At 43.4% G+C, this 115,343-nt stretch carries 107 protein-coding genes, 1 tRNA gene and 1 other annotated feature (2 of these 109 cut by a window edge); of the genes, 36 read left to right on the forward strand and 72 right to left on the reverse strand.

Features of this window, described 5'->3' with window-relative positions:
• The 6 genes from IGI78_RS13835 to IGI78_RS13860 all read right to left on the reverse strand — a co-directional run.
• A protein-coding gene (locus IGI78_RS13835; protein WP_430618090.1) for a glycoside hydrolase family 3 N-terminal domain-containing protein crosses the window boundary here: on the reverse strand, nt 1-1,323 show its 5' portion. The gene continues 933 nt to the left of window position 1, outside the view; 1,323 of the gene's 2,256 nt are visible here — the first part of the coding sequence; its start codon is at nt 1,321-1,323; its stop codon lies off the left edge, out of view.
• A gap of 6 nt (nt 1,324-1,329) precedes the next feature.
• Nucleotides 1,330-4,377 carry an alpha-mannosidase gene (locus IGI78_RS13840; protein ID WP_430618092.1) on the reverse strand — a complete coding sequence of 1,016 codons (3,048 nt, stop codon included), beginning with the start codon at nt 4,375-4,377 and terminating at the stop codon, nt 1,330-1,332.
• Nucleotides 4,378-4,461: 84 nt separating this feature from the next.
• Nucleotides 4,462-6,114: an extracellular solute-binding protein gene (locus tag IGI78_RS13845; RefSeq protein ID WP_061053315.1), complete on the reverse strand. Its 1,653-nt coding sequence runs from the start codon at nt 6,112-6,114 to the stop codon at nt 4,462-4,464.
• 21 nt (nt 6,115-6,135) lie between these two features.
• Nucleotides 6,136-7,050, reverse strand: a complete 915-nt coding sequence (locus tag IGI78_RS13850) for a carbohydrate ABC transporter permease (protein WP_008379474.1) — start codon at nt 7,048-7,050, stop codon at nt 6,136-6,138.
• Between the two features lie 15 nt (nt 7,051-7,065).
• A complete protein-coding gene (locus IGI78_RS13855; RefSeq protein WP_008379472.1) occupies nt 7,066-8,019 on the reverse strand; it encodes an ABC transporter permease in 954 nt (317 codons plus the stop codon).
• A 55-nt stretch (nt 8,020-8,074) separates the two neighbouring features.
• Nucleotides 8,075-9,433, reverse strand: a complete 1,359-nt coding sequence (locus IGI78_RS13860; RefSeq protein WP_195266190.1) for an alpha-L-fucosidase — start codon at nt 9,431-9,433, stop codon at nt 8,075-8,077.
• Between the two features lie 297 nt (nt 9,434-9,730).
• Between IGI78_RS13860 and IGI78_RS13865 the strand changes: the two genes are divergently transcribed.
• From IGI78_RS13865 to IGI78_RS13880, 4 genes are read left to right on the forward strand one after another with little or no spacing between them, the layout of a single operon-like run.
• Nucleotides 9,731-10,360: a YesL family protein gene (locus IGI78_RS13865; protein WP_077452233.1), complete on the forward strand. Its 630-nt coding sequence runs from the start codon at nt 9,731-9,733 to the stop codon at nt 10,358-10,360.
• 15 nt (nt 10,361-10,375) lie between these two features.
• Complete coding sequence (locus IGI78_RS13870; RefSeq protein WP_288362334.1) at nt 10,376-12,247, forward strand: beta-N-acetylhexosaminidase; 1,872 nt, start codon at nt 10,376-10,378, stop codon at nt 12,245-12,247.
• A gap of 18 nt (nt 12,248-12,265) precedes the next feature.
• The gene (locus IGI78_RS13875) at nt 12,266-12,763 is read left to right on the forward strand and encodes a hypothetical protein (RefSeq protein WP_096741751.1); all 498 of its coding nucleotides are present in this window, start codon (nt 12,266-12,268) and stop codon (nt 12,761-12,763) included.
• Between the two features lie 25 nt (nt 12,764-12,788).
• A complete protein-coding gene (locus IGI78_RS13880; RefSeq protein WP_195266193.1) occupies nt 12,789-14,093 on the forward strand; it encodes an alpha-L-fucosidase in 1,305 nt (434 codons plus the stop codon).
• Between the two features lie 239 nt (nt 14,094-14,332).
• On the opposite strand, the gene IGI78_RS13885 is transcribed toward IGI78_RS13880, so the two are convergent.
• The 8 genes from IGI78_RS13885 to IGI78_RS13920 all read right to left on the reverse strand — a co-directional run bounded on the left by IGI78_RS13885 (nt 14,333) and on the right by IGI78_RS13920 (nt 23,128).
• Nucleotides 14,333-14,833, reverse strand: coding sequence for a GNAT family N-acetyltransferase (locus IGI78_RS13885; protein ID WP_081117758.1), 501 nt, complete (start codon nt 14,831-14,833; stop codon nt 14,333-14,335).
• A gap of 152 nt (nt 14,834-14,985) precedes the next feature.
• Nucleotides 14,986-16,287, reverse strand: a complete 1,302-nt coding sequence (locus IGI78_RS13890; RefSeq protein ID WP_081117759.1) for a family 20 glycosylhydrolase — start codon at nt 16,285-16,287, stop codon at nt 14,986-14,988.
• Between the two features lie 19 nt (nt 16,288-16,306).
• Entirely contained in the window at nt 16,307-18,574 is a 2,268-nt protein-coding gene (locus IGI78_RS13895; protein ID WP_081117760.1) for a helix-turn-helix domain-containing protein, read from the reverse strand.
• A gap of 129 nt (nt 18,575-18,703) precedes the next feature.
• Complete coding sequence (locus tag IGI78_RS13900) at nt 18,704-19,594, reverse strand: ROK family protein (protein WP_086291657.1); 891 nt, start codon at nt 19,592-19,594, stop codon at nt 18,704-18,706.
• A 563-nt stretch (nt 19,595-20,157) separates the two neighbouring features.
• Nucleotides 20,158-20,694 (reverse strand): flavodoxin domain-containing protein, encoded by a 537-nt coding sequence (locus IGI78_RS13905; protein WP_081117762.1) that lies wholly within the window; start codon nt 20,692-20,694, stop codon nt 20,158-20,160.
• A 33-nt stretch (nt 20,695-20,727) separates the two neighbouring features.
• Nucleotides 20,728-21,297, reverse strand: a complete 570-nt coding sequence (locus IGI78_RS13910; protein WP_081117763.1) for a TetR/AcrR family transcriptional regulator — start codon at nt 21,295-21,297, stop codon at nt 20,728-20,730.
• Between the two features lie 280 nt (nt 21,298-21,577).
• On the reverse strand, nt 21,578-22,759 hold the full coding sequence (locus IGI78_RS13915) for an AI-2E family transporter (RefSeq protein ID WP_077452243.1): 1,182 nt from the start codon (nt 22,757-22,759) through the stop codon (nt 21,578-21,580).
• 15 nt (nt 22,760-22,774) lie between these two features.
• Nucleotides 22,775-23,128 (reverse strand): PTS glucitol/sorbitol transporter subunit IIA, encoded by a 354-nt coding sequence (locus tag IGI78_RS13920; protein WP_086291653.1) that lies wholly within the window; start codon nt 23,126-23,128, stop codon nt 22,775-22,777.
• 118 nt (nt 23,129-23,246) lie between these two features.
• Here IGI78_RS13920 and IGI78_RS13925 point away from each other — a divergent pair, with 118 nt between their 5' ends.
• From IGI78_RS13925 to IGI78_RS13935, 3 genes are read left to right on the forward strand one after another with little or no spacing between them, the layout of a single operon-like run.
• Nucleotides 23,247-24,269 (forward strand): lactonase family protein, encoded by a 1,023-nt coding sequence (locus IGI78_RS13925; protein WP_081117765.1) that lies wholly within the window; start codon nt 23,247-23,249, stop codon nt 24,267-24,269.
• Between the two features lie 19 nt (nt 24,270-24,288).
• Nucleotides 24,289-24,639, forward strand: a complete 351-nt coding sequence (locus IGI78_RS13930; protein ID WP_005233740.1) for a hypothetical protein — start codon at nt 24,289-24,291, stop codon at nt 24,637-24,639.
• Between the two features lie 33 nt (nt 24,640-24,672).
• Nucleotides 24,673-24,834, forward strand: a complete 162-nt coding sequence (locus IGI78_RS13935; RefSeq protein WP_005233739.1) for a hypothetical protein — start codon at nt 24,673-24,675, stop codon at nt 24,832-24,834.
• Between the two features lie 43 nt (nt 24,835-24,877).
• On the opposite strand, the gene IGI78_RS13940 is transcribed toward IGI78_RS13935, so the two are convergent.
• From IGI78_RS13940 to metG, 10 genes are all read right to left on the reverse strand, one after another.
• Entirely contained in the window at nt 24,878-26,425 is a 1,548-nt protein-coding gene (locus IGI78_RS13940) for a bifunctional metallophosphatase/5'-nucleotidase (RefSeq protein ID WP_081117766.1), read from the reverse strand.
• Between the two features lie 176 nt (nt 26,426-26,601).
• A complete protein-coding gene (locus IGI78_RS13945) occupies nt 26,602-27,885 on the reverse strand; it encodes an ABC transporter substrate-binding protein (RefSeq protein ID WP_081117767.1) in 1,284 nt (427 codons plus the stop codon).
• Nucleotides 27,886-27,901: 16 nt separating this feature from the next.
• On the reverse strand, nt 27,902-29,194 hold the full coding sequence (locus tag IGI78_RS13950) for an MBL fold metallo-hydrolase (RefSeq protein WP_081117768.1): 1,293 nt from the start codon (nt 29,192-29,194) through the stop codon (nt 27,902-27,904).
• The gene (locus IGI78_RS13955) at nt 29,178-29,996 is read right to left on the reverse strand and encodes a carbohydrate ABC transporter permease (protein WP_005228015.1); all 819 of its coding nucleotides are present in this window, start codon (nt 29,994-29,996) and stop codon (nt 29,178-29,180) included. Before IGI78_RS13955 ends, IGI78_RS13950 begins: the two co-directional genes overlap by 17 nt.
• 4 nt (nt 29,997-30,000) lie before the next feature.
• A complete protein-coding gene (locus tag IGI78_RS13960; RefSeq protein ID WP_008379450.1) occupies nt 30,001-30,882 on the reverse strand; it encodes a carbohydrate ABC transporter permease in 882 nt (293 codons plus the stop codon).
• Nucleotides 30,882-31,955, reverse strand: coding sequence for an ABC transporter ATP-binding protein (locus tag IGI78_RS13965; RefSeq protein WP_081117769.1), 1,074 nt, complete (start codon nt 31,953-31,955; stop codon nt 30,882-30,884). The genes IGI78_RS13960 and IGI78_RS13965 overlap by 1 nt, the downstream gene beginning before the upstream one ends.
• Before the next feature lie 469 nt (nt 31,956-32,424).
• On the reverse strand, nt 32,425-33,927 hold the full coding sequence (gene abc-f, locus IGI78_RS13970) for a ribosomal protection-like ABC-F family protein (protein ID WP_081117770.1): 1,503 nt from the start codon (nt 33,925-33,927) through the stop codon (nt 32,425-32,427).
• Between the two features lie 495 nt (nt 33,928-34,422).
• Nucleotides 34,423-34,851, reverse strand: a complete 429-nt coding sequence (locus IGI78_RS13975) for a hypothetical protein (protein WP_005228008.1) — start codon at nt 34,849-34,851, stop codon at nt 34,423-34,425.
• A 169-nt stretch (nt 34,852-35,020) separates the two neighbouring features.
• A complete protein-coding gene (locus IGI78_RS13980) occupies nt 35,021-37,699 on the reverse strand; it encodes a cation-translocating P-type ATPase (protein ID WP_081117772.1) in 2,679 nt (892 codons plus the stop codon).
• 262 nt (nt 37,700-37,961) lie between these two features.
• Nucleotides 37,962-39,968, reverse strand: a complete 2,007-nt coding sequence (metG, locus tag IGI78_RS13985; RefSeq protein WP_077452263.1) for a methionine--tRNA ligase — start codon at nt 39,966-39,968, stop codon at nt 37,962-37,964.
• A 356-nt stretch (nt 39,969-40,324) separates the two neighbouring features.
• Here metG and IGI78_RS13990 point away from each other — a divergent pair, with 356 nt between their 5' ends.
• Nucleotides 40,325-40,600: a hypothetical protein gene (locus IGI78_RS13990; RefSeq protein ID WP_081117773.1), complete on the forward strand. Its 276-nt coding sequence runs from the start codon at nt 40,325-40,327 to the stop codon at nt 40,598-40,600.
• A 50-nt stretch (nt 40,601-40,650) separates the two neighbouring features.
• Nucleotides 40,651-41,481 (forward strand): NUDIX domain-containing protein, encoded by an 831-nt coding sequence (locus IGI78_RS13995; RefSeq protein ID WP_005233702.1) that lies wholly within the window; start codon nt 40,651-40,653, stop codon nt 41,479-41,481.
• A gap of 145 nt (nt 41,482-41,626) precedes the next feature.
• Here the strand turns inward: IGI78_RS13995 and IGI78_RS14000 are convergent, their stop codons facing one another.
• Genes IGI78_RS14000 through opp3b form a run of 5 tightly spaced genes read right to left on the reverse strand, consistent with a single transcriptional unit; the run spans nt 41,627 to nt 46,645 of the window.
• Nucleotides 41,627-42,625, reverse strand: a complete 999-nt coding sequence (locus IGI78_RS14000) for an RNA-guided endonuclease TnpB family protein (RefSeq protein ID WP_081117774.1) — start codon at nt 42,623-42,625, stop codon at nt 41,627-41,629.
• Nucleotides 42,626-42,655: 30 nt separating this feature from the next.
• A complete protein-coding gene (locus tag IGI78_RS14005) occupies nt 42,656-43,594 on the reverse strand; it encodes an ABC transporter ATP-binding protein (protein ID WP_005233685.1) in 939 nt (312 codons plus the stop codon).
• A gap of 14 nt (nt 43,595-43,608) precedes the next feature.
• Entirely contained in the window at nt 43,609-44,661 is a 1,053-nt protein-coding gene (locus tag IGI78_RS14010; RefSeq protein ID WP_216593164.1) for an ABC transporter ATP-binding protein, read from the reverse strand.
• Complete coding sequence (locus IGI78_RS14015) at nt 44,661-45,704, reverse strand: ABC transporter permease (RefSeq protein WP_005227994.1); 1,044 nt, start codon at nt 45,702-45,704, stop codon at nt 44,661-44,663. Before IGI78_RS14015 ends, IGI78_RS14010 begins: the two co-directional genes overlap by 1 nt.
• Entirely contained in the window at nt 45,704-46,645 is a 942-nt protein-coding gene (gene opp3b, locus IGI78_RS14020; RefSeq protein WP_005227991.1) for an oligopeptide ABC transporter permease, read from the reverse strand. The genes IGI78_RS14015 and opp3b overlap by 1 nt, the downstream gene beginning before the upstream one ends.
• Nucleotides 46,646-46,729: 84 nt before the next feature.
• Here opp3b and IGI78_RS14025 point away from each other — a divergent pair, with 84 nt between their 5' ends.
• Nucleotides 46,730-47,065 carry a DUF3899 domain-containing protein gene (locus IGI78_RS14025; protein ID WP_005227990.1) on the forward strand — a complete coding sequence of 112 codons (336 nt, stop codon included), beginning with the start codon at nt 46,730-46,732 and terminating at the stop codon, nt 47,063-47,065.
• Nucleotides 47,066-47,165: 100 nt separating this feature from the next.
• On the opposite strand, the gene IGI78_RS14030 is transcribed toward IGI78_RS14025, so the two are convergent.
• The 12 genes from IGI78_RS14030 to IGI78_RS14085 form a co-directional block, all read right to left on the reverse strand.
• A complete protein-coding gene (locus tag IGI78_RS14030; RefSeq protein WP_077452269.1) occupies nt 47,166-48,827 on the reverse strand; it encodes a peptide ABC transporter substrate-binding protein in 1,662 nt (553 codons plus the stop codon).
• A gap of 436 nt (nt 48,828-49,263) precedes the next feature.
• A complete protein-coding gene (pcp, locus tag IGI78_RS14035) occupies nt 49,264-49,911 on the reverse strand; it encodes a pyroglutamyl-peptidase I (protein ID WP_081117776.1) in 648 nt (215 codons plus the stop codon).
• A 30-nt stretch (nt 49,912-49,941) separates the two neighbouring features.
• The gene (locus IGI78_RS14040; protein ID WP_077452271.1) at nt 49,942-50,862 is read right to left on the reverse strand and encodes a DUF979 domain-containing protein; all 921 of its coding nucleotides are present in this window, start codon (nt 50,860-50,862) and stop codon (nt 49,942-49,944) included.
• Nucleotides 50,863-51,546, reverse strand: a complete 684-nt coding sequence (locus IGI78_RS14045; protein WP_005233676.1) for a DUF969 domain-containing protein — start codon at nt 51,544-51,546, stop codon at nt 50,863-50,865. It abuts the gene before it with no gap.
• Between the two features lie 194 nt (nt 51,547-51,740).
• On the reverse strand, nt 51,741-52,808 hold the full coding sequence (gene rlmN / locus IGI78_RS14050; protein WP_244353136.1) for a 23S rRNA (adenine(2503)-C(2))-methyltransferase RlmN: 1,068 nt from the start codon (nt 52,806-52,808) through the stop codon (nt 51,741-51,743).
• A 289-nt stretch (nt 52,809-53,097) separates the two neighbouring features.
• Nucleotides 53,098-53,394 carry a hypothetical protein gene (locus IGI78_RS14055; protein WP_077452272.1) on the reverse strand — a complete coding sequence of 99 codons (297 nt, stop codon included), beginning with the start codon at nt 53,392-53,394 and terminating at the stop codon, nt 53,098-53,100.
• A 7-nt stretch (nt 53,395-53,401) separates the two neighbouring features.
• Nucleotides 53,402-53,773 carry a type II toxin-antitoxin system PemK/MazF family toxin gene (locus IGI78_RS14060; RefSeq protein ID WP_005227961.1) on the reverse strand — a complete coding sequence of 124 codons (372 nt, stop codon included), beginning with the start codon at nt 53,771-53,773 and terminating at the stop codon, nt 53,402-53,404.
• A 9-nt stretch (nt 53,774-53,782) separates the two neighbouring features.
• Nucleotides 53,783-54,904: an alanine racemase gene (alr, locus tag IGI78_RS14065; protein ID WP_086291642.1), complete on the reverse strand. Its 1,122-nt coding sequence runs from the start codon at nt 54,902-54,904 to the stop codon at nt 53,783-53,785.
• 122 nt (nt 54,905-55,026) lie between these two features.
• Nucleotides 55,027-55,392, reverse strand: a complete 366-nt coding sequence (gene acpS / locus IGI78_RS14070; RefSeq protein ID WP_077452274.1) for a holo-ACP synthase — start codon at nt 55,390-55,392, stop codon at nt 55,027-55,029.
• A 204-nt stretch (nt 55,393-55,596) separates the two neighbouring features.
• Nucleotides 55,597-57,123, reverse strand: a complete 1,527-nt coding sequence (gene cshA, locus IGI78_RS14075) for a degradosome RNA helicase CshA (RefSeq protein ID WP_077452275.1) — start codon at nt 57,121-57,123, stop codon at nt 55,597-55,599.
• Between the two features lie 290 nt (nt 57,124-57,413).
• Entirely contained in the window at nt 57,414-58,763 is a 1,350-nt protein-coding gene (locus IGI78_RS14080) for a UDP-N-acetylmuramoyl-tripeptide--D-alanyl-D-alanine ligase (RefSeq protein WP_195266199.1), read from the reverse strand.
• Between the two features lie 86 nt (nt 58,764-58,849).
• On the reverse strand, nt 58,850-59,944 hold the full coding sequence (locus IGI78_RS14085) for a D-alanine--D-alanine ligase (RefSeq protein WP_061053332.1): 1,095 nt from the start codon (nt 59,942-59,944) through the stop codon (nt 58,850-58,852).
• A gap of 182 nt (nt 59,945-60,126) precedes the next feature.
• Between IGI78_RS14085 and IGI78_RS14090 the strand changes: the two genes are divergently transcribed.
• A complete protein-coding gene (locus IGI78_RS14090) occupies nt 60,127-61,869 on the forward strand; it encodes an ABC1 kinase family protein (protein WP_195266201.1) in 1,743 nt (580 codons plus the stop codon).
• 52 nt (nt 61,870-61,921) lie between these two features.
• Here the strand turns inward: IGI78_RS14090 and IGI78_RS14095 are convergent, their stop codons facing one another.
• From IGI78_RS14095 to IGI78_RS14120, 6 genes are all read right to left on the reverse strand, one after another.
• Entirely contained in the window at nt 61,922-62,374 is a 453-nt protein-coding gene (locus IGI78_RS14095) for a YaiI/YqxD family protein (RefSeq protein ID WP_015510428.1), read from the reverse strand.
• A 157-nt stretch (nt 62,375-62,531) separates the two neighbouring features.
• Nucleotides 62,532-63,197, reverse strand: a complete 666-nt coding sequence (locus IGI78_RS14100; protein WP_081117782.1) for an ABC transporter ATP-binding protein — start codon at nt 63,195-63,197, stop codon at nt 62,532-62,534.
• A gap of 10 nt (nt 63,198-63,207) precedes the next feature.
• Entirely contained in the window at nt 63,208-64,692 is a 1,485-nt protein-coding gene (locus tag IGI78_RS14105; protein ID WP_195266203.1) for an ABC transporter permease, read from the reverse strand.
• Nucleotides 64,693-64,861: 169 nt separating this feature from the next.
• Entirely contained in the window at nt 64,862-66,718 is a 1,857-nt protein-coding gene (locus tag IGI78_RS14110) for a carbohydrate-binding domain-containing protein (RefSeq protein ID WP_195266205.1), read from the reverse strand.
• Between the two features lie 15 nt (nt 66,719-66,733).
• On the reverse strand, nt 66,734-67,411 hold the full coding sequence (locus IGI78_RS14115) for a DUF4956 domain-containing protein (protein WP_077452281.1): 678 nt from the start codon (nt 67,409-67,411) through the stop codon (nt 66,734-66,736).
• Nucleotides 67,401-68,123: a polyphosphate polymerase domain-containing protein gene (locus IGI78_RS14120; RefSeq protein WP_195266207.1), complete on the reverse strand. Its 723-nt coding sequence runs from the start codon at nt 68,121-68,123 to the stop codon at nt 67,401-67,403. Before IGI78_RS14120 ends, IGI78_RS14115 begins: the two co-directional genes overlap by 11 nt.
• A gap of 131 nt (nt 68,124-68,254) precedes the next feature.
• Here IGI78_RS14120 and IGI78_RS14125 point away from each other — a divergent pair, with 131 nt between their 5' ends.
• Genes IGI78_RS14125 through IGI78_RS14135 form a run of 3 tightly spaced genes read left to right on the forward strand, consistent with a single transcriptional unit; the run spans nt 68,255 to nt 70,736 of the window.
• Nucleotides 68,255-68,929: a response regulator transcription factor gene (locus IGI78_RS14125; RefSeq protein WP_077452283.1), complete on the forward strand. Its 675-nt coding sequence runs from the start codon at nt 68,255-68,257 to the stop codon at nt 68,927-68,929.
• A gap of 3 nt (nt 68,930-68,932) precedes the next feature.
• On the forward strand, nt 68,933-70,249 hold the full coding sequence (locus IGI78_RS14130) for a sensor histidine kinase (RefSeq protein WP_195266209.1): 1,317 nt from the start codon (nt 68,933-68,935) through the stop codon (nt 70,247-70,249).
• A 13-nt stretch (nt 70,250-70,262) separates the two neighbouring features.
• Nucleotides 70,263-70,736, forward strand: coding sequence for a GNAT family N-acetyltransferase (locus IGI78_RS14135; RefSeq protein WP_195266211.1), 474 nt, complete (start codon nt 70,263-70,265; stop codon nt 70,734-70,736).
• 346 nt (nt 70,737-71,082) lie between these two features.
• On the opposite strand, the gene udk is transcribed toward IGI78_RS14135, so the two are convergent.
• The 3 genes from udk to IGI78_RS14150 form a co-directional block, all read right to left on the reverse strand.
• Nucleotides 71,083-71,706 carry a uridine kinase gene (udk, locus tag IGI78_RS14140; RefSeq protein ID WP_005227927.1) on the reverse strand — a complete coding sequence of 208 codons (624 nt, stop codon included), beginning with the start codon at nt 71,704-71,706 and terminating at the stop codon, nt 71,083-71,085.
• Between the two features lie 83 nt (nt 71,707-71,789).
• Entirely contained in the window at nt 71,790-72,473 is a 684-nt protein-coding gene (locus IGI78_RS14145; protein ID WP_195266213.1) for a YjjG family noncanonical pyrimidine nucleotidase, read from the reverse strand.
• A 14-nt stretch (nt 72,474-72,487) separates the two neighbouring features.
• A complete protein-coding gene (locus tag IGI78_RS14150; RefSeq protein ID WP_195266215.1) occupies nt 72,488-73,204 on the reverse strand; it encodes a 16S rRNA pseudouridine(516) synthase in 717 nt (238 codons plus the stop codon).
• Nucleotides 73,205-73,504: 300 nt separating this feature from the next.
• Here IGI78_RS14150 and IGI78_RS14155 point away from each other — a divergent pair, with 300 nt between their 5' ends.
• From IGI78_RS14155 to IGI78_RS14165, 3 genes are all read left to right on the forward strand, one after another.
• A complete protein-coding gene (locus IGI78_RS14155; RefSeq protein ID WP_005227923.1) occupies nt 73,505-74,119 on the forward strand; it encodes a 50S ribosomal protein L25/general stress protein Ctc in 615 nt (204 codons plus the stop codon).
• A gap of 317 nt (nt 74,120-74,436) precedes the next feature.
• Entirely contained in the window at nt 74,437-74,754 is a 318-nt protein-coding gene (locus IGI78_RS14160; protein ID WP_005233624.1) for a DUF960 domain-containing protein, read from the forward strand.
• Between the two features lie 242 nt (nt 74,755-74,996).
• On the forward strand, nt 74,997-76,049 hold the full coding sequence (locus tag IGI78_RS14165) for a helix-turn-helix domain-containing protein (protein WP_195266217.1): 1,053 nt from the start codon (nt 74,997-74,999) through the stop codon (nt 76,047-76,049).
• Nucleotides 76,050-76,087: 38 nt separating this feature from the next.
• Here the strand turns inward: IGI78_RS14165 and IGI78_RS14170 are convergent, their stop codons facing one another.
• From IGI78_RS14170 to IGI78_RS14195, 6 genes are all read right to left on the reverse strand, one after another.
• Nucleotides 76,088-76,942, reverse strand: coding sequence for a MetQ/NlpA family ABC transporter substrate-binding protein (locus tag IGI78_RS14170; RefSeq protein ID WP_195266219.1), 855 nt, complete (start codon nt 76,940-76,942; stop codon nt 76,088-76,090).
• Nucleotides 76,943-76,986: 44 nt separating this feature from the next.
• Nucleotides 76,987-77,673, reverse strand: coding sequence for a methionine ABC transporter permease (locus IGI78_RS14175; RefSeq protein WP_060791558.1), 687 nt, complete (start codon nt 77,671-77,673; stop codon nt 76,987-76,989).
• Nucleotides 77,666-78,700, reverse strand: coding sequence for a methionine ABC transporter ATP-binding protein (locus IGI78_RS14180; protein WP_077452289.1), 1,035 nt, complete (start codon nt 78,698-78,700; stop codon nt 77,666-77,668). Before IGI78_RS14180 ends, IGI78_RS14175 begins: the two co-directional genes overlap by 8 nt.
• Before the next feature lie 71 nt (nt 78,701-78,771).
• Nucleotides 78,772-79,021: a binding site (T-box leader), on the reverse strand.
• A 77-nt stretch (nt 79,022-79,098) separates the two neighbouring features.
• The gene (locus tag IGI78_RS14185) at nt 79,099-79,437 is read right to left on the reverse strand and encodes a glycine cleavage system protein H (protein ID WP_010749086.1); all 339 of its coding nucleotides are present in this window, start codon (nt 79,435-79,437) and stop codon (nt 79,099-79,101) included.
• Nucleotides 79,419-79,796 carry an arsenate reductase family protein gene (locus IGI78_RS14190; RefSeq protein ID WP_195266221.1) on the reverse strand — a complete coding sequence of 126 codons (378 nt, stop codon included), beginning with the start codon at nt 79,794-79,796 and terminating at the stop codon, nt 79,419-79,421. The genes IGI78_RS14185 and IGI78_RS14190 overlap by 19 nt, the downstream gene beginning before the upstream one ends.
• A 9-nt stretch (nt 79,797-79,805) precedes the next feature.
• The gene (locus IGI78_RS14195) at nt 79,806-80,990 is read right to left on the reverse strand and encodes an FtsW/RodA/SpoVE family cell cycle protein (RefSeq protein ID WP_430618586.1); all 1,185 of its coding nucleotides are present in this window, start codon (nt 80,988-80,990) and stop codon (nt 79,806-79,808) included.
• Between the two features lie 558 nt (nt 80,991-81,548).
• Between IGI78_RS14195 and IGI78_RS14200 the strand changes: the two genes are divergently transcribed.
• From IGI78_RS14200 to IGI78_RS14230, 7 genes are read left to right on the forward strand one after another with little or no spacing between them, the layout of a single operon-like run.
• Nucleotides 81,549-83,492 carry a BglG family transcription antiterminator gene (locus IGI78_RS14200; RefSeq protein WP_195266223.1) on the forward strand — a complete coding sequence of 648 codons (1,944 nt, stop codon included), beginning with the start codon at nt 81,549-81,551 and terminating at the stop codon, nt 83,490-83,492.
• A 2-nt stretch (nt 83,493-83,494) separates the two neighbouring features.
• Nucleotides 83,495-83,950 (forward strand): PTS sugar transporter subunit IIA, encoded by a 456-nt coding sequence (locus tag IGI78_RS14205; RefSeq protein WP_005233600.1) that lies wholly within the window; start codon nt 83,495-83,497, stop codon nt 83,948-83,950.
• Nucleotides 83,951-83,965: 15 nt separating this feature from the next.
• Complete coding sequence (locus IGI78_RS14210; protein WP_077452292.1) at nt 83,966-85,306, forward strand: PTS galactitol transporter subunit IIC; 1,341 nt, start codon at nt 83,966-83,968, stop codon at nt 85,304-85,306.
• A gap of 12 nt (nt 85,307-85,318) precedes the next feature.
• The gene (locus IGI78_RS14215; protein WP_010749080.1) at nt 85,319-85,603 is read left to right on the forward strand and encodes a PTS sugar transporter subunit IIB; all 285 of its coding nucleotides are present in this window, start codon (nt 85,319-85,321) and stop codon (nt 85,601-85,603) included.
• 12 nt (nt 85,604-85,615) lie between these two features.
• Nucleotides 85,616-86,464: a class II fructose-bisphosphate aldolase gene (locus tag IGI78_RS14220; protein WP_200126459.1), complete on the forward strand. Its 849-nt coding sequence runs from the start codon at nt 85,616-85,618 to the stop codon at nt 86,462-86,464.
• On the forward strand, nt 86,464-87,156 hold the full coding sequence (locus IGI78_RS14225) for a triose-phosphate isomerase (protein ID WP_430618100.1): 693 nt from the start codon (nt 86,464-86,466) through the stop codon (nt 87,154-87,156). Before IGI78_RS14220 ends, IGI78_RS14225 begins: the two co-directional genes overlap by 1 nt.
• A gap of 4 nt (nt 87,157-87,160) precedes the next feature.
• On the forward strand, nt 87,161-87,676 hold the full coding sequence (locus IGI78_RS14230) for a YjbQ family protein (protein WP_008379364.1): 516 nt from the start codon (nt 87,161-87,163) through the stop codon (nt 87,674-87,676).
• A 102-nt stretch (nt 87,677-87,778) separates the two neighbouring features.
• Here IGI78_RS14230 and IGI78_RS14235 read toward each other — a convergent pair.
• Nucleotides 87,779-87,851: transfer RNA gene (locus tag IGI78_RS14235), tRNA-Thr, on the reverse strand.
• Between the two features lie 126 nt (nt 87,852-87,977).
• Between IGI78_RS14235 and IGI78_RS14240 the strand changes: the two genes are divergently transcribed.
• Nucleotides 87,978-88,214, forward strand: coding sequence for a hypothetical protein (locus IGI78_RS14240; protein WP_005227896.1), 237 nt, complete (start codon nt 87,978-87,980; stop codon nt 88,212-88,214).
• Nucleotides 88,215-88,219: 5 nt separating this feature from the next.
• On the opposite strand, the gene IGI78_RS14245 is transcribed toward IGI78_RS14240, so the two are convergent.
• The 10 genes from IGI78_RS14245 to IGI78_RS14290 all read right to left on the reverse strand — a co-directional run bounded on the left by IGI78_RS14245 (nt 88,220) and on the right by IGI78_RS14290 (nt 96,047).
• Nucleotides 88,220-88,345, reverse strand: a complete 126-nt coding sequence (locus IGI78_RS14245) for a hypothetical protein (RefSeq protein ID WP_267907348.1) — start codon at nt 88,343-88,345, stop codon at nt 88,220-88,222.
• Nucleotides 88,346-88,393: 48 nt separating this feature from the next.
• On the reverse strand, nt 88,394-89,023 hold the full coding sequence (gene upp / locus IGI78_RS14250) for a uracil phosphoribosyltransferase (protein WP_005227894.1): 630 nt from the start codon (nt 89,021-89,023) through the stop codon (nt 88,394-88,396).
• A 248-nt stretch (nt 89,024-89,271) separates the two neighbouring features.
• Complete coding sequence (glyA, locus tag IGI78_RS14255) at nt 89,272-90,516, reverse strand: serine hydroxymethyltransferase (protein ID WP_008379359.1); 1,245 nt, start codon at nt 90,514-90,516, stop codon at nt 89,272-89,274.
• A gap of 81 nt (nt 90,517-90,597) precedes the next feature.
• Nucleotides 90,598-91,626, reverse strand: a complete 1,029-nt coding sequence (locus tag IGI78_RS14260; protein WP_368255380.1) for an L-threonylcarbamoyladenylate synthase — start codon at nt 91,624-91,626, stop codon at nt 90,598-90,600.
• A 176-nt stretch (nt 91,627-91,802) separates the two neighbouring features.
• Nucleotides 91,803-92,660 carry a peptide chain release factor N(5)-glutamine methyltransferase gene (gene prmC / locus IGI78_RS14265; RefSeq protein WP_368255378.1) on the reverse strand — a complete coding sequence of 286 codons (858 nt, stop codon included), beginning with the start codon at nt 92,658-92,660 and terminating at the stop codon, nt 91,803-91,805.
• Entirely contained in the window at nt 92,653-93,726 is a 1,074-nt protein-coding gene (gene prfA, locus IGI78_RS14270; protein WP_005227884.1) for a peptide chain release factor 1, read from the reverse strand. The genes prmC and prfA overlap by 8 nt, the downstream gene beginning before the upstream one ends.
• Before the next feature lie 3 nt (nt 93,727-93,729).
• Nucleotides 93,730-94,314, reverse strand: a complete 585-nt coding sequence (locus tag IGI78_RS14275; protein WP_005227882.1) for a thymidine kinase — start codon at nt 94,312-94,314, stop codon at nt 93,730-93,732.
• 136 nt (nt 94,315-94,450) lie between these two features.
• Nucleotides 94,451-95,032, reverse strand: a complete 582-nt coding sequence (locus IGI78_RS14280) for a GNAT family N-acetyltransferase (protein ID WP_430618102.1) — start codon at nt 95,030-95,032, stop codon at nt 94,451-94,453.
• 65 nt (nt 95,033-95,097) lie between these two features.
• Nucleotides 95,098-95,523, reverse strand: a complete 426-nt coding sequence (locus IGI78_RS14285; RefSeq protein WP_077452298.1) for a GNAT family N-acetyltransferase — start codon at nt 95,521-95,523, stop codon at nt 95,098-95,100.
• 2 nt (nt 95,524-95,525) lie between these two features.
• Nucleotides 95,526-96,047, reverse strand: coding sequence for an AAA family ATPase (locus tag IGI78_RS14290; protein WP_430618103.1), 522 nt, complete (start codon nt 96,045-96,047; stop codon nt 95,526-95,528).
• A 92-nt stretch (nt 96,048-96,139) separates the two neighbouring features.
• On the opposite strand from IGI78_RS14290, the gene msrA reads away from it, so the two are divergent.
• Nucleotides 96,140-96,658, forward strand: coding sequence for a peptide-methionine (S)-S-oxide reductase MsrA (gene msrA / locus IGI78_RS14295; RefSeq protein WP_077452300.1), 519 nt, complete (start codon nt 96,140-96,142; stop codon nt 96,656-96,658).
• Nucleotides 96,659-96,820: 162 nt separating this feature from the next.
• Entirely contained in the window at nt 96,821-97,885 is a 1,065-nt protein-coding gene (locus tag IGI78_RS14300) for an iron-containing alcohol dehydrogenase family protein (protein ID WP_081117798.1), read from the forward strand.
• A 150-nt stretch (nt 97,886-98,035) separates the two neighbouring features.
• On the opposite strand, the gene IGI78_RS14305 is transcribed toward IGI78_RS14300, so the two are convergent.
• Nucleotides 98,036-98,830 carry an HAD family hydrolase gene (locus IGI78_RS14305; protein ID WP_349702289.1) on the reverse strand — a complete coding sequence of 265 codons (795 nt, stop codon included), beginning with the start codon at nt 98,828-98,830 and terminating at the stop codon, nt 98,036-98,038.
• Between the two features lie 308 nt (nt 98,831-99,138).
• On the opposite strand from IGI78_RS14305, the gene IGI78_RS14310 reads away from it, so the two are divergent.
• From IGI78_RS14310 to IGI78_RS14340, 7 genes are all read left to right on the forward strand, one after another.
• On the forward strand, nt 99,139-100,596 hold the full coding sequence (locus IGI78_RS14310) for a TrkH family potassium uptake protein (protein ID WP_226818252.1): 1,458 nt from the start codon (nt 99,139-99,141) through the stop codon (nt 100,594-100,596).
• Between the two features lie 197 nt (nt 100,597-100,793).
• Nucleotides 100,794-102,143 (forward strand): Mur ligase family protein, encoded by a 1,350-nt coding sequence (locus tag IGI78_RS14315; protein WP_077452305.1) that lies wholly within the window; start codon nt 100,794-100,796, stop codon nt 102,141-102,143.
• On the forward strand, nt 102,136-102,807 hold the full coding sequence (locus IGI78_RS14320) for a type 1 glutamine amidotransferase (protein ID WP_081117799.1): 672 nt from the start codon (nt 102,136-102,138) through the stop codon (nt 102,805-102,807). The genes IGI78_RS14315 and IGI78_RS14320 overlap by 8 nt, the downstream gene beginning before the upstream one ends.
• 187 nt (nt 102,808-102,994) lie before the next feature.
• Entirely contained in the window at nt 102,995-104,587 is a 1,593-nt protein-coding gene (locus IGI78_RS14325; protein WP_195266229.1) for an alpha-glucoside-specific PTS transporter subunit IIBC, read from the forward strand.
• 13 nt (nt 104,588-104,600) lie between these two features.
• Nucleotides 104,601-105,932 carry a 6-phospho-alpha-glucosidase gene (locus tag IGI78_RS14330; RefSeq protein WP_008379332.1) on the forward strand — a complete coding sequence of 444 codons (1,332 nt, stop codon included), beginning with the start codon at nt 104,601-104,603 and terminating at the stop codon, nt 105,930-105,932.
• A 63-nt stretch (nt 105,933-105,995) separates the two neighbouring features.
• Entirely contained in the window at nt 105,996-106,769 is a 774-nt protein-coding gene (locus IGI78_RS14335) for a MurR/RpiR family transcriptional regulator (RefSeq protein WP_077452306.1), read from the forward strand.
• Entirely contained in the window at nt 106,762-107,202 is a 441-nt protein-coding gene (locus tag IGI78_RS14340) for a hypothetical protein (protein WP_096741809.1), read from the forward strand. Before IGI78_RS14335 ends, IGI78_RS14340 begins: the two co-directional genes overlap by 8 nt.
• Nucleotides 107,203-107,257: 55 nt before the next feature.
• On the opposite strand, the gene IGI78_RS14345 is transcribed toward IGI78_RS14340, so the two are convergent.
• Entirely contained in the window at nt 107,258-108,088 is an 831-nt protein-coding gene (locus IGI78_RS14345) for an endonuclease/exonuclease/phosphatase family protein (protein WP_005227850.1), read from the reverse strand.
• A 93-nt stretch (nt 108,089-108,181) separates the two neighbouring features.
• Nucleotides 108,182-110,356 carry a PTS transporter subunit IIBC gene (locus IGI78_RS14350; protein ID WP_430618106.1) on the reverse strand — a complete coding sequence of 725 codons (2,175 nt, stop codon included), beginning with the start codon at nt 110,354-110,356 and terminating at the stop codon, nt 108,182-108,184.
• Between the two features lie 251 nt (nt 110,357-110,607).
• On the opposite strand from IGI78_RS14350, the gene IGI78_RS14355 reads away from it, so the two are divergent.
• Nucleotides 110,608-112,872 (forward strand): glycoside hydrolase family 65 protein, encoded by a 2,265-nt coding sequence (locus tag IGI78_RS14355; RefSeq protein WP_077452310.1) that lies wholly within the window; start codon nt 110,608-110,610, stop codon nt 112,870-112,872.
• A gap of 107 nt (nt 112,873-112,979) precedes the next feature.
• Nucleotides 112,980-113,999 (forward strand): LacI family DNA-binding transcriptional regulator, encoded by a 1,020-nt coding sequence (locus tag IGI78_RS14360; RefSeq protein WP_005227844.1) that lies wholly within the window; start codon nt 112,980-112,982, stop codon nt 113,997-113,999.
• Nucleotides 114,000-114,076: 77 nt separating this feature from the next.
• On the opposite strand, the gene IGI78_RS14365 is transcribed toward IGI78_RS14360, so the two are convergent.
• Together IGI78_RS14365 and IGI78_RS14370 are read right to left on the reverse strand one after the other, a co-directional pair.
• Entirely contained in the window at nt 114,077-115,042 is a 966-nt protein-coding gene (locus IGI78_RS14365) for a ribose-phosphate diphosphokinase (RefSeq protein WP_005233536.1), read from the reverse strand.
• Between the two features lie 71 nt (nt 115,043-115,113).
• Nucleotides 115,114-115,343 carry the 3' portion of a C39 family peptidase gene (locus IGI78_RS14370; RefSeq protein ID WP_005233534.1) on the reverse strand. Its footprint extends 310 nt past the window's final position, so the window shows 230 of its 540 coding nt (coding positions 311-540); its start codon lies beyond the right edge, outside the window; the stop codon is at nt 115,114-115,116.

Consider the following 115,343-nt stretch of genomic DNA (forward strand, 5'->3'; position numbering starts at 1 on the left):
ATGCGTACTTAAACTGGTCAAGCCTTCCCAAAGGGTCGTACATGTTGTTTCTTCCTTGAATGGCGTATAATCCCCCAGCTGATGATAGAGCTGTTTAACGTGAGGACCGATGACGGCAATCTTTTGTCGCGTTTTCTTCAAAGGCAAAATACCATTGTTCTCTAGTAAAACAATCGATTCCTCCGCCAATTTCAAGGCAACTTGTTGCGCCTTTTCTTTACGGGGCAATGAAACATGGGGCGTTGCTTCTTTAAACAAGCCAAGTTTTTCTTTCAAAAGAAGCACACGGCGGACTGCATCATCGATCGCCGTTTCCGCAATCAGCCCCTCAAGGACAGCTTCTTCTAACACTGGGAAAACTTCATCCCATAAACTAACATCCACACCGCTGGTCAAGGATTTGGCGGCCGCTTGCGGGCGGCTCCCCAGCCAGTCAGCAATCCGATCCAGCCCGCACCCATCGGCCATCACAATTCCCGTAAAGCCACTTTCTTCTCGTAAAACCTCTTGCAGCAAATAAGCATTGGCATGGCATGGGATACCATCTAGATCATTGTATGCAGCCATACACCCGAAAGCTCCGGCAGCAATCCCTGCTTTCATTGGTGGCAGATGGATCTCGCGGAATTCCCGATCACCGATTGCCACTGGCCCTGCATTGTGTCCCCCCATTCCTGCACCTTGGGCAGCAAAGTGCTTTAACACTGCTAAAACGTTCTGTTTTTCAATCGTTGCTTTTGATCCTTGTAACCCTCTGACGGCTGCTTTGGTAAAGCTACTGGTCAAAAACGGATCTTCACTGAAACATTCTTCTGTTCGCCCCCAACGCGGATCTCTAGCAATGTCCAATGCGGAAACCAAGCCGACATGGGCCCCTTTTGCCCGAATCTCTTGAGCAGTGATGGTTTGGGCCGCTTGATACAGCTCTGGATTCCAACTAGAACCAACACTAAAATTGACCGGAAACGTCGTCGCTTCCAAACCTTGGTGACCGTGAGGACACTCTTCACTGAGAAGGGCCGGAATCCCCAGCCGAGTGTGCTCCTGCAAATAAGTTTGAATCATAAGGGATAGCTCATAGGACTCCGTGGTCGTCAGGCCGGTTTGCTGATTTCTACCTGACCAAGGATCAGCCCGAAAGACGCCGTAGATCCAGCCAAGACTGCCAAAACGAGCTACTTCTTTTTTAAAGGTTTCAGTTAAAATAATTTTTCCATTGTTTTTTTCGTAAACTTCCCAACCATACAGACGCTGATTCAGCTGGCCGATTTTTTCTTTCAATGTCATTTGCCGTAAAAGTGTCTCAATCATATGCTTCTCCATTTCTATTTAGTCTTCTAAATAAAGCATGATGGTCTGGATCTCAAAAGGCTGGAAATGGATTGTGATGCTTTGGGCATCCAGCGGCTCGACCGGCAGTTCAGCGACGGTTTCTTCCAAAAGATTCGTCAAAACCGCTTTTTTGATTCTTTTCTGGCAGCGCATTTGACAGGCGGTGGTTTGATTGTGATATTCATACAACCGCACGATCAGTGCCTCTTCATCTTCGGCTTTTTTCACCGTATCCAGTAAGACATTCTTTTGGTCGACTGCTAGAAAAGCATCCCCTGATAGTTGTGACACCCTTGGAACCGTCAGAACGGGAACATTTAATGCCAATGCTTCTTCCATCGTTTGCGCGTCTTGCCAAGTTCCTTCGTGGGCGTACAAGGAATAGGTAAACTCATGAAGGCCTTGATCCGCTTCAGGATACGGATCAATCGGTGATTTAATCAAAGAAAGCCCGATTTTTTGATAATCCGTATTGAACCCATATTTCGAATCCGTCAAAATACTAACCCCATAATTCCCTTCTGAGAGATCTACCCATTTTTGTCCACAGCTCTCAAAACCCGCTTGGTCCCACGACGTGTTTTGATGCACAGGCCGTTTTACCTGCCCGAATTGAATATCAAACGTTGCTTCCAATGTGTTAACATCAATCGGCAGCAATGCCTTTAACAGCAGTTGATGCTGGTGCCAATCAACCGCTGTTTCAAAATCGATTCTTCCCGTGCCATGGTAAAAATGCAGCCATTGCGTAATAAAAGAATCTTCAAACTGACGTTTGATCTTCAAGGTATCGCGAATCTTCCCTTGCTCAACAACCTCAGCTGAGAGAACTTGCTTCACAGGATAAGGCTTCTTCTGGTAATAAATATCAATGTCCCACGCATCATAATCCATTGGCAGATCTTCGTAAGCCACTAACTGATTCAACCGCTCTCCTTTTGGCACGATTTCTCGCTGCTGCCGTTTGTCAAATAAAGAGATGATGTCAAAGTGTTCGTCAAAAATCACTTTAAAATCAACCGTTTCAAACGATTCCTCCAGCCGCATTGCCACTTGCTTTGATTGAGGCATAGCTGAGACAGGGGTCAGTGTTTTGCAGCTCAATCCAGCCATGGCGGGAATTTTGACTAAGAGCCGGTCATCATAGGTCCGCTGAGTCAGGTAAGCTTCTTTGATCCCTGTCTGATCGTCTAAATAGACCAGACCCGTCCGCTCTTGTCCCAGCGGATTAAAGACATGCCATGAATTAGCTTCGGCTGCTTGCGCCGCTGGAATCAAAGCTTCGATCAGCTTGCAACCTTTATCAAAGAGCTGTTGATACTCTTGATCCGTCTGATCATAAACTTCTTTGATTGAGCTTCCCGGTAGAATGTCATGGAATTGATTAAATAGCAGCTGTTTCCAAAGTTGTTCTAATTCAGCTTGCGGATAACGATTGATTGCACAAATACTATAAAGTTTTTCAATCGTCTGTAAGAAAAATTCTCCTTGGCGATTGGCCTTCTTGTTTTTGCCAATCGAAGTCAGTGTTCCACGATGGTATTCAAAGTACAATTCGCCGTACCAGACCGGGCCAGTTTTTTCCTTAAAAGAATCTGCCAGTCGATCAAAAAAGCCCCCCACATGATTGCCAGTAATCGTCGGCATATCTGGCAGTGTCTTTTGCAGCCGTTTCTGGACTTCTAGCATCTCTTTCGTCGGGCCTCCGCCACCGTCACCGTACCCATAGGCAATCAAAATTTCGTCGTGCTGATCTTTTTGCTGATAACGTTCAAAACTCCCCTTAATCGTATACGGATCTAGCAATCCATTATACGTCGTATAATAATCTCTTGGACTGTATCCTTCACTGATGGTGGTAATAAAATGCGTCAAAACGCGGCTGCCATCAATTCCTTGCCAATAGAAGGAATCATAAGGAATTTGATTGAACTGGTTCCATGACAGCTTCGTCGTCATAAAGTAGGGCGTATTTGTTTTGCGTAAAATTTGCGGCAAGGCGGCTGAATAACCAAAGACATCCGGTAGCCATAAGATGCGGCTATCGACTTGAAATTCCTCTTTCATAAACCGTTTGCCATAAAGGATCTGACGAACCAGCGATTCCCCTGAAGTCAAATTGCAATCGGCTTCCACCCACATCGCCCCGTCAACTTCCCATCTTCCTTCTCGAACTTTTTCTTTGATTGCAGCGTAAAGTTCAGGATAATGTGTTTTCATGGAGAGATACAGTTGTGGTTGGCTTTGAAAAAACGTGTAATCTGGATACTCCTCCATCAATTTCAAGACCGTCTGGAAACTGCGCTCACCTTTTTCAATTGCTTGCTGTGCCGTCCAAAGCCACGCCAGATCGATGTGGGTATGGCCGACAGCCGTCACTTTTTGTTTTGGTGTATGCGCTGGTAAGTAACATGACGCAAGCAGCTGCTTTGCTTTTGCGAGACTTTCATAGAATGCCGCTGAGTAGGGCGTACGAAAATCCAAGACATTGGCGACTTGACCAAGGACTTGTTGATAAAATGCTTCGTCACCGCCAAACGCACGAATGGCACGCCAACTATCAAACAGCGTATAAAAATCAAACCAGAGTTCATTGACGACAGGATCCAATGCCAATAAGTTGATATGCAGTGGTAATGGTTTATCGGAACGGCCCGAGAACAGATCAATCTTCAGTTTGACTGCTTTTTGTTGATATCCTTCAGTCAAAGTGACCTCTCGATGATTGACATCGATAGCTTGGACATAGGTATCGTCCAAATAAATTTTGATTTGGGGATTGGTGGTGTTGTCCCACTCTGAGAGGCTTGAATAGACTTGTAAGACACAAGGATTCCCTACCCAATCATTGGGAACTTGAAAGCTGCCTTTCAGCTGATAATAGGTGTTTTTTTCTCCGAAATAACTCCCTTGCTCATACGGTACCCAATCCTCTTGCTTTAAAAAAAGCGGGTCTATTGGCTGTTGGTAGCGTACACGGTACTGTTTTAATTTGTAGAAAATTTTTCGGATGCGTTCAAACTCGTAAGGCTGCATAACTCTCATTTTTCTTTTGACTCCTCTATCTATTTTTTGAAAAAAAACGGGTGGAGATTGATTGTCTCGACCCGTTTCCCTTATCGTATGATATTAGTTTGCTTTCCAGCGGTCATAGGCCGTTTGATAGACTTCGACATATTCGTCAATGCCCATTGCTTCGATCGTTTTCACATAATCGTCCCAATTGTCTAATGGTTCGACACCTGTGATAAACTTCGCTTCCATTTGTTCTACATAAGTTGTCAAATCAGTGGCAGTGGCTGCTACTTTGTCATTTTCTTCAATCGTTAAATACAGTAGCGGGAATGGTACTTCAGCGATGTCTTCCATCTTTTCTGCCGTTTCTTGTGCAACCCAATCACTAAAACGAGTATCTGGTTCTTCATCAGCCGTTTTGCGAATATGGTATTCACCTGTTGTATCAATGACAATGTTTGGTGTAGTCAATCCATACGCTGGCGTGATTTTACCGCGTTCGTCTTCCGTGTTATCTGTATCAATGCCATCCACATAAACCCGGACTTTTTCGCCATCCGCATTTTCTTGGTACTCCCAAAGAACACCTTCTGGCCCTTGTTCAATATATTTTGTGCCTTCTTCCGAATAGAAGTAATCCACCCAACGCATGGAAGCTTCTGGGGAAGGATTGACATTGGTCAATGCAAAAGTTCCCCGGGAGATTCGTGGACTGCCAGGAATCTTGGCTTCTGGTGCCCATTCAGAGGTCAACGGTTGGAACATTGGATCGTTCATTGCCTCTGCCTCACTGCGACCAGTAGTAAAGAAGCTGAAATAGTCGGCAAAAAGCCCTAGTTGATTGTTTTCACCCTTCGCTTTTTTCTGCTCATCGGACTGTCCATAAACTTCTTTATCTAGTAATCCTTCATCGTACAGTGTATTCATGTATTCCAAGAATGCTTTGTAGTTTTCTGATGTCGGTGTGTAGGAGACCACATCATCGTCCACTTGAATCCCGCGAGTCCGTAAGCCAAAGGCGGCCATCAACCAAACACGTGTCGAGTTCATATCGACATCCGTCAATGGAATCTCGTCTGCTTGACCATTTCCGTTAGGATCTTCGTCTTTGAAACGCGTCAACAATTCTTGCAGTTCCTCCGTGGTTTTCGGCAGTTCTGATACGCCTAAATTATCTAGCCACGTGCCGTTGTACCACATCGGGCCTTGCCACCAGATTGAAGTCGCATTCCGCGAGATCATTGGCAAGGAGTAAATGTGCCCATCTGGCGTGGTGATCGATTTTAAAATAGAAGGATCTTCTTGCGTCAGTGCATAAAGATTTGGCATGATTTCTGGCGTGATATACTCCTCTAAGGGAAGTAAAATCCCTTGTGAACCGTAATCGATCTCCATCGAAGCCGTCAGTGCTTGCGAACCAGCACCGTAAACGATATCCGGCAAGTCGCCGGAAGCAAAGGCTAAGTTCAGTTTCGTACTAAAGTCAGCCGATGGTGGTGTCGTATAAGTCAATTTGATACCGGTTTTTTCTTGGTAATCCTGTAGCGTCGGCATGTCTTCCCACTCGGCCATTCCCACACCTGGTGCCATGATATTCAAGGTCAGCTCTTCGCCTTCTTTGATGATTGGAAATTGGCTGTCATGATTGATAGCAACCTCTTTCTTTTCTCCAGTTCCCTCATCTGAAGAATTGCCGCAGGCACCCAAGACGAGGGTACTGCATAAAGCGACACCCGCCATTCCTAAAAGTTTCTTTTTTAATCCCATTTTCTTCCTCCTTTGATTTTTTTATCCTTTAATTGAACCGACCATCATGCCCTTGACAAAATACTTTTGTAAGAACGGATAGACGATGATTACCGGTAACGAAGAAACGATCATGACACCGTACTTGATGACTTGAGCGAGTTGCTGTTTGCTATATAGCATGTTCGCCATTTCTGAAGTCACATTGCTGACGGTATTTGAAGACATATCTTGAAGAATCAAAATTTCTCTTAAAATCATCTGCAGCGGGTACATCGATCGATCAGAAAGATAGATCAATGCGTTAAAGAAGCTGTTCCAATGTCCGACGCCATAGAACAAAGCCATTACCGCAATGATCGGCGTTGATAATGGTAAAACGATCTGCATGAATAGCCGAAAATCGGAACAACCATCCACAATCGCTGCTTCTTCCATCTCTCGCGGAATTGTGGATTGAAAAAACGTTCGTGTAACAACCACATTGTAAACTGAGACGGCCCCCGGAATCACCAATGCCCAAACGGTATTCAGCATGCCTAAGCTGCGAATCAGCAAATAGCTGGGAATCAAGCCACCAGACAGGAACATGGTGACCAGCATAAAATTGGTGAAGGCCCGTCGCCCATAAAAATCTTCTCGCGATAACGCATAGGCACAAGGCAAAGTTACCAATAGATTGATCGATGTTCCTAACACTGTATAGTAGATCGTGTTCAAATAGCCACGCCAGATACTGCTGTTGCCCAATAATGTTCGATAGCCTTCGAAGGTGATTCCTTTTGGCAAAAGCCACATTTCACCTGAGTTTACCAGATGCGGATTTGAGATCGAAGCGCTGACGATATAGATCAGCGGATACAAAACGATCAGCAATGAAATTGCTAAAAACACATAAACAAAGATCAAAAAGATTTTATCAGCACGGGTATCTTTTATTAAAGAAGTTGTTTTCACTTTTGGTCCTCCTTCCTACAATAGACTAGAATTGCTTAAACGTTTGGCAATATGATTGACTACGATCAACAATACGGAATTGATCAGTGAGTTAAACAGGCCGACTGCCGCAGCAAAACTGTACTGCGCATCTAACAGCCCTTGCTGGTATACAAAGGTCGCAATCACATTCGAGGATTGCATATTCAAAGGATTCTGCATCAAGATGATTTTTTCAAACCCAACTGACATCAAGCTGCCGAAGCTCATGATCAATAAGATCACCATCGTGGGCATGATCGTTGGAATATTGATATACCAAACGCGTTGCAGACGAGACGCGCCATCGATCGTTGCCGCTTCGTGCAGTTGCGTATCGACTCCAGATAGAGCTGCCAGATAAATCACCGACCCCCATCCCGTTCCTTGCCAAACCCCGGACAGGACATAAATCGTTTTAAACCAACGGGGATTGGTCATAAAGCTGATCCGCTCGAAACCCAAAAATTCTAATAGGTGATTGATGATCCCTGTTGAGGGAGATAAGAAAGCAATGACCATACCAACCATGACCACCACAGCAATAAAGTTTGGGGCATAAGTGACTGTTTGGGTAATTTTTTTAAACGGGCCGTCTTTGATCTCATTCAAAGCCAATGCCAAGATGATCGGCAGCGGAAAACCGACAACCAATGAATAGATACTGATTCCTAAAGTATTTTTGATAAGTTCCCAAAAATAATAGGAATCGAAGAAACGTTGAAAATGTTTAAATCCAACCCAAGGACTGCCCAAAATCCCTAATGATGGCATATAATCCTTGAATGCAATAATGATTCCATACATCGGTCCATAAGAGAAAATCAAAATAATCAAAAATGCTGGTAACACAAACAAGTACAATTGCCGATTTTTCTTGATCTTCATTTTTATATCTTGTTTCTTTGTTTTAGGTACTGAAACGGTTTGTCTGATTGGCGCTGTTTCCATTCTTCCTCCTCCTTGCTTGGTGTTAGCCTTATCATGAATTGTATTCGTTTTCAAATCAATGTGTATTTTTTTCCCTATGTGTCGAAACGCGAATCCCAACTGCCCCAACGTTCGGGTGGCTGATATCCGACCATAAGAGATACGGTTCATCAGCATTTTTATAGATTGGTAACGGTTTTTTAGTAGCTAGATCAATTAGCTCGTCTTCTTCAGTTGCGCCGATCTCTGTTAAAGGAATCTGTTCGCAAACCACTGCAGCGATACTGCGAAATGCAAAATGAGCCTTGCCGTCTTTTTGATAGGTCAAATGCCATTCATTTGGCCAAGCTGTTGGTCTCGCCCGCGTTTCATAGATGCCTTCACCATATAGCGCCAACCAATTGCCGATTTCTTCTAAGCGTTGGGTCTCTTCGAATGTAAATTCGCCCTCAGGTGTTGGGCCAACACCTAAAATCAAATTTCCCCCTTTGCTGACTACATCAATCAAGGTTTCCAGCAGTTCTTGGCTGCTCTTGAAGGTATCATTCGGCACATAGCCCCAATCATTCCCAATCGGGATATTGCTTTCCCAAACTTTTTTAGGAATTTCCGCTAATGCAGGAATTTTGCGTTCCGGTGTCACATAATTTTCATGACGGCCACCCATCATCCGATCAACGATGATCAATTCCGGCTGTTTCTCACGCGCAATCTCAGCTAAACGATCCATTTGTAGGTCTTCTTTGCCTTGTCCGCACCAACCGGCATCTAACCAAAGAAAATCGACTGTTCCGTAATTGGAAGTAATCTCTGCAATCTGGCGATGCACAAACGACACATAGCGCGCCCAAATTTCTGGATGAAGGTGGGTGTCGTAGCTGGCATGACGGCCTTTGACCGTATCATCATCCAACCAGTAAAAAGGAGAATACCAGTCAGCTTTAGAATAGTAGGCTCCTGTTGCAATCCCTACTTCTCGAAATGCCGTAAACACTTCTTGCAATATATCGCGTTTAAAGGGACTTAATTTCCCACCGATTTTAAACTCTGATTCCATAGTATTGAACATCGAAAACCCGTCATGATGCTTTGTCGTGAACAAACAGTACTTAAATCCTGCATCCTTACAGATCTTGGCCCATTTGCGGGTATCCAGCTTCTTCGGCTCAAATTGATTGATCAACTGCCAATAATCCAAACGTAGTGCTTCGATAGTTTCTCGATAGGGCTGGTTTTCTCTAGCCCATTCATCTTTTTCAGATAATTGCCATGATTCAACGATCCCCGCTTCGGCATACAGCCCATAATGGAAGATCACTCCGAATTTCAAGTCTTGAAACCATTCCAGACGCTGCTTGAGCATTTCTGTTTCTGGGACCCACGCTGCTTGCTCTCTCTCCTTGGCTTCTTCAATATCGCCGCGAATTTTTGTCATGCATTTGCACTCCTTTCTTTGTTCTAAATGTAAGCGAAAAAAAGTCCATCTAACAATATGTAACTTTTTTCACTGTGTTAAACCAAGCAAGAGCGTTTGCAAAATTTGTAATGAAGAAAGCTTCCTTCCATAAAAACGTTAGGAGAAATAAAGCGGGTCAAACATATTTGCTGTGTTTTTCCTGTATGGGATGTGTGTTTTTTTTCATCCATGCCCACTATCCATGGATCAATGGTACGATAAGGGCAACAATTAAAGCGGATACAATATGGTTATCCGTAAGAAAGTGAGGATCTTATGAAACAATCCAATGGTCTTTATCATGTTTCCTATCAAGTCGGTGAATGGCTCCTCCATTGCCTAAAATTGCAGTTTCTTTGGTTCTATTGGGTTTTGCGATACGGGATATTTTTAGGGATTTTTCCTGCCACCGCTACGATCATCCAAGCTTTTTTCGACAGTTTCCAAAAAAAGGGACGACCAGCGGCTTTGAAGCCTTGGTTCAGAACTGTCGTGAAAAAAAATTTCCGTCGCGCCAATCAATTAGGAGCCATGCAAGTGGGTTTGCTGCTTTTCTTATGGCTAGAATTGCGCATCTCTAGTACCTTTATCCAAAATAGCTTGCTTCACTTTTTTTTGCTGCTGTTGTTTATCAGTGCCCTTTTGATCAGCTTGTATCTGCTGCCAGTATATTTGCGTTATGACTTGCCCCTTCTTCACTATTTTAAGCAAGCAGTAATACTGATGGTTATCAGTGTTCCCCAAACGATTGCGATGATTTTGGGAATCTTAGTAACTACAATCATTTTGACTTTTTTACCGATTTTATTAGTCATCGGCTTTGTTCCTTTTTTCCTTTTTCCCAATAGTTGGTTCTCTTTTCAAGCGATCCAACGTTCAGAATCATTGCTGATAAAAGAAACTTAAGAAGGGACGTTCGTAATGAAAGACATTTTTATCCAAAGTAATGAAAATCTTGATGATTTTTTTAGTCACATACTACCGGAACTAGCGTTGCGAGAATCACCGCAAGGGCATCCATTACAGCTGATTCAACGGCCCGGTTCTCTGAAAATTTGCCACGGTCCGCTAGAAACAATCATTTACTATCAAGAAAAAGCCCATTTGTTTCGGGCGTTGACCTTGTGGTTGCATGAGGACCGCCCTGTCTATATCCTGGAGGAACACCCTCATTTTGAAGCAATTGGACCAATGATCGATTTGTCCCGCAATGCAGTAATGACCGTTGAAAAACTGCAACGCTTTATTCTATTGACAAGCAAGATGGGGCTTAATCACCTCATGCTTTATATGGAAGACACTTATGAAATTCCAGAGTATCCTTATTTTGGTCATTTACGAGGCCGTTATACACAAGTTGAGTTAAAGAAGCTTGATAGCTATGCGCAATCTATAGGTGTAACTTTGATTCCAGCGATTCAAACATTGGCACACTTAACGAATCCCTTAAAATGGGGATTTGCTAAAAACATTCGGGACACGGAAGATATTTTACTGGTGGGAGAAGAAGAAACGTATACCTTTTTGGAAGCAGCGATCCGTTCGATCCGTTCGTGTTTTACGACGGATCAGCTACACATTGGCATGGATGAAGCACACCAATTGGGGAAAGGAAGATATTTGGTATTGCACGGTTTAAAAGACCGTTTCTCGATTATGGCCGAACATCTGCAGCGGGTAGCTGTGCTTTGTCAAAACGTGGGTTTTAAGCCGATGATGTGGAGCGATATGTTTTTTAGGATCGGTGCACCTACTAGTGATTATTACGATCCAGACGTGTGCTTTCCAACAGAATTGTTTACTGACCTTCCTGCTGTCAAAATGGTTTACTGGGATTATTACCACCATGATCATGCCTCTTATCAGCGAATGTTTGCGAAACATCGGGAATTAAAACAGCCAATCGTCTTTGCTGGAGGTATCTGGACTTGGAACGGTTTGGCGCCGAACTATGGCAAAAGTTTCGCCACCATGCGTCATTCCTTGCAAGCCGCCAAAGAAAACGATGTTCAGGAAGTCTATGCCACACTTTGGGGCGACGACGGAGCTGAAACACCGTTGATTGCTGCGCTACTAGGTTTGCAATATTTCAGTGAAGCGCAGTTTGGAAACGACCTTTCGTTAGAGAATTTAACTAAAAAATTTCAGCTCTTTCACCAATCAATAGCCAGCGATTTTTTACTGCTTGATCGCTTTGATCAAACTGCAGGTGTACCAGAAAATAATCCTCACGGAGAAAACCCCAGCAAGCTGTTGCTCTACCAAGACTTGCTGTATGGCTTGTATCAAGAAAATTTAACTGATCTTTCTTTAGCATCCCACTATCAAACATTGGCTCAAGAGTTGGCTGCTGTGAAAGCAACACGGGACACACAAACGATGTTTGCCTTTTATCAGCAGCTGGCTGATGTTTTGGCACAAAAAGCCTGTATTACCAACCAGATCACCAGTGCCTATAAAAGCAAGGATCGCAGCGGACTGCACCAAGCAGTCGATGAGCTCAGTGTCTATAAATCCGCCTTGCAATCCCTTTATGAAGCTCATCGTCAAGTCTGGTTTGACTGGAATCGACCTTTCGGTTTTGAAATTATCGATCTGCGCTACGGCGCCTTGCTGATGCGCTGCGACACGACACTCTGGCGGCTTACTGCCTTCTTGGACGGGGAGCTCGATACGTTGGAAGAATTAACTCAACCGTCCTTACCAATGGTGACCCCTTTCAGCGGCAGTACTTCTGTGGGTCGCAATTTATTTCATGGAATCTATAGTGCGGGGAAAATTTCTGATGTTTAAAAGAAGGAGTGAGAAATTATGAAAACATCCTTGCTGCGCCGAACCATCATCGTGAGTTTGCTGGCTGTTGTTAGCCTATTCTTTCTCTATTTTCTAACAACCGATTCTTCTGCTCCAGTTCATGCCCAACCTTCAGAAAAACTGGAGATGACAGGTAATATTACAAATCAAGCAGCGGCGGAGGCTTGTTTGGCAGTGCTGAAAGAAAATTTACAAGCAGCCTCTGACCAAGACGCGACAGCTTATGCCGCCACGCTCGTGGCAGCGGCGCGAGCAGAGACGACCCAAGAATTGGCTGATTTTTTTGCAGAAGAACAGCTGCAGCACACGCTGCTTTCTTTTGAAGTCGTTAAACAAGAGACAGGATCCATGCTGGTCGCGGCGCAACAGAAAACTATCAGCCCAAAAGACTCTTCCTACCGTGATCACATCACAGAGGCTTACCATACTTTCGTTAAGGAAGCAGATGGCTGGAAAATTCAAGAAACAGTCATGACGAATACCGAATTTCTTTAAGTGAGTGAAAAAGGAGTGATTTTTAATGAGAACGTATAGGAATTGGCCTGCCAACTACCCTGACCCAAACTGGTTTCTCCATGATCGGTTTGGCTTATTCATCCATTTCGGCCTATTCAGTATTGGCGCTCGACACGAATGGTTTATGACGACAGAAAAAATTGAACCTACCACCTATCGCGAGAACTATTTTTCTCAGTTTGATCCTGATCTTTTCAACGCGGAGGAATGGGCTCAAACCGCAAAGAAGGCCGGTTTTCAATACATGGTCTTCACGACGAAACATCATGAAGGCTTTGCCCTTTGGGACACCGCGCTCAGCGACTACAAAGTAACCAACACCCCATTCAAGCGAGACCTCTTAGCAGAACTGCTGCCGGCATTTCGCAAGGTCGGCATTAAGGTTGGACTGTATCATTCGCTGATCGATTGGTATCATCCAGATTTCACGCTCGACGGCCTGCATCCGCAACGAGAGACTATTCAAGCCCGTCAAACCAATGACCAGCGGGACATGCGCCGTTATCAAGATTTTTTGGCTGGTCAAGTCACCGAACTATTGACCAATTATGGGACCATTGATTATATGTGGTTTGATTTTCCATATAGTCATAGAGATTGGGGCTGGTCAAAAGGCAAAGGTGCCGCCGATTGGGATAGCGAACGGATCGAAAAAATTTGTCGAAACCTGCAACCGAACATGCTGCTGAATGACCGTTTGGATTTGGGCCGCGGGATTACCACCCCTGAGCAATTCCAACCAGACAAACCATTAGAAGCGGATGGATTGCCTTTAATATGGGAAGCGTGCCAAACGATGTACGAAACGTGGGGCTATGATCGTGATGCTCAGCACTGGAAATCCAGTGAAATGATGACCAAAATGCTGATTGACACAGTAGCAAAAGATGGGAACTTTCTCTTAAATATCGGCCCGACTGCTCGTGGAGAAATCAACTTACCAACTCGCAGCCATTTAGAAGCCATCGGTTCATGGATGCATTATCATCAGCAAGCGATTATCGGCTGTGGTGCCAGCTCTTTTCAACCGCCTATTGACAGTCGCTACACCCAAAACGGGATTAAACTTTACTTGCACCTCTTCTCCTACCCCTACAAATCCTTGCATCTTCCGGGGCTTGCAGGATGCGTGAAGCATATCCGTTTCTTACATGATGGCTCCGAGTTGTTTTATCGAGGATTTGATCCCGAGGAAGTTCTCACTTCAACGGAAGCCATCATCAACAAAGAGGACCTTGTTCTCAGCTTACCCGTCTGCCCACCAGATGTGTTGGTACCAGTGGTAGAAATCACTTTAAAAGAAACATAAGCGCCTATTGCACTGTGCTAAATGAATATTTTTATTGATACAAAAACATTGTCCTTACTTTCTTTACAAAAAAATGACTAGAAACTGATCGTTTCTAGTCATTTTTTATGGCTATTTTTTCAAGAACTCCCCAAATTCGCTTATACGAAAGTAGCAAACTAGCTTGTTGAACAGGTGATGAGAACATCCAGACGAGTTGCTTGCTTAATCCTTCCTTAAAGGTACTTACCACGGGAGGGTCAAAGTTTCTTGGACAAATAAAGAACAAGATCGTCATTGTTGCAACAAGGCGCATTCATCGCACAATTCTGATTATTGAACCAAACACCAGACCCATCTGGAATATAGCCTTGTTTTACATACAGTCTCTGGGCCGATCCATAACCAGTGTGTAAACCTACCCCCAAAGTCACCACGGCAGCTATTTCTCGTGCCTTTTCTTCGGCTGCTTTTAAAAGCTGACTGCCTACCCCTTGTTTTTGATAGGATTCAAAAACATTAAAATCCGCAATTTCTGGATACAAGCCTTTAAATGGCCCGTGCTTTGCTAGAGGGACCAAAGTCAAATACCCGGCAGTTTTGTTGTTTATTTTGGCAAGCAAAACGTATCTCTCCCCCGCTTCTTGCTCATTTAAATACTCCATCAAGAGCTGCTGGCGAGAAGGCCACCCTTGCTTTAAAAACATTTGATCCATTTCAAGAATATCTTTTCTCTTCAACGGTTGAATATCTATGATCACTTATTTGCTCCATTTCTCCCCTCACTCGGAGTTACGTTCATTTTATCAAAAATACTATTGGCTGTTGTTTCACTTGTCGCTATACTTATTCAGCATAAAGAAAGCAACAGGGATTGTTAGCGATGCGCCCTTTCACCCAATTCCTCTAACAATCAGCTGAAGGTCGCTTCCCACCCATCATAAAGCTTTTGAAATGTCTCTTTTGGTCGGTTTGGCTCATTATAAACTTTTTGGCTAATGGCCGCTTGGAGCCAAAAAATCGCTTGGATCACTTCACGGCTAGTCTGAGCCTCAGGTACATCCGCCCAGACGGATAAAGCGATCGCCTGTGTTTGGGCAAGCTGTTCCTGTGCAACTTGTTGTCCATTGGCAAACGTCGTCAACTGGAATTCATTGCTGATTTTTTCGTAAGTTGGATAGGTATACCCTGCCGCTTCTCCTAAGACATAATAGAAAAAATTATCATTGTGATTGATCATGGTATAGCCCTTTTCAAAAAAGACTTCCGCCGGCGCCATATTTTGGTTCCAACGGGTCCAATAGGAGATTTGGCAATTCTCCGTCAACGTTGTCTGCTCTTGGCGATTCAAGCGGTAAAAACCATCATTCCAGACCCGCACAACAAAGCCGAGACTTTCAACAAAGGCCGCCAGCTCATTGACATAATCAATAAAAACTTCGATTCCGCTGGCTTTTTCCCCATAGCGCTCGCGGGCTGCTTCGATCATTTGTGGAAAGTTTTCTAACTGGTCAAAATCAATAAACTCATCAGCCCCGATGTGAAAATAGGTACTGTCTTCAAACAGTCGCGCATATTCCCGATAAACTTCCTGAATAAAGGCTACCGCTTCTGAATCCAAAATGTTTAGTGCTCGATCATCACGCGTGCCAGCTGCTGTCGGCAATTGCCACTGAGGTTTTTGAGCCAACACTTGTCGCAAATGACCAGGAGAATCAAAATCAGGGATGATGGCAATTTCATGGTTTTGGGCATACGCAATCAATTCACGAATCTCCTGCTTGGTCAAATATTCTTCCGAAACAATTTCTGGAAATTGCTGGGATTCAATCCGAAAGCCTTCGTTTTCCGAAAAATGAAGTTGCAGATGCGTGAATTGGAAGCAAGCCATGCTGCGGATGATTGCTTTCAAATCAGCTAGCGAATAGAATTTGCGCCCGATATCGATCATCAGACAGCGTTCTTTAAGCGCTGCTAGATAGCTTTTCTGTGCTAATTGACCCGTCGCCTGATCTCGGCCATATTTGGTTAACGCGTAAAAGGCATGTTCTGGCGAGGACACACTGATTGTTTGGTTTTCAAATCGAAAATCAGCATCCAGCTGCGGATCGACCACTATTTTCGGTAACGGATCTTTCGCCGACTGCCAACCTATTTCCTCAAAAAAGACGGCTGCTCGTTGCTGAGCTTCTGTTAAATCAACTTGTTTGTTCATCTCATTTTCCCTCATACTTTCAATAATTTCTCATTTTTTGGTTCATTTCACGGTATTGCCCTGGTGTCACACCTACTATTTTTCGGAACTTTCTCGTATAATTGGAAACATCATAATACCCATTGTTGCGAATAATTTCTTTGATCGGCAAATCTGTTTCAATCAGTTCCTCTTTGATTTTTTTCAGCCGTAGTTCTTGAATATATTTGGAGAAGGTTTTGCCGCTTTCTTTTTTTACAAAACGGCTGACATAAGAGACAGATACACCCACTTCTTCTGCCACCGATTCTAGCGATAGCTGAGAGGAATGGTAATTTTCTTGGATAAAACTGAAGATTTTCTCATTCATTTCCGACTCATCATCCAGCGGCTGTTTCTGCACCTTCGTGCAAATCTGCTGGGCAATCGTTAACAAGGCCGTCTGCAATTGATTCAAGCTGTTGAAATCAGCACTTTCAGAAGCGGTATGCAGTACTTCTGCCCCCACCAATTCACCGCCGACTTGTGCGATCGTATTCAACAAGTAGTAGCCATACATTTTTTGGACACGCGGCGAAGTCTGTTTACTCTCGCCTTCTTCGATCAACCGCTGGATCGTTTCACTGGCAATCTCAATATTTCCTTGATTCAAGGCTTGGATCAATTTTAATTTTTGATTGTCTGGATAATTGATTGGCAAATGATTGGTCTCTTTGGAAAGCTCCGCATAGTAGCTGATTTGCTTGCCTTGACTCCCTTGATTTTCCAGTGCTGCCAACCCTTCGATATAGGATTCATTGATGGCGGTCAGTTGATCGACCGTCATACCGACACCCATTGTGGGTGTTAGGGAGATCGCATGGGTTATTTTTTCCGCAATGGCATCCACAATTTCTTTTTGTTCTTTTCCATCAACAAACCCTACGGTCAACGCTAGCATTTCTTTGGATAAAATTTCCGTCGCATATGCCGTATAATCTGCCTCTTTGATTTCCTCGATATAATCGATCAGAAATTTTTTATCTCCTTGCTTGGCTTTGGAATCCACAGTTTTCGTATCAATGGCGATCACAAAGTAGTTTGACTTAGGAAAGCAGACATGAACTGCTTCCAAAAGCAGACCCAATTCTTGCTCGGACCGAAAACGTCCGCTCATTAATTTGCGCAACACTTGCTCTCTGGCATGAGGTGTTTGCAGGCGGACTTCCTGATGCAGTTCTTGGTGCTCTACCAAAAATGCCGCTAGCGTATTATGGACATCATCCATCGAATGAAGGGTCATTTTGGGGTCCCGATGAAACTCCTGAACTAGATTTTCGATTTTGCGAATCGGCCGATAACTGCGTAAACCAAGCATCACGACTGCGGTGATCCCCGTAAACAATATGGCAATAAATACTAGGACGAACTGCTCTTGGACACGGTTGACTGAAGCCAATGCTTGATTCGGATTGGCGACAGCTACGACCGAAATATTCAATTCTTTGTTGGCAATTGCTTGAACAAAATACGTCGATTGTTCAAACCGCATTCGTCCTGTTTGAATGCCTTTTTTCATGCGCTCGGGATGATTTAAAAAGCGTGCTAACTCATCATTGGTGGTACTGGCTAATAACTGGTACTCATCATTGATAATATAGGTGTTACTGATCCCATTGTTGTTGCTGAGATCAAGAATTCTCTTCAAATTGTTCTCTTTGATTTCATAGATCGCTGAGCCATAGACAGTCATCTCTTCACTTTGAATGGGAACGATATAAAAGAAGCGGGAATAACGCTGCTCCTCACCGGCGCCTTCTAATGTCAACAATGTAGGCGCTGAGGAATCCAATTGTGCGGCTAACTGTTCCTGGCCCATTTCATTTTTCGGCAGTACTTTTTTCAAAAATGTGTCAAAAGAGAATGATCCTACGGTTGAATACAAGGTTGCTGGGGACTCTTTATAATATAAATAGACTTCTTCGACTAAGTCGTTGGTGATTTTGTATGTTTGCATGGCCTCTCTTGCTTCTTTGGTCAAGTAAGGATGCTGCAAATATGTCAATGAGACAACATGATCATTGGTCATTTTTTGCGTCAGATAATTCAATTGAATAAACGTATTTTCTAAAGAATATTTCAACTGAATTAATTGGTTTCTAGCGGTCAGCATCACCTGTTCATTGATACTTTTGACAGAGGTATCATACCAAATCCATGACACGGCTAAAAAAGGCACTAAAAATACGATTAAATAAGAGCTGATGGCACGAATGATTCCCCTAAATAGTTTTTGACGATTCAGTTCCGTGTACTTTCCCATTTGCATCACCTATTCTCTGTTATTTCGAAAGCTCAAAAACGCTTTCATTTATCGGTACTTATTTAGGAGAAAAGAATGTATGATACTCTAATAAAATACGCTTTATTTCAATAAAAAACAATGCTTTTTTACAAGTCAGCTATCAGGCTTGTATATTCTTAACCAGTTATAACAAGCCCCCAACAAATTAGATTCATTGCCGAAACGACAGGCACAAATTTTTGGCACGATAACAGTACTGGGAATCTGCTCAGCAATCATAGCTAATCGTGCGTTTACATGTGGGATCAAGAAACGGCTCGCACTGATTCCACCGCCAATCAAGATGATTTCCGGATCAATCATATATTGCAGGCTATAGCAAGCTGCCGCCAGCTTATCGACAAAATCAGCTACTACTGGCAGACATCGCGGATCTTGTTCTTGAACCAGTGTATCAATACGCTGACCATTGATTGTTGGGTCTCCGATGCGTTTTGCTGTTTTCTCTACTAAGGTTCTGGTTGACCCTGCGATGCTCCAAAGTTCCCAATCCTTCCTTTCGGTCGGAAAAAGCATATAACCAAACTCTCCTGCTAGTAAGTGTTTACCGCGAACCAGTTGATGATCGATCATCAAGCCACCGCCAACGGATGTACCTAGAACAATTGTCGCAAAGGACGCACAATTTTGAGCGTGACCCAACCACTTTTCTGCCAATAACGCACAGTTGCCATCATTTTCGGCAGCCACTGGACATTGGTATGTACTGCGCAAATGCTTAACCAGTCTTTTACCAAATCCTTCATATAAAGGTGATGTCATCCCGATTTCTTGGCTTCGGGGATCAACCAGTCCCGTTGAGCTAATAGCAATGCCATCAAATGCTGCTGCATAACATGCATCGATCTGTCGACATATACGTTGCGTGACTGTGGAATATTCCTTGTTCATGGGAAATTGAGTCAATTGTTTACGTTCCCCCTGACTATTCACTAACCCACATTTAATAGCAGTACCGCCAATATCAATTGCTAAAATCCACATTTTGTTGACCTCACAAGGTTTTCTTTTGTCTTAGATTCAGTATACGCAACCGATGTTTTTCTCGACCATATGTATTTCTTGCAGCAATGTGTCAAATCCTTTAAAGCATTGAAAAAGCGCGAAATAGAAGATTTTTGGCATTTAAAAAGAGGACCATTAAAAAGCCAGCGATAGCTTCGTAACTTATTTTTCTAGCACTTGAAAGAGCTGATGTCCCCCTCAGCTTCACAAAAATTTGCCTCATTCAAAGCAAAAAAACGACCTCATTGGATGTAGTTAACTGAGAAACTAAAAAAGGAAGCCATTGCATCTCTTTTTCTAATGGGATAAGCGATGTGGGTAAAAACAAAAAAAGCGATCACACATAAGGCATCAGCCCATGCGTGATCGGTATTCAATTTAATCATTGATTTTTAGAAATAGATTGAAAACTTTCTAAGAATATATTGGCAAATTCTTGGTAGCAAACAGAACATAAATGCGTAGTAAGAACACTTCATTTTTTTCTCTGACTTATCATTGTTCCTTTGATTCATAAAACCTCAAAAAACTTGTTTGCTCTTTCAAAACAGTTCCTGTTCCAAATAATCCACCAACGGAACCAAGTACTTTTTATCCGTCCAATCACAATCTTGTCCATTGGCTTCCATGAGCGCCTTCGTCTGTGGGTCATAGGTATGTGGCTCTTTTTTAACGGCAGCTTTTCTTAACATCTTCACTAAGGTCCGATCAAAAAAGGTCATTTTGCTTTCCTGCCATTGCCCTCTTCCGTAGAAAAGCGGTATGTCTTTTAATTGACCCGTGAGATTCTGTTCTCTGAGTTTTTTCACCACATCTTCTTCAGGAGCAGAGGCTCCCGCACAAAAGATAAGTATCTCTTTGTCTTTTAGCTGGTTGCTATTCTTTTTTAAAAAGGACAGTCCAGCAATGCCGGAAGCATAGATTCCCCCACAGAAGATAATTGTGTCATAATCCATTACTTCAGCTATTTTCGCTTTTGGAGTTTCTACGCTAGAAAAACCTGTTGCTTCTTGAAGCCAGTGAACATACTTTTTGACAGCGCCGTATTTCGATTGGTAAACAATAATGCCGTTTTTCATGGGGGAACTCCTCCCTGCAGTTAGGACTGCGACTTATTTTTCTGTGGAATCTATTGCCTGTTTCAAAAACATTTCGTACGCTTTTTCCTGTTGTGCATAGATTTCATCTAGTGGAATACCGGGTGTCGTTACTGAGAAAATCGTGCCGATTCCGATGGTGTAAATCAGCATATGCAAGTGTAGCTGTTTGGCGGTTTCTATGCTAATGTTCAAATCGGCGGCAATCCTTTTTGCTACTTGAGGATTCGTTTCCAACTGATACAGCTCTTCTAATGATGAAACATTCGTTCTTTTTTGCAATACAAATAATTTCAAAATATGTGGTTCTTCTTTGGCAAGTTGCACATATGCATGTCCGGTACTACGAAACAAATCACGCTTGTCAATATGGGCTGCTAAATACTCTTGTAAAAATTGCCGTGCTCTCTGTTCTACCTCGGTCCGCAGCCCCTCCATATTGGTGCAGTAACTATAAATCGGCTGGACTGAACAGCCTAACTTCTCGGCAATGTTCTTGACGATCACTTGCTCCATACCGCCTTTTCGCGCAATCTCAAAAGCAGCATCAACCACCATTTCCTTTGTTATTCGTTGTTTTGGCATCCATCATACTCCTATACCTTAGTTATATAAACAATTTATATAACTCAATTATATTTATTTGATCCTTAGAAGTCAATCCGTTTCGAGACACCTTTCGATCCTCTTTCTGGAAATAAGTGGGCAGCGTTTCTGTCAGCCCCACCTCTCATAGTCTACTCAAATTTATACGCTATTCAGTTTATAACGATACTGGTTGTTTTATCCGCACAAAAAAGATACAGCCCACAGAAAAAGGCTGTACCGTTGATAATACGTATGGACTCTTTTACATTCGAAGTTGCTAGACTTCGGGTGTCTCCTCTGATGGTGCTTCGGGGATCGGTTCTTCGTCTTCATACAAGGAGGAAACCCGCGTATACCATTCAAATACATGGGTAATGATCACCTTGGCAGCTGCATAGACAGGAATCCCTAAAATGACCCCAACAAGGCCAAATAGTTTTCCTGAAGTCAAGAGGACTAAAAGAATCGTGACAGGATGGATCGACAATTCGTTTCCTAAAACTAACGGTGAGATCAAGCGTCCTTCAATGGTCTGCTCAATGACAAAGACGATCAGGACTTGGATCAGCAATACCGGCCCACCAACAATTCCTAAAAAGACCGCTGGAATCATGGCCAAAAAAGATCCTAAATAAGGGATCAAATTTAAAAAGCCAGCTGCAATGCCTAGTGTGATGGCATAATCTAAGCCAATAATACTAAAGCCGATCATAAACATCACTGCGACCGCAAACGCCACTGTCAGCTGTCCCCGAATATAGGAGGATACCTGGTCATTCATTTCTTTTAAAACGATCAGTGACGGCTGGCGCATTTTGGTTGGTAAAAATTTGACAAAATAAGGGGCTAGTTTGCGGCCATCTTTCAGTAGGTAGAACAAAATAAACGGCATGGTAATGACCGCTAAAACGATCGTCGCAACGGCCCCGAAGAAACTGCCTAGATTTTGAATCGTGCTGCGGGAAAGGTTTTGGACGATATCCGTCAGAGAAGAAATCAGCTTCTCATTGGAAGCTTCGATCTGCTCTTGGACTTGCGAGAAGATTGGATCAGACAAGATTTCATTTACCTTATTCTCAATAATCGTCAAGTAGCCTGGCAAATTATCCGCAAAACTCATGGATTGCTCTTGAATCTTAGGGATGATCACCACCACACCCCAGACGATCAGACCAACCACTAAAATAAAGAGACCGAAAATACTGTAGATTCGCTTGATCCCTTTGCGTTCTAAGTAGTCAACAGTTGGATTCATCAAGTAATATAAAATGCCCGCCAAAATGATTGGCAATCCGACGATAGCTAAAAATTGCCAGACAGGTTCAAACAAATACGACACTTTCGTAAAGAGCAGCAAAATCAAGAGAATCAATAAAATGACCAGCAAGCTGGTCACTGCTTGATTGTTTAAAAACCATTTCCAAAACCAGGAATGCGGCTTTTTCTGCGTTTCTTTCATGACATTCTTTGCCTCCTAGTTGTACGTCACTTGCATGCCGACTTCGAGGTTCGGCAAAACAGTTGGCGTTAAATAAATCGCACTTGAAAGCGGATCTTCCGCCGGCTCTTCGTCAAAGACAAAGGTCACATGCTGGATCGTTTGCAGGATTTGGTTAGCCACCGTTCCTACATATTGGACTTGATAGGTCTGATCACCAAAAGTGATCTGATCCCCTTTTTTGACGACTAACGCTTGCGAATCAGGAATCGTTTGAATGACTGAATATTCTCGCAGTGTGTCGGTCGCTTCTTCCCCAAAGAAGATGATCATTCTTTCTTGTGAATCGATCGCTTGTGGACCAATTTCTTTGATCGTCCCTTTTTTCATATGACAAACTCCCCTTTCTATCTTCTCGTTTATTATAACATAAAGAGTTTTTCTACCCGCCCAAAACCGCATTCTATGGTAGAATTAAAGAGGAATGAAACTATTAGGAGGTTTTTTTATGTTGCAAACGATTTATTTAGGTACGTACACTCGTCGCGAAAGTAAAGGGATCTATTCGATCGCTTTAGATACGGAAAAAGGAACACTGACCGATTTGACCTTATGTGCGGAAGAAAAAAGTCCGACTTATCTTGCCCGCAGTAAAAAAGAAGCAGTTTACAGCGTCACAGAAGTAGCTGGCAACGGCGGCGCCGCTGCTTATACTCCAGACTTTACCTTGCTGAATACCGCAACGGAAGAAGGCGCACCCCTTTGCTATGTAGCAGTTGATGAAAAACGTCAGCTTTTATATGGTGCCAACTACCACAAAGGTGAAGTGAATGTTTATAAAATTCTAGAAGATGGCAGCATCGAAGCAACGGACAGCATCTACCATGATGAACCCGTCGGCTCTCATGAAAACCAAGACAAACCTCATGTCCATTATACTGACTTAACACCAGACCAACGTTTAGCAGTTTGTGACCTTGGAACGGACCGGGTCTATACTTATGATATTTCAGAAGATGGCAAACTGACAGAAGTTGCCGTTTATGTGGCAGAAGACGGAACTGGTCCACGTCACTTGGTCTTCCATCCAAATAACCAATACGCTTACTTAGTGGGCGAATTAGACAGCTCATTGACTGTTTTACGCTACAATCAAGCAGATGGCAGTTTTGAGAAAATCCAAAAAGTGCCAACGATCCCTGCGGACTTTACGGATTTCAACAGTGGCGCTGCGGTACGTATCTCGAACGATGGACGTTTTGTTTACAGCTCAAATCGCGGCCATAATTCAATCGCTGTTTTTGAAGTAACCGATGAAGGCGCTGGCCTGGCTTTTGTTCAATCAATCTCAACAGAAGGCGACTTCCCTCGCGACTTCGATTTGGACCCGACAAACGATTATCTGGTTTGTGCCAACCAAAATTCTGATAACCTAACGTTATACAAACGCGATGAAGCCACTGGCAAATTGACTGTCTTAGAAAAAGACATCTACGCACCAGAATGTGTCTGCGTCTTATTCAAAAAATAAAGTTTTGGAGGATTCCCCCATGTTTGATAAAACACCAAAGGAACTTGTGCTCAAAGATTTTTCTAATATCTACAATAAATGTCAGTCAACCTTTGAACTAGTGACGAGCCGCAAATACAATGAATCATTGGTCCTATTAACGACTGCGGAAACGTATGCGATCGCTGAAAAAGCCTATATTCGCTGCGATACTGCCAAAGAGCTGCAAACAGCGGAAGTCATTGCTTTCTTTGATGCTTTTGAGATCTATTATTTTGAATTAAAACAAGTCCTTTTTCATGATGACGATGACTTTGTTTCTTTAAAAAATCGTTTAGAAAAAATGAAAGACACTTACGAAGCATTGACAGCCTCATTTCATTTGTTATGATGAAATCAAATCAAAAGTGAAAAAGGTGACGTTATGAACCAAGAACAAGTGTTGGATCGTTTACGAGAAGAATTGGCGATGCCATTTTTCGAAGCAAAACTAGAAGACAAAGACTATTCCGAAGAAGACTATCAACAAGTCAAAGCGGATTTGGTAAAATACTTTGATGATTATGTACGTAATGTAGAAAATTAAGAAACAGCCTGCGATGAAGGAATCATCGCAGGCTGTTTTGCTATTATAACGTCACTAGAAAGTTTTGATTCGTCGTAGCTTCGATCTGAGGATGCTGTTTCAAATAGTCAGCAATCAGTTCCGTCATATCGACTTGAATCTCACGAACGATTTTTTCGGCAGAAAACATGGCGTAGTTGCCACCGCCCACGGCACGGTATTGGTTGATGACGATCTCTAATTCTTGGTCCATCGCAATGGCTTTTTCTTCAAAATCCAAGCGGGTGATTCGTTGACCGACGGGTTGGCTAAGATCGATCGTATACTCGATGCCTTCATACATATCGTAATTATAATATTGCGGTTTTGGCTCAATAAAAGCAGGATTGAACACGATCTGACCGTCAACAACGGCTAAATAATCCGCCGTTTGTTCTAAAGCGGCTTTTAATTCAGCACCTGTTACTTTGACTACAGCTAACGTATTTGGGTAAATATAATTGGTGATCACATCCCGCATCGTGATGGTTGAGCCAAAGCCCTTGCCTTCATTGTTGAAAAGAGCAGTGCCAGAAATTTTGGCGCCGCTGGCAGCCATCTGAACACGATTGATAAATTCAATATAAGGATGCTCTTTCAAGCGTGCCCCCATCGGATCGATGATTCGCATATCCCCACTGACTTTGCCTAACGGCTGATCTAGCCATGTTTGTAATTCTTCTTCGATAGGTGCTAACAAAGCCAACGTCTCTTGATCTGGGAGAGCATCCGCAACAGGGATCAACGCAGCCGTACTGTTTGTGACATGAACCCCTGTGTGATTTTTTTCAACCGTCAATTCGATGGCGCCGATAAAGCTTCCACGATAACCGGGCTGTACAACGGGAACACCATTGATTTTTGTGGCGATCTCACGATGCTGGTGTCCTGTGAAGAAGGCATCGATTCCTGAGACTTCCTGCAATAATTGATAGCCCTCATTTTCGCCGGTCAATAATTCAGTCGGTTCCCCAGTGACTAAATCACGCTCGAAGCCGCCATGATAACTGACAACAACAATATCGGCTTGTTCTCGTAAGTAAGGTACATAGTTTTTCGCTGTCTCAACGATGCTGACAAACTGCATCCCGCGAATCGTCGCAGGCTGTTCCCAGTGAGGAATATACGGCGTCACCATTCCTAAGATCGCGATCTTGACCCCTTCTTTTTCAATGATGGTGTAGGCTTGTCCAAAAAATGGTTCTCCCGCTTCATTTAAAATATTCGCTGCCAGTACTGGTGTTTGGTAGCTGGCGATCGCTTCTTGCAAATAAGGCAGACCGTAGTTGAACTCATGATTGCCTAAGACATGAACATCAACGTCTAGGTGGTTGACGACAGCGGTCAATGCGGCAACGGAATGCTGGCTCTTGGCGATGTAATAGCTTAAGGGCGAGCCTTGGATAAAGTCGCCATTTTCGATCGTTACGACCGGCCCGGAGGCTGCTTGACGTAGCTCTTTCATTTTGGTGGCAACTTTTGCCACGCCGAATCCTTGTTCCGTATCATCGGCAAAATTGGTTGGATAGACATAGCCATGCATATCGCTCGTTTCTAAAAACGTGATTTTCATTCAAAAGACTCCTTTTCCCCTCAATAGACCAAAAGGGCATGCGCATAAGTCGAAAACCCTCGAAAGCCAGCATTTTCTGCTTCCTTGTGTCTTCAAACCTTATGGCACAAACCCTTTGGTGTTTCATTCTCAGGTGTTTCCCTGATTATACCCTATTTTGACGAAGAAATTCAGAATTATTGGTTCCAAGCATCTTCTAATTGTGGTTTTGCATTTTCAATCAATTGATCGACATCTTGATCTGTATTAGACAAAATGTTTTCCATGATTGAACGCATTTCATTGTAAGCAGGATCAGCATTTTCAATCACTGGGATCGAGAACAATTCTTTGGTTGCGTCTTCTAATTTGGCAGCTACTTTTGTTTCAGGATTGTTTTTGTATTCATCGCTTTCCAAAACAGATTCAACAACTGGCATGTAGCCGGTATCGATTGCCCATGTTTTTTGCGCTTCTGGAGAAGTCAAGAATTTCATGTATTCAAAAGCAGCAGTACGTTGCTCTGGTGTTGCGCTGTTGAACATGTACAAGTCAGTTCCTTGTTGCAAGTTGATGGCTTCTGGACGAGCTGCTACGTCATATTCGAATTTGCCTTCAGTATCTTTCTTAACAAAGCCTTCCCCTGCTATGGAGCCGACATACATTGCGACTTGCTTGTTAGCAAATGGTCCAGACAAGTATTGATCAGAACCAGCGATTCGGAAGTAGCCGTCTTTGACACCATCTAGGTAGTAGTTGATGACTTCTTTTGATTCGTCACTGTCTAGTTGCAAGTCTTTGTCAAAATCAACGCCTTGGTTTTTCATTGCGATGGCGTAGTAGTTGTTTAATGAGTCAAAACCAGCACCGACTACTTCACCGTTTGATTTTTCATAGATTTCTTGAGAAGCTTCTTTTAATTCTTCAAGGTTTGTTGGTACGTCAATACCATACTCGTCTAACATATCTGCATTGTAAAACAGCATTTCTGTTGATTTGTTGAATGGAATTCCGTATTGCACGCCGTCGATCTGCGCGCCTTCTAAAAGGGCACTGCGGATCTCTTCTTGGTCACCCCAACCGATAGTATCATCGTTGATGTATTCGCCAAGGTCAACCAACATGTCATCTTGGGCAGCATTCCATAACCAACCAGGATATGCTTGGGTGATAGTTGGTAGATCTTTTGGTGAAGGCAAGGTTGAATTCACCTTTGCTTGTAGATCAGAGTAGCTGGATTGGTTTTGCAATTCGATCTTGATGTTTGGATTTTCATCCATGAATTGCTCCGTCAATTTCGTCAATGATTCTTCTTGCGCACCATTCATTGCATGCCAAAAGGTGACAGTCGTATCTTCGCTTAGTTCTGTAACGATTTCATCACTTTCCGTAGAACCAGATGAATCGTTGTTGTTTCCACAAGCCCCTAATACCAATGTCGCGGCTGCAGCTGCTGCAAATGCAAGTTTCTTTGTTTTCATTTTTTCCTCTCCTCTATCACTCTAAAATAATTTTTTCACCGCGTTGCGGCAATATTCTTTCACCGTACGGATTCACCAGATTTTCTGGTTTCAGCGTATGGATTGGAACCAATCGTTGGGGCTCGATCCAGGCAATGATCTGATCTAAATCAGCTGGTTTTGCATGTCCCGAGTTTGGCAAACGGACAAATTCGATCTCCAGTGCTGCCAGTTGATCCAAAAAGACTTGATAAGCTGGATCAAAATCGCCTAACGGCTGTGCATCACTGTGGATATACAATCCACCTGTTTGCAAGTTTTCAAAATGCGCGACTGCTTGCCAAAGGTACTGGCTCGTGTCGTCACATAATGCCTGATATGAAATAGCAAAGGCTGGATCGAGGGTCGCTGGTACTTGATCATCGATCGTATAGAACGGTACATCTTTATCGAAAATTTCTTTCAGCAATGCGGCTTGGGTCGCCTCTAGAACAACCGTCCGTGGTGCGGCTTCGACAAGCGCCATAAAGCGCTCGACATTGGCTGGATAGCCATTGAAGGTAATTTGTCGTTGGGGATTTTCTTTGACCAAACGCACAAACGTCTCGATCAATTCTGTTTCACTTTCCACCGTGATCGCATTGGGATCCGGTTCTCTTTCTGGGAAGCTGATGCTGACCCCTTCCATCATCAATAGATCCGTGTGTTTGGCTAATTGACAGAATTCTTTGGTACGCTCTGGATGATAGCCATGCAAACGTAAATCACCGGTATAAGCAATAAAATGATCCGGCGTGCGAATTAACAAGGCCGCCGCACCGTACGCATCATGATCGACTGGAATGATCTCGACTTCGATTTCCCCGATCCGAATCACATCATGGGGTTCTAAGCCGATCAATTCACGGACAAAGCTTTTTTCCTCATGAGGAACGGGCAACAAGAAGTCCCCTTTTTGATTCAACACTTCGAGGATCGCTTTGGTTTCCTTCAAGGTATACATAGGAATGCTCGGGTCTAAAAAGTTGATCATTTTTGAGTGATCCAGATGGGCATGGGAAAGGAAGACTGCTGTTTCTTGGTATTCTTTCGTTTCACTGCCTTGATACGTGTAGTCTAAGCGTGGATCGTAGACATTTTTCAGTTCTGGTATCCAACGGTGGGAGACTAGAGTTTGTATTTCTTCATCTGGTAAAGGTGTTTCTGGGTGGTATTCCGAACCGAAGTCAAAAAAGATATGGGCATCTTTGTACGCAACTTCGATGACGGTCCCTCCAATCGTTAAGATCCCGCTATGGAAGGTGATCGTTGTTTTATCCTTTGATGCCATCTTTAGCCACTCCTTTGATAATTTCTTTTCTAAAGATCAAGTAAATGATCAGAATTGGAATGACGGTCAAGGTCGCTGCCGCCATTTGTAAATGAACGTCACTGCCGCTTTCTGTGGTAAAGGCAGCCAACCCATTATTTAAGAGGCGGTATTTTTTCTCATTGGTCACTAACAACGGCCATAAGAAGGAATTCCAGCTAGAGATGAACGTCAGAATCCCGACTGTCACTAAGGCTGGTTTTGACATGGGGATCAAAATCCGGCGGATATAAGCTAAGTCGCTGGCACCGTCAATTTTGGCTGCCTTATAAAAGGTATTAGAAATACTTTGTAAATAACCGTTTAAATAATAGATGTAAAAAATACTGGTCAAAAAGGGAATGATCAAGGCACTATACGTATTCAATAAGCCCATTCGCGCAATCGTATTGTAATTGGTGAAAATGATCGATTCATAAGGAACCATCAATAACGAGATCATCAAGCCAATCACGAGACGTTTGTATTTGAATTCAAGACTTGTTAATGCAAAGGCAGCTAGAATCGCCGTGATCAGCGTCGCGATAGTCGTCACCGCAGAAACGAAGACCGTATTAAAGAAGTAGCGTAAAAACGGTGCTCGGGTAAAGACTTCCCCGTAATTGCTCCATTGAAAGGACTCCGGCATGATCGTTGGGGGAATACTGGTTGCTTCACTGTAGGTCATTAGCCCAGCCAAGATCATATAGACAAAGGGAAACAGCGTGATCACTGCTAAAATTGCTAAAAACAACATCGAAACAATCGTCACAATTTTTTTCATTCGTTTATTCGCCCACTTTCTTCAAAAGTTTATTTTGGATAAAGGTGACGAGCAAAATAATGATGAACAAGATCACGGTTGCCGCCATTGCAATCCCCGGACGTCCGGCAATATGGAATTTGTCATAAATATAAAAGACTGCTGTCGTGGCACTACGAGCGATCCCTGGCTGGCCGCCAAACAAAGCATATACTTGAGTATAAACTTTAAAGGCACTGATCAGATTGACCGTCAACAAGAAAGCAAAGGTCGGGATCAACTGCGGAAAGGTGATTTTCCGAAAAATTTCGCCATCGGTAGCGCCAAACATTTTTGCGATTTTATAGTGTTCTTTGTCGATGTTGCGCATTCCTGCCAACAAGATAATAATGTTGAAGGCGAGGCTCGTCCAAACGCCGAAGATGATCAAAGTCGTCATACTCATGTTGACGTTATCTAGCCAGTTGACTGGCGCAATGCCGACAAGACCTAGCAGATAATTAATGATCCCGTAAGAGCCATTGAAAAAGTAACGAAACACGATCCCGATCGCAATCGTACTTGTGACATAGGGCATAAAGAAGATCGTTTCAAAAAAACTTTTGTATTTGACTTTTTCAAAAATGATCCAAGCAATCGCTAATGAGAGAATCAGCGAGATCGGCACGACCGCAAAAGCAAACAGTGCTGTGTTTTGCAGTGCTCGAAAGAATACGGGGTCCGTTAAAACCCTTTGATAGTTCTCAAGCCCAGCATACTGTTGGTTAATCAAGGTTCCTTTTTGGAAACTCATGATGAAGGAACGAAACAGCGGATACACACTGAATAAGAAAATAATGACCAATGAAGGCAGTAAAAACAGCCACGCCTTTGGTTGATTCTCAGGGTTATAATTTTTTTTGAACATTAGTAGACCCGCTCTCCTTTTTCATCAAAGATAAAGGCTTTTTTGTAATGAAAATCAAATGACACTTGCGCGCCTTCTTCAATGATCTCTTCAATACTAACGATCGATTTCATATGTTTTTCAGCCAGATCAAAGTTCAAGATTCGTTCTCGTCCGATCAGCTCTACACTCTTGATTTCTGTTTGGAACAAACCTGCTTGTAAAGTGGTCAGCACATCTTCTGGACGAATACCTAACGTATATTGGCCGTCTGTCAATGGTTTTTTGAAGCGAATGTCGGTAAAGCGGTCAACTGGGATCGTAAACGCTGGATGGATCATTTGGCCATCTTTGACTTCTACTGGCAAGATGTTGATGATTGGATTACCAATAAATTTCGCTACGAAAAGATTGTTTGGTTCTAAGTAAAGGTTTTGCGGATCATCATTTTGCTGAATGATCCCTTCGTTCATCAAAATGATCTTATCACTGATAGAAAGAGCTTCTTCCTGGTCATGAGTCACGAAGATCGTGGTGATACCTACTTCTTTGACTAACCGACGGATCTCTTCACGGATCTTCAAGCGCAAACGGGCATCTAAGTTACTCAATGGTTCATCCAGCAGTAAGACTTCTGGACTTTGCACCAAAGCACGAGTAATAGCGACCCGTTGCTGCTGTCCACCGGAAAGGGTTCCAGGTTTTTTCTGACTTAATTCTTCAATATTGGTCAGTTTCATGAACTTCTCAGCAATTTTTTGTGCTTCATTTTTCTTGATTTTTTTCTCTCCGACTGTCAAGGGAAACATGACATTTTCTAACACAGTCATATGGGGATAAAGGGCATAATTCTGAAAAACAAACCCGATATTGCGGTCTTTCGGCTCTGTCTTAACAACGGAAGTACCATTAAAGCGGATATCTCCGTCGGTGGGACTTAACAACCCCGCGATCAAATTCAATATCGTCGATTTCCCGCAACCACTAGGTCCCAACAAACAAACCAAATCGCCTTTTTCTATTGTAAAATCTACTGCTTTCAAGGCTTCAAACTTATTATCGAAAACCTTCTTCAACCCGACTACTTCTATCAAAACTGCCCCTCCATTTTCTCTTTTTCCTCCGAATAGTTGACTGGCATTTCAAGTCACAAAAAAAACGAACTCTTGATGTTTCGGTCAAACGCTCAAAGAAATTCGATTTTAATCATAACAAACGAATGTTTTTATTCGATACTATTATTGTAAATGTTTTGTAAAAATCATTGGGAATTATGAAAGAATTTTTAATTAATTTACCTAATAATGAGAAAACGATGAGTAGTCCAAAGGGGATTGCACCCACTAAACACGAACATTTCGTCATTTTTCGAAAATTTTCATGAAAAAATGAATGAATTTTATCAAATATATGCAGCTGTGTATAATAACACTATTTTTACACTTCTTTTTTATCAAAAGCACCCTTAGTATTTATTTACTAAACCTGTCAGTAAATTCCCGTTTAAAATAACAAAAAAAGAACGATTTATTTAAGAAAACAATCGTCCTTTTTTCTCTTTATTCATTCTTTTTCATCGATCGTCAACGTCAGCAATTTCGTTGAGACTTGCTCAAGAAAATAACGGTCGTGTTCAATGATCAGCATAGAAGGCTCCACCAAATGGATCACTTCCTCTAATTGCTTCTGATTGAAGACGTCCAAATAATTCAGCGGTTCATCCCAGATAAACAATTCCGCTGGTGTTGCTAATGATTTGGCTAGCTCCACGCGTTTACGTTGCCCCATACTCATTTGCTGGATCGGGGTTTGAAAGACAGTTCTTTCCAAGCCAAGTTTTTTTAAATTATTTAGCAGATCTTGATAATTCAAGCCATGCTCTTGGGCAAACTCTGTCAGCATCCCACGGTTGTCCTCATAATTTTGCCGGACGTAACTAATAGTGATCCCGTGGGCTGTTTTGATTGTCCCTGTCTGCTGTCCATCGAAAGTACCTAGAATACTCGCAATCAAACTGGACTTGCCAGATCCGTTGGCCCCTTGAATCCCCAAGCGCTCTTTTTGACGGATCGCAAACGTCAGCGGTTTAAACAAAGGCTGCTCATAGCCGAGCTGAAAATGCTCTGCTTCCAGCAACACGTCATGATGGCTAACCAGTGGGGTCATTTTCAGAGGATCGATCCACTCAATGTCTTTTAACAACGCAGACTTGTCTTGAATTTGATCTTCCATCCGTTTAACGATCGCTTTCGAGCGCTTCATGGTCCGTGCCGCTCGGGCACCGATCGCCCCCGTATCATAGATTGCCCCGCTGCCTTTTTTGGTCGGCGACCCTAATTTGTCCCGTTCACGCCCCCTAGACCACTCCGCTTTTTCGGCTGCTGTCTGCTTCAAACGCCCGATTTCTTTTTTCAACTTGCTGTTTTGTTCTTGCTCATAGGCATCTTTTTGCTGCTTTTGCAGCTCATAGACTGAATAATTCCCTTTGTACAACACCAAGCGGCTTTTTTCGATCGCCAATACATGATCGACGACTTCATCGACAAACTGTCGATCATGGCTCACAACGATAAACCCGGTTTTTTGCTGCAAATAGCGGGCAACATGTTGGCGAGCGGTCACATCCAAATGGTTGGTCGGTTCATCGATCAAAGGAAAATTCTCTTCATCAACGAACAACCGCGCCAATAGGACTTTCGTTTGCTCGCCGCCAGATAAAGTCGCAAAGGGACGCCAAAGCACTTCTGGATCAAGTTGCAGCAGGTTCAATTCCCGCTCCAAACGCCACTGCTCAAATTCGCCAGATTCCTGTAAAACAAAAAGCGTCAATTGCTGATCATCAGCGACGGTTAAGGGAAAATAAACGAATTGTTGCTCATGGGTGATCGAGCCGCTATAAGGCAATTCATTGAGCAGCAGACGCAGCAAGGTCGTTTTGCCGCGACCATTTCTGCCAATCAACCCTAATTTCCATTGTGTATCAAGGTTCAAGTTGGCATCCTCAAAAAGCAACCGTTCCTGGCTATCAAAGCCAAAAGTTAAATGATTAATACTGATATTCGACATAAATATACCTCGTCTCTATTCACGGAATAGAGTAGACCTAAAGCTATTTTCAGAATCAGTTTTTAGAGGTACACAAAAAGATCCCCCATTGAAAAAGTCAACCAATCCTGAAAATCTGCAGACTATCCCCTTGGAGGAACAGTTTCATGCAGCTTTCAACAAATTGGTTAATTTTTCAATGGAGGATCCCTCATTTCGTTTAATAGTGCCCTAAGTATAGCATTGATCGACAAAAAAGCGCAAGTTCGGTACTCACTGCTGCTTTATCTTTCTATTTTATTCACAAACTAAACCCGTTATCGCTGGAAACGTTTCATTAAAAAACACTTGAAAAACAAAAAAACCATCAGGTTGGTTAGTCCTGATGGCAAAAGGAGTAAAATGAAAAATAAAAAGGTTGTTGGTTGTGAATTCATTATACCTCCGATAAAAAAATTTTACATGTGAAAAACATAACAGTTAAATTAAATAACTCTTGTTTAACTGGAATGTTTATCATTTTTTTAACAATAAAGCGGTCATCCGTTGGATAGCAAAAGAAATTTCATCCGTTGCTTCATCTTGCTTAGCTTCTGCCGCATCAAAGGCTTCTTGGTCGATTTTGTTATCCAGACTCAAAATCATCTCATCACAGCCGGCAACATATTTCATATACGCCCGCTCGAATTTTTTATGGATCCCCATCACATTCGCTGGTGGACGCAATTTGCTGATTTTTTCCAGCATCAAGCGGTATTTGTCCGTGCCTTCTTTAAAAATTCTGGTAATCTCAGCTAGCCGCTCAGGTGTTACCTCGGCTTCTTTTTTCTCGTCAATCGCTTTGCGGATCTCTTCATAATTGGGATTCATTTTCTCCCCGATTGCTTCTGTTTCTTTGACAAGATCGTTGATTGTTTGTACATAAAAACCTAAGTTTGGTCGCACAGTGGGTTCCCTACTTTCTTTGTTATTATCTTCTATTTTACCGTTTCTTACTGCAAATGAAAAGGTCAAGAAACAGACACAGGGTTTATCGAAAATAAGCCAGCAAAAAAGGCCTGCTGCCCATGGAGAAGGACAGCAGACCATTGATTGTTTTTTCGTTTATTTTGGCTTATTTGCGTCCCATTGCTCGTTGGATCGCTTTGACGATCTCAACGACTGGAATAATCGCAAAGGAGGCGCCTAAAACGATGCCCCATTGATACAAGTCAAGGTGTGCAACACGGAAGATATCATTTAATCCTGGCACGATGAAGATCACTAGCATCAACGCAAAGGACAACAGGATCGCCCAGTTGAAGGCTTTGTTTCTAAATGCCCCTACTTTAAAGAGCGACTGATGGATCGATTTGACGTTGAAGGCATGGAACAACTGCATCAATCCTAACGTGGCAAAAGCCATCGTTAAGGCATCGGCATGGATCGCATCGTACGTATTGTGAACGGGCCATTGGATCGCTGACCAATAAACGAACAGCACGGTTGCCGCTTCTAAGATCCCTTGGTAGATGATACTACTCATCACACCACCAGAAAAGAAGTTGGAACTGCGTCCCCGCGGTGCATGTTTCATTAAATCTTTTTCAGCAGGCTCCATTCCTAGGGCAATTGCTGGGAAGGTATCCGTTACTAGGTTGATCCAAAGCAAGTGGATCGGCAATAGCGAGTCCCAACCCCACAAGGTTGCTAAGAACAAGGTCAAAACTTCCCCTAGGTTAGCGGCTAGCAAGTATTGAATCGCTTTTTGAATATTGGAGAAGACTTTTCGTCCTTCTTCCACTGCTACGACGATCGTAGCAAAGTTGTCATCGGCTAGGACCATATCAGAAGCACCTTTAGAAACTTCGGTACCTGTGATCCCCATGCCGACACCAATATCGGCTTGCTTCAGTGATGGTGCATCGTTGACCCCGTCACCGGTCATGGCAACGACTTTGCCTTCTTGTTGCCAAGCTTTGACGATGCGGACTTTATGTTCCGGTGATACCCGCGCATAGACTGAATAGTGGGCTACTTTTTGAGCGAACTCTTCATCGCTCATTTTATTGAGTTCAGCACCAGTCAAGACAGCATCATCATCGCCCGGTTTGATAATCCCTAAACGTCCCGCAATGGCTTCTGCCGTATCGCGGTGGTCTCCGGTGATCATGATTGGACGAATTCCAGCTTCTTTGGCTAAACGTACCGCATCGGCTGCTTCTGCCCGTTCTGGATCGATCATTCCGACTAAGCCAGCAAAGACGAGATCATTTTCGACAATTTCTGATTCTAAGTTTTCTGGTACTTGGTCTACGTATTTGTAGGCCATCCCCAATACCCGTAACGCTTGTTTTGCCAGATCGGTATTGTTAAATAAGATTTTTTCTTTTTCCTCATCGGTCATTGGCAGCTCTTGGCCATCCAATAGCACTTTTGAGGTTCTGCCTAACAAGACATCCGGTGCACCTTTGACAGCAACTAAATAGCGGCCGTCTTCTTGTTGGTGGATCGTACTCATTAGTTTTCGGTCAGAATCAAATGGCAGATCCGCTATCCGTGGTTCTTGATTGACTAAATCTCGAACATGGAACCCTTGATCCATCCCAAATTGTACCAAGGCAGTTTCGGTCGGATCACCGATCAAGTTGCCTTCTTCACCAAATTTTGTATCATTGGCAAAGTTCATGACTTTTAATGCCATGTTGTCTAACGGAATATCTTCTGAAGCAGCATGTTGTTTGTTGTTGACATACAATTTTTCCACGGTCATTTGATTCAACGTCAAAGTACCGGTTTTATCAGAAGCGATAATGTCCGTTGCCCCAAGGGTTTCAACCGCAGGCAATTTACGGATCACTGCATTTCGTTTCGCCATGACTTGCGTACCTAAGGCTAAGATGATCGTTACGATCGCTGGCAGCCCTTCTGGGATCGCCGCTACTGCTAATGAGATCGAAGTCAATAGCATGTCGACCCATGACGTATTGTTAAAGATCGTTCCAACAAAGAACATGATCACTGCAATGATAATGATGGCGATCGTCAGGAATTTTCCTAGTTCATTTAAGTTACGCTTCAACGGTGTTTCGGTTTCTTGGGCGCTAGCCAGCATGCCAGCGATTTTCCCAACTTCAGTTCCCATCCCTGTATTGACCACGACCCCTTTTCCGCGGCCATAGGTCACATTACTGTTTGAATAAGCCATATTGACGCGATCGCCGATCCCGACATCCGTCCCGTCGATGACAGTCAATTCTTTTTCGACTGGTACGGATTCACCGGTCAAAGCGGCTTCTTCAATTTTTAACGAACTTGCTTCTAAGAGGCGTAAATCCGCCGGTACGACATCGCCAGCTTCTAATAGGACAATATCCCCCGGAACCAATTCATCGCTCTTGATGGTGACGGTATGACCATTACGCAAGACGTTGGCATTTGGGGTGGACATTTCCCTTAGCGCTTCGATGGCCTGCTCTGCCTTTGCCTCTTGAACAACACCCATGATCGCGTTGATAATGACAACTGCTAAAATAATAATTGAGTCCACGACTTCATGGGAAACGACTGCTGAGATAATCGCCGCCGCTAGCAAAACGATGATCATCAAATCTTTGAATTGCTCAAAGAATTTTTGTGCCATCGATTTCTTTTTGCCTTCTTCTAATTCGTTGGGACCATACTCAGATAAGCGTTTTTGTGCTTCATCGTTCGTTAATCCATTGGCATCTGTTTGCATTTCTTCCAGAACATGCTGCGCTTCTTGCGCATAAAACGCCTGCGAAAGCTGTTCCTTTTTGTTTTCTTCTGACATGTTTCTCCTCCTTTTATAGTTACTCTTCCTTTATTGTACATGATATGAAAAAAAATAGACTTATGTATGCACTGTCTAAGCATACATAAGTCTCACTGTTTAAGACAGCACCAGAAATTTCTTTCAGGATGGTGATACTGCCGCAGATAAAATCCGCCAATTACTCCCTCATGTTCATATCAATAACCTACATTATACAAAAACTTTTCGGGTCTGGCAATTTTATTTTCGCTGAAATTCAACAAAGGATTTCTCCTAAAAATCAAGCGATGATCGAGCCGTTTGGCATGCCTTTTGGTGCTTCCACGATTTGCAGACGACCATCATTGTCTTCTGCCGAAAGGATCATTCCTTGGCTGACTTGCCCCCGCATTTTCCGTGGTTTTAAGTTGGCAACGATCACGACTTTTTTGCCAATCAAATCTTGTGGTTCTGGATAAAATTCAGCGATCCCCGATAAAATTTGACGATCTTGATCATCCCCAGCAGCTAAGCGGAATTGCAGCAGCTTGTCGGCGCCTTTGACTTTTTGACAGTCGACAACTTCTGCCACTTTTAATTCGATCTTATCGAAGTCTTCGTATTTGATTTCGGCTTTCTCTGATTGCAGTGTGGTTTCTTCTGGATCCCATTTCACCGTTTCTTCTGGACTTTGTGTCCCTTCAGCCATTTTCTTTTGGATGTAGGCTACTTCTGTTTCAAGTTCCAAACGAGGGAAAATCGGTGTGCCTTTGGCAACGACTTTCGTGCCACTTGGAAATTCACCAAAGCGTAAATCTTTCAGATCCATGGCAACAGAGGCTAACCCTAATTGTTGGAAAATGTTGGCTGGTGTTTCTGTCATCACCGGTTGCAATAAGATCGCGACGATGCGTAAGCTTTCCGCTAAATGAACCATCACACTATTTAATTCTGCGCGCTTTTCTTCTTCTTTGGCTAGCACCCATGGTTGGGTTTCGTCAATGTATTTATTGGCGCGAGAAATCAATGTCCAAACTTCGGATAATGCCGTACTGAATTCCATTTTGTCCATGGCTTCATGGTAACGACCGACCACATTGGCAGCAGTCGTTGACAACTCGCTATCAAAAGGTGTCACTTTTGAGGCATAGTCCGGCACTAAACCATCACAATATTTATTAATCATAGCGATCGTCCGATTCAGCAAGTTTCCTAAGTCGTTGGCTAGATCGTAGTTCAAACGAGAGACGAAATCTTCTGGTGTAAATACACCATCGCTCCCAAAAGGAACCGCTCGTAATAGATAGTAACGCAACGCATCTAAGCTATAGCGTTCCACTAACATTTCTGGATAAACGACATTGCCTTTTGATTTCGACATCTTGCCGTCTTTCATCATCAACCAGCCATGGCCAAAGATTTTTTTCGGTAATGGCAAGTCTAAGGCCATCAGCATGATTGGCCAATAGATCGTATGGAAACGCACGATTTCTTTCCCAACCATATGCACGTCAGCTGGCCAGTATTTTTGGAACAAGGAATCGTCGTCTGAGCCATAGCCTAATGCCGTAATATAGTTGGATAACGCATCGATCCACACATATACCACGTGTTCAGGACTAGCAGTGACTGGGATGCCCCATTTAAAGGTCGTTCTGGAAACAGCCAAGTCTTCTAAGCCGGGTTTGATAAAATTATTCAGCATTTCATTTTTACGTGATTCTGGTTGAATGAACTCTGGGTGTTCATCATAGTATTCAACCAAACGATCGGCATATTTGCTCATGCGGAAGAAATAAGAAGATTCCTTCACCAATTCTACCTCATGACCACTTGGCGCTTTACCGCCGATGACTTTGCCCTCTTCATCGCGGTAAACTTCTGCTAGTTGCGTTTCGGTAAAGTACTCTTCATCAGAAACGGAATACCAGCCTTCGTATTCCCCAAGATAGATATCGCCTTGATCAAGCAATTGCTGGAAGATTTTTTGAACGGCTGTTTTATGGTAGTCATCCGTTGTACGGATAAATTTGTCATAACTGATGTCTAGTGTGTTCCATAATTTCTTGACGTCAGCTGCCATTTTGTCGACATATTCTTGCGGATCTACGCCAAGTTCTTCTGCTTTTTTCTCGATTTTTTGACCGTGCTCATCGACACCCGTCAAATAAAAGACATCAAAGCCCATCAATCGTTTGTATCGTGCTACCGCATCACAAGCGATCGTCGTGTAAGAATTCCCGATATGCAGCTTGCCGCTTGGATAATAAATTGGCGTCGTAATATAGAATGTTTCTTTTTCAGCCATGGACGCAAGTCCTCCTTTTCACTAGTAAAGTGTATACTTAGGTAGTATACAGTTCGCAACCCAAAAATGCTATAAATTTAATCAAAAAAGCGGACAACCTAAGACCTTTCTTCATGCTCTAAAAGAAGCAAAGGAATCGTTTTGGTCCTTAAAACGCAGCAAATAAACCAGCAGATTTGAGTATTTCTTTTCTACTAGTTATCATAGCGCAGATAGCCGTTCACTTCAATGTTCTAAGGGAAGAATCTGATCCTGACAACAAATCTCATAGGAAATAAAGCTGTTTTATCTCTCTTTGATTAACAGGTACTTCTTTTGCTATAATGAGGAAGACTTCACTTATAGAAAGGAACGCTATGACCCGAAAAAACAAACAGCATTTTTTGCTTTTAACCGTGCTTTCTGTGGGGCACTTGCTCTTTTCAACCACAGGTTACCCCTTTTTGTTTGCTTACTTCAACAGCCATGATTACGCGGCGCTTTTTGCGACAGCGCTGGCAATCCTACGGGTAGCTTTTCTGCTCTGGATCGCTCTTTGGGGTTATTCAGCGCTCAAAGAACACCCTCGGTCTTCTTGGCTTTATCTCGCATTGTTTTTCATTAATTTGATCGTTCCTTATTTTTTCCGTTAAGGAAAACCATCGCGCTCAGTTACTTACTTTATCTAAGGCAGGAGAAACCAATGAAAGAATTTACCTCAAAATCAGCTGAAAAGCACTACTATGAAAAAGAAGCTTCTGAAGCAGACTTTCTTACGTGGTATCAGGCACAAGATCAGCCAAAATACGAGAAACCCTCCGTAACCGTCGATATGGTGTTGATGTGTTACAACAAAGAAGAAGAACAACTCAAAATTGCGCTGATCCAAAGAAAAGGGCATCCTTTCCGGAATTCTTGGGCATTGCCAGGGGGCTTCGTCAATCCCAATGAATCGACAGGCCAAAGTGTGATCCGTGAGACCCAAGAAGAGATTGGGGTCACCATCTCCAAGCAAAACATCGAACAGCTGCATACCTTCAGCACCCCTGGTCGTGATCCGCGTGGGTGGGTAATCACCGTCAGCTATTTGGCATTTATTGGTGAAGAGCCTTTGAGTGCTGGGGACGATGCGAATCAAGTGCGCTGGTTCTCTCTGGAAAGAAAAGCCAATCAAATCTATTTGACCAGCGGTGAGATCGAGATCATTCTTGACTTGGTGACTGGCGCCTCTGTTGGAAAAGATACGTTGGCTTTTGACCACAGCGCGATCATTCTCAAAGCCTTCAAACGGGTTGCCAACAAGATGGAACACGAGCCGCAAGTGCTTCTTGTGTTAGGCAAAGACTTTACGATCACGGAAGCCCGTAAAGTATTCGCCAAGTTTTTGGGGATCGATTTTAAAATGATCGATCATTCCAACTTCAAAAAATCCATGCTCCAATATTTTACGGAAGTTGGCGAAAAGCCCGTCGGCATCGGGCGTCCCTCAAAGATCTATCGCTTAAATGACGCATTTTTAGGTGATAAAATGTAAAAAAATACAACCCCCTGTCAGACCTTAGTTTGGCAGGGGGTTGCTGGTTAATCATAATTAGTGAACGTGGTTCCTAGAAACAAAAATCTTAAAGATTTTTTCTATACCCTAGGCGATCCCTGGCGTTCCTTCCAGTTCAAGTGGCTCAGCTACTCATTTCGCCTGAGAGCCGTTCTAGCTTCTGTTGGTCCTGCGTATCCAACGTGACAAAACGCAGTTCTTTACCGTACCACTGCGCTTTGTACTGGATTTTACGAACGAATTGATGCCAATCACTGATGCTGTAATGACCAGCTTTTAAAACCGTATCTTCTGCGATTTGTTCCAAATAGATCGTATCATACTGTTTTACGAGATGGTAGCTGACTTGATCGATGAATTCCCGCTTTTGACAGCAGTGAAAACGATAAAGGCGAGCGACCTTTCCTTTTAGCTTCTGATAATTTCGTGCCTGAGTCAAAAGGATTTTTTTCCGTTTGACCGCCGTAGCTTTCACCTGAAGTTTGCGTTCTGCTCGTGTCAGCTTTTGCTTCGTTTGGATGGCATGTTCACAGGTGATGGGTACCGGCTGGTTGGCTTTGACCAACTGCTGTGGATCATAAACAACCGCGATAGACGCTTGCTGTTTCGGGAGTGGCGTGATCTCTTCCAAACAAAGGATCGAGATGTAAAACTCTTCGTTGTTTTTTGCTGAGATCGTTGCCGATTTGATTTTCCCTTTGATCTCCCGATGCTTTTTTACGGGAACCAGTGTTTTAAGCTTTGGCAGCTTGATTTGATCCTCTTCAAAATAAATGGTGTGCTGCTGATTATTGGTGGTATACGATTGCCAGATACTTTTTTTGGTTTTCATTTTTGGAAAGCCAGCCCGCTTTTGAAAGTAATTTCGAAACGCTCGATCCAGATTCCGTTGTGCATTCGCCAATGCCAAACTATCGGTCTCCTTCAAAAAAGGATACTCCTTTTTTAGTTTGGCTGGCGTCAACCCTTGCTTTGCTTCATTGTTGGCCAGCTCTTCCATCTTCGCCTCCAGCAGTTGATTGTACGTAAACCGTACACAGCCGAAGGTTTCGATGAAAAACTGTTTTTGCTGTCCATTAGGATAGATCCGAAATTTGTATGCTTTTAAAACACCCAGTTTCATCTCCTCCTAACACTCCCTATACCTTTGACGCTAGTTCCCCTTTTTTTGTGCTAACTTTTCTTGGTAGATCTTGGCTTCTTGTTTCGTGGCATAAACGAAATGTCCTGGTGCGATTTCTTCCATTGCTCGTTCTTGGTTATCGTTTGGTTCACTGACGTATTTGATCCGTTTACGTTGACGCTCATGGTCAGGATCTGGCAGTGGAATCGCTGATAACAGACTTTCAGTATATGGATGAACCCCGTAATGATAGATTTCATCACTAGTTCCCACTTCTAGTAGTTTGCCGTTGTGCATCACGCCGATCCGGTCGCTGATGTGTTTGACCATCGATAAGTCATGAGCGATAAACAAGTAGGTCAATTTATGTTCTTCTTGCAGATCTTGCAGCAAGTTAACGACTTGGGCTTGGATCGAAACATCCAATGCCGAGATCGGTTCATCACAGATAATGAATTTTGGATCGACGGCTAACGCGCGGGCGATCCCGATCCGTTGACGTTGTCCCCCTGAAAATTCATGGGGATAACGGGTCCCGTGACTTGGGTTGAGTCCGACCGTTCGCAAAAGTTCATCCACCCGATCATTGCGTTCTTTTTCATTTTTGGCTAATCCGTTGATATCGATCCCTTCAGCAATAATGTCCCGAACTTTCATCCGGGGATTCAAGGAGGCATAAGGATCTTGGAAGACCATTTGGACTTCCCGGCGAAAATCAGCCAGCGGTTTCTTGCCTTTGATTTTCATAACATCTTGTCCATCAAAAAGAACTTCGCCTCCGGTAGGGTTATTCAAACGAATCACCGTCCGTCCAGTGGTCGATTTTCCACTTCCGGATTCGCCTACTAGACCAAAGGTTTCTCCTTCATAGATTTGGAAGGAGATATCATCGACGGCTTTGACTTCGTCTTTGCGGCCAACGTTAAAATATTGTTTAAGATTCTTTACTTCAAGTAAAACTTTTTCCAACCGTTTCTCCTCCTTTAGACAGATGCCTGAGTATTTTTTTCTTGGAATTTTTTCCAGCGAATCAAGATCTCATCCGGCGGAGTTACCTTCGGTGCTTGCGGCGCTAACAGCCACGTTGCTGCTTTGTGAGTCGGTGAAACATCAAAGAACGGTGGTTGCTGTTCTGCATCGATCTGCAAAGCAAATTCGTTTCGTGGATAAAAAGCGTCCCCTGTTGGCGGGTCCAACAGATCCGGTGGTGAACCAGGAATCGCGTACAACCGATCGCCTGTCCCTTCTAACGTCGGCATCGAGCCTAACAAGCCCCAAGTATACGGATGTTGCGGGTTGTAGAAGATTTCTTCTGCGGTCCCCACTTCGACGATTTTCCCACCATACATCACGGCTACTCGGTCAGCCACATTGGCAACGACCCCTAAGTCATGGGTAATAAAGACGATGGACGAATTGATTTTCTTCTGAATATCTTTTAATAACTCTAAGATCTGTGCTTGGATCGTTACATCCAATGCAGTCGTCGGTTCATCTGCAATCAAGATCTGTGGGTAGCAGATCAACGCGATCGCAATAACGATCCGCTGCCGCTGACCACCGGAAAATTGATGCGGATAATTTTTCAAGCGTTTCTCAGCATTCGGGATACCGACAAGGTTCAGTAATTCCAACGCTTGTCGCAAGCCTTCTTTTTTACTGATTTTGTTGTGCTTCATCAATGACTCTGCCACTTGCTTACCAATCGGCATCGTTGGGTCTAGTGAAGTCATTGGATCTTGGAAAATCATGGCGATTTCCTTGCCACGGATTTTTTGCAGTTCTTTTTCGGATTTTTTCAAAATGTCCGTCCCATTGAAGAGGATCTGGCCATTATCGACATTGGCATTGCTGGCTAACAGCCCCATAATACTACGGGTTGTCACGGACTTGCCGCTCCCGGATTCGCCCACGATCGCCAAGGTTTCTCCTTTGTATAGATCGAAACTGACATCACGGATCGCTTGGACTTTCCCAGCAAAGGTGTCAAAAGAAATTTCTAAGTTTTTCACTTCTAAGACTTTTTTCATCGCAATCACTCTTTCATTTTCGGATCAAAGGCATCACGCAAACCGTCTGCCAGCAAGTTGAACCCAATCATAATCACAGACAAGGTCACAGCCGGCACCCACATTTGGTAAGGCAGGAACAAGAAGGTTTTGTAGCCATCGCTTAGTAACATCCCTAAAGATGCTGAAGGTGGTTTTAGTCCTAGCCCGATAAAGCTTAGGAAGGCCTCGAAGAAAATCGCCGAGGGAATACTGAACATCATTTGTACGATGATCACGCTGGAAATATTTGGTAATACGTGTTTCATCGCAATCTTGAGACGACTTTCCCCCAGTGTCGTTGCGGCTAAAACGAATTCCTGATCTTTTAGTTTCATCGTTTGGGCCCGTACGATCCGCGCCATTGGAATCCAGTTAGTGATCGCCATTGCTGCCACGATCGAGAAGATCCCTGGTTCGAAAACTACCAGCATCAAGATCATTACCACTAAGTTGGGAATACCAGATAAGATCTCTAAGAAACGTTGCATCACATTATCGATCCGTCCACCTAAAAGACCAGAGATCAAGCCATAGGTTACACCAAAGATGATATCTAGCATCGCTGCGATAAACGCAATCAATAAGGAGATACGTGTTCCTACAAATAAACGACTCAATAAGTCACGACCTAATCCATCCGTTCCTAAAAGGAAATACGTCCCGTCAGGAACATTGGCAGCTGCATACTTATCTACTAGCTCGCCTCCCACCATCGCATAGCCGTTTAAGCCATTGATGTTGATACCGGGAATTTTCGGCGGCAGATTCGTAAAGGTCACATTTTGTGCAGTTGGATCATGTGGCGAGACAAAAATCGTAATGATTGAGATCGCAATAATGATCAGCAACAAAATGATTGAGAAAACCGCGGCTTTGTTCTTTTTCAAACGACGCCATGAATCTTGGAAAAAGGTTAATGAAGGGGTTGCGATCGCTTCACGCTCTTCATTGGTATTTTTTTGTAACGGTTGAAATTTGGCTGCATCGATGGCAGCAACATCATTTGCTGTGTAAGGTTTCTCTGCCATTAGCCACGACTCCCTTCTGAAACTCGGATCCGCGGATCAACGATTCCATATAAAATATCAACAACAAGAATCACAAAGACCAACATTGCGGAATAAAGGATCGTTACCGCCATGATCGTTGGATAGTCATTGGTCATGATTGATTTTACGAACTGTTCACCGATACCCGGGATCGCAAAAATATTTTCTACGACAAGGGAACCAGTCATCAAACCGACAGCTAGCGGTCCTAACAACGTCAATAACGGAATCAAACTATTCCGCAAACCGTGCTTGAAGGCAATTTCCCAGCGGCTCAATCCTTTTGCTCGTGCCAACTCGACATAATCACTATGCAGCACTTCCACCATCTCGGTTCGAATAAACCTGGCGGAATCCGCTAACGGCGACATCGCTAAGGCGACGGTCGGTAGGATCGTGCTAGCAAAGGTCTCCCACTTAGCAATCGGCAAGATCCCTAGTTTGATGGCAAAAATGTATTGCAGCAAAACGGCAAAGACAAAGTTAGGGATCGAACGCCCTAAGATCGCCACTAAGGTAGACGTTGTATCGATCCAAGTATTTTGCTTCATCGCAGAGATCGTTCCTAAAATGATCCCAAAGAAGGTACCAAAGATGATCGCTTGTAGCCCTAGTTGCAGAGAGGGTCCGATTCTTCCTGATAGTAAATTCGCTACCGGCTGGTTTTTAAATTGGAAAGAGATCCCAAAGTCACCTTTTAGTAAATTGGTCAAATAAAGCCAATATTGGGTAATGATCGGTTTGTCCAATCCTGCTTGCTCATTTAGCAAGGCAATTTGTTCTGGACTTAATTTTTCAGCATTCGTATATGGTGTTCCTGGCAAAAATTGCATCAAGAAAAAGGTGATCGTGGCAATCAGCCATAATGTTAAGACCATGTAGAACACTCGTTTCAATAAATATTTCAAAAAGCTGTTCACGCAGTTTCCCCCTTAAGTATTTTGACTTCTATTCAATAATTATGTAAATTAACATAGTACGAATCATTAAAAAGGAGTCAGATCATGAAAATAAAAAAAAGTAGTGGGCTCATACCCCTCCTATGCCTCGCAATTTCTGGCGGATGGTTAGCCATAAAAAATGAATTTTCCATAGCAGCTCTTTCAGATGCCCTTTTCTTGTGGGCGCTGTTCTTTTTGATCATTGGCGGTTTTTTATGGGTATTTGCTTCTGGTTTCTTTGACCATTTTCAATATTCCATGAAGAAAGCTTTTTCCAAAAATAAAACAGATTATCTGAAATTATCCCAAGTTGGCAAACAGAGTTACGCCTTTTGGTTATGGCCTGGTGTCTTCTTGTTATTCCTTTCATTGCTCTTTTTAATGATTGCTACTAGTTAATTTCATCCTTATAGTTTTACTCGTTGAAATGAGAAGCAAAAGGCTGAGACAAGAAATTGTCCCAGCCTTTTCTTCGGCATTTCAAGTCAACTACTCGTGATTATTCGATTGATGTCCACTTGTAGTCGTATTGTGCGCCTGCTGCGTGAGCAACAACACCTTTGACTTTTGTCGCACGTAAGTGTGCTTCCGCTTTTTGATAAACTGGAATGACACCTTGTTCATTCATAATGATTTTTTCTGCATTGACCAAATCTTCCCAACGTTTGTCAGGGTCATTGGCATTGGTCGTACCTGCTGCTTTTACAGCTGCATCGTATTCTTCACTGCTCCATTGACCACGGTTGTATGAGTTGCCTGTCGTAAACAAGTCAGTAAAGCTACTTGCATCGGCATAGTCAGCACCCCAACCGCCCATTACTGTATCAAAATCACCCGCATTTGAACGATCCAAACGAACAGAGAATGGAACTGGACTTAACGTGACTTTCACACCGTCCAATGTTTTTTCGATCGTGTCTTGCAAGTACTCAATGATTTTCTTGGTTGAGTCTGTATCAGAAGCTAAGATATCAAATTCTAATGAATCGATTCCTAATTCTTCTTTGGCTTTTTCCCAATATTCTTTTGCTTTCTCTTGATCGTAGCTAATGACGCTGCCAGCTGCTTCTGTGAAGTCTGTATGATCGCCAGGGCTGAAAGTCATGCCTTCCGGCACCAAACCAGTTGAAGCAATTGAACCATCACCTAAGATCGATGTTACTAAGGCATCACGGTCGATCGCATAAGAGATTGCTTTACGCAAGTTTTCGTTACGGAAAGGTGAATCTTCATCACGTTGATTCAATTCTAAGTAAGAAGTCGTTGCTTCTGGTTGAGAAACGAATGCTTCGTCGTTAGCCATCTGTTGCGCCAGTTCACCTGTTAAGATGACATCATCTGCTTGACCATCTTGGAAAAGATTCAAGGCAGTTGAGGATTCTTTCACGACGCTTACGTTGATCGTTTGTAATTTAACAGTGTCTTTGTCCCAATACTGATCGTTCTTTTCATAAGCCCATTCTGTATCCGTTCCTGGTCCATCAAAACCAGTCAAGACAAATGGTCCATTATAAACGGCATTGTCGCTGGTTGATGCATATTGATCGCCATTTTCTTCCACTACTTTTTGATTTTGTGGGAAGAAGGATGGAAATGCTAATAAGTAATCAAAGTAAGGTGTTGCTTTTTCTAGGGTGATTTCTAATTCATAATCCCCCACTGCTTTGATGCCTAGCTCTGATGGATCGGTATCGCCAGCTGTGATGGCATCCGCATTTTTGACTGGTGAAAATAGATACGCATATTCTGATGCAGTTTCAGGTTTGACTGTCCGTTGCCAGCCATAGACATAATCCGCTGCTGTAACAGGGTCACCGTTTGACCATTTCGCATCTTCACGCAGTTTGATCTTGTAAGTTAGTCCATCCTCGCTGACTTCAGCTGCTTCAGCTGCACCAGCAGGTTGTGGTGTGCTGTCAGCATCCAAACGATACAGTCCTTCATATACATTGTTCAATGCACTGAAGCTGATCGTATCGGTTGCTAATGAGAGATCCGCACTTGGCATTTCTTGTGAAACCACTACGTTAAATACTTGTTCTGCGTTGCTATCGCCGCTAGTTGCTGTGTCATTGCTTGAACTATTTGTTCCGCCTGTTGTACAGCCGGCTAACACCACGCCACACACAGCTACTAAACCATAGGCCCATTTATTTTTCATCCTGTCCTACCCCTTAATTGAATTAATTTTCAGAATAATCATTCGATTTCTGAAGTTAGATAAGATTTTAATTAATAATTATTAAAAAAGCAATCCTTTTTTCGATAAAAAACACCTTTGGAAGAAAGTTTTCTTGGTATTTACTTACCTTACTCTCATCAAACACTCGTTAAATGCTATTTTTCCTTTCTTTATTTATAAGAAATAAAGCAAAAATAATAATAAAAAAACATGGTTAAATGTAATTTACATTCGTTTTCTGTCTTTCTTTTTCATTTGATCTGTCAAAATGAGAAACCCCTGATAGAAGTGTAAATATACAGCAATCACCAATGATTTTTATCAAAACAGTCCAAAAAAAGACCTGATCGCATAGGATCAGGTCTTCTCGCTTTAAGGACACTTGTTGCCTCCGCGAAAGGATGCCCTTCAATGATTAATGGATCGCGCCGCCAATCGCTTTTAAATCTTCTTTGTCGGCATAATCAACGATGGCTTCCACTGCTGCAGTTAATCCTTTGGCGATGTCTTCGATGCTCATTGCAGGCTGTCCTGCTTTATCGACGACTTGCTGAGGAATAAACGGCACGTGGATAAAACCGCCTTTCATTTCCGGGTACTTTGTATCGATCATGTATTGTACTTGATACATGATGTGGTTGCAGACAAAGGTTCCAGCAGTATTAGAAACGGCTGCAGGTATTCCGGCTTTTTTCATGTTTTCTACCATTGCTTTGATCGGCAGTTGTGTGAAGTAGGCAGGCTTTCCTTCTGTTTGGATCACTTCATCGACGGGTTGATTGCCTTCATTATCAGGAATCCGGGCATCATCCACATTGATTGCCACTCGTTCTGGTGAGATGGCAAACCGTCCGCCCGCTTGACCGATGTTTAAGACGACATCTGGGTGGATCTCTTCAATTTTCTCTTCGACGATCGCCGCTGATTTCCCAAATACAGTGGGGATCTCTGCTTTCACGATCTGTGCACCATGAATTGTATCTGGCAGTAATTTCACTGCTTCTAAGGCAGGATTGATTGCTTCTCCGCCAAATGGATCAAATCCGGTAATTAATAATTTCATTTCCATCATCCTTCCATCTCTGTTTTACCACTAAAATGCCCAAAAGTACATTAAAGCGATGTGAATCACTAACAATATTAAAGCAATTGGGGCTTGTGCTTTAATGACACCATTAGGGTCTTTCATCTCTAACAAGGCCACTGGCAGTGCATTGAAATTGGCTGCCATCGGGGTCAACAACGTGCCGCAAAAACCAGCGGTCATTGCCAACGCACCAGCAACGACGGGGTCGCCACCTTGCGCCATTACGAAAGGTACACCAATGCCGGCGGTAATAACAGTAAATGCCGCAAAGCCATTTCCCATGATCATAGTAAAGATCATCATTCCTAAACAGTAAGCCACGACACCGATAAAACGATTGCCTTCTGGCACGACGCCAGAGATTCCTTGAGAAATCACGTCACCAACACCAGCAGCGTTAAAAATGACACCTAGTGCTGCTAATAACTGTGGCAAGATACCGGCAGTTCCGACTTGACGAAGCATCCGGTCGGAATCGTCTAACACTGTTTTTGGTTTAGCGGAAGTTAGCACGACTGCCAACAAGAGTGCTAAGATCGACGCGATCCCGATCCCCACTTGGCCCCCTAATGGTGTATAAGAAATCACCACAGCGATCAATGCCAAGCTGATACATGGTACGAAGATCGTACTACCGATCCGTTTTGCTGACGCTTCGGCTTTTTCATCATCAACGTCCACGATTTTACCAATCTGCACTTGTTTGAAGAAGGTCAAACAGCCCATCAAAACGATCAAAATCCCGTCCACAAGATACGGCAAGAAATTCCCGAAAGCAAAGACGATCCCTAGCAGTAACCAAAAAGCAGAGGTGCCTAATCGGGTAGGATGATCCGCTTCACGAAAAACCCGTACAGCCGTCATGATCGACAGTAATCCGATCAAGATATAAAAGAATTCCAATAATCCGTTAACGATTCCTTCCATCTATTTCTCCTCCTTCTTGCCATATTTTTTTGCTAATTTTCGATCAAAGAGCAAGTTCGACAATGTAGCAATGACTAAGACGATCAATGCGATCGGCAATGAGGCTTGCGCGATTGAACTAGCTGCCACATCATACCCAAGAGATTGCAATGTTCCTACGATCAATAGCACACCAGAAGCAGCCACGAAGGTATTTTGCGCAAAGAAATTCCCAAAGTTTTCGTTGGCGGCAGCTCGGGCTTTGATTTTTTCCTGATCTTTTTCATCTAGTTCCCCAAATTTATTTTCCCCAGCAGCTTGCGCCATCGGGTTGACGATTGGGCGAATAAATTGCGTATGTCCTTGGATCCGAATAGAGAAAAAGCCAGCAAGTTCTCGAATAAATAAGTACAAACTCAGAAACTTCCCTGGTGTCAAGCCTTTGATTTTTTCAATCAATATGACGGCCTGCTGTTTCAAGCCAAAACGTTCCGACAAGCCAACCATTGGTAGCGTCAGCAAGAACAGTGTCACGAGTCGATTATTGACAAACGCTTCTCCTAACATTGTTAAAAAATCAACAACAGAAATCCCCGACACAAGCGCGGTGACAAAACCAGCAACGATTACGACAGCAATAGTATCTAGCTTCAGCAAAAAGCCGACTAAAATAACTAGAATACCAATCAATTTAATCCATTCCATCAAATCATCCTTTCACGATAAGTTATTTTTAATGAATACCAGCCTTTAGTATAATCTATTTTTTTCTTGTAAAACAATATTTTTTGAATTTTCTTTGTGGGAATACGCTTTCTTTAAGGCGTTTTTTAAATGTTTAGATAATAAAAAACAAAAGAAGAACTGCGCTTGTGCAGTCCTTCTTTTATTTTTCGTGTTTAAGAAGCAGAGGCTTCTTTTTTCATTTGTTTGCTTCGCAGCTGTCCGCAAGCTGCGTCGATATCTGTCCCATGTTCTTTACGAATCACACAGTTGATGCCGTTTTTCTTTAAAATGTCATAAAAAGCTAACACATCGGCTTTTTTACTTCGAGCATATTGGTCATGTTCACTCACTGGGTTATAAGGAATCAAGTTGACGTAAGACAATTTCTTTTTATCCTTCAATAATGCTGCCAACTGACGGGCATGTTCCGGTCGGTCGTTGACATGATCCAGCATGATATACTCAAACGTGATGCGGCGATTGGTTTTTTCTAAATAATAATCGACCGCTGCCATCAGTTTTTCAATTGGGAAGCTCCGATTGATCCGCATCATAGAGGTTCTGACTTCGTTATTTGGGGCATGCAGCGAAATGGCCAAGTTCACTTGCAAGCCGTTTTCCGCAAACTCTCTGATTTTATGCGCTAAGCCGCTGGTTGACACGGTAATATGCCGCGCGCCGATCGCTAAGCCTTTCGGGTCGTTGATAATCTGTAAGAAATGCATCACATTGTCATAGTTATCAAAAGGTTCGCCGATCCCCATGACGACTACGTGAGAGACTCGTTCTCCCTCGTTGCGTTCATCAAAATAGTGTTGCACTAACATGATTTGAGCCACGATCTCGCCTGCCGTTAAGTCTCGTTGTTTCTTTAATAACCCACTAGCACAAAAGGTACAGCCGATGTTGCAGCCGACTTGGGTCGTCACACAAACGGACATGCCATATTCTTGACGCATCAAGACCGTTTCAATCATGTGATTGTCTGGCAATTGGAATAAATATTTGACGGTCCCGTCACTGGCTTCTTGTACCACCATCTGTTTCAGGGGATTGATCACAAAGGCTGCCGACAGTTTCTCAATCAAAGGCTTCGGTAGATTGGTCATTTCTTCAAAGGTAGTTACTCGTTTTTCATAGAGCCACTCCCACACTTGGTTGGCCCGGAATTTCTTTTCATTTTGTTCAGTTATCCACAAAGATAAATCTGATTTGGTAAGTCCATAAATCGATGGGTTCACTTTTTTCCCTCTTTTCAAACTAGTCGCTACATACTATAACTGAATTCTTTGTGAAAAGCAACCGTGCCTTGTCCCTTCCTCTCAGTCTTTCAGCAGCAATTTTTTGTTGCATTGCTCTTTTTTAAAGGTCTCCTTTATTCCGTTTAACGGTTCATTTATCCATAGAAACACTCTCACAAAGACATGCACAAAAAAAGCAGGAGCCGAACCTACTCCTATGAACAAAATAGAGCGGTTCTTTCCTGCTTATTTCGGCTCTTTCCCCATGAGCGTTGCTTTATTGACAAGATCACCCTTCAAAAGAAAGGACTCGGCCTTCTTTTGCGGTCAACATCCCCCGTTGCGGTGGCTGTAGCTGTAAATAAAGCTGGAGTGACATTTCTAATATTAGTTCTTTGTCTCCTTGTTGAAAAACGCCATAATAATAGGTCTGTTCCCGTTTCTCTTCATATGTATGACTCACAAGGTAATACCCTTGTTCCATGGTTTCATTGCGCTTTTTGGTTTCTGAAAGAAAACGGCGAATATGTTTATAAGTAAAGAGAATCAATAAAATGACAACTGCTATTAAAAATAAATACCCCATTGCTGTTTTACACCTCGATCGTTGATGTGGCAAAGGTCGGCTCCACACCAATACTGATCATCAAAGCAGCATCGACTTCACACATCACTTTATCGTCTAAATGACAAACCTTTTCTTTCAACCGACTTTTGTCGATCGTGCGGATCTGTTCCATCAAAATGACGGAGTCTTTGCCAATCCCTGTGCAAGAAGCGGAAATCCCAATGTGGGTTGGTAATTTCGGCTTCGCCATTTTTGCCGTGATCGCCGCAATGATCACAGTGGGACTGAAGTGATTGCCCAAGTCATTTTGAATGATCAAGACCGGCCGTATTCCGCCTTGCTCCGATCCAACGACTGGTGAAAGATCGGCAAAATAAATATCTCCCCTTTTTACCATAGGACCACCCTAACTTTTATATTCTCGCGGAACCCTTGCTGAGAGGGTGCACGCTACTTCATAGTGAATCGTTTCTAACTGGTCTGCAACATCCTGCATCGTAATTCGTTTCCCATGATTCTCACCAATCAACGTGACCGTTGTACCGACAGCAAAGGCTCGTGGCAAACGAATCATCAGTTGATCCATACACACCCGACCGACGATTTCACAAGGTTCGCCTTCTACTAAGATCGAGAATCCTTGCATTTTTCGTAACCAGCCATCCGCATAACCGATAGGCACGGTGCCGATCCATTCCTGACGGGGCGTGATATATGTCTCACCATAGCCAATCCCCGCTCCTTTTTCAAGTAATTTCACTTGGATCAGTTCAGAAACAAGTGAAAGGGCTGGTTTTAAGGAGAATGGTTCCTTCAATGTATGACCTGACGGATTCAATCCATACATCGCGATCCCAAAACGGACCATATTCCCAACAGCCTCTTTGTGCCACAAGGAGGTCGCACTATTGCCTGTATGTATATATGTCGGCAAATAAGGCAAAACAGTTAAGACTTCTTTAAATCGCTGGTGCTGGGTTTCCCAATAAGTCGTATCAGCTTGATCGGCTGTAGAGAAATGGGTAAAGATTCCTTCCCAATCAAAAGAGGGATGATCTTCCAACCAAAGAACGGCTTGACGCACTTCTTCTGGGGTCAAAAAGCCGATTCTCCCCATGCCGGTATCCACTTTGACATGTACTTTAAGGGATGTCTTTATAGGATTTTCCTTTAAATAAGTATCAGCTTCTACCAACCAGTCCATCGAAGCGACTGGAAAAGAAAAATCGTATTCCGCAAGTAAGGGAATGTCATGCACGTTCACAACTCCTAAAATCAGTAGCGGCTCATTGATCCCTGCTTCTCGCAATTCGATCGCTTCATCAATCGTCGCAACGCAAAAACCTACTGCGCCGCCTTCTTTGGCTGCTTGAGCCGTTTGTACCGCTCCGTGTCCGTACCCGTTAGCTTTGACTACCGCAAAAAGAAACGTCTCACTTGGTAAGTGAGCAATCTCGTTTTTGATGTTTTCGGTAATCGCTGTTGTGTCAATAATCGCTTTCGTTGGTCTATGGTAAGCAACCACCATTTCCAGTTCCTTCTTTCTACTAGTGCTTGATCAGACAAACAAATTAAGTTGGTTTTATGTAGTCGTCTGTTCGTCCATAAAGTATCGTAATTTTCTTCACCAAGTGACGACTTCCACTCAGGTTACTCGCTATCCGATACTTCTAAGATAATTTGTGCAAAGGCAGTATCGTTTGTATGAGTGATACTGACAAAAATTTTTTCTAAAGGGTGCGGTGCTTTAGTGACGATCGGTGCACCGAATTCATTGGTCAAGACTTCAATATCGTGAAAAGAAACTTTGCCGATCCCTGTCCCCCAAGCTTTCGAGAACGCTTCTTTGCAGGCATAGCGCCCCCCGAGGAACTCAACTTGACGTTTCAGGGGCAAACGGGCAAATAATTTTGCTTCCTTCTCTGTTAAAATACGCGTTATAAACTGCGGTTTTTTTTCAATTAATTCTTTCATTCGAGGCAGCTCGACTGCATCGATCCCGATTCCTTTGATCATTCTTCTCGCTACCTTTACTTAAGATAGGGGTTTCCAAATTGGAATTGGCCCTTGTTTAGCTAGTTACCATTCTACCAAAAAAATGGCGAATTACCATTCAAATCTGACGAGTTTATACGGAGATTAAGATTTTCAATCACTGGCATTTGTTTTTTATATAAAAAAAAGACCTTGCAAGTTTCCTTACAAGGTCCACAAACTTAATTAGTCTTGGTTATTTCTGATAACAAAACCGCGTTTTTTGTCGTTGCTGCGGCGATTGTTTTTACGGGCACCATCTTTTGAATAGTTACCGCGGGCTTTATTGCCGTTGCCGCCGCCACGGTTCCCACCGTTTTCTTTGCGGTTACGATTGCCGCCATTGCTGTTATTGCTGCGACGACCATTTTTGTTGAATGATTTTTTCCCTTGAGGCAATGGACGCTCTGGTGTGATCTTGACTGGTGCTAAATCAGCAGGATCTTTCGCCATAGTTTTTAGAAGCAATGCTGCTAAATCTTGTGCAGAATAACGTTCTAATAGATCGTCGGCTGCTTGCAAGTATTTATCCAAACCATTTTCATCCAATTTGGTTTCAACAGATTCGATTGCGGCACCTAGTTGACCTTTGAATGCTTCTTTTTCGGTCGGTGGGCGCATTGGTGTCATCCGTTTTTTCGTTAAGTTTTCAATGACGTGCAGATAGCTCATTTCGTTTGGTGTAACGAAAGTCACAGACATTCCGCCTTTTCCAGCACGGCCAGTACGTCCGATCCGGTGAACATAGCTTTCAGGATCTTGAGGAATATCGTAGTTATATACGTGTGTCACGCCAGAGATATCCAATCCACGAGCTGCAACGTCTGTGGCAACTAAGATATCTAGTTGACCACTCTTGAATGAACGCAAAACGCTCATCCGTTTTTGTTGAGAAAGGTCTCCATGAATGCCTTCTGCTTTATAGCCACGGGCTTCTAAGCCGCGCGCCAATTCATCGACACGACGTTTCGTACGACCGAAAACGATGGTCAATTCTGGCGTTTGCACATCCAATAAGCGAGTCATGATATCAAATTTTTCGTAGTCTTTTGAACGAACATAGTATTGATCAATCAAATCAGCGGTCATTTCTTTGGCTTTGATCTGTACATGTTCAGGCTCTTTCATGAATTTCACGCCGATATTTTTGATTGCTGGCGGCATTGTTGCTGAAAATAGCAACGTTTGACGAACATCTGGAACTTGGCTGATGATTTTTTCAATATCTTCCAAGAAGCCCATGTTCAACATTTCATCCGCTTCATCTAATACAAGCGTTTCAACGGTGCCTAATTTCAAGGTGTGGCGGTTGATATGGTCTAACATACGACCTGGTGTACCAACTACGATGTGGGGACGATCTTTTAGTTGACGGATTTGACGGCCGATATCGGCTCCACCGTAAACTGCTTGAACGCGAATTTTTTTGTCTTTACCAAGACGATACAATTCTTCTTGGGTTTGGATCGCTAATTCACGGGTTGGGGCAATCACTAATCCTTGTAGTTGATGGTTCGTTGGATCGATTTTTTCTAACATTGGCAAACCAAATGCGGCGGTTTTACCAGTACCGGTCTGTGCTTGACCGATCACGTCTTTGCCTGCTAAGGCTAATGGAATCGTTGCTTCTTGGATGGGTGTTGCTTCTTCAAAGCCGGCACGCTCAACAGAAGTCAATAATTCGTTGGATAATTCTAGATCTTTAAATTTCAAATGGATCCTCCTAGGCTGGTCATCTTTTCGATGCCTGTTTTTCTATCATCGAAGCGTAGGTTAGTTCTTCAGAAACACAAGAGTAGTCCCATTTACTCTTATCTTTCTCTCGGTACCGAAAAACCGCTTCACGAAGGCATTATAAAAGGCTAAAACAAGTGTTGTTTGTCTCAGCCATCATTTTATCTCAAAACGTCAATGTTTTTTACAGTAATCATTCTGTGCTTCATCTTTCGGCGTTAGATAAGTATAACACGCTTTGAAAATTTCAGCAAGATTTCAACTCCCTTTTACATTCCTTTTAGTGCATCAACGACTTCACTCAGGCCCATGCCATTGCTGCCTTTGATCACTAGGCTATCGGAAGGTTCTAAAGTTTCTATTAAGGAGGCGATCAGCTGTGGTTTTTCATCAATCGCAAAATAGCGCACCTTGTCAGCAAGTGATGACTGAGCTAGTCGTTTTTGCAATGCTTGCATTTCTTTGCCATAAAGAAAAACTAGTTGGAACGAGTCGTCTAAGTGTGCGGCCATCTGCTCGTGCATTTGTGCAGAATCTGGTCCTAATTCAAGCATATCTGCCAATACGGCGATCCGTCGTCCTGCTAAGGGCAGTTTGCGGAAGCTATCCAATACAAGACCCATGGCAGTCGGATTGGCATTGTAAATATCGCTCAAAATCGCTGCCCCATTACCGGCAGTCACCCATTGGGTCCGATTTTTCGTTAATTGAAAATGCGCCAAACCTTCCTTGATGGCTTCATCTGCTACACCAAAATGACGTCCTAACCCAATCGCGATCAAAGCATTTTTGACATTATAGCCGCCTAATACCGGCAGGGTAAAGGTGGTACCTGCAACCGTAAAAATCGTATGGTCTTGTGATTCCTCTACGATGTCTCCTTGCAGGTCTCCCTCAGTTAAGCCAAAAGTTTCAATGGTTTGCGTCAAATTAGGAACAAAGGGCTCTAACAATGGTTCATCTGCCGGCATCATAAAGAAGCCGTCTTTTTTCAATCCTGCGGTGATCTCCATTTTGGCTTTGGCGATCCCTTCTCTGGATCCTAAATTTTCAATGTGGGCTTCCCCAATCAAAGTGATCGCCGCTGCATCAGGTTCTGCTAAGCGCGAAAGGACTTCGATTTCTCCTGCATGATCCATTCCCATTTCTAAAATCAATACTTGGGTATCTTCTGGTGCATGCAAGATAGTCAAAGGCACGCCTAATTCATTGTTGTGGTTGCCTTGGGTTTTATAGGTCTGGTACTTTTGGGCCATGACCGCTTCCACCATATCTTTGGTGGTCGTTTTCCCATTACTTCCAGTAATACCGATGATTTTCGGTGCAAGCTTTTCTTTGTACGCTCGTGCCAATTGTTGAAACGCTTTGACGGTATCCGTGACAGGAATCACAAGGATGTCTTGCGGCGGTTCGATCGTAGGGTGGCTCCACAGTGTGGCGATCGCACCATTGTCTTTGGCTTGCTGGGCAAATTCATGTCCATCACGGGTCCCCGCTAAGGGAACAAAAAGACTGTTTTCTTTGATCAGACGGCTGTCGAATTCCACAGAGGCAAGTGGCGTTTCATTTTCAATTTGCTGACCAAATACGGCAGCGGCTTCTTTTACAGTAAAATTCATCAGGTTTGCTCCTTTTTTACAAAAAAAGAAAGCACAAGATCGCTTCAAGTATTTTCCTTGAGTTGAGCTGGCTTTCTTCCTGCTATTTATTCTGCTTCGTTTTCGTTTTCTGCTTCCGTTTCGGTTGCTTCTACGTTGGTCAAGAACGAACGTCTTTGGTTGAAACGATTCATCCCTAATTGGATCAATTCTTCAATCAAATCCCCATAAGGCAAGCCGGTCTTCTCCCATAACAGTGGGTACATGCTAAATTCAGTGAACCCTGGCATCGTGTTCAGCTCATTTAAAAAGAGCTCATTTTTATTGGTCAAAAAGAAATCACAACGGCTCAATCCGCTGCCGCCTAGCATTGTATAGGCTTTTTTCGCAAACTCTTGGGCTTTGGCTTGTGTTTCTTCGGGAATTTGTGCAGGAATCTGCATCTCGATTCGGTTGTCAATGTATTTGGAATTGTAATCATAAAAGGCAACATCTTTCACGATTTCTCCCGGCATGGTGGTCCGCACGTCTTCGTTTCCAAGAACAGCGACTTCGATCTCACGAGCTTCGATTCCTTGTTCAACGATCGCTCGGGTATCGTAGCGATACGCTTCTTGCAACGCATTTTGCAGTTCTTCGCGGTTCTCGGCTTTCGAGATACCGACACTTGAGCCCATGTTGGCTGGTTTGACAAACATCGGATAAAGGAGACTGCCTTCGCATTGATCGAAAATCTTTTTCGGATTTTCTTTCCACGCATTTTTCAAGACTGGTACATACGGAACTTGCGGAATTCCCGCAGCTTGCAAGATGTACTTGGTCATGATTTTGTCCATCCCACAGGCACTAGTCAAGACACCGGCTCCGACATAAGGCATTCCGATGGTTTCTAAAAACCCTTGGATCGTGCCGTCTTCGCCATTTGGTCCGTGAAGTAAAGGAAAGACGATCGCGTCTTCTTCATAGATTGCCCCAGGTGAAATTTCTTCCCCTTTGGTCTCTTCATTGGTCAATGCCAAAGTATCTGGTGACGTTGGCGCCTCAGACAATAATGGGCCTTTTAACCAGCGTCCTTCTTTGGTGATCATTACTAATTGAACTTGGTAGTAATTATAATATACAGCATTAACAACTGAAAAAGCGGATAACAGTGATACCTCATGCTCTGCACTGCGTCCCCCGTATAATAAAATGATTTTCAAAAGAATTTCCTCCTGTATTCATTGATTCTACCAAACTAAGTCTTCCACATTTTAGCACAAAATCGACCAACCGGCATTAAATCTTGCAGAAATTTCTTTAAGCTTACACAGTCGTTAGTTGAATGTTTTTGATTTTGTCAGTACTATGAATATATCACGGCACGTTTAAAGAGGTGGGACCTATGACAGAACAAACCGCTCCTTCTAGAAAAGGACGATTAAAACAAATCGTTCATGTCTTTTTGAAATACAAAGTCGTTCAAAATATCAGCAAACAGCAGCACCCCGAAATGGTGCGGCAAGCGTTTGAAGAATTAGGACCAACATTTATCAAAATCGGGCAGATGCTTTCGGTCCGCAATGATCTGCTTTCCAGCACTTTCGTTGATGCCTTCAAGCAGCTGCAGGACAATGTCAAAAGCGATCCATTTCCCAAGGTCAAAGCACTGCTGGAAACAGAACTGCAGCAGCCGTTAACGGAAGTTTTTTCCGCTTTTGATGAGATTCCAGTCGCCTCAGCTTCCATCGGACAAGCCCATCGAGCAAACTTGCTCAGCGGCAAAGAAGTGATCGTCAAAGTACAGCATCCGGGGATCATTGCGGCAATTCAAGTGGATCTCGATCTTTTTGAAAAAGCCCTGCCGTTGGTTCGCGCAATTCCAGAAGCCAATGTGGTGGATTTAAAAAGCGTGCTAAGCGAAGTCCGACGATCACTTGCCAATGAAACGAATTTTTTGCAAGAGATGAAAAACGCACAGGAATTCTACCGCAACAATCACCAAGACCCGCAGTTGGCATTGCCAAAAGTTTATCCCGAATGGTGTACCCAAAAAGTATTAGTCATGGATTACATGGCAGGTGAAAGCTTGAATTGCTTACTGACCCGCAAAAATCAAGACATCGTATATGACAATCAGTCCGTGAAAGCCGTGAAAAAACAAGTGGGGACGCTATTAGTCGAAAACTTTATGAAACAAGTCTTTGAAGATGGCTTCTTTCACGCTGATCCGCATCCTGGCAATCTTTTCTTGCATGTCTTCACGGATCAAGCCAACCGCCCACAACCATTTCAAGTCAAGCAGCGCGTCGGTGTCCTCGGCGGGGTCGATTATTCGTTGAAATGGCAAGAAGAAGCTGTCATGCCGCCTTACCAAGTGATTTTCTTGGACTTTGGGATGATGGGTCATTTGGATCAGTCTTTACGCAGCCGTTTAGCCGATGCGTTGATTGCTCTTTATACCCAAGACACCCAAGAAGTCGGTAAAGCCGTCTTGCGGTTGTGCAACAGCAGCGGCAGTTCCTTTGACGAAGTCGCCTTCTACCAAGACCTGCAAAAATTTGTTGAAAACTACTATAATATGCCGCTAAAGGATATCGACTTGCAAAAAGTGATGGCGGAAGTCATCACGATCTGCCATGATAACCAACTGCAGATGCATCGAGACATCACCTTGCTGATCAAGGCTTTTGGTACCTTGGAAGGTGTGATCAAAGCCTTAGATCCCGAATTATCAATGATGGAAGTCACTCAGCCTTTTGCACAAAAATATTTCCTACAGCAGCTGAGTATTGAAGACGAGGTGAAAAAAAGCGCCTTGGCAACCGCAAAAAGCTTGCGGGCACTTAGCCATCTTCCCGATCGGACCTTGGCTGTCTTAGACACGTTTGCGACTGGTAAACACCGGTTGAATCTAGAGATCCGCGAACAAAAACAGCTATTGGACCGCTTTGATCAGATGGTCAATCGACTGGTGATCGGTATTATTCTAGCTGCGGTCATCCTTGGCTCTTCCTTATTGGTGGTCGCCAGCCCGCAACAAGGAGCCTTCGTCCATCAGATGGGGATCTTCGGATATACCTTGGCATTTTTCGCGATCGTGGCTTTAGTTGGTAAATACTTCTATGATCGTTTTCGTAAGAAATAAATAAGCACCTTCAATTCCCGTGTTTCATGCAGAAGCTGGGTCTTGAGGGTGCTTATTTTGCAAGGGTCTGTCGCAATTCGTTTTCAAAGATTCGTTTGAAGGCTTCCCGATCCTCTTTCGTAAAAGGTTTCGGTCCTTTTGTGCGCTTGCCTGCTTTACGCATCTGCGCACCTAAGTAGCGTTGTCCGAGTAAAAAATCGATCGTTTCTGGCAAATACTCTGTGCCGTTATGGTGAAAAACCCGCGCTTTTTTCGGCAAGACCAACGAGGCTAAGCCATAATCTTGGGTGACGAGAAAATCGCCGGGTTCTATTTCCTTCACGATTTCATAATCCGCGCGATCCGAGCCTTTGTCGACATAGACAAAGTGAACGTGGGCAGGATAATCTTTGGTCGTATAATGATCGACACTGGTCACGATTACTACCGGCAGCTGATACTGCTGAGCCAGTTCAATCACTTCATTTTTCACTGGCGAACCGTCGCCGTCAATAAAAAGCCGCATCTGCTTGCTCCTCTCACAAATTTCTTCGTTTACAATTACTTCTATTGTAAGAGGAGCACCTAGAAGATGCAAGCAGACTTTGCGGTATTTTCATTTCAGTCTTGCTCAATGAGGGAACTAGAATGACGATCTTTCTTTCACTAACAAGCGGTTAAGCTCACCTATCAACTTTAGAAAAGGCTCGTTCCTTCAGCTCATAAACGACATCGCAAGCCTTTGCTACTTCTTGTTCATGGGTCACTAAGATGATACATTTTTTTTGCTCATGGGCAATTTCTTGAAACAGTTTAACGATTTCTTTGGAGGTCGTTTCATCCAAGTTTCCAGTCGGTTCATCGGCTACGATCAGCTCATGCTCACAGCACAACGCGCGAACGATAGCGACCCGCTGCTGTTGCCCACCCGATAATTGGGTCACTTTTTTCAGTGCCAGCTCTTCTGTGATGCCAACTTTGGCTAAGTTGGCTAAAGCATAGGCCTTTTTATCGGCTTGCTGTGACTTGGCGATCGCCATGGCTGTGATCACATTGTCCAGTGCCGACATATAAGGCAGTAGATTATAGGCTTGGAACACGATGGAAACATCTTTGCGACGATATTCCCGCAATCCGATTTTCGCTAACGTTTCTTCGTTGTAAAGGATCTTTCCTTCTTTCGGGGTATCTAGGCCCGTGATCAGCGACAAGAAGGTTGTTTTCCCCGATCCGCTGGAACCTAAGATCGCATACATCTTGCCAGGCTCGAAGGTCAAGTCAACGCCACGAAACAGGGCTTCTGCTTCGCTTTGATACCAATAGCCTAATTGTTCTGTTCGTAATGTCATGTCGTTCCTCCTAAGAAACCAAGATTTTTTTCGGGTTCAGCCGCAAAATGCCCGCCGACGAGAGTAAGATCGAGCCAAAGCTGATCCCTAGACCGAGTAATGCCAATAGACCAATTTGTTGAGGGGAAACGGTGATTTCTAAGGACTCCACTTCTGCTGATTGGGTGAAGGATGGGAAAGAACCACCACGATTGCCGCCCATTTGCGGCATCTCCCCGCCTCCAGGACCAGCGTTTTCAGTGGCTGCTTGGTCAGTCGTCGTCTCCGTTTGTTGCGCCAATAATTGCTCTCCGACAGCATTACCGACAAGATTGCCGCTAGCGGCCGCAATCCCTAAAGCAAACACCATACAGACAAAAATCTCTGTGAAAAATTGTAGAATCACTTTGGCCCGTGACTCACCTAAAGAGAGCAATACGCCAATCTCATAGCGACGTTCCCGAATCGACATCATCACGATCAACGTCAAAATAATGATACCGGCAGCAGCAACTAAGACAATAATATTTTTTGCAAAGCTAGCGACATTATTCAACGGTGTCAGCATCGATTGATACATTTGATCGTTGGTTTGGATGCTGTAGGTTTCTGTATCGATCAACCCTTCTGCTTCTTCCACGAATGCTGTCATTTCAGACGGATCACTCAAGGTATAAGTTGCCGAATCAATGGTGTCCTCATTGCCGCTCAACGTATTGGCAAGGGTATAAGAAGCAAAGATCGTGTTGGCTGGGTTGAGAAAGTTAAACATTTGGCTCATGCTGTTGCCAACTTCACTCGTTTCATAGATCCCTTTGATAGTCACTTCTACTTCATTGTCCTCTGCATCAGTGATCGAAAACGTATCTCCGACCGCCAAATCATTCGCTTCAGCTAGTGAGGATTCGATCAGGACTTGGTTCGTACCTTCATCCTCAGAAGTAATGCCTTCCCCATCCGTGATCGTCGCTGTTCCTTCCGAAAAAGTCGTATACGCCGCACTGGTTGATACGCCAGTGATTTGGAAATCACCTGTACTCATACTCCCACCAGGCATACCTCCTGGCATACCGCCCATTTGCCCCGACTCGCTGCTATCGGTTGCTTCTGACTCTGTCGAGGAGTCACTGCTAGAGATCGGTTCGATCCCGCTGACGGCATCAGCGGAGGTACTGACTTCAAAACTATATGAAGCAACCCCGTCTAAATCAGCGATTGCTTGGGCATCTGTGATCGCTACGGGTGTCGATTGAAAACTCCCTGGATCTGGTCGGGTGCTTTGGTCATCGCTGTCAGATGAAGAACTTCTTTGCTGAAAAGCCTGCTCACGGTTGGCTTGCAACGTCACGGTTGCGCCGACACTTTTCTGAGCATTTTCAGTCGCTACTAGCGCTGCACTGCGAATCGTCAAACCCGCCAATACAAAAATCAAGATTGCAGAAAATACAGCGATCAGCAACAGGCTCCGGCCTTTTTTCGCCCATAAACTTTGAAAACCTCGTTTCAAAAAATTCATCTTTGTTCCTCCTGAATAGCTATTTATTGTCTTTCGACTATAAGGATCATAGCTTAAATTGACCTTAAACCATCTCCTGATTTTTGAATCATAGAAACAGACCGCAGCTGCTTCCTGCGATCTGTTGATTTTTTGGATAAACATTTGGTGATGATCGATAAAACTTCAACTAACGACCAAAACCACCGCCCATCTGATTGGTTGTCGCCGTTGCACCTGATTGGGTCAAGTTAGCGATCGTATCCGTGACGGACAATGTTCCTAATTCTGTCCCATCACTAAGGGTTCCGCCAGCATAATAACCGGAGACTGCTTGTGCATCATTTGTTCCCCCACTGACCAATGTATAGCTGCTATCGGTCAAATCTGGGCTAGAAAGAACCACGTGTTGATAGCTTTTGCTTGGTGCATAAGACAAGATCGTCTGTCCTTGACTATCCTTTAAGGTCACTAGGGTCTCTGCTGATTGGGTTTGATCGAAACTGATTCCGATCGACTGTTGACTACCACCGCTAACGTTCATGGCCATATCGGTCGTGCCTGCCGCTAACAAGACGCCGCCGGTGAGTTCAAATGTGCCGTTATAGTCCAAAGCACCATTACCTCCGGTCGTTGGACCATTTACGATGACGACGCCATCACTCATGGTGACATTGCCATTACTATCTAGGCCGTCCCCTTCGGCATCAATGACCAACGTTCCACCAGTGATCGTGATCTGTTTACTGTCATCCGCGGTATCGCCACCGCCAGGGCCGCCACCAAAACTGTCTTGACCAAATTGTCCCGTTGTTTCATCCGTATCACTGCCACCACCGGCATTGATCCCGTCATCGCTAGCCACGACGTGTGTCGTGCCACCAGCAATCGTGATTACACTTGCTTCTAGTCCTTCATAGGATTCTTCGATAGAAATCGTTCCGTCGGAGATCGTCAATTCATTGTCGGCGTGGATCCCATCATCGCCACTGCTGGCAGTGATCGTACCACCTGCAATGTTGATCGTATCATTGGCATGCAAGCTATCATCCGCACTATCGATCGCAAAGGTACCACTGGTGATGGTCATCACACCGCCAGCTTTCAATCCTTTGTAACTTTCATCCGTCACTAGCGACTGACTTTGTGCCCCATCAGCCGTTTTGATCGTAATATCAGCTGATTGTACGCTTAAATTTGTTTCTGCTTGAATCCCGTCACGACCACTTTGGATCGAAAAAGTACCACCATCGATCGCAACGTAGCCTTTTTCCGCATCTTCCGTATTATTCGCTTGGATACCATCTCCTTCAGTGGTGTTCAGTGTGTAGTTCCCCGCCAAGATCGATACGGAATCTTTTCCTTTGATGGCGTTGTTTTTCGCTGTGATTTCAATCGTACCACCTGCTAAAACCAAATCATCTTTGCTGCGCAGTCCGTTGCTGTAATTTCCTGTGATCACCAGCGTCCCATTGCCATTGATGGACAAATCTTCTTTACTATAAAAGGCAGCATCTGGTTCTGTCTCGCCTTCTGCCAAGGTGTAGCTGCTGCCATCCGTCAGAGTATTCGTCGTATCACTGGCTAAGGTCGTGATGACTTTTTCTGCTTGTTCGATGACGACGGCCGCCCCGTCTTCATTGGTGATCGTGACACCTGCAAAGATCAGATGGACTTTTTCTTCTTTGTTGACGTTGACAACCAGTTGCCCATTACTTAACGACCCGCTGACGACATAGGTGCCGGCTTGGGTGATCGTCACGGTTTGGTCTTCCACTGAAACGCCATCAACAGCCGTCGTGTCGCTGCCATTCAATTCAAGTTGCGTAGCATTTGCCTCATCGTAGGAAGCATCAACATCTTCTTCTTCGTAACTACCGTAATAGTCCACAGAATCATCAAGGGTCGTTGAAACGTTGGTCACTGCGGCCGAACCAGAAACAGCTGCTGCGGAACTGGAACTGCTGCTCGTGCTAGTACTATCGGTTTGCCCGCAAGCGCCTAAGAGCAGTGATGAGAGCAAGAGTGGATAAATGAGTTTTTTCATAAAAGGTTCCTCCTTCTACAGCTCATCGCGGTTAGCGGTGAGCTTGCCTAAAACAACAGGTAAATTGCCATTACGAACCCGAACTTCATCAATGATTTGCTTTTCTTGCGCTTGGTCTTTTAACAGCAACTGATAGCGCAATTCATACAAGCTTCCCATCGTCGTCGTTCGAACCGATGTCAGTTTGGCAGAATGCGTATATTTTTCAAAGAGATCATCGAATAATTGCGGATAATCCAAATCTTCCGGAATCGTGACCTTCAGTTCCCGTTCACTCGTAGCTTGTCGATCGCCAAAGGGCACCGTATATAAAAGGGTCAAGAAAAGCGCCACGATAATGGAAAAAATGACCACATAGCCGACATACCCCATCCCAGTTGCCAGACCGATCCCCATCGACCAAAAGACGCTGGTGATCTCTCTAGAACCCCCGGGAACCGAGCGGAAACGAATCAAACTGAAAGCGCCTAAGATCGCCACCCCTGTGCCAAGATTGCCATTGACTAACATGATCACCGATTGAACGAGAATCGGTAAGACTGCCAAGGTAATGACGAAGTTTTTCGTATAGACATTGCGGATCATATGGATCGCTGCCACTAATAACCCTAAAAGCAATGAGGCGGCGATACAGATCAATAAGCTACTCCATTCAAGGGTGCTCGTATCGCCAGAAAATAGACTAGATAACATGTAACCGTTCCTCCTTCTTGAATAAATGCCGTTGATAGGTTTGGGCATACTTTGAAAAGCTGCCTTTGCGCACACTGTATTTGTTCAGTAGTTCCACAAACCATATTGGATAAGAGCCGAGGGCTTTGACTTCCATCAACACTCCGACTTCCGGTGCGACTAGCGCACCGTCACTGCCAGAACCTAACATGAGATCACAGGTGCGAAAGCGAATGTTTTGATCGAACGTCACGCGAAATTCACTATCATCATCAACAAACAGCGACAGGCGATCATAGGCAATCAATACTTTCGGCAGCAGGTCCGGGTTTTTCTTAAATAACCAGTGGATCTCCGCGGCGATTTGCGGGGCTTCCTCCATTGACGGCAAGACCCCCGTTTGCATCCAGCGGCAATAGTCAGCATAGGGCATCGGAACGCGGCGTTTGTAGACCACGCCACTGACTTTCTTCTTGATCTCTAAAAAAATCAACTGTTGTTCTGTTGGTACCCCGTAGCTACGGACCCGAAATTTTTCTTTGTATTTCGGTTTGTCCATGGAATGACGAATAAAGCGGTCATCCTGGGTATCGTAATACAAGGACATAATCGTGTGTTGCCCATATTCATCGATCGCCATTTTTTGCTGCAACTCGCCAAGAAATGCTGGAAATTGCTCCTTAGTTAATAGATATTTCGTCTCTTTTCTTTGAAAGACTTTTTTTAATTTCATAAAATGTTCCTCCCTTGAAATCCATGCACTGAATTTACGGCAGCTATCTTAAATGCAGCTTAAGACAAAACAGTTTTTTTAAGCATTTTTTATGCTATTCGTGCTATTCTTATCCTTAAAGAGGTGGGAACATGATTAAATTATTAGTAATCGAAGATGACAAAACATTATCTGAAAATATGAAAGAAATCATCAGCGAAATCGGTGAAGTCACGCAAGCATATGATGGCAGCGAAGGCTTGTACGAGGCAGAAACGGGGATCTATGACTTGATTATTCTTGACTTGATGATGCCTGAGATGAACGGCTATGAGGTGCTTTCAGCATTGCGAAAAAAAGGACTCCAAACACCCGTCCTGATTTTGACCGCTAAAGACGGCTTAGAAGACAAAGTAACCGGCTTTCAAAAAGGAGCTGATGATTATTTGACTAAGCCTTTTTATCGGGAAGAGTTATTGATGCGGATCAAAGCGTTACTAAAACGCTCCTTAGGTTTGTTCAATGAAAATACACTGGAATATAATGGATTGCTCTGTAATCTTGGCACCAACGAGGTCAGCTACCAAGGAGAGCTTTTACCGATTCAAGGGAAAGAATTTGAGCTACTGCTTTATTTTCTACAAAATAGAAACATTATTTTGACCAAGGAACAGATTTTTGATCGCATCTGGGGATTTGATTCAGAAACGACCCTAACTGTCGTCGAAGTCTACATGAGCAATCTGCGAAAACACTTGCGCCAGACAGGAATCGACAAAGAGATCCGCACGTTGCGAAATGTCGGCTATATCATGCAAGGAGCCTAGTCTATGAACAAAGAACGCACTAAGAGACAACGACTGCACTCTTTTCTCCTAAATGTCAGTGCCTTTGCCTTGGTTTTCTTACTTTTAGGAACCATCGTCCTCCAATTATTCAACCAATCGGCTTATCGACAAACCGACATTTCTTTGGAACAAGCAGTCAAAGATACCCGCTTGATCCAAGCAGAGATCAGCGCTTCGCAATCCAATCTAGAGGTATTGCCGCCGGATAGTGCCATGCCAAAGATCCCTGGGACCAATCGCTTCAATACCCAGTTGATCCTCTGGTCTGAGGACGGCGAGATTTTAAACAAACAGACCTTAGGCGGACGTTTTTCACAATTGGCAAGTCTATCTTTAGATACGAGCCACTTAGACAGTATCACGTCTTTTTCAGTGGTGGATCAGTCCTTGTCAGAGGAAGAAGAAACCCTTTTGTTTCGCTCAATCACCACTAAAGCCCCAACCAATGACGCCGGGGTCGGCTATATCCAAGTCTTAGCGAACACCAATCAAATCAAAAATGCCATGAACAATTTCCAAACCATCTTGATTTTATCGATGATTTTTTTCTGGATTCTCTCGATCGGGATCAGCTACTTGCTTTCCAGCTTGAACATGCGCCCGATTTTAGCCTCGTGGAAGAAACAACAAGAATTTGTCGAAAATGCTTCTCACGAGCTGCGCACACCATTGACGATCATTCAAAACAGTCTGGAGCGCCTGTTTACCAAGCCCAATCATACGATCATTGAAGAATCTGAAAGCATTGCCCAAGCGTTAGCGGAAACCCGGCGGCTGACTGGTTTAACGGCGGACCTGCTGACGATCGCCCGCAGTGATTCCAATCAACTGCTGTTAACGAAAGAAACCGTCGAATTAGCTCCGTTTATCGATGACTTAGTCAAACCTTTCAAAGAAATTGCCGAATTGGATCAAAAACATTTTATTGTCGAAAACTTTGCCAAAACGACCGCTTGCTTTGACCAAAAGAAAATTCATCAAGTCCTCGTGATTCTCCTAGATAATGCCTTAAAATATACCAGCAGCGGTGATAAAATTACGCTCTTATCGGAGATTTCTAACAAGCAATGGCTGCTCGAGGTCAAAAATACTGGCCCAACTATTTCCGATGAAGAGAAAGCTCGCATCTTTGACCGCTTCTACCGCGAGGATCGTTCCCGCTCCAAGGAGACCGGCGGCTATGGTTTAGGCTTAGCGATCGCTAAGCAAATCGTCGAAGAGCACAAAGGACAAATTCTGGTCAAAGATCTGCAGCCACGAGGGGTTATTTTTCAGATTCGCTTACCTAAAGAAGGATAAAGGAGAAAAATAAATGCAGGTCATCACCTTTAAAGAACACCCTGAATACTTAGCAGAAGCCATTCGTTACTTCCAAAATCAGTGGGCTAGCCCCAACTCCCTCATGGTTTATGAGGATAGCCTGACCCATAGTTTTTCAGCAAATCCTTTGCCGCAATGGCTGCTGCTGGTCAACGAAAAAATCGCAGCAGACGGACGTTATCAAATCATCGGCTGCGGCGGCTTGATCCCCAACGACTTCATCAGTCGGATGGATTTGACCCCTTGGCTTTGCGCCTTGTATGTGGACCCTTTGTGGCGTGGCCAAGGCGGTGCCCGCCTTTTGATCGAAACAGCCAAGCAACGTGCTGCTGGAGCTGGTTTTGATTCTCTGTATCTATGTACGGATCTTTCTACTTTTTATGAGCAGTTTGCTTTTGAACCGATTGGCACTGGTTACCATCCTTGGGGAGAATCTTCCACCATTTATCGCTGTTCCCTCACTTAAATAAACAAAAAAAGCTGTGAACAAAAATGTTCACAGCTTTCTTCACTCACAGTACTATTGCTAGTAGAATACCCTATCTCCACAAAAGGAATATTCCGACACCCTACAAATCCGGTAGGTTGCTTACGCGATGTGCCTCTGCTATCAATCTGGTCAGCTAATGCTAGACCTTCTCGACTCGTCGCATGAGGATTACTTTACCATAAAATTAGTCGGAATACTACTGTTTTTTTATAAAATCAAAAACTGCTGATACGCATTTCTCGAGAAAGAGTGCTTATCAGCAGTTTTTCATGAATCAATGGTTACTTTTCATAGAAACATTCCCATCGACGGTTAAAAAAACTTAGGATAAGAAGGTCGCTACTTTGGTCGTAATCAAATCGATGGCTACGTGGTTTTCGCCGCCTTCTGGTACGATGACATCAGCATACCGTTTTGTCGGTTCGATGAATTGATGATACATTGGTTTTACGACCGTCAAGTATTGTTCGATCACAGAATCCAACGTCCGGCCACGTTCTTCCATATCACGTTTGATTCGGCGAATAATCCGAATATCATCGTCTGTATCAACATAAAGTTTAATATCCATTAAATTACGTAATCGCTCATCTTCTAGAATCAAGATCCCTTCCAAGATAATGACTTCTTTGGGTTCTTGAATGATCGTTGCTTCGCTGCGAGTATGAGCGACATAATCATAGACAGGTTTTTCGATCGTTTGATATGCAAGCAGCTGCTGCAAGTGATCGATCAACAAATCAGTATCAAATGCAAAAGGATGGTCATAGTTGGTGTTCAACCGTTCTTCAAAGCTCAGATCACTTTGGTCTTTATAGTAGGAGTCTTGTTCAAGCATCATAATAGAATGGTTGGGGAAATGATTAAAGATCGCCCGACTCACGCTTGTTTTTCCACTACCTGATCCACCTGTCACACCAATAATAATGGGCTTGCCATTCGTCATTCAATTAACCTCTTTCATCTTAAAAAATTCACACTGGTTCTATTATAGCGAAAATTCGGCAAATTACTACTGTTTCTGAAGAATCAGTGCTGTAATAAAGGAAGTAATTGCTGCAAACGTTCGATCTCATAAGTAGACTGAATCTCACCACTGTTTTTTTTCTTTGGATTGAACCAAATCGTATCGATCCCTGCCAATTGTCCGCCTAAGATATCTGAAGTCAGTGAATCGCCAATGATGACTGTTTCTTGTTTTTTTACGTTTGGTATGCGAGCAAACACGTAGTCAAAATATTCTTTCATTGGTTTTTGATAACCCGTATCTTCTGAAACAAAAATATCACGGAAATAGGGCTTTAATTTGGCATCTTCCAAGCGGCGGTATTGGGTTTCAGAAACCCCGTTCGTCACCACGTATAGGTCAAAATGCTGCGCCAACTCCGCTAAGACCTCATCACTGTTGTCTAACAGTTTATGTCCTTCATTTAGAAATTCCCTATAGGCCAATTCAACTGCTGGGCTATCGACCTGAATGCCTTGCGTTTCAAAAAACAAACCGAAACGCTCATTGATGACTTGGTCTCTCGTGATTTTTCCTTGCTCAAACTGCTGCCACAAATCATGATTGATGGTTTGATAGCTTTGTTTGCGCTCTGGGGTTATTTCCAAGCCATGAGCTTCAAATAGTGCTTTTAAGGCTTGATCTTCGGTATCTTGAAAGTCGAGGATCGTGTCATCGACATCAAATAATAATGTTTTATACTTCATTTTCTCCCTCTTTCTCAGCGGAAATGCGCCGCCAATCCTTTTAATTCTTCTTGCGTCAACGAGCGATAACTGCCCACTGCTAAATCATCTGGTAGAACCAGCGAACCCATCGCTGTTCGTTTCAGCTGAATCACTTTTTTTCCCCGAGCTAGAAACATCTTCTTCACTTGATGGAATTTGCCTTCAGCAATTTCTAACGAAACAAAGGAACGATCCACTCGTGCATCGATGATCGTTAAGTCAGCTGGTTTGCAGGTGACACCGCCATGAAAGGTGATCCCTGTGGCAAATGCCGCCACATCCTCAGGGGTCACCAAGTCATTGACCACCACTTCATACCGCTTGGTCACTTTTTTGGATGGATGCAGCAAGTCATAGCCTAACTGACCATTCGTTGTTACCAATACCAATCCTTCCGTGTCCCGATCCAGCCGCCCGACGGCATAAAGATCCGGATGTTGATCCTTTGGTGCAATCAAATCGATCACTGTCTGGTGCTGTTGATCCAGATTGGCTGTAACGACACCATTGGGCTTATTGACGATATAATAGCGTTCCTGTGTTTCCAGCTGCCGCCCCACAACCATGACTTGATGCAAGGCACTGTCGACATTGCGCTCGGGTCTTCGCTCAATCCTTTGATCCACAAGGACCTTTCCTTGCTGGAACAACCGCTTCATCTCTTTCCGAGAAGTATTCATTTGTTGCTCGATCACTTTATCTAAACGCATAAGTTCTTCTCCATAGTGGCTATTATAGCTCAGGATCTAGTGAAAGGAAACTGCTGGGATTTCATATGATTTGACTTTCTTTGTCTTTTTGCGTAAGGTTAAAGAGTAAAGTAAATATAGTTTCTCATACACAGCGTTATGACCTGGTGGAGAAAAGTTGAACCAAAACTTTCTGGGGCAGTTGTGTACACAACTGCCCTTTTGCGTGTTTTCACTCACGTACCACTTAATGTGCAGAGTTAACAAAATTTGCTTAAAAAATCTCGTTATTAACGAGAAAATTTTAGGAGGAATTGAGTTATGTCAGTATCATTAGAAGTTACGAAAAGAGAAGTTCGCCCACGTTCTTTACGGAACAAGTTGCGTCACGAAGGAAAAGTACCTGCAATTGTCAATGGGTACAAAGTAGAAAGCACACCGATTGCTGTCAATGCAGCAGAATTGGAAAAGATCTTGCGTGAAAATGGATTGAATACCGTTATTACGATCAGTTTAGAAGGTAAAAAAGTCAATACACTGATCAAAGAGTATCAATCAGATACCTTCACACGCAATTTAACCCACGTTGAATTCCTATCTGTCGATATGAATGAAGAAACCGAAGTAGAAGCAGAAGTAACCTTGATTGGCGAATCTGCTGGTGTCAAAGCTGGTGGTGTTCTAGCACAAAACTTGTATACAGTCGTTGTATCAGCAACACCAGACAAATTGCCGGAACGTGTTGAGATCGATGTAACGTCATTAGAGATCGGTGATTCATTAACAGTGGCTGATCTGCCTAAGAACGACGAGTACACGATCGTGACCGATCCAGAAGAACAAATCGTTGCGGTTACTGAACCACAAGAAATCTCTGAAGATGAAGAAGCCGGCGAAGCTGCTGAGCCAGCAGTTATCGGTGAAGACGAAGAATAATCATAGACCGACATTCTTATAATCGCGTCTTCAATCAACAGACAGTTCTAAGAAATGTAAGACTCTTGAAGGGCTTTCCCTTTAAGAGTCTTTTTCATTCTTACGAAGGGCTAGTGCGCTGCAACTGGCTATTTTCTGCTGAAAGGCGTCATTAGAATACTTTGTCCAACCATCCCAACAAATTTTTAAGAGAATATTTAAAATGCGTCGCTGACCAAAAAGAAAAGCAGAAGTAGTTGCATTTTTGACGGTTCTTCATTATGATAAATAGACAAATTTGATGTTAATGGCAAGCCTACTTGAAGGAGGGGGTTATTATGTTTGAAACATTTGACGATCACCGCAGTCGTTACGCTTCTGGCGGTATTGTTCAAACACTACCTAGCGAACTGATCGATAGTATATGGTTAATCATTGATCTTGATTTAAAAGGGTTTATTCCGTTGACAAATCTGCTCACCTTTGAAGTCCAAAACAATCATGGTCGTGTCACCCTGCTTTTTTCTCAAGCCCAAAGTCAAATCGAACTTGGTGTTGATCTACCGTACCGGTATTCCGACCTGTATCCCCAAAAAGTCTATGTATATGACGATGGGCAACGGCAAACGATTTTATTGCCTAGTGAGACCCGTTAACGTCCATTCCTATTGATTTTTTATAACAATACCTATATAAAAAACCACCCTTTTTGTTTTAGAAGGTGGTTTTTTTTTGCATACCTCCTCTCATTTAATTTTATCTAGCAGCAATTTCAAATAAATGCTCGACAAAAACCTCGTTTTTTATTACGTTTTATTGACTATTTTTTGTGCGTTAAAATAACGAGTGAATTTCCCTTATAATAAGGACAGTTGTAAAATTCAGCTGAAAGAGGTGCATGATGTTGAAAAATATTCTTGAAAAAGATATTATGCAAATGCTGCGACTGTCCACAACACTCTTAACCGAAAATCCCCTTCCCTTGAGTAAGGCTGCTGCCGCCCAAAATCTCTCTGTCAAAACGATCCGTCGACTGTTATCAAGCTATTTAAACGAGGATCTTTCCTTCCACTATGATGTAGAACAAGGACATATTCGCGCAAACCATCGTTTGCAGCAGCCTTCAACCGGCCACTCCCTGTCCCATACAGAAATGATTGCTGCACTGTTCAACAAAAGCGTGAATTATCAGCTGCTCTTGCTCTTGTTAAAAATGCCGACTATTTCCTTTGCAGATCTCTACAAACGCTATTATCTTAGCCCATCCAGTTTGCATCGGCGCTTTTCAGCCTTTTCCAGCTTTTTAGCACCTTATCAACTAGCTATCGATCGCCGCAGCTATCCTTTGATTACTGGCAATGAACGACAACTGCGCTATTTGCTTTTTCGCCTTACCCTCTTAGCAAACCCAACGCTTTCCCCCAAACAAGCGTTTCAAGAACTGAAGAAGATCCATCAGTTACGAGCAAAGGCTTTTTATCCTAGCACCCCCGCCCCGTTTACTCAGCAAATTTATCCAACATGTTTTGTGCCGCGTTTTTATTTAGTCGATGAACGCAGCTACTTATTTTTATGGAAACAACTGCTAACACTGGAACCTTTCTATGTGCCAACAGAAGAAGCCTTCCTTTTGCGACGAATCATCACGCCGATTTTGTTGGAGCATCCGCTCCAACAGCCTTTAGAGGTTCTTTTGCCGAAATTTTTTCAAGCCCATCTGCTGGGGGCATTGTTGGAAGGCAATTTATTTGTCTATCCGCCACTAAACCCTCGCTTATCTGAACGTTCCCGACGTTTGGTCCAGGCTTTATTGACACAGCTTCCCCATTACGAAAAACTTTTAAAGAAGCACCCTGAGCTTCCCTTGCTTTATGAATGCATTTGGCAAGAGCTCTCTTTTTTCCAACCGATCATTGCCTTTCCCCAACAAAAAGAGCGCCCGCTTGAATAGCGGTACGCTCTTTTTAAAATCATTTTACTATCAGTAAATTATTGTGCGTCAGCATCAACGATTTTCACTGAACCTTGCCATTGTTTTTCAACAAAGTCTTTGATTTCGTCTGAATGCAACACTTCGATCAATTTCTTGATTTTGTCGCTATCTTCATCACCACTGCGGACAGCGATCACGTTGACATAAGGAGAATTATCCGTTTCTAACAAAACAGAATCATCCGCTGGATTCAAATCGATTCCGAATGCGAAGTTCGCATTGATGGCAATTAGGTCTGCTTCGTCGTTTTGATAAGCAGTCGCCAAAAGAGATGGATCGACGTCATGTTTAAATTCTAAGTTTTTCGGATTTTCAGCAATATCATCAAAGGTTGCCGTTTCTGTATCAACGCCGTCTTTTAAGGTGATCAAGTCAGCATCTTGTAAAATCGTTAGGATACGACCCCAGTCAGATTCAGAAGTGGAGGTAAGAACCGTTGCACCATCTTCTAGTTCCGAAATATCAGAGATTCGTTTTGAGTAAAGACCCATTGGCTCGATATGGATCGCACCGGCATTGACAAAGTCATAGCCATTGTCTGCAATTTGTTTGTTTAGATAAGGAATGTGTTGGAAGTAATTGGCATCGATATCACCATTTTCCAATGCTTTGTTTGGCAACACATAATCATCGAAGGTTTTGATTTCAAGGTCAATGCCTTCTTCTGCTAGTAAAGGTTTGGCTTGTTCTAAAATTTCCGCATGAGGGGTAACTGATGCACCGATCACTAATTTTGTTGATTCTCCCTCAGCCGCAGATGAGTCAGAGCTTCCTGAATTTGAGCCCGTTCCGCAAGCAGCTAAAGCGGCAGTTAATAATAACGTTGTTGCAATACCAAAAATCTTTTTCATATCCATTTCCTCCCATATTTTCCACTTTTTGTTCTTCGTTTCATTTACCGTTTGTCGGTGGCCTTCGCAAGGAAATCGCCGACCCCTTGGATAATGAAAACGATAATTAAAATAATCACTGTTGCGACAAGGGTAACAGTGTAATTTCCACGTTGAAATCCTTCTTGCCAAGCCAAAGCGCCTAGCCCACCGGCACCGATCGCGCCTGCCATGGCGGTATAACCAATCATTGAGATCGTTGTGACTGTCAGTCCTGAAATCAATGCCGGAACACTTTCTGGGATCACGATCTTATAAATGATCTCCCAGTAACTAGCGCCCATCGCTTCTGCTGCTTCAATCACACCGGGATTGACTTCACGAAAAGCAATTTCCACCATCCGAGCATAAAACGGTGCTGCCGATAATACTAATGCTGGGATCGCTGCTTTTGCCCCTAGGAACGAACCGACTAATAACGTTGTAAAGGGAATGATCAAGACCATTAAAATCATGAATGGTGTTGAGCGAAAGGCGTTACTGATGATGGAAACCACATTATAGAAAATGTTGGCTCCCGCCGTTTGTTTACGCCCTAGTGAATAAAGCGCCAATCCTAGAAGCAAACCGATTACAACCACTAAAACCATGGAGAAGAAAGTCATAAACAAGGTGTCTAGGGTTGCTTGCTGCATATTGGCCCAGTCGACCTTTTCAAAATTAAAATAGGTTTCTACAAATGACTTATCCACGTTCAATCACCTCCACGCCTACTTGCTGCTCTTTGAAAAAGGTGATCGCTTTTTCGATCTCATTTGCTTCACCTGTCAATAAGACCGTCAAGCCGCCAAAGGATCCTTCATTGGTTTGTTGGATCTTTCCATAAACGACATTGACATCGATCTGGAAGCGGCGAATTGCTTGTGAAATGACTGGTTCATTGGCGTTGTCTTGCGTGAATGTCAAGGTCACTAAATGCCCTTGCGGATTTTCTCGTAAGAAGGCTTGCCGTAGTTCTTCGACATCTTCTTCTGGTTCCAAATCTTGCTGAACAAAACGTTTGGTCACTTCTTGCTGCGGGTTACGGAAAACCGATTGTACTGATCCTTCTTCCACGATCTGCCCATGCTCCATCACCGCGACCTTGTTGCAGATTTTGCGAATGACGTTCATTTCATGGGTAATCAGCACGATCGTCAAATGCAATTTTTTATTGATGGAAAGCAAGAGATCCAACACTTCTTCTGTTGTTTGTGGATCTAACGCACTCGTTGCTTCATCACACAGCAAAATTTCTGGTTCATTCGCTAATGCACGAGCAATCCCGACTCTTTGCTTTTGTCCGCCAGACAATTGTGCCGGATAGGCAGTTTCCCGTCCTTCCAACCCAACTAACTTGATCAGCTCTTGCGCTCGTTGCCGGCGTTTTGCTTTTTCAACGCCTGCCAACTCCAATGGCAATTCGATGTTCTCCGCCACCGTTCGAGACCATAATAGATTAAAGTGCTGAAAAATCATGCCTATTTTTTTACGGAAGTTTCTCAATTCTTTGTTTTTCAATGCCAAAATATTTTGACCGTTAATGACTACATCTCCTGCTGTCGGCAATTCTAAGCCGTTCAACAAACGAACTAATGTACTTTTCCCAGCACCAGAGTAGCCAACGATTCCATAGATATCGCCTTTTTCCACTTGCAGTGAAACATCATTGACGGCGTGGACAGCCGTTTGCTTTTTGCCGAATGACTTTTTTACATGCGACAATTCGATTAATGCCATGCTATTCCCATCTTTCCTCTTTGGTTGGTTAAACACAAAAAAAGCTTTCATCCTCTGTACATTATACTGTTACAAAGGACGAAAGCACAACTTCCGCGTTACCACCTTGATTTACTGTCGATTCACATCAACAGCCTCGCTCAGTACTTGAATTGCTTCGCATACTGCTGCACTGTAACGGGTGCCTCCCGTGATAGGCTTGTTTCCACTCACCTATCATGCTCAAAGACCATCTTCCATCCTCTCTCCGTTGCCCATTTGCACCAAACAGGGCTCTCTGTGTACGTTAAGAACATGTACTCTTCTTTTCAAAGCATTCATTTATTGAGCAAATTATAGCAACGTCTTATCCGACTGTCAATTCTTTTTGAAAAAATAGTCGTTTTTACAGATTTGACTTACAAGGCTTCAAATTGACTTGGGTCAACCTCTTTGAAGCTGACCAGCCAAGCGTTCATTTCGTCTTCATCATTTAAGGTATCAATGGATTGATCGATTTTTTCATTTACGGAAGAAATCACGCCCGTCAATGGACTTGGAAATTCACTGACTGCTTTTTCCGCTTCTAGCTCAACAAGGGTCTCTCCTTGTTTTAAAGCAGTTCCTGCTTTTTGAATCGAAGCAAACGTGACCGCACCAAGTTCTTCTTGCGCTTCTTTTGTTAAACCGACACAATATTCTTTCCCGTTAAACAAAACCCACAAATTATCTTTTTTTCTTAAGCATTTCTTTTCCATGATTCTAGTAAGACTCCTTCATATTCATTTTCTTTAAATCCATTAATCAAAAAGCGGTCGCCGCTAACCAGCAGTGGGCGCTTGATCAACATACCATCGGTTGCCAGCACATCAGCTGCGTCTTGGGCAGTCATGGTCGGCACTTTTTCTTTTAATTGCAATTCACGGTATTTCATGCCGCTTGTGTTAAAGAAACGGGTTAACGGTGCTTCGCTTGATTGGATCCAAGCCAGCAATTGTTCCGGTTGAGGCGGTGTGTTCACCATATCGATCGCTTCAAAGGGAATCTCGTGCTCTTCTAACCAACGCTTCGCATTTCGGCATGTACTGCATTTTGGGTACCAATAAAATGTAATCATGTGAACTCCTTAAAGTGTTTTTGGTGCGGTCTCAGCTTGATAGCGCATCGCTAAAATCAAACCGATCCCAATCATATTGCTTAATAGGGCAGATCCTCCTTGGCTAATAAACGGCAGTGGAATCCCCGTCAACGGTAAGAGACCGATGTTTGCGCCAATGTTTTCAAACACATGGAAGAGAATCATCATAATGATCCCAGTTGCCAAGTAAGCATAAAATTCATTGTTGGTATCGAAACATACGCGGATCATCCGGTAGATCAAAATAAAATACAATAAAATGACAAACGTGCTGCCAATAAACCCAAAATTCTCACCGATCACTGAAAAAATCATATCGGATTCTCGGACTGGTACATACACATCGCTGACATTAAATCCTTTCCCGAACATCCCGCCAGATGCGATCGCCATCAGAGCGTACGCCAATTGGAAGGATTGCCCTTGGGTATCATGAAAAGGATCTAGCCACGAATCGATACGGGCGAACTGGTACTCTTTAAAGATCCCTGTATTGTACAGCAACTCACGACCAACATCGGTAGTCACTAAGAAAATCGTTCCGCCGCCGAGAATCACGAATGCCGCAATCACTGGCACAACGATTCGCCAAGAGATCCCCGACATCAAGAAGACCCCACCGAAAATCGCCAGAAAGACCAACATCGTACCAAAGTCGTTTTGCAAGGTGATCAGGATCAGTACTGGAATCGTGACGGCCAACATTTTCGCAATCAGCAACCCATCTGTTTTCAGATCTCGTTCCCGATGCTTGACATTGTGCTGTGTGACGACTAAGGCCAACATCATAATATAGGCGATCTTCATCAACTCTGACGGCTGGAGAGTAAAGACCCCAAAACGGAACCAGTTTTTTGACCCTGTCGAGGCAGCCATTGTCCGGTCGTAAAATTTCAAAAGCGCCAACATGACGGCTAATCCGGCTCCATAAATATAGGGAGTCAATTTCCAAAGCCATTTTGATTTGATCTGCATGATAATAATCACCGCAATAATACCTAGCACATACCATAAAGCTTGAAACCCTAACGTTCGCAACATATTCGGGTTATTTGGATCGTGGGTCAACGCCACATACAAGGACGCCACACCAATCAGACATAATAAAAATACGGGTAGAATCACACCGTAGTCAATTCGATTATCGTTCGTTTTTATTCGTGAATTTTCCATGTCCACACTCTCTTCTGTAGAATCTTTATCCATTATAGTGATATTTGAGGAGAAAAGAAAGGATTGTCCACGAGCATTCACAAAAAATTTAGAAACTTTAATGATTTTCGGGAAAAGAGGGTTAAAAACAATCCGAAATTGTTTAGAATTACAATGAAAGAAGGGCTATATTCTGATTCATATCTGATCAATCAGAGTAAAACGATCGTATATGTACTAGATAGGAAGTTCAGCGACATACTTTTCAATGAAAACTCGCTGAATTCGTCTATTCTCCTTACTTAATAAAATATCTTATTCTTAGTATTCTTCTTTATTTTTGATAAATCTTTCCTCAATGTAACAGAATAAAGCAACTTTAACTCCATGATAGATCGCCACCTAGTTTTCGTTTCAAATATATAGCAACAAATGACTACTCTTAACTACTTTTTCCAAAATATAAATTGATACATGACAAGCCTAATTTACCACATTAATGTGGTAATGAAATGTTATTTACGCCACCACATAATTTCACTAGAATACAATTAAGGAAGCGCTTCCGGAGGTGAACCAATGATTTTAAATAATCGAGAACAACTGCTGTTGCAACTACTATTAGAACAAACGGAGTTTCGCCCTGCCTCTTTTTTTCAAAAGCAGTTAAATGTATCCCAAAAAACGGTTTATAACAATTTAACGACTTTAGAAAAGAAACTAAAAGATTCGGGACTAGCTCTCAAAAAAGTACCAAGAAAAGGAATCTTTTTATCTGGTTCTGAATCAGCAAAACAGAATGGTTATCGATTGTTAGCAAAAAAAGAGACTAAACTCGAACTATTTTCACCTAATTATCGTAAAATCTTTATTTTCGCTAACTATCTGTTTTCAGTAAAACCAATGCATTATCAGGAATTCTCTGAATATTTTTATATTAGCAACCAGTCAATAAAGAAAGATGTTGATGAAATCGTTGCTTTCTGTCGATTCCATCAAGTATCAACAAAAATGACTACTAGCGGACTCAAGCTAACCTCAGTTGAATCTGCTGCTCAAAACGTATTCAAATCTTTTTTAGAGAAGTATACCGACGCCAAAGCCAGTGAAAATCTTTTGGTCAACAATCTCTTTGACTCTAAGGTTCTCGATTTAACGAAGAAATTTGTCTCAGACATGACTCAAACAATCGGCCATCCAGTCAATAATTATTCTATTGAATCTTTGAAGCTTTCATTGCGAATTTTTCTTTCAAGACTTCTTATAGATAAACACATTGAAAAACAAGAGCATCTAGTATTTGACGAACTTAGACGAATGAAATTCTATATGATCGCGGTTGATTTTTCTGAAATGATCCAACAGCAACTACCTGTTCAATTTAGTGATACAGATATTCAATATGTATGTTCCTTGTTATTAGCACACGGCATCGAGCCTTTTGGTCAAATGGATGAGCCTCACGAATCTACTATCACAAATTGTACGAAACAAATTATTCAAAAAATGTCACATATGTTAAACGCAGATCTGACACAAGATAAATTATTGCTGCAAACATTATTGGCTCATATCGTTCCCATGATCCATCGATCAAAGACAGGAATTTTATTGAAAAACCCACTGATAAAAAGTATCAAAAAACAATACTCAACAATGTATACATTGACCAAATATGCAATTGGAGATTTAGAGGAGCGATTTCAAATCTTATTAACAGAAGACGAAGTTTCTTTTCTGACGATCCATTTTCAGCTAGCCTTTGAAAAGATAAAAATTACTAACCATATACTAATTGTTTGCCAATCTGGTTTTGCTACATCGGAGTTGATTTTTAACCGTATCAAACAAACGATCGCTGCTGATACCGTATTGGAGATCATTCCTTTGAGTAAACTGGTCAGTACATCTCTTGAAACTGTTGATCTGATCATATCAACTATTCCATTGGACATTACAGCACCGCCAGTTATTTATATTTCGCCGCTTCCTACTACCGAAGAAATAGGAAGAATCTCAGCAAAGATATCTAATCTTAATGAGAATGAGAAAAATTTTTACTCAAAAAAATACCAGAAAACGACTTTATTACAAAAATATTTAGATCCTACTTTCCTTTTTGTCAAAAAAAAGTTTCGAACAAAAAAAGATGTACTGGATTTTTTAGCAGATGATTATCTGAAAAAAAAGCTTGTTACAACAAAATTTAAGCATTCTCTATTTGAACGAGAGGAACTAGGAAGCACTGGCTTAAAGACGGGAGTAGCCATTCCACATGCTGATCCACATACAGTGAAAGAAACAAAACTTGCTTTTCTCACCCTCGATGCGCCAATTACTTGGGGAGACACAAAAATCCAACTAATTGTTTTGCTTGCGATTGCTGAAGAAAACATGATCGAGGCAAAAGAGTTGATCGCTTCGATTTACGGATTGTTTAACTCAGCCGAAGAAATTCAATGGATCGTTAATAGTCAAACGCAAGAAGAACTGTATCAAAGATTGTTAAGAGGAGGAAATTGATCATGTTTTTTGATCACCAAATCGTGTTACTTGAAAAAGATTCTAAAACAAAAGAGGAAGCTTTTCGACTATTAGCAGACGAACTCATCAAAACTCATTGTGTAAATGATCAGTTCTATCAAAATATCGTACAGCGAGAAGAAACCTTTCCTACAGGTTTAAAAATTAACGGCATTGGGGTAGCGATCCCACATACGGACAGCAAATTTGTTTTACGATCCCAAGTCGCTTTTATGTCACTTGCCTCTCCCCTTTCATTTATTGAAATGGGTTCGCAAGAAAAGAAAATCGATGTATCTCTGTTGTTCATGCTTGCATTGAAGGAACCACATGAGCAATTGGGTATGCTACAAAATCTTATCTCTATGTTTCAAACACCAGGGGTTTTGGAAGCCCTATCCTCAGTAACGACTAAAGAAGCGTATCTTTCGATTATTGAAAAAAATGGCCTGCAATAAAAAGGAGGAACAATTATGTTAAATGCATTACAGTGGTTCGTTGATCTAGGTTCAATCGTTGTTTTGCCTATTTTAATTTTTATTTTTGGAATAATTTTGGGAACCAAGCCTGGCAAAGCCTTTACTTCAGCCTTAACTGTTGGTGTCGGGTTTGTTGGATTGAATTTGGTGATTGACCTTCTAAGCAGCAGCTTGGGTCCTGCCGCCCAGCATATGGTTGAACGTCTAGGATTAAATTTGACAACGATTGATGTCGGATGGCCTGCCGCAGCGGCAATTTCTTACGGGACGATTTTAGGAAGTCTTGCCATTCCGATTGGTGTGGTCCTAAATGTTCTACTCATCATTTTAGGGCTGACTAAAGTATTGAATGTAGATATTTGGAATATTTGGCACGCAGCCTTCATCTCTTCTCTGATTTATGCCCTCACTGGAGACTTTGCAATGGGGATCGCGGCCACCGTCATCTATTTGATGATGATTCTTTTAATGGGAGATATTTTAGGTCCGATCATTAATAAGTTCTACGGATTTCCTAATATCACTTTTCCTCATGGTACCGCCGCACCAGGATTCATCTTTGCACTTCCGATGAATTGGCTCTTTGATCGTATTCCAGGACTAAAAGATTGGAAAGCAGATCCAGAAACCATTCAGAAAAAATTTGGTGTCTTTGGTGACTCTACTGTTATGGGCTTTTTGATTGGTCTCATCATGGGAATACTTGCCGGATATGACACAGCAGGTGTCGGCCAATTAGCCGTCCAAACAGGCGCTGTGATGGTTTTGATGCCTAAAATGGTTGCTTTACTGATGGAAGGTCTAACGCCTATTTCTGAATCTGCAAATGAATTCGTCAAAAAACGGTTTCCTGGAAGAGAGCTTTACATCGGTATGGATGCAGCATTATCGGTTGGTCATCCAGCTGTCCTTTCTTCCTCATTGCTGCTAGTTCCGATCACTATTTTGTTAGCCGTAATTCTACCTGGCAATACGACCTTGCCTTTTGGTGATTTAGCAACCATTCCCTTTCTGATTTGCTTGATGGCTGCTGTTTTTGGAGGAAACATCATTCGAACAGTAATTGCTGGAACGATTTATATGGTAAGCATTCTCTATATTACTTCGTGGGCAGCACCGCTTGTCACTACTGCTGCTCGATCCGCAAACTTTGATCTACAAGGAAACTCTATGATCACTGCTATGGCTGAAGGTGGTTTATGGACCACATTCCTTTATGTCGGCTTAACAAAAATATTAAGCTGGGGCGGTTTAGCCATAATTGGCGTCTCTGTTTTGTTTGGATTGATTTATGTAAATAAAATTCGTCCCAAGAAACAAACATCGAAATTATAGGAGGAAATGATAATGAAAAAACTATTGATTATGTGCGGTACAGGTGTTGCAACTTCAACAATTGTAACAAATAAGGTAAAAGAATGGCTGAAAGAAAAAGGGATGACTGATCAAGTGAAACTGTATCAATCCAAAGTGGCAGATGAGATGAATAAAATTGATAACTATGACATCGTGGTGAGTACAACGGTTGTTCCAGACTCAATCAAAGATCGCGTAATTATGGGGCTGCCACTCTTAACAGGGATTGGTACAGAAGAAATGTACGCGGAAATCGAAAAGAAAATCAAAGAATAAGGAGAATGCCCTATGTTGGTCACAACAAAAGAACTATTCGCACATGCAGAAAAACACAATTATGCATTACCCGCAGCAAATTTTTTCGACTTAACTAGTGCAAGAACATACGCGGAGACTGCTGAACGTTTAAACAAGCCTTTGATATTGGCCTTCGCTCAGTCCCATATGAACATGTTGACTTTAGAAGAGGCTGCCATGATTGGAAAATTTTTAGCAAAAAAAAGCACTACACCTATCGCTTTGCACTTAGATCACGGTACCGATGAAGAGGTCATCAAAAGAGCCATTCATTTAGGTTTTACTTCCGTAATGATCGACGCTTCTGAGGAGTCATTCGAAGAAAATGTCCGTCGGTCAAAGGAGATCGCCGATTACGCTCATAAAAATGGTGTCGTTGTTGAAGCCGAAATCGGGCACGTTGGGTCGGAAAACAGTCTGGAATCAGCCGTAAATAGTCAATCTATTTACACAGAACCTTCTGAGGCTGTTGCATTTGCCAAATTAACCGGGGTTGATTCGTTGGCAGTTTCTATTGGCACCTCTCACGGACATTATCAAGGGATACCCAAAATAAATTTTGACGTTTTAAAGGAAATACACCATGCCGTCAATGTTCCTCTTGTTCTGCATGGCGGATCCTCTTCTGGCGATGAAAACCTTGAAAAATGTGCCTTAGAAGGTATCCGGAAAATAAATATTTTTACTGACTTTGTCACTGCTGCTATGAATGAAATTCACAAAAATCAACCAAATGACTATTTCGATTTACTTCATTCAGCAAGCAATGGAATGTCCAAGACACTCGAGCACTATTTTACAGTCTTTCATACCAAACCTTACCGTGAAGGAGAAAGCTAATGAAAAAAAGAACTTTAAGAACGCCATTCTTTGTCATCAATCCCAAAGCCTATCTTTATGGAAAACAAGCATTGGCATTGGCAAAAGCTGCTGATGAGTTGTCATCTTTGTATGACATCGACATTCTATTTACTGTTCAGCATGCAGACGTTTCTTTAATTAAACAGGCAACAACACATTTATTCGTCACTGTCCAACATTTAGACGGAATCGAAATTGGTCGTGGAATGGGCTATGTTTTACCCGAAGCAGTGGCAGAAGCCGGAGCTGAAGCTACCTTTTTAAACCATACTGAACACCCCATGACATTGCAAGAACTGACTAAAGCGATTCAGCGCTCAAATGAATTGGGTCTCTTAACAATTGTCTGTGCGAATTCATTGAGTGAAGCGAGAGCCGCGGCTTCCCTAAAACCCGATGTGATGGTTTGCGAGCCAACCGAACTAATTGGGACAGGACAAACCAGTGATCTTCAATACATGACGGAAACAAATCGTGTTGTTCGGGAAATTGATCCAGAAATCCTGATTTTGCAGGCTGCTGGTATATCTAGTGCTGCCGATGTTGAAAAAGCTTTGTCGTCAGGTGCTGATGGTACCGGAGGGACAAGCGGTATTGTGCAAGCAGATGATCCAGTTCAAACCCTTACAGAAATGATCAAACAAGCGGTGAAGCACAAAAAGGAGGATTAAGACTGTGAAATTTTTAAAAGAGCAACTGACGTTAACTTCTAACGGGAATCGAGTGTCTTACCACAACATCACAGAAGAAGTGAAAGCAATGGTTGAAAAAAGCGGAATTTCAAATGGAATCTGTCTCGTACAGTCTCCCCATACGACTTGTTCTGTTATCTTTGAAGAATACATGCATGATACAGACTTTAACGGAGATGAATTTCTTCAAGTTGATTTAAACCGAATTCTCGATAAAATTATTCCTCGTGAACTATCAGAAAATACCGATTATCGTTATCCTGGACCAAAGCATTTAGAATTTTTGATGAGTCTGGACGATCCAAACTACCCAACAGATCCAGCAACGATTTTAAACGGCGATGCACATATTCGCTCGAGTTTTTTCGGTGCAAGCGAAAGCTTTATTTTAAGTAATGGCAAGCTAGAGATCGGCTCTGTAGGCTATATCTATTTTGTTGATTTCGATCAAAATCGTGTGCGAAATAGGACATGCCATGTAATGCTAATGGGCGAATAAGAACAGTTATCGGGTAAATCAGGAAAAATTTAGATTACTTATCGCCTGCAAAAGAAAAACCATGAATCCTCTAAAAGAAGATTCATGGTTTTTCATTTCTTATGCCAGCTATAGGGATCGAACCTACGACCTACGCGTTACGAGTGCGTTGCTCTACCAACTGAGCTAAGCTGGCGTTGTATGGCACAAAGAAAATTATATGCAAAAACGGTTGTTTTGTAAAGAGGTCTGCTGAAAAAAATCTACTTACTGAAATTTTCCGAAAATTGTGATATAATAGAAGTATCAAGGAGGTTTTTACATGGCAACATTTGGTAAATTCGAAACAACAATTGTCCCGTCACAAGAAGGTTCAACGTTTGAGGTCGCTACTCCTGTCATGTTCACGTTCCATGGGAAGAAACAAACTGGTACCATCACAAAGCAGTTGAAAAACTCTGCGGTGGTCGAGCTGAACGAAACCCCAGAAAACCAGAAATTAGTTTCGCAAAGTAATGGTGTATTGATCATCAATTACAAACAATTAACCAAACTATAACTCGTTTAATGCAAGGAGAAAATCAGTTGATTTTCTCCTTTTTTCATTGTTTGTTTTTTTGAAAAACGCAAAAAAAGCCATGGATAACCGATCGAACCGTTTTGGCTGTCGATCTTCTTCCATGGCGTCATTGACGAGGCAAAACTTGAAGCAGTTGCCGTTGTCGTATTTGTATTGATTTATTTTGTACCGAATAGACGGTCACCGGCATCGCCCAAACCAGGAACGATATAGCCGTGTTCATTTAGGCGTTCATCAAGATTTGCAGTGTAGATGTCAACATCTGGATGGGCATCTTGCAATGCTTTCACGCCTTCTGGTGCAGCAACTAAGCAGACGAATTTCATGTTTGAAGCACCACGTTTTTTCAGTGCATCGATCGCCATGATCGCTGAACCACCCGTAGCTAACATTGGGTCAACGATAAATAATTGACGTTCATCGATATCTTCAGGTAATTTTACGAAGTATTCGTGTGGTTCTAGCGTTTCTTCATCACGGTACATCCCGATATGACCAACTTTTGCGGCTGGGATCAATTCAAGGATACCATCAACCATGCCTAGACCTGCGCGCAGGATGGGAATGATCGCTACCTTTTTACCGGATAGTGTTTTTTGTGTTGATTCTTCAATTGGTGTTTCAATCACTAGATCTTCAAGCGGCATGTCCCGAGACACTTCATACGCCATCAACATTGCGATTTCATTAACAACTTCACGGAAAACCTTTGTTCCACAGTTCTTGTCGCGGATCATTGTTAATTTGTGTTGGATCAGCGGGTGATCGATTACTTGAAATTTACCCATTTAAAAAAATCTCCTTTGGTTTTTCTCTTATTTTAAAGCAAATCGGCTCTTGTTACAACCATCTGCCCCAGGCAATGCTGCTTTTCCTCAAAAAAAGGATTGTGTTAGAAGGAAGGAGACAAGACGGCATGTATCACGCCTCTACGTTCATTCTAGCCCCTTTTTCACTTTTGGTGATCAAAGAGCTGGAGCGCAGGAAAAACGCGTGAGACGTCTTGTCTGACCTTAACTTCTGTCACAGTCCCATTTTATTTGTTTTTGTAAAGTGGATAGTTGTCCGTCAATTCTTTGACTTGCGCCGCTACTTCTGCCAAGACGGCTTCATCATTTGGTTTTTCTAAAACTTTGACGATCAATTTCGCCACTTCGACACAATCTTCTTCTTTAAAGCCACGACTAGTGATCGCTGGTGTCCCCACGCGAATCCCACTCGTTTTGAAAGGACTTAATGATTCGAAAGGAATCGAGTTTTTATTGACGGTAATATTGACTTGATCCAGCAAGGCTTCTGCTTCTTTTCCGTTCAAATCAAAGCCACGCACATCGATCAATAATAGGTGATTGTCTGTTGCACCAGAGACCAAGCGGGCTTGTGGTGCTTGGTTGAAGACTTTCGCCATTGCTTGCGCATTGCGGATGACTTGTTCAGAGTACTCTTTGAACGACGCATCTTGTGCTTCTTTAAAAGCGACAGCTTTCGCTGCGATCACGTGCTCTAATGGTCCGCCTTGGATGCCAGGGAAAACGGCACTATTGATTTTTTTCGCTAAGTCTTCATCATTTGTTAAAATCAAACCGCCTCGAGGGCCGCGTAATGTTTTATGGGTCGTAGAAGTCGTGATGTCCGCATAAGGAACTGGGTTTGGATGAAGACCAGCCGCTACTAAACCAGCGATATGCGCCATATCCACCATCAATTTTGCGCCAACTTCATCAGCGATTTCACGGAACTTCGCAAAATCGATCGTACGTGAGTAAGCACTGGCACCGGCAACGATCAGTTTCGGTTGATGCTTGCGCGCCAAAATACGAACGACATTGTAGTCAATGACTTCTGTTGCAGGATCAACACCATAACTAACAAAATTATAGGTCTTGCCGCTGAAATTCACTGGTGAGCCATGGGTCAAATGACCGCCTGCGGAAAGATCCATCCCTAATACTGTATCGCCTGTTTCGATCAACGCTAAATAAGCTGCTGTGTTGGCTTGAGAACCAGAATGCGGTTGAACATTGGCATATGCCGCACCGAAAATACTTTTCGCCCGTTCAATTGCTAAGTTTTCTACCACATCAACAAATTCACAACCACCATAGTAACGACGACCTGGATAACCCTCAGCGTATTTATTTGTCAAAATACTACCTTGCGCAGCCATTACACCTTCTGAAACGATATTTTCAGACGCAATCAATTCCAAATTGTTTTGTTGACGATTCGTTTCTTTTTCGATCGCTTGCCACAATTCGGGATCAAACGTTTGATAATCCATGCTTACAACACCCCTTTACCTTAATGGTAGCATTGTATCACATTTCTTCATAAGCTACCTATAATGAATTCTGGTTTTTTGCTAATTTTCTTGAAAGAAACTTTGATTTGCAGCTTTTTTCAATCGATTCATATAAGCAGCCCCTAAGCCGCTTTCTGGAAACGTGGGTGCAAATATAATATCTAGCTCAGCAATCGATTCATCTAACGCCCGTAACCCCGCAAACAGCCCTTTTGTCGCGGCTTCCACACTGTCATCAAAAAATAAATAAATGGCCGCCGCTTCAAAGCGGACTTGCTCGGCGATCGTCGGTCCAGCTAAAACACCTACCTTAAGTTGCTGTTCTTTTGCCCAAGCCATGGCTGCCGACCAATCTTGGTCATTGACCATCATGACGTTGGTATTCGGTGCATAGTGCTTGTATTTCATGCCCGGCGCTTTGGGTGCTTCACTTTCTGTTACTAAATGCTGATCGACGAGGACTTTCGTTTGTAAGACTGCTTCAAGCTGTTCTTTAGAGATCGCACCAGGACGTAAGATGATCGGCGGCGCCTTTGGGTCACTCAAATCTAAGACTGTTGATTCGACACCGATCTGCGTCACCCCATCATCCAAGATGCCAGCGATTTTGCCTGCCAGATCATGCTGAACATGCGCAGCTGATGTTGGGCTTGGTTTACCAGATGTATTCGCGCTAGGACCAACCAATGGCTGTTGGGCTTGTTTGATCAACGCTAACGTCTTGGTGTTGTTGGGCATCCGAAAAGCCGCTGTGGATAAGCCGCCAGTAACGATGCTAGGTAAACTGTCTTTTTTGATCGAAAAGATCAAGGTTAAGGGCCCCGGCCAGAAAGTTTCCATCAATTTATCAGCGAAGGGATGCTTGTTATCCACAAACGGTTCCAACTGCTCTGGCTCGGCAATATGAACGATCAAAGGGTTGTCACTAGGTCGTCCTTTGACTTGATATACTTGCGCAACAGCATTGGGCAAAAGCGCGCTAGCCCCTAGTCCATAGACGGTTTCCGTCGGGAACGCCACTAATCCCCCTTCAGCTAAAATAGCTGCTGCTTCGTTTAACTGTGATTGATCAAAAATTTTTGTTTCCACAATTTATCCACATCCTTTTTTGAGAAGTTTCCACACTTATCAACATTTTCTGGTTTCTTTTCCACATTTTGTGGATAAGTCGTTTGTCAAGTGTGGATAACCCTGTTTATAACTCGGTTTATTTAGAAGTCGTTCATTTCATAAGGTTTTTGCAATTTTTCCTGTGTAAAAAAAAATTATTTATCCACATCTTGTGGATGACTGACGAGCACCATCCGGTCTTGACCCGCAAGATCTTTTACTACGGTGACTTCTTTGTTGGGAAAAGCGGCTGCAAACAGTTGTTGAACGGCGGGTCCTTGCTGAAAGCCGATTTCTAGCGCCATTTGCCCACTTGGCGCCAAACACTTCGGTGCTTGCTGTGCTAATTGCTTATAGATCGCTAACCCTTGTTCTTGAGCAAAAAGCGCCATTTTAGGCTCTTTTTCCCGTACGCTGATATCCATCAGCGGCCACTCTTCAGCGCTGATATACGGCGGGTTGGAAACGATCAGATCCCATTGCTGATCTGCCACAGGCTCTAAGGTATTTCCTTGGAAAAAGCGGATCTCTGCGCCTAAGGTTGCCGCATTTTCTTTAGCAACGGCTAATGCCTCTGCTGAAAGATCCACGGCACTTACGGCCCACTGGGGACGTGCCAATTTCAAGGCAATGGCGATCGCTCCAGTACCTGTGCCGATGTCTACGACTCGTAGTGGCTGATCTGCTGGTAATTTTGCCAAACACTTTTCCACCAGCTCTTCGGTTTCTGGACGCGGGATCAAGGTTGCAGGAGTCACTTTTAAGCGATGCCCATAAAATTCTTCATACCCCAGTAAATATTGCGGGGGTTCATGCTGTAGCAGCTGTTCAAGATCTGCTGCGATCTGTGCCTCATCTTCCTTTAGGATGGGTTGGTCCATCTGCAGCAGCCAATCGAGTTGCTGCCAGTTTTTTCGCTGTAAAAACAGGTATTGGATCGCATACCCGTCCAGCCCTTTCGTTTCTAAAAAAGAAGAAGCCCGTGAAAGGACTTCTCGATAGGTTTTAGCCATTTTGCATCTCATCTAATTTTGATGTTTGATCGTAAACGATCAGTGCATCAACAATTTCATCGAGTTTTCCAGCTAAAATTTGATCCAATTTTTGAATAGTCAACCCGATACGGTGATCTGTTACGCGGTTTTGTGGGAAGTTATAGGTCCGAATCCGTTCAGAACGATCGCCGGTACCCACTGCTGATTTACGGTTTGCATCGTATTCGCTTTGTGCTTCTTGCTGCATTTGGTCATAGACCCGTGCCCGCAAGACTTTCATCGCTTTCTCACGGTTTTTCAGCTGTGAACGCTCATCTTGCATCGCAACAGCGATCCCTGTTGGCAAGTGCGTCAAACGAACAGCAGAAGCTGTTTTGTTGACGTGCTGACCACCAGCACCAGAGGCATGGTAAATATCGGTTCGAATATCTTTGTCTGCGATATCGATTTCGACTTCTTCAGCTTCAGGCATAACCACGACCGTTGCCGTAGACGTATGGATTCGGCCTTGCGATTCGGTAGACGGTACCCTTTGTACTCGGTGGGCGCCGCTCTCATATTTCAATTTTGAAAAGACGTTGTCGCCAGTGATCATCATGATGACTTCTTTGTAGCCGCCGATTCCAGTGACGTTGGCATCCATGACTTCAACTTTCCAACCTTGGTTTTCCGCATATTTTTGATACATATTGAAAAGATCGCCAGCAAATAAGGCTGCTTCATCGCCGCCTGCTGCACCACGGATCTCCATGATGATGTTTTTGTCATCATTCGGATCTTTTGGCAATAACAAAATTTTGATGCGTTCTTCTAAAACATCTTTTTCTTTTTTCAAATCAGAGAGTTCTTCTTTGGCCATCTCTGCCATTTCCGCATCAAGGTTTTCCCCAAGCATTTCTTCGGTATCCTTGATTCCTTCAACGACTTCTTTGTAACGGCGGTAGACTTCCACCGTTTCCCGTGTATTGGCTTCTTCTTTTGAAAGCTGCATGAAGCGTTTGGTGTCAGAGATCACGGCTGGATCACTTAGTAATTCGCCTAATTCTTCGTAACGGTCTTCGATTGCTTGTAACTGATCGTACATTGATTATTCTCCTTCTTTTTTCATTCCCGGGTGAAAGTAATGCTTGCGGCAAACTGGATAATACGCTTCATTGCCGCCGATTTGTACTTGATCGCCCTCGTAAACGGGTTTTCCGTCGATATAGTGCAAGTTCATGGTTGCTTTTTTATGACAGAACCAGCAGATGGTTTTCATCTCTTCGATTTTATCTGCGTAAAGCAGCAAGTATTTTGAGCCTTCAAATAATTCATTGCGGAAATCATTTTTCAAACCAAAGGCCATCACAGGGATACCTAACTCGTCCACGATTTTGGTGAAAGCCAGCACGTGATGCTTCTTTAGGAACTGTGCTTCATCGATTAAAATACAATAAGGTTTATAACCCAGGTCTTTGATCAAATGGAACAGATCCGTTTCATCAAAAATCGGGATCGCGTCTCGTTCTAAGCCGATGCGACTCGAAACATTTCCCACGCCACTTCTCGTGTCCAATCCGCTTGTCATGATCACGACTGGTTTATCTTGTTCTTCATAGTTGTGAGCAACTTTCAGTATCTCGATCGTTTTCCCACTATTCATTGCGCCATATTTAAAAAAAAGCTGTGCCATCTCGCCCATCCTTCCTCATACTCCTTTGGTATTATACTTGAAAAAGGAGAATTTTTACAGACTTAAATTCGACACATGCCGCCTTTTACGCAAGAGTTTTACGAAAAGTTAACGGATTTTTTTCCGCCAGCATCTCTTACTCGTTTCTGACTTTTCGGGCCACTTCTGCCAATACTTGACAAGCCAGTGGGTATTCTGGATTTTCAGCCCCATTGATATCCGTTGCAATGATCGCAAATCCAAGCTGCTGATAGAGCTTGATTGCTGCGTGGCTCCAAGTTTGCGTATGAAGATACATCGGTTCATTGGCTGCCTCCAAGACAGAAACGACTTGCGTGACCAAGCCGCGAGCGATCCCTTGGCGCTGGGCTTGCGGCATTACTGCTACCCAATGGACTAGTGGAACCAGTGTGCCGTCTTGCTTGGCTTTTTTCCAAGCGGTAGCCGTACCGACCGGTGTACCTGATTGATCAAGGGCAAAAAACATTCGCTGTCCTAGCTGTGCTTGCTCGGGCATAAATTCCTTTTCAAAATACGCCAATGCCTCGGCCTCATTGTCAAACTCTCCGACGGATGTTTCGATCCGTGCCCAATGCCTTTCGTCTCCTGCTTGGTAGCTGCGTAGCGAATAGTTATCGGATTGAAGGGGCTGGATCGGTGTGTTTTTGTGCGCTCGCTTCATCCAGATTTCTGCATATGGAATTGATTTATCTAACATTGGTTGTGCCTCTCTCTCATTGGTTTTTTCCTTGTTCAAAGGTTTATTTGAGAATCAATTTGGAATCAATCATGTAATTTCTTTACTAGAAAAATTTCTGTTAGCTGATTTTGCGTATGGGCGATTCTCCCAATTTCGTCATAACCCATTCGCTGATAAAAATCTGGCGCTTGAAAATCAAAGGTCGCCGTCTGACAGTTTTCACAGCCAAATGCTTTCAACTGCTGTTCAAGATCCGTAAGAATCTGCTTGCCATACCCTTTCCCCCGCTCGGATGCTTTGACCCACAGGGTGTCAAGATAGCCGATATGATACATTGAGGCGTAGGCAATGCCACCAGCAATCACCACACCCTCTTTTTTGATTACACTGCTAAAGTTCTGATAGGTCTCTGTTTGTGTAAATGGTTTTTGGTGCTTTGTGTAAGCTGTTAATGCTGTTTCTAACGCAGCCAATTCTTGGTCTGTTCCTTGTTCAATGATTCGCGTCATATTCAATCACTCCTTCTTGTTTCTTGATGATCTGCGATGATCTGATCGACCGTTTCTGCTATCGCTAGGCCTTCTTTGATCAGTCTTTCCTCTGAAGATCCTTTTGGGAAAAGCAAGTCACGCTCAAGCCACCATTTACGCATCGTTTCCTCGGAAAAATAGTCTCGCTGCATTCGGGTCTGATGTCTTTTGACCGTTTCCTCAAAAGAAAGATCAAAATAATAAACTAGCTTTTTTTGGGGAAAGAGTTTCATTAGAAAGTCGAGAAAGTCTTGGTATTTTTCACGAGAATAAATTCCTTCAACAAGTACCACCGGCACTTTCCCCTTCGCATATAGGACAGCTTCTTTCATCAAACCGCTGGCTAAATTATTAGGGGTATCTTTGACACAAAAAATTTCTCGCCGAAAAACATCTTGTGAAATCAGCACTGCCTCTTCCCCAAAAACGTGCTGAACAGCTTTGGCAATAGTGGTTTTGCCGCTGCCAGAATTACCTCGAAGTAAAATCAAAAAACTTTCCATGCAAACTTCCTTTCTTCATTGCCCTGTTTTCTAAGCATATCTCTTGTTTTTCTCTACTAGAAGCATACCATAGAAGCAAAGGAGGAATACCTATGAAAGATACGGCAATTTTTGCTGGCGGTTGTTTTTGGTGCATGGTGAAGCCTTTTGATTCGCTGCCAGGCATCCTCAAAGTGGTTTCTGGCTTTACTGGTGGCCATGTGCCTAACCCAACCTACCAACAAGTAACGACAGGTACCACCGGTCACACCGAAGCAGTTGAGATCACCTTTGATCCTGAAGTCATCTCTTATGAAGAATTGGTTGCCATCTATTGGCAACAGACAGACCCCACAGATGCGTTTGGTCAGTTTGCCGACCGTGGTGATTCCTATCGTCCAGTGATTTTTTACAATAGTGAAGAACAAAAAGCGATTGCGGAAAAATCAAAGGCGCAGTTGCAAGCTAGTGGCCGCTTTGACCGTCCGATCGTAACGAAGATCGAACCAGCAGAACCTTTTTATCCTGCAGAAGACTATCATCAAGATTTTTACAAAAAAAATGCAGCCCATTACAATGCTTATAGCGAAGGCTCCGGTCGAGCTGGCTTTATTCGCCAAAACTGGGCTTAACTTTTTGGGGAACGTTCATTACAATTCATCACTAACAGCCGATCTGCTCTCAAGGCAGATCGGCTGTTTTCTGTTTTTTCCCAAAAAGGAAATTGACAGTCAGGGCATTTTCGCGATACACTGATTAGAAAATTCTGACGATTATAAAGGAGTGTTTGTTTGATGTTAGCCAATGAAGTCCGTCCAGGTCCTAATCGGTATATTACTGGCGATGGGGTCTTAGCTGATTTGCCAGAGTATTTACGAGAGTTCCAAGAAGTTGCCGTGATCACTGGGGAGCAGTCATTCGATGTGTTTTCGAACTATTACCCTCATTCATTTGACTACCCGATCTACCGCTACGATGGATCATCGAGTTATGAAAATGCGCAAGCCTTAGCTGAAGCGATCCAGCAAGCGGATGCCGTGGTGGCAATCGGCGGCGGCAAGGTGGCTGATACAGCAAAAATCACCGCCCAAACCCTTGGTGCAGAATTGATCGTGATCCCTACATTGGTTTCTAACTGTGCACCCTTCACCCCGGTGATCGTCGCCTATTACCCCGATCATACGATTTGTAAAATCGACTATGCCAAAAAAGGTGCCTACATGACGATCGTCGACACCCGTTTTTTACTAGCCACACCCGTTGATTACTTTATCGCAGGGATCGCTGATACCTTAGCCAAATATTATGAAATGGAAGCCATCGTCCGCAACATGGCAGAAGACGACAAGACTGCCTTAGTACGGCTAGGTTTCCAAAGCGCTCTTTTGATCAAAAACTTGCTGATTGCCGATGCGATCCATGCCGTCAAAGACTTAGAAACCGGGCAGCTGACCCCCGCCTTTGCCCGCATCACCGATGCGATCATTGCTTTGGCAGGCGAAGTTGGCGGTTTTGCAGTCGAATTTGGCCGCACGTCCGGTGCGCATGCGCTGCATGACGGCTTGTCTTATTTGAGTGAGACCCATAGCGTCTTGCACGGCAACAAAGTCGCCTACTGCATTTGGGTCCAGCTTGCCTATACCAATGATTTTGATGTGATTGAAAAATTACGGCCGTTTTACGAAGCTTTGCACTTGCCAATGAAGCTGAAGGATCTCCACGTGACGCGCCTTGATCGGGATTACTTCGCCTCGGTTCTGACCTATGCTGTCAAAGAAGAAGAAACCTTTATTTTGATTGATCCTGCGATCACACCCGAAAAAGTCTATCAGGCGATCGAAGCGGTGGAGGCGCTGTAAACCGTACACATTGCTAAACAACTTTATATCAAAAAAACTGTTTCCCTAATGCATTTCGGAAACAGTTTTTTTATTTGATCAAACAGACACGCAGTAGCGATCCTGGCTGCGCATATTCTTAGCGGGCGACAGCAACTGGCGCATTGCCCATCACTGCACGACTTCACCCAATAGCCCGTTTTCTAAGCAGTAATGATAAATGCCTTCCTCGGCTACGTGACCGATCACTTCGTCGGCGATTGCTTTTAACTCGTCCGAAGCATTGTCCATTGCTAGACCCCAGCCGACTGCCTCCAGCATCTCAATATCATTGTTGCCATCCCCAAAGGCAATGGCTTCGGATTTATCCAAGCCATAGTAAGCCAGCATTTTGGCAATGCCGCTTCCTTTTCCGCTGCTGGCTGGAATAATATCGACTGCCCGATCCCACCAAGCGGTGATTTTCGCCTCTGTGGTATTTGCCATCACTTTGGCGTAGTCTTCTTTCCCTGAGCCAAGCATCACTTGGAAAATGTCTTGCTGCTGGATCACCTCATCAAAATCTTCTGCCACGATCACTTCTTGGTGGGCAAAGGAAAAATACTCAACTAAATCAGCATCTTTGCCATTGGCAACCGTTCGGTCCTTCGTAGCGATCGCTACTGGACGCTTGAGTGCCGTGGCATTTTCTATGATTTGCTGAACATCTTTTTTAGGAATGGGGTTTTGGTGGATCCCCTCGGCTTGATTAAAACAATACGATCCGTTAAAGGTCAAAAACGCATCAAAGGTCACGCCTTCAAATTGCGGCAACGCGATGGGACTTCTGCCAGTCGCAATGCACAACAGGATCCCTTGCTTCTTCAAGGCTTTTAATGTGGCTAACATTCTTTCAGAGATTTGCTTTTTGCTCATATCGATCAGTGTGCCATCAACATCGAAAAAAATAATTTTTACGTCTTTCATGATCTTCCCCATTTCCGTCTCGATTTTCAAAAAATTTGATACGCTTTTTTGTCCGCTTTCTCGCTATTGTTCCGTGCGGATCGTCGCTGTTATCTTTTACTTCTTTTATCTTCTCATAAATTGCTAGCGTTTTCTTCTGAAATCGCGAAATCCTTACTGATTTGCTTCGAGTTTTTAAGTTTCTTAAACAATCAAGCTGCCGCAAGAAGCACAGTCTGATCATTTCTTCTCAACGACACTTTCCAAAAGCTTTTCCTTGCACAATTTCTGCTGCTCATAAATTCTATCCTGCTTTCTTTCAAATCTACTTGGTTCTTTGGTATACTGGGGATAGTTTATTTAGTGAGGGGTTTTTTGTAATGAACTTTACCCGCTTTGCTCGCTTGACACAGCGCAGGAGCAAAACATTTATTTCCCAGAATGTGTCTTCGATCCAAGTGATCGTTTTTTATTATATCGTGATGACGGTGGTCTCTTTGGGGCTTTTTTCACTCCCCTTCTTTCGGGAACCCGGCTCTCATGTCGCGTTTATCGATCTGTTCTTTATGGCGGTCAGCACGGTCAGTGTCACAGGGTTGACTACCTTCCCGATCAATGACGTATTTAACGACCGCGGGGTCATTTTATTGGAAGTCCTCTTTCAAGTCGGTGGTTTAGGGATCATGATGATCTCGACTTTTTTTGCGATCGTTTCACGGCGCAAAATCAGTTTAAAGCAGCGCCAGTTGATCATGACGGATATGAACCAGCCGAAGCTTAGCGGGATCGTTCGGATGATTCGAACGACGTTTACCATCATTTTAGTTTGTCAGTTGGTAGCAGGCACGATCTTCGCTGTTTATTTTCATCTTTACGGGTATTATGACAATTGGCGAGACGCGATCTTTTATGGGTTTTATCAAGCGATCTCTGCTGTGACCAACTCTGGCTTTGATGTGACGGGCAATTCCATCTTGCCGTTTTCCCATGATTATTTCTTCCTGACGTGTATCATGATTTTGATTTTTATCGGGGGGATCGGATTTCCAGTGATCATGGACTTTCGGGAATGGGTCCTTTTTAAAATGAAAAAACAACGCCGCCGCTTGCCGTTTCGCTTTTCTTTGTTCACAAAAATTGCTGTTTTGGCTTTCGTGATCCTCTTTGTCGGCGGCACATTAGCGATCTTTTTCCTTGAGAAAGATTATTTATTCAAAGATTACAGCTTTAGTGGTATGTGGATGAACAGCATGTTTTATTCTATGACAACGCGGAATGCTGGCTTGCAGATCCATGACTTAGGCAACTTCCAAACCACGACATTGATCGTTTTCTCCTTGCTGATGTTTATTGGTTGTAGTCCCAGCTCTGTTGGTGGCGGGATTCGGACGACGACCATTGCCATCATTGGGCTGTACCTCTATGCCTTCTTAAAAAGTGAGGATAATATCAATATCTTTGGTCGCCGCATCGATCAAGATGACGTCCGCAAATCGGTGGTAGTCTTCATGCTTTCGATGGGCATGTGCTTCTTTTGTGTCTTATTCTTGACCGCCATCGAGGACATCCCTTTGATTGCCATCATTGTTGAAGTTTCCTCGGCCTTTGGAACCACAGGGCTTTCTTTAGGAATCACGGGCGATTTATCAACTATTGGCAAACTCGTGATTGCTCTTTTGATGTTTATTGGCCGTGTCGGTATGCTGTACACTTTGATGTTATTCGTACCAAAAGAAACACGTGACTTAGGTTACGAGTACCCAACGGAAAAAATCATTATCGGTTAAAGCACAGCAAACCTGACAGAAGGTTTGCTGTTTTGCTTTTCAAGCCTTTGATCAGCGCAAGTAAAAGAGCCATTTATCAGAATGGTCTTTGCAGAAATTTAAAGAATCGCAAAAGCAATTTAACCTTTTTCTTGGTATATGGTATGATAAATTGAATTTGCACAATGAAAGCATTCGCTCTAATGGAGGGTTACATTATGGGAATACGAAGTCATCTGGCTGTTTCAGTCGGTAAGACCTCTCAATGGGTATTAAAGAACTTTTTCAAAGGCGGCTCAAGCCTGCCTGGTAAATTAGCATTAAAAGTTGATCCACATATATTAGATCATTTGGCGAAAGATTACCAAGTCGTCGTGATCACAGGCACCAACGGCAAAACATTGACAACTGCCTTGACTGTCAATATTTTGCGCCAAGAATTTGATGAAGTATTGACGAACCCAACCGGCGCCAATATGGTCCAAGGGATCGTTTCAACCTTTCTATCGGCACGCCCTAAAAAAGGCAAAAAATTTGCGGTTTTAGAAATTGATGAAGCCAGTCTCAGCAAAGTAACGAAGTACATCAAACCGGAATTGTTCGTTTTCACCAATATTTTCCGTGATCAAATGGACCGTTATGGCGAGATTTATACGACCTATAAAATGATCGTTGAAGGTGCCGCAAACTCACCGGAAGCAACGATCCTCTGCAATGGGGATTCGCCACTGTTCAATTCGGTGGCAACTGTCAATCCGCGAAAATACTATGGATTTGATCATTTGCCAGATGAAGAGCAGATGGCCCATTACAATACGGATGGCGTGTTGTGTCCTGAGTGTCATCACATTTTGCATTATAAAATGATCACCTATGCCAATCTTGGAAAATACTACTGCCCAAATTGCGGCTTCCATCGACCAGAATTGGATTATAAACTGACGGAAATGACCGCAATGGACAACACCTCTGCTGATTTTGTGATCGATGGCAATGACTATCGCATCGAAGTCGGTGGGATGTACAATGTCTACAATGCGCTGGCGGCAACTGCGGTTGCGGAATATTATGGCGTAGCACCTGCAAAAATCAAAGCTGGTTTGGCCTATGACGAAAAAGTCTTTGGTCGCCAAGAAGTGATCCGCATCGGGGACAAAGAATGTACGTTAGTCTTAGTTAAAAACCCTGTTGGTTTGAACCAAGTCATTGATATGATCGGCCTGTCACCCTATCCTTTCTCGCTAGTCAGCTTGTTGAATGCCAACTACGCAGATGGGATCGACGTCAGCTGGATTTGGGATGGCGACCATGAAGCGTTTGCCGATATGGGGATTCCTCAAGTGATCGCTGGTGGTGATCGTCACAAAGATATGGCGTTGCGGCTAAAAGTTGCGGGGATCCCTGAAGAGAAAATCATTGAAACCCCTGAACTTGATGACGTCATCAAGCAAATCGCAGACTTACCTACAGAAAAAGTCTATATTTTAGCGACTTACACTGCAGTCTTGCAGCTACGCAAAAAGCTTGCGGAAAAAGGCTATATCAAAGGAGGAATGAGTCGTGACTAAGTATCAACTGAATGTTGCCCACTTGTATGGAAATCTTTTGAATACTTATGGCGACAACGGCAATCTCTTGATGCTGCGCTACGTGGCCGAAAAACTAGGCGTGACCTTCAACGCAGAGGTCGTCAGCATTCACGAGCCCTTCGATCCTGAAAGATATGATCTCGTCTTTTTCGGTGGGGGACAAGATTTTGAACAAGTGATTGTTTCACAAGATATCCAATCAAAAAAAGAAGCCTTGACCAGCTATATCGAAAATGATGGCGTCATGCTGGCGATCTGCGGTGGCTATCAATTGCTAGGTCATTACTACATCGGTGCCAACGGCGAGAAAATCAAGGGGATCGGCGCCTTGGATCATTACACCTTGAGCCAAGAAAACAACCGGTTCATCGGTGACATCGTGATCCACAATGAAGAATTCGATGAGACCTATTATGGCTTTGAAAACCATAATGGCCGTACTTTCTTAGGTAAAGGGGAAAAACCATTGGGGAAAGTCATCCAAGGACAAGGAAACAATGGCGAAGACCAAACCGAAGGCGTGGTTTACCGCAATGTGTTCGGCTCTTACTTCCACGGACCGCTCCTTGCAAGAAATGAGCATTTGGCAGAGCGCTTGATCCGCACCGCCCTTGCCAATCGTTATGGCAACGTCGAAATTTAAATACACGTACGTAGCAAACAAACCTGTGTTTCACAGGTTTGTTTTTTTATGGGAAATTTCCCCGCAGTTGCCACTTTTTCTCTTTGTTTGCTTCTACGTTCCTATGCTGCCTCGCTTCATTGTAACCGCTATCTTTCTTTTCTATACTGAGGTTGTAGTAAAAATTGAAAGGAGATGTTAAGAAATTATGATGGAAAAAGTTCAGCGGTTTGGCGGTGCGATGTTTACCCCGGTCCTCTTGTTTTCCTTTTCAGGGATCATGGTCGCGCTGTGTATTATCTTTAAAAATCCGATGCTTGTGGGGAGCATCGCCACTGAAGGCTCTACTTGGTACAACATTTGGACGATCATTGAAAATGGTGCGTGGACGGTCTTCAACCAAATGGAATTATTATTTGTCATTGGATTACCGATCGGTCTCGCAAAAAAAGCTAATGCGCGAGCGGCAATGGAAGCCTTTGTCGTCTATATTACTTGTAATTATTTTATTTCTGGCATGATCGAGTACTTTGGTAGCTTCTTCGGTGTCAACTTTGCAACTGATCCCGGCGGTGAGAGTGGCTTGAAAATGATCGCCGGCATCAAAACATTAGATACTGGTATTATCGGAGCAATTTTTATTTCGGCGATTGTCGTCTATCTTCACAACAAATTTTTCGATACGAAGCTGCCTGATTTTCTCGGAGTCTTCCAAGGCTCTTCCTTTGTCGTGATCCTCGGTTTCTTTTTGATGCTGCCAGTTGCTTACTTGATCGCATTGATTTGGCCAAAAGTCCAAGCTGGCATTGGGTCCATGCAAGGGTTTCTAGCAAGTGCTGGGGTCTTTGGGGTCTGGCTCTATACTTTCTTAGAGCGAATATTGATCCCCACAGGTCTCCATCATTTCGTGTATACCCCCTTTGTTTTTGGTCCCGCTGTCGTCGAAGAAGGGATCTCCAAATACTGGATGGCACATTTACAAGAATTTGCCCAGTCCACCAGACCATTGAAAGAGCTTTTCCCTGAAGGGGGCTTTGCTTTACATGGCAATTCTAAGATCTTTGCTGCACCAGGGATCGCTGCTGCTTTTTATTTCACAGCCAAGCCTGAAAACAAAAAGAAGGTCTTAGCGATTTTGATCCCTGCCACTTTAACTGCCATTTTAGCTGGTATCACTGAGCCATTGGAATTCACCTTCCTCTTTATCTCACCACCCCTCTTTGCGGTGCACGCTGTTTTAGCAGCGACCATGGCGGCAACGATGTTTGCCTTCGGGGTCGTTGGAGATATGGGGGGCGGCTTGATCGATCTGTTGGCGAAGGTCTGGATTCCGCTATTTCAAAATCATCGCAGTATGATCTTCACGCAGCTGGTGATCGGGTTAGCCTTTACTGCCCTTTATTTCCTTGTTTTCCGCTTCTTGATCCTCAAATTTAAGTTAGCCACACCAGGACGGGAAGAAAACAATAGCGAAGTCAAACTGTACACCAAAAAAGATTACAAAGAAAAACAAGCCAACACTGGAACGCCAGTGATTGCTGGTGCCAATCGCTATACCGAACAAGCCGCAGTCTACTTAGAAGGGTTTGGCGGTCGCGACAACATTGATAAAGTCACTAATTGTGCCACTCGCCTAAGAATCACCGTCAAAGATCAAGACCAAGTGCTGCCAGATGATATCTTTAAAGGCGCTGGTGCCCATGGTGTCGTTCGCAACGGCAACGCCTTCCAAGTGATCGTTGGCCTGGATGTGCCACAAGTGAGAGAACAATTCGAAAAATTATTAGCTGTATCAGACTAAGGAGGAAACAAAAATGAAAAAATTTTCAATCGTGATCGCCGGAGGCGGCAGTACTTTTACCCCAGGAATCGTCTTGATGCTTTTGGAACACTTGGATCGTTTTCCGATTCGCCAAATCAAGTTTTACGACAATTTGGAAGAACGACAAGAAAAAGTGGCACAAGCTTGTGAGATTTTATTGAAAGAACGTGCACCCGAAATCAGCTTTTTAGCAACCACTGATCCCGAAACCGCGTTTCAGGATGTCGATTTTGTGATGGCGCATATCCGAGTTGGCTTGTATGCGATGCGCGAAAAGGATGAAAAAATCCCTTTGAAATATGGTGTGGTCGGCCAAGAAACTTGTGGTCCTGGCGGGATCGCTTATGGGATGCGTTCTATCGGCGGTGTATTGGAGTTAGTCGATTATATGGAAAAATATTCTCCTGATGCGTGGATGTTGAATTATTCCAATCCCGCAGCGATCGTCGCAGAAGCGACTCGTAAATTACGCCCTGATGCCAAGATCATTAATATTTGTGATATGCCAGTGGGAATCGAAGAACGGATGGCGCAAGCGATCGGCTTAGCTTCTCGCAAAGAATTGGTGGTTCGCTATTATGGCTTGAATCACTTTGGCTGGTGGACAGATATACGAGACAAAGCTGGCAATGATTTGCTGCCGCAGATTCAGGCGCATGTGGCAAAATACGGCTATTCATTGCCAGAAGAGATCGAAGCGAGCCAACATGCTGATGCTAGCTGGATGCACACCTTTGCCAAAGCAAAAGAAGTGTACGAGGTTGATCCATCCACTTTGCCAAATACCTACTTGAAGTATTACTTTTTCCCTCAAGATGAAGTGGCGCACACCAACCCATCTTTTACACGGGCAAATGAAGTCATGGCTGGTCGCGAAAAACACGTCTTTGGTGAATGCCAACGCATCGTAGAAAACCAAACAGCGACTGACACCACGCTTGAAGTGGATGAACACGCCAGCTACATTGTTGACCTTGCACGAGCGATTGCTTATAACACGCAAGAACGAATGCTGTTGATCGTGCCTAACGAAGGAGCGATCGTCAACTTTGATGAGCAGGCAATGGTAGAAGTGCCTTGTATCGTCGGCAGTAACGGAGCAGAACCAATCACACAAGGCAAGATCCCTCGCTTCCAAAAAGGATTGATGGAACAACAAGTCGCCGTAGAAAAATTAGTCGTGGAAGCTTGGGCAGAGGGTTCTTATCAGAAGCTGTGGCAAGCACTGATTCTTTCAAAAGTGGTCCCAAATGCCCGTGTAGCCAAAGAATTACTCGATGAATTGATTGAAGCAAATCAAGCCTTTTGGCCAGAATTACACTAGCCAGCGTTCTTCGCCTCCCCTCCTGGCTTTTCAGCTATACTTAATCCATAAGGAGGGGTTTTTGTGAAATTACAGTATTTGATTCAACAGCACCAATCAGAGTTAAGTGAACTTGATCGCGGCATTCTGAACTATATTCTTTCCAACGGCGACACCGTTCTATCTATGGGGATCGTCGAGCTATCCGAGCAGGTTCACGTCTCAAAGTCATCTATTTTACGGTTGACGAAAAAACTTGGTTTTTCTGGCTATTCCGAGTTCAAATATTTTTTACGGCATCAGCAAGAACAGATAACAACGATTTCGCAGCAAAAAACGATTTTTGAAAAACAACAAGAGGATATTTTCGCCACCCTCAACTATTTAAAAACGGTAGACTTAGCTGCCCTCAACCGCTTGTTTGACCGCAGCAAAACCATTTACTGCTACCCAACTGGTTTTTCCCAAAAGAAAGCACTGGAGGAGTTTTCCAAAATGATGCTTTCTATGGAAAAACGAGTGATCGTATTGCCGAACAAAACGGAATTTGATATGGTCATGCCGATGATCACTGCCGAAGATTGTGTGATCATCGCCTCACTCAGCGGCGAAACAGAAAACGTCAAAGAGAATCTGACGACTTTTGCGATTCGTCAGATTCCCGTTTTGACATTGAGTGCGCCAGGAGATAATTATTTTGCTCGCCATTCAACGTTTCACCTGACCTATTATTGCGATTTTTTTCAAATCGGTCGCAAGAAAATCCCTAGCCAGTCTTTGATCGGACTGAGCTGCTTGATTGATTATTTGATCCGTTCCTACGGACTATTCACTTTACAGGAGGGCAACCATGACTAAACGAAAATGGGCGTTTCCATTGATTTTACTGAGTTACTGGCTTTTGATCGCCGGTGCTTACTATCTTTATCTTTCCTTGACTGCCTTCAACCATGGGATGACCTTTGCCCAGTACCTCAACTCGCAACCGTTAGCCGCTTTAGGGGTCTTGTTAAGTAGTCTCCTTTTGCTGCAAGGGGCTTGCCTGTACTTTATTCAACGGTTTTCCATGAGTAAAAAAGGCCTTTTGGGACAGTATTTATTCCTGATCTTCTTCCAGCAGTTACTGACAGCGAATGTCATCGGCGCAGGACTCGTCTTTTTTACAAGAAGAAGTCTTTCGAGTCAGGAGGAAAACGCAACTTGGGGCGAAAAGAGTTTTACCTATGGGGCATTAGCATTCATTCTTTTATTGAGTTTATTATTTTTCCTCCTTGTTCGATCAGCGATTTAACTTCCCCAAAAAGAAAAGCAGTGCCGGTTGGCACTGCTTTTTGCTGTCGTTTCTGCTAGTTTGGCTCTGTTTTTGAAGCAAAAACCACTTTGATTCCAAAGTGATCGCTGACGATCGGAGTACGCGTTCCGTCAAAAACGACTTCATATTCCGTTGCTTGCAGGTCTTTGGATGTAAAAACATAATCGATTCGCAACGCTTCTCGATTGTCTTGCCAACCATCAATGGCTTTAACGACAGAGGCTTCCCCGATCGTTTCAGCAGCCGTTAAAAAGCTGTCTTGCAGCTGTAAGGAGCTGTCAAGGACCAGTTGATGCCCAGAACTGGCGGCATCGTTGTTGAAATCCCCTAGGATCAATAAGGTATCAGCCCGTTCTGCTAAAAATGCTTCTGTCTGTTGCCACTCGTAGGCAAATTTACCGTCTTGCCACCAAGAAAAATGACAGCTAATGACTTGTACGATCTGTCCATCGGCTTCAGTCACGCCGCTCAGGTTTTTGCGTGTGGTATGATCCCAGACATCCGTGGCTTGTGAAGCAAGGTATTCTTTGGCAATGATGGGCTGTTTGGACAATAAGGCATTGCCTTCGTGGTAAATGTCATAGCCTACGTGACTGTAGGTCCATGACCAGTAGTAATCACAGTCTAACAGTTGCAGTTCTTCCACGAGACGCAAAGCAAAATTGTCCTCCTTGATTTCCACCAGCGTATCTGTGGGGCAATAAAGCCCATCAGGAACGATGGTTTGAGCAGCGATCGTTTGGTTGACTTCTTGCAAGGCGATGATGTCATAATCGCCTGTTGCAATCTCTTGTGCGATCATTTTGCATTTTTCTAGCTGATTTTCTTCTAACCAGCTATGGGTGTTCAATGTTAATACCTTCATGAATAAGGCTCCTTCTCTCGGTTTGCTTGTACGATTCCATTTGAAAATAAAAGAGAGCGGGTCAACAAAAGAGTCGACCCGCTTGTCATTTTATTATAGTTTTACGATTCCAACAACTGCGGCTGCTTGTTGCTTGCCGATTTGGGTCAATTCAAAGGAATCGATTTGATCGCTGTTGGTCAACACTACAACGATGGTGGTATCTTTGCCAGCAGCACTTACTGCAGCGAGATCCATCTCCGCTAACTTGTCACCCACCGCCACTTGTTGTCCTTCAGTGACAGCTACCGTAAAGGGTGCACCGTTTAAGTCAACGGTATCTAATCCCATGTGAACCAATACTTCGATGCCTTCATCAGAAAGCAAGCCGATCGCATGTTTCGTTGGGAAGATGTTGGTGACTTTCCCGCTGATTGGTGCGACAACTGTCGTCTGCTCTGGACGTATACCATAACCGTCACCCATCATTTTTTCCGCAAACACTTGGTCTTTGACAGAGGTGATCGGCATCACTTCTCCAGTGGCAACAGCAGCTAGTTCAGCCATCACGCCTTGGCTTTGATGGGTAGTCGTTTCTACTGGTGCTTGACTAGCAGTCGGTTCGGGAATCGTGACACCAGAATCTAAGATATCTTGAATGTCTGATTTTAAGACATCTGCTTTCGGTCCATAGACTGCTTGCACGCCATTGTCTTTTACGATCAAGCCTAACGCCCCTGCGGCTTTCCACGCTTTTTCATCGCCGACCGCTTCTCGATTTTTCACAGAGACCCGTAAACGAGTCATACATGCATCAACGTCGACGATATTTTCACGTCCACCTAATAAATGAATGATTTTCACGACTTGCGAATCTGGGTTCAAATTGCCATCCGCCGAAGCAGTTGCTGGCGTATCGCTGGCCCCTTCTGTTTCATAGTTGCCGTTTCTACCTGGTGTTGCAAAGTTGAATTTTTTGATCAAGAAGTTTGCCAAGAAATACATCCCGACACCAAAGACGATGGTCACTAACACAAAGTTGATCAAATCTTGTCCTAAGCCGGCATTGATCGCCATTGGGGTACGGGTCAACAACTCGATATTCCCAAAAGAATGGACCCGTAAGTTGACGATATCCGCCATCGCAAACGCCGCCCCTTGTACGACTGCATAAACGATGTAAAGCGGTACGGCAGCAAACATAAACATGAACTCCAACGGTTCCGTTACCCCTGTCAAGAAGACAGCGATGGCAGCTGATAAATACATAGAGGTATATTTGTGCCGTTTGTCCGCATCGACATTGCGATACATGGCATAAGACAAGCCCATCAAGATCCCAGAGGAACCAATCATTTGTCCAACTTTAAAGCGGGCAGGAACAAAGTTGTCCAATAAAAATTGATATTGTGACGTATCGCCAGCATTGCGCATGTTCACTAGATCCGTTGCCCAAGCAAGCCATAAGGGGTCTTGTCCAAAGACTTGGGTGCCGGCTTGTGCTCCAGAAAGAATCGTGTAGGTTCCACCTAATTCGGTGTAATTGATCGGGATCGTCAACATGTGATGCAGCCCGAATGGTAAGAGCAGCCGCTCCAAGGTTCCAAACAAGAACGGTGCTAAAACGGGCGCACTTTCTTGTGATTGCGCGATCCATAAACCGAAATTATTGATACCAGCTTGAATGTAAGGCCAAACGATTGATAATACTAATGCGACGACCACTGAACGGGCAATTACCACGAAAGGGACGAAGCGTTTGCCGTTAAAGAAGGAAAGCGCATCCGGTAATTTGCGGAAATTATAGTATTTGTTATAGGCTGTTGCCCCCACAAAACCGGCGATGATCCCGACAAAGACGCCCATGTTCAAAGCCGGTGCTTCTAGTACACTAGTAAAGAAGCCGTCGATCATGATCTTTGTCCCAAACAACGTATGGGTGAAGGCGCCTTCTTCGGTTAACATCGCGCTTGTCACGCCAAAGATCGAACCAGTGATCCGGTTGATCAAAATAAAGGCGATCCCAGCAGCAAATGCCCCACCAGCTCGCTCTTTTGCCCAACTACCACCAATAGCTAATGCAAATAATAAGTGCAGGTTACCAATAATTGCCCAACCAATGTTTTCAATGACGCCTCCTGTAGTGATCAAAAATGCCAAGTCGGCATTGATCATTGGGATCGTTTTCCCAATACTGATCATCAAACCAGCGGCTGGCATAACAGCGACAACCACCATTAGCGCTTTTCCGAATTTTTGCCAAAATTCGAAGCTCAATAATTTTTTCATCTTCCTTCTTCCTTCCCTGAATCGATTTACGCAATCGGTTTCTTAATGATTTCATTCTAACGGAGAAAAAAGATTTTGTAAACCCAGAAATATCAAAAGGTATTCTATTCGCTTTTTCGCCTTTATCTAACTGAATCTTTCCTTCTTTATGTTTCCCAACAGGAAAATCTACAAACGCAACAACTTTCACTTGACGATGCAATCGTTTGCGCTTATGATAGAGATATCAAAAAGATTCTGGAGGGACTTTCATGAAAAAAATCCAACGATTGTTCGAGATCGATCCATGGAAAATCGCGACATCTACCTTAGATAAAGAAAATCGTCGACTGCAAGAGTCGCTAACAAGCATCGGGAATGGCTACATGGGAATGCGCGGCAACTTTGAGGAACAATATAGTGGCGACCATCACTTAGGTACTTATATCGCAGGTGTCTGGTACCCAGACAAAACCCGTGTTGGCTGGTGGAAAAACGGCTATCCTGATTATTTTGGCAAAGTGATCAACGCGGTCAACTTTATTGCGATGGACCTATTTGTCAACGACCAGTTAGTCGACTTAGCAAAAATCAGCCCAAGTGATTTCTATTTAGAACTAGACATGGAAACTGGGATTTTGCGCCGTAACTACACTGTGTCTTTGGCAGGTGCAACGGTTAAATTCTCTTTTGAACGCTTCTTGAGCATCGTAAAACGTGAACTTGCCCTCATTAAGATGGATGCTGAGATCATTGAAGGCGACGCTGAGATCAAAGTCGTTTCTAAACTAGATAACAACGTCCATAACGAAGACAGCAACTACGACGAACGTTTCTGGGAAGAATTAGATCATGGCCAAACCGAAACCTTCCATTACTTGACCACTCGGACTGTAGAAAATAATTTTGACATTGAACGCTTCACTGTCACTTCTGCTATGCGTCATAGCCAAACACCGATTGATTCCGTGAAAAGCGAACTTTGCGTCGCTGATACCTTTGCCTTTTCTGGGGCAGCCGGTGACACCTTCTCATTGATCAAAGAAGTCTTGATCGTTACGAGTCGTGATGTTCCCGCTCATGATCATCCAGCAAAAGTCACCGAATTAGGCACTTTATACAAAGCAGATTATGATGCGTTGCGTGCAGAACAAGTCGCTGCTTGGAAAGCCCGCTGGGATTTAGCCGATGTGATCATTGAAGGCGATGCTGCGGCGCAACAAGGGATTCGTTTCAACCTGTTCCAATTGTTCTCAACCTATTATGGTGAAGACGAGCGTCTGAACATTGGACCGAAAGGCTTTACTGGTGAAAAATATGGCGGTGCGACTTACTGGGATACCGAAGCCTATGCAGTCCCATTGTATTTGGCATTAGCAAAACCAGAAGTGACCCGCAACTTGTTGAAATACCGTCACAACCAATTGCCGCAAGCCCATATCAATGCGCAAAAACAAGGCTTAGCAGGTGCCCTTTACCCAATGGTGACCTTCACTGGGATCGAATGCCACAATGAGTGGGAGATCACTTTCGAAGAAATCCACCGAAATGGTGCCATCGCTTATGCCATCTACAACTATACGAATTATACTGGCGATACAAGTTACCTGAAAAAAGAAGGATTAGAAGTGTTAAGCGCGATCTCACGTTTCTGGGCAGATCGTGTCCACTATTCAAAACGCCAGCAAAAATACATGATCCATGGCGTTACAGGACCAAACGAATACGAAAACAATATCAATAACAACTGGTACACCAATAAAATGGCTACTTGGGTCTTAGCTTATACCTTAGCCAGCTATGAAGCCTTCAAAGACGAAGCGACTGTCACGATCTCAGACGAAGAACAAGCTAAATGGCAAGACATCATCGACAATATGTACTTCCCAGAAGACCAAGAGCTTGGTGTGTTCGTCCAGCATGATACCTTCTTAGACAAAGACTTGATGCCCGTTTCCGATCTTGATCCAAAACACTTGCCGTTAAACCAAAATTGGTCGTGGGATCATATCTTGCGCTCTTGCTTTATCAAGCAAGCCGATGTTTTGCAAGGGATCTACTTCTTCGGCGATCAATTCAGCAAAGAAGAAAAACAACGGAACTTTGATTTCTATGAGCCGATGACAGTGCATGAATCTTCCCTTTCCCCAAGTATTCATGCGATTTTGGCAGCGGAATTAGGTATGGAAGAAAAAGCGTTGGAAATGTATGAGCGGACTGCTCGTCTTGATTTGGACAATTACAACAATGATACCGATGATGGCTTGCACATCACTTCTATGACCGGCAGCTGGTTAGCGATCGTTCAAGGCTTTGCTCAAATGAAAACCGATCACGACCACTTAGGGTTTGCGCCATTCTTACCTAAAACGTGGAGCCGCTATGCCTTCCACATCAACTATCGTGGACGTCTGCTCTTCGTTTCCGTCAATGAGTCGACGGTGACTTTGAAAAAAATCAGCGGTGAGGCATTGCCAATCAAGGTGTATGGCAAAGACTATGTTTTAGAAGACGAAATCAGTACAGCGATCAACTAAACAAGCCTTCTGAAAGAAGAAATGTCTGCATTTCTTCTTTCTTTTGATTGGCTCTACCCTTGTGTCGACACTTTGTGATACTATAAGCTAAAAAAGGAGGGAAATCAGTGAGCATTACGGTCAAAGATGTCGCCAAAAAGGCTGGCGTCGCTACATCCACGGTTTCTCGTGTCGTAAACGATCATCCCAGCATTTCTGAAGATACCAAGAAGAAAGTGCGCAAAGTAATGGCAGAAATGGGCTATGTCCCCAATCTTGCAGCTCGAAATCTCGGCAAACAGATATCCAGTGCCATCGGCGTGATCTTGCCGCCTCTTGATTCGAAAGAACGACTAGGAAACCCCTTTTATTTAGAAACGATCGAAGCCATCAATGAAGAGGCCCGCCATCATCAAATGACGGTTGCCGTTGCCTCCGCCCGTGACTTTGCTACATTACTAAAAAACGTGGAACGGATGCACCTGCAAAAACAAGTAGATGGCTTTATTTTGGTCTACTCTGATGAAAAAGACCCCATCATCGATTATCTGGTCGAAAAAGAAGTCCCCTTTACCTTGATTGGTCAACCATACAGCAATGAAGACAAAATCGTTTTTGTCGATAATGACAACCAGTTGTTAGGCAAGCAAGCAACCGAGCATCTGATCGCCCAAGGGCATACGAAGATATTATTTGCTACTAATACGACCCATGAAAATCTGTATTTCGAGCGTTTCTTCGGCTACCAAAAAGCCATGATGCTGGCAAATCTCCCCTTTTATCCAGCATTGACCTTTGAAAAAGCGGAAGATTACGTCACGTTTGAAGAAACGATCAAAGAATCCCAAGCAACGGCCATCGTCGTGATCGATGATCTGTTCGCTGTGCGGATCATTCAATTAGCGACGATGTATGGCTACAAAGTCCCCGACGATTTATCCATCATCAGTTTCAACAATTCGATCTTTGCTACTTTGACCCATCCGTATTTGACTAGTATCGATATCAACGTGTTGTCCTTAGGAAAAATCGCTACCGAACGGCTGATGGCGCAATTGAATCATGAAGATTCAAACGGCGTACAGCTGGTCGTACCACATAAGTTGATCAAACGAGAAACAGTCTTGAACCGCAACCAGTTGAACTGATCCGCTGGGTCTGGTCCACTTCCCCCACACGCAAAAGCACCCGCTGTCCCTAGGGATAGCGGGTGCTTTTCATATTTTTATTTATACTCTTTGCTTTCCAAGCGGAACAATGGACTCATTGGTGTATTTTCGTGAATGCGGCGAACGGCTTCCCCCATCAATTCAGCACAAGAAATGTAGTGCAGTTTTTCTGGATGGCGTTCTTCGCTAGTCCAGCAAGAATCGGTGACACAAATCCTTTCAATCGCTGATTGATCCAAAATTTCTTTAGCTGGCGGTGAAAGCAAGGCGTGAGAGACACAAGCATACACTTCGCTGGCACCAGCTTCCTTCAACAAGTCTGCCGCTTTTGCCAATGTATGGCCGGTATTTAAAATGTCATCAACCAAAATACATTTTTTCCCAACAACATCACCAATCACATAGCCGCCATCGGCTTCATCTTGATCGACGATCGCGATCGCTGTATCTAGGTATTCTGCCAAACTACGGGTCCGTTGAACACCGCTGTTTTTTGGTGAAACCACGACATAGTCGTCACCCGTCATTTTTTGTTCGCGATAATAATGGGCAAACAATGGAATCGTAAAGAGATTATCCACTGGGATGTCGAAAAAGCCTTGAACTTGGACGGCATGCAGATCAAGCGTCAAGATCCGAGAAGCTCCTGCTTCCACCAGCATATTGGCAATCAATTTTGCAGTGATCGGCTCATGCGGGTTGGCAGTTCGGTCTTGCCGTGCATATGCGTAATAAGGCAAAACGACATTGATGGTCTTCGCACTAGCCCGTTTCATGGCATCGATCATGATCAGCAACTCTAAATAATGATCATTGACGGGTTCATTCGTCGATTGAATGATATAAATATGGTCGCCCCGCACACTTTCTTCAATATTGATGGCAATCTCTCCATCACTAAACTGTGTCACTTTTGACTTCCCTAGTTCTGTACCGAAAACTTTCGCAATGTTTTCTGCTAATGGTAAATTTCCATTTAAACTAAAAATTTTCAACGAACTATCTTTATAACTTTCGCCCATGATTGCCTCCAATGAATGTGGTTGTTTTCTTCTATTCTAGCACAAAGTGACTGTTTTTTTAACCGTCTCGTTCAAGGAAGTGTGACGGTACCGTTTACCCAACTGGCGGGAATCACTTTTTTGTAGTTGCCCCAGTTGTCATGAACTTTAAAATAGCGTTCTCCGCTGGCGGTTTCAGCGTAGGCGTAAGCCACGACCCAATGATTGCCATATGTGCTACCTAAAGGCTTCAAAATACCGATGATCACCGGTTTGCCTTCGTCGATTCGTTTGCACGCTCGATGCCAACCGCCAACAACGG

Source organism: Enterococcus sp. DIV1767 (genome assembly GCF_050542585.1).
Classification (GTDB): domain Bacteria; phylum Bacillota; class Bacilli; order Lactobacillales; family Enterococcaceae; genus Enterococcus_D; species Enterococcus_D innesii.

Bases quoted from the DNA above. Each gene is read 5' to 3' on its own strand.
- IGI78_RS14350 (WP_430618106.1), bottom strand. From the start codon at position 110,356: ATGAAAAAATTATTGAGCTTCGAATTTTGGCAAAAATTCGGAAAAGCG.
- IGI78_RS13960 (WP_008379450.1), bottom strand. From the start codon at position 30,882: ATGTTCAAAAAAAATTATAACCCTGAGAATCAACCAAAGGCGTGGCTG.
- IGI78_RS14290 (WP_430618103.1), bottom strand. From the start codon at position 96,047: ATGGAAAGTTTTTTGATTTTACTTCGAGGTAATTCTGGCAGCGGCAAA.
- IGI78_RS13945 (WP_081117767.1), bottom strand. From the start codon at position 27,885: ATGAAAACAAAGAAACTTGCATTTGCAGCAGCTGCAGCCGCGACATTG.
- IGI78_RS14210 (WP_077452292.1), top strand. From the start codon at position 83,966: ATGTTAAATGCATTACAGTGGTTCGTTGATCTAGGTTCAATCGTTGTT.
- IGI78_RS13895 (WP_081117760.1), bottom strand. From the start codon at position 18,574: ATGCAAATGGGAAAGTACACGGAACTGAATCGTCAAAAACTATTTAGG.
- IGI78_RS13950 (WP_081117768.1), bottom strand. From the start codon at position 29,194: ATGGCATCAAAGGATAAAACAACGATCACCTTCCATAGCGGGATCTTA.
- IGI78_RS14045 (WP_005233676.1), bottom strand. From the start codon at position 51,546: ATGGAATGGATTAAATTGATTGGTATTCTAGTTATTTTAGTCGGCTTT.
- IGI78_RS14345 (WP_005227850.1), bottom strand. From the start codon at position 108,088: ATGAAGGTATTAACATTGAACACCCATAGCTGGTTAGAAGAAAATCAG.
- IGI78_RS14000 (WP_081117774.1), bottom strand. From the start codon at position 42,625: ATGAAACTGGGTGTTTTAAAAGCATACAAATTTCGGATCTATCCTAAT.
- IGI78_RS14165 (WP_195266217.1), top strand. From the start codon at position 74,997: ATGATGTTGAAAAATATTCTTGAAAAAGATATTATGCAAATGCTGCGA.
- IGI78_RS13880 (WP_195266193.1), top strand. From the start codon at position 12,789: ATGAGAACGTATAGGAATTGGCCTGCCAACTACCCTGACCCAAACTGG.
- IGI78_RS13845 (WP_061053315.1), bottom strand. From the start codon at position 6,114: ATGGGATTAAAAAAGAAACTTTTAGGAATGGCGGGTGTCGCTTTATGC.
- IGI78_RS13935 (WP_005233739.1), top strand. From the start codon at position 24,673: ATGAACCAAGAACAAGTGTTGGATCGTTTACGAGAAGAATTGGCGATG.
- IGI78_RS13920 (WP_086291653.1), bottom strand. From the start codon at position 23,128: ATGAAAAAAGGGACGATCAAAGAAATTGGTCCACAAGCGATCGATTCA.
- IGI78_RS13910 (WP_081117763.1), bottom strand. From the start codon at position 21,297: ATGCCAAAACAACGAATAACAAAGGAAATGGTGGTTGATGCTGCTTTT.
- IGI78_RS14280 (WP_430618102.1), bottom strand. From the start codon at position 95,032: ATGTTAGATAAATCAATTCCATATGCAGAAATCTGGATGAAGCGAGCG.
- IGI78_RS14105 (WP_195266203.1), bottom strand. From the start codon at position 64,692: ATGAATTTTTTGAAACGAGGTTTTCAAAGTTTATGGGCGAAAAAAGGC.
- IGI78_RS14160 (WP_005233624.1), top strand. From the start codon at position 74,437: ATGTTTGAAACATTTGACGATCACCGCAGTCGTTACGCTTCTGGCGGT.
- IGI78_RS14325 (WP_195266229.1), top strand. From the start codon at position 102,995: ATGATGGAAAAAGTTCAGCGGTTTGGCGGTGCGATGTTTACCCCGGTC.
- IGI78_RS14030 (WP_077452269.1), bottom strand. From the start codon at position 48,827: ATGAAAAATAAATGGGCCTATGGTTTAGTAGCTGTGTGTGGCGTGGTG.
- IGI78_RS13865 (WP_077452233.1), top strand. From the start codon at position 9,731: ATGAAACAATCCAATGGTCTTTATCATGTTTCCTATCAAGTCGGTGAA.
- alr (WP_086291642.1), bottom strand. From the start codon at position 54,904: ATGGTGGTTGCTTACCATAGACCAACGAAAGCGATTATTGACACAACA.
- IGI78_RS13930 (WP_005233740.1), top strand. From the start codon at position 24,289: ATGTTTGATAAAACACCAAAGGAACTTGTGCTCAAAGATTTTTCTAAT.
- pcp (WP_081117776.1), bottom strand. From the start codon at position 49,911: ATGAAATTATTAATTACCGGATTTGATCCATTTGGCGGAGAAGCAATC.
- IGI78_RS14155 (WP_005227923.1), top strand. From the start codon at position 73,505: ATGTCAGTATCATTAGAAGTTACGAAAAGAGAAGTTCGCCCACGTTCT.
- IGI78_RS13940 (WP_081117766.1), bottom strand. From the start codon at position 26,425: ATGAAAATCACGTTTTTAGAAACGAGCGATATGCATGGCTATGTCTAT.
- IGI78_RS13990 (WP_081117773.1), top strand. From the start codon at position 40,325: ATGACCCGAAAAAACAAACAGCATTTTTTGCTTTTAACCGTGCTTTCT.
- IGI78_RS14170 (WP_195266219.1), bottom strand. From the start codon at position 76,942: ATGAAAAAGATTTTTGGTATTGCAACAACGTTATTATTAACTGCCGCT.
- IGI78_RS14150 (WP_195266215.1), bottom strand. From the start codon at position 73,204: ATGCGTTTAGATAAAGTGATCGAGCAACAAATGAATACTTCTCGGAAA.
- prfA (WP_005227884.1), bottom strand. From the start codon at position 93,726: ATGTACGATCAGTTACAAGCAATCGAAGACCGTTACGAAGAATTAGGC.
- IGI78_RS14220 (WP_200126459.1), top strand. From the start codon at position 85,616: ATGTTGGTCACAACAAAAGAACTATTCGCACATGCAGAAAAACACAAT.
- IGI78_RS14040 (WP_077452271.1), bottom strand. From the start codon at position 50,862: ATGGAAGGAATCGTTAACGGATTATTGGAATTCTTTTATATCTTGATC.
- IGI78_RS14200 (WP_195266223.1), top strand. From the start codon at position 81,549: ATGATTTTAAATAATCGAGAACAACTGCTGTTGCAACTACTATTAGAA.
- IGI78_RS14225 (WP_430618100.1), top strand. From the start codon at position 86,464: ATGAAAAAAAGAACTTTAAGAACGCCATTCTTTGTCATCAATCCCAAA.
- IGI78_RS14330 (WP_008379332.1), top strand. From the start codon at position 104,601: ATGAAAAAATTTTCAATCGTGATCGCCGGAGGCGGCAGTACTTTTACC.
- glyA (WP_008379359.1), bottom strand. From the start codon at position 90,516: ATGGATTATCAAACGTTTGATCCCGAATTGTGGCAAGCGATCGAAAAA.
- IGI78_RS14180 (WP_077452289.1), bottom strand. From the start codon at position 78,700: ATGGCATTAATCGAATTGTCGCATGTAAAAAAGTCATTCGGCAAAAAG.
- IGI78_RS14365 (WP_005233536.1), bottom strand. From the start codon at position 115,042: ATGGGCGAAAGTTATAAAGATAGTTCGTTGAAAATTTTTAGTTTAAAT.
- IGI78_RS14245 (WP_267907348.1), bottom strand. From the start codon at position 88,345: ATGACGCCATGGAAGAAGATCGACAGCCAAAACGGTTCGATCGGTTAT.
- IGI78_RS14055 (WP_077452272.1), bottom strand. From the start codon at position 53,394: ATGGGGTATTTATTTTTAATAGCAGTTGTCATTTTATTGATTCTCTTT.
- IGI78_RS13890 (WP_081117759.1), bottom strand. From the start codon at position 16,287: ATGAACAAACAAGTTGATTTAACAGAAGCTCAGCAACGAGCAGCCGTC.
- IGI78_RS14130 (WP_195266209.1), top strand. From the start codon at position 68,933: ATGAACAAAGAACGCACTAAGAGACAACGACTGCACTCTTTTCTCCTA.
- acpS (WP_077452274.1), bottom strand. From the start codon at position 55,392: ATGATCAAAGGAATCGGGATCGATGCAGTCGAGCTGCCTCGAATGAAA.
- IGI78_RS13995 (WP_005233702.1), top strand. From the start codon at position 40,651: ATGAAAGAATTTACCTCAAAATCAGCTGAAAAGCACTACTATGAAAAA.
- IGI78_RS13925 (WP_081117765.1), top strand. From the start codon at position 23,247: ATGTTGCAAACGATTTATTTAGGTACGTACACTCGTCGCGAAAGTAAA.
- IGI78_RS14285 (WP_077452298.1), bottom strand. From the start codon at position 95,523: ATGACGCGAATCATTGAACAAGGAACAGACCAAGAATTGGCTGCGTTA.
- IGI78_RS13860 (WP_195266190.1), bottom strand. From the start codon at position 9,433: ATGACAAAAATTCGCGGCGATATTGAAGAAGCCAAGGAGAGAGAGCAA.
- IGI78_RS14215 (WP_010749080.1), top strand. From the start codon at position 85,319: ATGAAAAAACTATTGATTATGTGCGGTACAGGTGTTGCAACTTCAACA.
- IGI78_RS13955 (WP_005228015.1), bottom strand. From the start codon at position 29,996: ATGAAAAAAATTGTGACGATTGTTTCGATGTTGTTTTTAGCAATTTTA.
- IGI78_RS14145 (WP_195266213.1), bottom strand. From the start codon at position 72,473: ATGAAGTATAAAACATTATTATTTGATGTCGATGACACGATCCTCGAC.
- IGI78_RS14015 (WP_005227994.1), bottom strand. From the start codon at position 45,704: ATGGCAGAGAAACCTTACACAGCAAATGATGTTGCTGCCATCGATGCA.
- IGI78_RS14305 (WP_349702289.1), bottom strand. From the start codon at position 98,830: ATGAAAGACGTAAAAATTATTTTTTTCGATGTTGATGGCACACTGATC.
- IGI78_RS13905 (WP_081117762.1), bottom strand. From the start codon at position 20,694: ATGAAAAACGGCATTATTGTTTACCAATCGAAATACGGCGCTGTCAAA.
- udk (WP_005227927.1), bottom strand. From the start codon at position 71,706: ATGACGAATGGCAAGCCCATTATTATTGGTGTGACAGGTGGATCAGGT.
- IGI78_RS13870 (WP_288362334.1), top strand. From the start codon at position 10,376: ATGAAAGACATTTTTATCCAAAGTAATGAAAATCTTGATGATTTTTTT.
- IGI78_RS13855 (WP_008379472.1), bottom strand. From the start codon at position 8,019: ATGGAAACAGCGCCAATCAGACAAACCGTTTCAGTACCTAAAACAAAG.
- IGI78_RS14300 (WP_081117798.1), top strand. From the start codon at position 96,821: ATGTTAGCCAATGAAGTCCGTCCAGGTCCTAATCGGTATATTACTGGC.
- IGI78_RS14340 (WP_096741809.1), top strand. From the start codon at position 106,762: ATGACTAAACGAAAATGGGCGTTTCCATTGATTTTACTGAGTTACTGG.
- IGI78_RS14135 (WP_195266211.1), top strand. From the start codon at position 70,263: ATGCAGGTCATCACCTTTAAAGAACACCCTGAATACTTAGCAGAAGCC.
- prmC (WP_368255378.1), bottom strand. From the start codon at position 92,660: ATGGCTAAAACCTATCGAGAAGTCCTTTCACGGGCTTCTTCTTTTTTA.
- IGI78_RS14125 (WP_077452283.1), top strand. From the start codon at position 68,255: ATGATTAAATTATTAGTAATCGAAGATGACAAAACATTATCTGAAAAT.
- IGI78_RS14090 (WP_195266201.1), top strand. From the start codon at position 60,127: ATGACAGAACAAACCGCTCCTTCTAGAAAAGGACGATTAAAACAAATC.
- abc-f (WP_081117770.1), bottom strand. From the start codon at position 33,927: ATGTCGAATATCAGTATTAATCATTTAACTTTTGGCTTTGATAGCCAG.
- IGI78_RS14115 (WP_077452281.1), bottom strand. From the start codon at position 67,411: ATGTTATCTAGTCTATTTTCTGGCGATACGAGCACCCTTGAATGGAGT.
- IGI78_RS14190 (WP_195266221.1), bottom strand. From the start codon at position 79,796: ATGATTACATTTTATTGGTACCCAAAATGCAGTACATGCCGAAATGCG.
- IGI78_RS14185 (WP_010749086.1), bottom strand. From the start codon at position 79,437: ATGGAAAAGAAATGCTTAAGAAAAAAAGATAATTTGTGGGTTTTGTTT.
- IGI78_RS14080 (WP_195266199.1), bottom strand. From the start codon at position 58,763: ATGAATTTTACTGTAAAAGAAGCCGCTGCCGTATTTGGTCAGCAAATT.
- IGI78_RS13980 (WP_081117772.1), bottom strand. From the start codon at position 37,699: ATGTCAGAAGAAAACAAAAAGGAACAGCTTTCGCAGGCGTTTTATGCG.
- msrA (WP_077452300.1), top strand. From the start codon at position 96,140: ATGAAAGATACGGCAATTTTTGCTGGCGGTTGTTTTTGGTGCATGGTG.
- IGI78_RS14060 (WP_005227961.1), bottom strand. From the start codon at position 53,773: ATGGTAAAAAGGGGAGATATTTATTTTGCCGATCTTTCACCAGTCGTT.
- IGI78_RS14095 (WP_015510428.1), bottom strand. From the start codon at position 62,374: ATGCGGCTTTTTATTGACGGCGACGGTTCGCCAGTGAAAAATGAAGTG.
- IGI78_RS14120 (WP_195266207.1), bottom strand. From the start codon at position 68,123: ATGAAATTAAAAAAAGTCTTTCAAAGAAAAGAGACGAAATATCTATTA.
- metG (WP_077452263.1), bottom strand. From the start codon at position 39,968: ATGGCTGAAAAAGAAACATTCTATATTACGACGCCAATTTATTATCCA.
- IGI78_RS14275 (WP_005227882.1), bottom strand. From the start codon at position 94,314: ATGGCACAGCTTTTTTTTAAATATGGCGCAATGAATAGTGGGAAAACG.
- upp (WP_005227894.1), bottom strand. From the start codon at position 89,023: ATGGGTAAATTTCAAGTAATCGATCACCCGCTGATCCAACACAAATTA.
- IGI78_RS14240 (WP_005227896.1), top strand. From the start codon at position 87,978: ATGGCAACATTTGGTAAATTCGAAACAACAATTGTCCCGTCACAAGAA.
- IGI78_RS13900 (WP_086291657.1), bottom strand. From the start codon at position 19,594: ATGTGGATTTTAGCAATTGATATTGGCGGTACTGCTATTAAATGTGGG.
- IGI78_RS13915 (WP_077452243.1), bottom strand. From the start codon at position 22,759: ATGAAAGAAACGCAGAAAAAGCCGCATTCCTGGTTTTGGAAATGGTTT.
- IGI78_RS14205 (WP_005233600.1), top strand. From the start codon at position 83,495: ATGTTTTTTGATCACCAAATCGTGTTACTTGAAAAAGATTCTAAAACA.
- IGI78_RS14315 (WP_077452305.1), top strand. From the start codon at position 100,794: ATGGGAATACGAAGTCATCTGGCTGTTTCAGTCGGTAAGACCTCTCAA.
- IGI78_RS14195 (WP_430618586.1), bottom strand. From the start codon at position 80,990: ATGGAAAATTCACGAATAAAAACGAACGATAATCGAATTGACTACGGT.
- IGI78_RS14110 (WP_195266205.1), bottom strand. From the start codon at position 66,718: ATGAAAAAACTCATTTATCCACTCTTGCTCTCATCACTGCTCTTAGGC.
- IGI78_RS14100 (WP_081117782.1), bottom strand. From the start codon at position 63,197: ATGACATTACGAACAGAACAATTAGGCTATTGGTATCAAAGCGAAGCA.
- IGI78_RS13875 (WP_096741751.1), top strand. From the start codon at position 12,266: ATGAAAACATCCTTGCTGCGCCGAACCATCATCGTGAGTTTGCTGGCT.
- IGI78_RS14025 (WP_005227990.1), top strand. From the start codon at position 46,730: ATGAAAATAAAAAAAAGTAGTGGGCTCATACCCCTCCTATGCCTCGCA.
- IGI78_RS13840 (WP_430618092.1), bottom strand. From the start codon at position 4,377: ATGAGAGTTATGCAGCCTTACGAGTTTGAACGCATCCGAAAAATTTTC.
- IGI78_RS14355 (WP_077452310.1), top strand. From the start codon at position 110,608: ATGAAAAAAATCCAACGATTGTTCGAGATCGATCCATGGAAAATCGCG.